General features: G+C 69.2%; 104 protein-coding genes and 1 riboswitch (2 of these 105 running past the window's edge). Of the genes, 63 read left to right on the top strand and 41 right to left on the bottom strand.

Features of this window, described 5'->3' with window-relative positions; translation table 11 throughout:
- Nucleotides 1-474, bottom strand: the 5' portion of a protein-coding gene (locus QTI20_RS27605) for a cob(I)yrinic acid a,c-diamide adenosyltransferase (RefSeq protein ID WP_286555116.1). Its footprint begins 123 nt before the window's first position; the window shows 474 of its 597 coding nt (coding positions 1-474); the start codon lies at nt 472-474; its stop codon lies off the left edge, out of view.
- 58 nt (nt 475-532) lie between these two features.
- On the opposite strand from QTI20_RS27605, the gene QTI20_RS27600 reads away from it, so the two are divergent.
- Complete coding sequence (locus tag QTI20_RS27600) at nt 533-1,957, top strand: FAD-binding oxidoreductase (protein WP_183028477.1); 1,425 nt, start codon at nt 533-535, stop codon at nt 1,955-1,957.
- Nucleotides 1,958-2,024: 67 nt separating this feature from the next.
- Here QTI20_RS27600 and QTI20_RS27595 read toward each other — a convergent pair whose 3' ends face one another.
- The 8 genes from QTI20_RS27595 to QTI20_RS27560 form a co-directional block, all read right to left on the bottom strand.
- Entirely contained in the window at nt 2,025-2,981 is a 957-nt protein-coding gene (locus tag QTI20_RS27595; RefSeq protein ID WP_286555117.1) for a ParB/RepB/Spo0J family partition protein, read from the bottom strand.
- Nucleotides 2,982-2,986: 5 nt separating this feature from the next.
- Nucleotides 2,987-3,544, bottom strand: a complete 558-nt coding sequence (locus QTI20_RS27590) for an RBBP9/YdeN family alpha/beta hydrolase (protein ID WP_286555118.1) — start codon at nt 3,542-3,544, stop codon at nt 2,987-2,989.
- Nucleotides 3,545-3,547: 3 nt separating this feature from the next.
- The gene (locus QTI20_RS27585; protein WP_286555119.1) at nt 3,548-4,402 is read right to left on the bottom strand and encodes a ParA family protein; all 855 of its coding nucleotides are present in this window, start codon (nt 4,400-4,402) and stop codon (nt 3,548-3,550) included.
- 13 nt (nt 4,403-4,415) lie between these two features.
- Nucleotides 4,416-5,030: a LysE family translocator gene (locus tag QTI20_RS27580; RefSeq protein WP_286555120.1), complete on the bottom strand. Its 615-nt coding sequence runs from the start codon at nt 5,028-5,030 to the stop codon at nt 4,416-4,418.
- Between the two features lie 79 nt (nt 5,031-5,109).
- A complete protein-coding gene (gene rsmG / locus QTI20_RS27575) occupies nt 5,110-5,757 on the bottom strand; it encodes a 16S rRNA (guanine(527)-N(7))-methyltransferase RsmG (protein ID WP_286555122.1) in 648 nt (215 codons plus the stop codon).
- Nucleotides 5,754-7,712, bottom strand: a complete 1,959-nt coding sequence (mnmG, locus tag QTI20_RS27570; protein ID WP_286555124.1) for a tRNA uridine-5-carboxymethylaminomethyl(34) synthesis enzyme MnmG — start codon at nt 7,710-7,712, stop codon at nt 5,754-5,756. The genes rsmG and mnmG overlap by 4 nt, the downstream gene beginning before the upstream one ends.
- 177 nt (nt 7,713-7,889) lie before the next feature.
- Nucleotides 7,890-8,090: a hypothetical protein gene (locus tag QTI20_RS27565; RefSeq protein ID WP_286555126.1), complete on the bottom strand. Its 201-nt coding sequence runs from the start codon at nt 8,088-8,090 to the stop codon at nt 7,890-7,892.
- On the bottom strand, nt 8,090-8,275 hold the full coding sequence (locus tag QTI20_RS27560; RefSeq protein WP_183028484.1) for a DUF1328 family protein: 186 nt from the start codon (nt 8,273-8,275) through the stop codon (nt 8,090-8,092). The genes QTI20_RS27565 and QTI20_RS27560 overlap by 1 nt, the downstream gene beginning before the upstream one ends.
- A gap of 217 nt (nt 8,276-8,492) precedes the next feature.
- Between QTI20_RS27560 and gstA the strand changes: the two genes are divergently transcribed.
- The 4 genes from gstA (at nt 8,493) to gloA2 (ending at nt 11,597) form a co-directional block, all read left to right on the top strand.
- Nucleotides 8,493-9,101, top strand: a complete 609-nt coding sequence (gene gstA / locus QTI20_RS27555) for a glutathione transferase GstA (protein ID WP_286555128.1) — start codon at nt 8,493-8,495, stop codon at nt 9,099-9,101.
- 132 nt (nt 9,102-9,233) lie between these two features.
- Complete coding sequence (locus tag QTI20_RS27550; RefSeq protein WP_183028486.1) at nt 9,234-10,337, top strand: alkene reductase; 1,104 nt, start codon at nt 9,234-9,236, stop codon at nt 10,335-10,337.
- 37 nt (nt 10,338-10,374) lie between these two features.
- Nucleotides 10,375-10,839, top strand: a complete 465-nt coding sequence (locus QTI20_RS27545; protein ID WP_286555129.1) for a GNAT family N-acetyltransferase — start codon at nt 10,375-10,377, stop codon at nt 10,837-10,839.
- A gap of 8 nt (nt 10,840-10,847) precedes the next feature.
- Entirely contained in the window at nt 10,848-11,597 is a 750-nt protein-coding gene (gene gloA2, locus QTI20_RS27540) for an SMU1112c/YaeR family gloxylase I-like metalloprotein (protein WP_286555130.1), read from the top strand.
- Nucleotides 11,598-11,608: 11 nt separating this feature from the next.
- Here gloA2 and QTI20_RS27535 read toward each other — a convergent pair whose 3' ends face one another.
- The 3 genes from QTI20_RS27535 to QTI20_RS27525 are packed head-to-tail and all read right to left on the bottom strand — an operon-like array spanning nt 11,609 to nt 15,942.
- Nucleotides 11,609-12,979, bottom strand: coding sequence for a sensor histidine kinase (locus QTI20_RS27535; protein WP_286555132.1), 1,371 nt, complete (start codon nt 12,977-12,979; stop codon nt 11,609-11,611).
- Entirely contained in the window at nt 12,979-13,674 is a 696-nt protein-coding gene (locus tag QTI20_RS27530; protein WP_286555133.1) for a response regulator transcription factor, read from the bottom strand. Before QTI20_RS27530 ends, QTI20_RS27535 begins: the two co-directional genes overlap by 1 nt.
- Nucleotides 13,675-13,725: 51 nt before the next feature.
- The gene (locus QTI20_RS27525; protein ID WP_286555134.1) at nt 13,726-15,942 is read right to left on the bottom strand and encodes a heavy metal translocating P-type ATPase; all 2,217 of its coding nucleotides are present in this window, start codon (nt 15,940-15,942) and stop codon (nt 13,726-13,728) included.
- A 117-nt stretch (nt 15,943-16,059) separates the two neighbouring features.
- On the opposite strand from QTI20_RS27525, the gene QTI20_RS27520 reads away from it, so the two are divergent.
- The 3 genes from QTI20_RS27520 to QTI20_RS27510 all read left to right on the top strand — a co-directional run bounded on the left by QTI20_RS27520 (nt 16,060) and on the right by QTI20_RS27510 (nt 17,801).
- Entirely contained in the window at nt 16,060-16,254 is a 195-nt protein-coding gene (locus QTI20_RS27520; protein ID WP_286555135.1) for a heavy-metal-associated domain-containing protein, read from the top strand.
- On the top strand, nt 16,251-16,673 hold the full coding sequence (gene cueR, locus QTI20_RS27515) for a Cu(I)-responsive transcriptional regulator (RefSeq protein WP_286555136.1): 423 nt from the start codon (nt 16,251-16,253) through the stop codon (nt 16,671-16,673). The genes QTI20_RS27520 and cueR overlap by 4 nt, the downstream gene beginning before the upstream one ends.
- Nucleotides 16,674-16,796: 123 nt before the next feature.
- Nucleotides 16,797-17,801 (top strand): cupin-like domain-containing protein, encoded by a 1,005-nt coding sequence (locus tag QTI20_RS27510; RefSeq protein WP_286555137.1) that lies wholly within the window; start codon nt 16,797-16,799, stop codon nt 17,799-17,801.
- A 9-nt stretch (nt 17,802-17,810) separates the two neighbouring features.
- Here the strand turns inward: QTI20_RS27510 and QTI20_RS27505 are convergent, their stop codons facing one another.
- Nucleotides 17,811-18,752, bottom strand: a complete 942-nt coding sequence (locus QTI20_RS27505; protein WP_286555139.1) for a YcjF family protein — start codon at nt 18,750-18,752, stop codon at nt 17,811-17,813.
- A 369-nt stretch (nt 18,753-19,121) separates the two neighbouring features.
- Nucleotides 19,122-19,322, bottom strand: coding sequence for a hypothetical protein (locus QTI20_RS27500; protein WP_286555140.1), 201 nt, complete (start codon nt 19,320-19,322; stop codon nt 19,122-19,124).
- A gap of 2,374 nt (nt 19,323-21,696) precedes the next feature.
- Between QTI20_RS27500 and creB the strand changes: the two genes are divergently transcribed.
- A complete protein-coding gene (gene creB / locus QTI20_RS27495) occupies nt 21,697-22,449 on the top strand; it encodes a two-component system response regulator CreB (protein WP_286555142.1) in 753 nt (250 codons plus the stop codon).
- Between the two features lie 8 nt (nt 22,450-22,457).
- On the top strand, nt 22,458-23,897 hold the full coding sequence (gene creC / locus QTI20_RS27490) for a two-component system sensor histidine kinase CreC (RefSeq protein WP_286555143.1): 1,440 nt from the start codon (nt 22,458-22,460) through the stop codon (nt 23,895-23,897).
- A 15-nt stretch (nt 23,898-23,912) separates the two neighbouring features.
- Here creC and QTI20_RS27485 read toward each other — a convergent pair whose 3' ends face one another.
- Together QTI20_RS27485 and creD are read right to left on the bottom strand one after the other, a co-directional pair.
- Nucleotides 23,913-26,288: a penicillin-binding protein 1A gene (locus QTI20_RS27485; RefSeq protein WP_286555145.1), complete on the bottom strand. Its 2,376-nt coding sequence runs from the start codon at nt 26,286-26,288 to the stop codon at nt 23,913-23,915.
- Nucleotides 26,289-26,303: 15 nt separating this feature from the next.
- Nucleotides 26,304-27,845, bottom strand: a complete 1,542-nt coding sequence (creD, locus tag QTI20_RS27480; protein WP_286574308.1) for a cell envelope integrity protein CreD — start codon at nt 27,843-27,845, stop codon at nt 26,304-26,306.
- 222 nt (nt 27,846-28,067) lie between these two features.
- On the opposite strand from creD, the gene QTI20_RS27475 reads away from it, so the two are divergent.
- The 3 genes from QTI20_RS27475 (at nt 28,068) to QTI20_RS27465 (ending at nt 33,050) form a co-directional block, all read left to right on the top strand.
- Complete coding sequence (locus QTI20_RS27475) at nt 28,068-30,134, top strand: VIT and vWA domain-containing protein (RefSeq protein ID WP_286555148.1); 2,067 nt, start codon at nt 28,068-28,070, stop codon at nt 30,132-30,134.
- Between the two features lie 174 nt (nt 30,135-30,308).
- The gene (gene xrtQ / locus QTI20_RS27470) at nt 30,309-31,745 is read left to right on the top strand and encodes an exosortase Q, long form (protein WP_286555149.1); all 1,437 of its coding nucleotides are present in this window, start codon (nt 30,309-30,311) and stop codon (nt 31,743-31,745) included.
- Nucleotides 31,746-31,787: 42 nt separating this feature from the next.
- Nucleotides 31,788-33,050 (top strand): biosynthetic peptidoglycan transglycosylase, encoded by a 1,263-nt coding sequence (locus QTI20_RS27465; protein WP_286555151.1) that lies wholly within the window; start codon nt 31,788-31,790, stop codon nt 33,048-33,050.
- Between the two features lie 6 nt (nt 33,051-33,056).
- On the opposite strand, the gene QTI20_RS27460 is transcribed toward QTI20_RS27465, so the two are convergent.
- Nucleotides 33,057-33,215 carry a hypothetical protein gene (locus tag QTI20_RS27460; RefSeq protein ID WP_286555153.1) on the bottom strand — a complete coding sequence of 53 codons (159 nt, stop codon included), beginning with the start codon at nt 33,213-33,215 and terminating at the stop codon, nt 33,057-33,059.
- A gap of 178 nt (nt 33,216-33,393) precedes the next feature.
- Here QTI20_RS27460 and QTI20_RS27455 point away from each other — a divergent pair, with 178 nt between their 5' ends.
- The 8 genes from QTI20_RS27455 (at nt 33,394) to QTI20_RS27420 (ending at nt 40,962) form a co-directional block, all read left to right on the top strand.
- Nucleotides 33,394-34,500: an ABC transporter ATP-binding protein gene (locus tag QTI20_RS27455; RefSeq protein ID WP_286555154.1), complete on the top strand. Its 1,107-nt coding sequence runs from the start codon at nt 33,394-33,396 to the stop codon at nt 34,498-34,500.
- Nucleotides 34,501-34,525: 25 nt separating this feature from the next.
- Complete coding sequence (locus QTI20_RS27450; protein WP_286555155.1) at nt 34,526-35,806, top strand: ABC transporter substrate-binding protein; 1,281 nt, start codon at nt 34,526-34,528, stop codon at nt 35,804-35,806.
- A 152-nt stretch (nt 35,807-35,958) separates the two neighbouring features.
- The gene (locus QTI20_RS27445) at nt 35,959-36,876 is read left to right on the top strand and encodes an ABC transporter permease (RefSeq protein WP_286555157.1); all 918 of its coding nucleotides are present in this window, start codon (nt 35,959-35,961) and stop codon (nt 36,874-36,876) included.
- 166 nt (nt 36,877-37,042) lie between these two features.
- A complete protein-coding gene (locus QTI20_RS27440; protein ID WP_286555158.1) occupies nt 37,043-37,936 on the top strand; it encodes an ABC transporter permease in 894 nt (297 codons plus the stop codon).
- 10 nt (nt 37,937-37,946) lie between these two features.
- Entirely contained in the window at nt 37,947-38,672 is a 726-nt protein-coding gene (locus QTI20_RS27435) for an aspartate/glutamate racemase family protein (RefSeq protein WP_286555160.1), read from the top strand.
- 76 nt (nt 38,673-38,748) lie between these two features.
- Nucleotides 38,749-39,069 (top strand): thioredoxin family protein, encoded by a 321-nt coding sequence (locus tag QTI20_RS27430; RefSeq protein ID WP_183028509.1) that lies wholly within the window; start codon nt 38,749-38,751, stop codon nt 39,067-39,069.
- 77 nt (nt 39,070-39,146) lie between these two features.
- Complete coding sequence (locus tag QTI20_RS27425; RefSeq protein WP_286555161.1) at nt 39,147-40,217, top strand: flavodoxin family protein; 1,071 nt, start codon at nt 39,147-39,149, stop codon at nt 40,215-40,217.
- Nucleotides 40,218-40,416: 199 nt separating this feature from the next.
- On the top strand, nt 40,417-40,962 hold the full coding sequence (locus tag QTI20_RS27420; protein WP_286555162.1) for a Spy/CpxP family protein refolding chaperone: 546 nt from the start codon (nt 40,417-40,419) through the stop codon (nt 40,960-40,962).
- A gap of 75 nt (nt 40,963-41,037) precedes the next feature.
- Here the strand turns inward: QTI20_RS27420 and QTI20_RS27415 are convergent, their stop codons facing one another.
- Complete coding sequence (locus QTI20_RS27415; protein WP_286555164.1) at nt 41,038-41,448, bottom strand: serine/threonine protein kinase; 411 nt, start codon at nt 41,446-41,448, stop codon at nt 41,038-41,040.
- 295 nt (nt 41,449-41,743) lie between these two features.
- On the opposite strand from QTI20_RS27415, the gene QTI20_RS27410 reads away from it, so the two are divergent.
- The 5 genes from QTI20_RS27410 to QTI20_RS27390 are packed head-to-tail and all read left to right on the top strand — an operon-like array spanning nt 41,744 to nt 47,603.
- The gene (locus QTI20_RS27410; RefSeq protein WP_286555658.1) at nt 41,744-42,472 is read left to right on the top strand and encodes an endonuclease/exonuclease/phosphatase family protein; all 729 of its coding nucleotides are present in this window, start codon (nt 41,744-41,746) and stop codon (nt 42,470-42,472) included.
- Entirely contained in the window at nt 42,469-43,704 is a 1,236-nt protein-coding gene (gene clsB, locus QTI20_RS27405; protein WP_183028513.1) for a cardiolipin synthase ClsB, read from the top strand. The genes QTI20_RS27410 and clsB overlap by 4 nt, the downstream gene beginning before the upstream one ends.
- Nucleotides 43,704-44,693, top strand: coding sequence for a lysylphosphatidylglycerol synthase domain-containing protein (locus QTI20_RS27400; protein ID WP_286555165.1), 990 nt, complete (start codon nt 43,704-43,706; stop codon nt 44,691-44,693). Before clsB ends, QTI20_RS27400 begins: the two co-directional genes overlap by 1 nt.
- Before the next feature lie 45 nt (nt 44,694-44,738).
- Nucleotides 44,739-46,037 carry a putative DNA modification/repair radical SAM protein gene (locus QTI20_RS27395; RefSeq protein ID WP_286555167.1) on the top strand — a complete coding sequence of 433 codons (1,299 nt, stop codon included), beginning with the start codon at nt 44,739-44,741 and terminating at the stop codon, nt 46,035-46,037.
- Between the two features lie 42 nt (nt 46,038-46,079).
- Entirely contained in the window at nt 46,080-47,603 is a 1,524-nt protein-coding gene (locus tag QTI20_RS27390) for a UdgX family uracil-DNA binding protein (RefSeq protein WP_286555168.1), read from the top strand.
- Between the two features lie 10 nt (nt 47,604-47,613).
- Here QTI20_RS27390 and QTI20_RS27385 read toward each other — a convergent pair whose 3' ends face one another.
- Nucleotides 47,614-48,186: an acyloxyacyl hydrolase gene (locus QTI20_RS27385; RefSeq protein WP_286555170.1), complete on the bottom strand. Its 573-nt coding sequence runs from the start codon at nt 48,184-48,186 to the stop codon at nt 47,614-47,616.
- A gap of 173 nt (nt 48,187-48,359) precedes the next feature.
- Here QTI20_RS27385 and QTI20_RS27380 point away from each other — a divergent pair, with 173 nt between their 5' ends.
- Complete coding sequence (locus QTI20_RS27380) at nt 48,360-48,854, top strand: polyhydroxyalkanoate granule-associated phasin (protein ID WP_286555172.1); 495 nt, start codon at nt 48,360-48,362, stop codon at nt 48,852-48,854.
- Here the strand turns inward: QTI20_RS27380 and QTI20_RS27375 are convergent, their stop codons facing one another.
- The 3 genes from QTI20_RS27375 to QTI20_RS27365 all read right to left on the bottom strand — a co-directional run bounded on the left by QTI20_RS27375 (nt 48,855) and on the right by QTI20_RS27365 (nt 51,764).
- Nucleotides 48,855-50,039, bottom strand: coding sequence for a metallophosphoesterase (locus QTI20_RS27375; protein WP_286555173.1), 1,185 nt, complete (start codon nt 50,037-50,039; stop codon nt 48,855-48,857).
- Nucleotides 50,040-50,168: 129 nt separating this feature from the next.
- Entirely contained in the window at nt 50,169-50,567 is a 399-nt protein-coding gene (locus QTI20_RS27370; protein WP_286555175.1) for a hypothetical protein, read from the bottom strand.
- Nucleotides 50,568-50,774: 207 nt separating this feature from the next.
- The gene (locus QTI20_RS27365; protein WP_286555176.1) at nt 50,775-51,764 is read right to left on the bottom strand and encodes a GlxA family transcriptional regulator; all 990 of its coding nucleotides are present in this window, start codon (nt 51,762-51,764) and stop codon (nt 50,775-50,777) included.
- Nucleotides 51,765-51,940: 176 nt separating this feature from the next.
- On the opposite strand from QTI20_RS27365, the gene QTI20_RS27360 reads away from it, so the two are divergent.
- Nucleotides 51,941-52,759 carry a dienelactone hydrolase family protein gene (locus QTI20_RS27360; protein WP_286555178.1) on the top strand — a complete coding sequence of 273 codons (819 nt, stop codon included), beginning with the start codon at nt 51,941-51,943 and terminating at the stop codon, nt 52,757-52,759.
- 154 nt (nt 52,760-52,913) lie between these two features.
- Nucleotides 52,914-54,347, top strand: a complete 1,434-nt coding sequence (locus QTI20_RS27355) for a short-chain fatty acyl-CoA regulator family protein (protein ID WP_286555180.1) — start codon at nt 52,914-52,916, stop codon at nt 54,345-54,347.
- Nucleotides 54,348-54,368: 21 nt separating this feature from the next.
- Here QTI20_RS27355 and QTI20_RS27350 read toward each other — a convergent pair whose 3' ends face one another.
- From QTI20_RS27350 to QTI20_RS27340, 3 genes are all read right to left on the bottom strand, one after another.
- Nucleotides 54,369-54,632 carry a hypothetical protein gene (locus QTI20_RS27350; RefSeq protein WP_286555181.1) on the bottom strand — a complete coding sequence of 88 codons (264 nt, stop codon included), beginning with the start codon at nt 54,630-54,632 and terminating at the stop codon, nt 54,369-54,371.
- A 121-nt stretch (nt 54,633-54,753) separates the two neighbouring features.
- Entirely contained in the window at nt 54,754-54,942 is a 189-nt protein-coding gene (locus QTI20_RS27345; protein ID WP_286555183.1) for a DUF2970 domain-containing protein, read from the bottom strand.
- Nucleotides 54,943-55,037: 95 nt separating this feature from the next.
- On the bottom strand, nt 55,038-56,006 hold the full coding sequence (locus QTI20_RS27340; RefSeq protein ID WP_286555184.1) for a LysR family transcriptional regulator: 969 nt from the start codon (nt 56,004-56,006) through the stop codon (nt 55,038-55,040).
- Nucleotides 56,007-56,126: 120 nt separating this feature from the next.
- Here QTI20_RS27340 and QTI20_RS27335 point away from each other — a divergent pair, with 120 nt between their 5' ends.
- Both QTI20_RS27335 and QTI20_RS27330 read left to right on the top strand, forming a co-directional pair.
- Nucleotides 56,127-56,996 carry an NmrA family NAD(P)-binding protein gene (locus QTI20_RS27335; protein WP_286555186.1) on the top strand — a complete coding sequence of 290 codons (870 nt, stop codon included), beginning with the start codon at nt 56,127-56,129 and terminating at the stop codon, nt 56,994-56,996.
- Between the two features lie 28 nt (nt 56,997-57,024).
- Nucleotides 57,025-57,798, top strand: a complete 774-nt coding sequence (locus QTI20_RS27330) for an SDR family NAD(P)-dependent oxidoreductase (RefSeq protein ID WP_286555187.1) — start codon at nt 57,025-57,027, stop codon at nt 57,796-57,798.
- Between the two features lie 14 nt (nt 57,799-57,812).
- On the opposite strand, the gene QTI20_RS27325 is transcribed toward QTI20_RS27330, so the two are convergent.
- Complete coding sequence (locus QTI20_RS27325) at nt 57,813-58,445, bottom strand: LysE family translocator (protein ID WP_286555190.1); 633 nt, start codon at nt 58,443-58,445, stop codon at nt 57,813-57,815.
- 127 nt (nt 58,446-58,572) lie between these two features.
- On the opposite strand from QTI20_RS27325, the gene QTI20_RS27320 reads away from it, so the two are divergent.
- Entirely contained in the window at nt 58,573-60,945 is a 2,373-nt protein-coding gene (locus tag QTI20_RS27320; protein WP_286555191.1) for a DNA polymerase II, read from the top strand.
- A gap of 49 nt (nt 60,946-60,994) precedes the next feature.
- Here the strand turns inward: QTI20_RS27320 and gyrB are convergent, their stop codons facing one another.
- From gyrB to dnaA, 3 genes are all read right to left on the bottom strand, one after another.
- Nucleotides 60,995-63,613 (bottom strand): DNA topoisomerase (ATP-hydrolyzing) subunit B, encoded by a 2,619-nt coding sequence (gene gyrB / locus QTI20_RS27315; protein ID WP_183028531.1) that lies wholly within the window; start codon nt 63,611-63,613, stop codon nt 60,995-60,997.
- A gap of 152 nt (nt 63,614-63,765) precedes the next feature.
- A complete protein-coding gene (gene dnaN, locus QTI20_RS27310; RefSeq protein ID WP_183028532.1) occupies nt 63,766-64,872 on the bottom strand; it encodes a DNA polymerase III subunit beta in 1,107 nt (368 codons plus the stop codon).
- Nucleotides 64,873-64,948: 76 nt separating this feature from the next.
- Entirely contained in the window at nt 64,949-66,328 is a 1,380-nt protein-coding gene (dnaA, locus tag QTI20_RS27305; protein WP_183028533.1) for a chromosomal replication initiator protein DnaA, read from the bottom strand.
- 319 nt (nt 66,329-66,647) lie between these two features.
- On the opposite strand from dnaA, the gene rpmH reads away from it, so the two are divergent.
- From rpmH to QTI20_RS27275, 6 genes are all read left to right on the top strand, one after another.
- Nucleotides 66,648-66,782, top strand: coding sequence for a 50S ribosomal protein L34 (rpmH, locus tag QTI20_RS27300; protein ID WP_007834827.1), 135 nt, complete (start codon nt 66,648-66,650; stop codon nt 66,780-66,782).
- Nucleotides 66,783-66,859: 77 nt separating this feature from the next.
- The gene (locus tag QTI20_RS27295) at nt 66,860-67,252 is read left to right on the top strand and encodes a ribonuclease P protein component (protein ID WP_286555193.1); all 393 of its coding nucleotides are present in this window, start codon (nt 66,860-66,862) and stop codon (nt 67,250-67,252) included.
- Entirely contained in the window at nt 67,249-67,533 is a 285-nt protein-coding gene (yidD, locus tag QTI20_RS27290; RefSeq protein ID WP_286555194.1) for a membrane protein insertion efficiency factor YidD, read from the top strand. The genes QTI20_RS27295 and yidD overlap by 4 nt, the downstream gene beginning before the upstream one ends.
- Nucleotides 67,530-69,269, top strand: coding sequence for a membrane protein insertase YidC (gene yidC / locus QTI20_RS27285; protein ID WP_286555195.1), 1,740 nt, complete (start codon nt 67,530-67,532; stop codon nt 69,267-69,269). The genes yidD and yidC overlap by 4 nt, the downstream gene beginning before the upstream one ends.
- Nucleotides 69,270-69,349: 80 nt before the next feature.
- Nucleotides 69,350-70,756, top strand: coding sequence for a tRNA uridine-5-carboxymethylaminomethyl(34) synthesis GTPase MnmE (mnmE, locus tag QTI20_RS27280; RefSeq protein WP_286555196.1), 1,407 nt, complete (start codon nt 69,350-69,352; stop codon nt 70,754-70,756).
- A gap of 75 nt (nt 70,757-70,831) precedes the next feature.
- Nucleotides 70,832-71,299, top strand: a complete 468-nt coding sequence (locus QTI20_RS27275; RefSeq protein WP_286555198.1) for a Crp/Fnr family transcriptional regulator — start codon at nt 70,832-70,834, stop codon at nt 71,297-71,299.
- A 12-nt stretch (nt 71,300-71,311) separates the two neighbouring features.
- Here QTI20_RS27275 and QTI20_RS27270 read toward each other — a convergent pair whose 3' ends face one another.
- A complete protein-coding gene (locus tag QTI20_RS27270) occupies nt 71,312-73,297 on the bottom strand; it encodes a monovalent cation:proton antiporter family protein (RefSeq protein WP_286555200.1) in 1,986 nt (661 codons plus the stop codon).
- 106 nt (nt 73,298-73,403) lie between these two features.
- On the opposite strand from QTI20_RS27270, the gene QTI20_RS27265 reads away from it, so the two are divergent.
- Genes QTI20_RS27265 through QTI20_RS27250 form a run of 4 tightly spaced genes read left to right on the top strand, consistent with a single transcriptional unit; the run spans nt 73,404 to nt 76,382 of the window.
- Complete coding sequence (locus QTI20_RS27265) at nt 73,404-74,405, top strand: KpsF/GutQ family sugar-phosphate isomerase (RefSeq protein WP_183028539.1); 1,002 nt, start codon at nt 73,404-73,406, stop codon at nt 74,403-74,405.
- Nucleotides 74,405-74,956 (top strand): KdsC family phosphatase, encoded by a 552-nt coding sequence (locus QTI20_RS27260; RefSeq protein ID WP_286555202.1) that lies wholly within the window; start codon nt 74,405-74,407, stop codon nt 74,954-74,956. The genes QTI20_RS27265 and QTI20_RS27260 overlap by 1 nt, the downstream gene beginning before the upstream one ends.
- Nucleotides 74,953-75,594 carry an LPS export ABC transporter periplasmic protein LptC gene (gene lptC / locus QTI20_RS27255; RefSeq protein WP_286555204.1) on the top strand — a complete coding sequence of 214 codons (642 nt, stop codon included), beginning with the start codon at nt 74,953-74,955 and terminating at the stop codon, nt 75,592-75,594. Before QTI20_RS27260 ends, lptC begins: the two co-directional genes overlap by 4 nt.
- A gap of 8 nt (nt 75,595-75,602) precedes the next feature.
- Complete coding sequence (locus tag QTI20_RS27250; RefSeq protein ID WP_286555206.1) at nt 75,603-76,382, top strand: SDR family oxidoreductase; 780 nt, start codon at nt 75,603-75,605, stop codon at nt 76,380-76,382.
- A gap of 88 nt (nt 76,383-76,470) precedes the next feature.
- Here QTI20_RS27250 and rbp read toward each other — a convergent pair whose 3' ends face one another.
- Nucleotides 76,471-77,034, bottom strand: a complete 564-nt coding sequence (gene rbp, locus QTI20_RS27245) for an RNA-binding regulator (RefSeq protein WP_286555208.1) — start codon at nt 77,032-77,034, stop codon at nt 76,471-76,473.
- Nucleotides 77,035-77,282: 248 nt separating this feature from the next.
- Nucleotides 77,283-77,463: riboswitch (yybP-ykoY riboswitch) on the top strand.
- 10 nt (nt 77,464-77,473) lie between these two features.
- Here rbp and QTI20_RS27240 point away from each other — a divergent pair.
- The 4 genes from QTI20_RS27240 (at nt 77,474) to QTI20_RS27225 (ending at nt 80,503) form a co-directional block, all read left to right on the top strand.
- The gene (locus tag QTI20_RS27240) at nt 77,474-78,037 is read left to right on the top strand and encodes a TMEM165/GDT1 family protein (RefSeq protein ID WP_183028544.1); all 564 of its coding nucleotides are present in this window, start codon (nt 77,474-77,476) and stop codon (nt 78,035-78,037) included.
- A gap of 126 nt (nt 78,038-78,163) precedes the next feature.
- Nucleotides 78,164-79,330: a homoserine O-succinyltransferase MetX gene (gene metX / locus QTI20_RS27235; RefSeq protein ID WP_286555209.1), complete on the top strand. Its 1,167-nt coding sequence runs from the start codon at nt 78,164-78,166 to the stop codon at nt 79,328-79,330.
- Nucleotides 79,327-79,911 carry a methionine biosynthesis protein MetW gene (gene metW / locus QTI20_RS27230; RefSeq protein WP_183028546.1) on the top strand — a complete coding sequence of 195 codons (585 nt, stop codon included), beginning with the start codon at nt 79,327-79,329 and terminating at the stop codon, nt 79,909-79,911. The genes metX and metW overlap by 4 nt, the downstream gene beginning before the upstream one ends.
- Nucleotides 79,912-79,915: 4 nt before the next feature.
- Complete coding sequence (locus QTI20_RS27225) at nt 79,916-80,503, top strand: IMPACT family protein (protein ID WP_286555211.1); 588 nt, start codon at nt 79,916-79,918, stop codon at nt 80,501-80,503.
- A 6-nt stretch (nt 80,504-80,509) separates the two neighbouring features.
- Here QTI20_RS27225 and QTI20_RS27220 read toward each other — a convergent pair whose 3' ends face one another.
- Nucleotides 80,510-81,421 (bottom strand): ion transporter, encoded by a 912-nt coding sequence (locus QTI20_RS27220; RefSeq protein ID WP_286555213.1) that lies wholly within the window; start codon nt 81,419-81,421, stop codon nt 80,510-80,512.
- A 187-nt stretch (nt 81,422-81,608) separates the two neighbouring features.
- Between QTI20_RS27220 and QTI20_RS27215 the strand changes: the two genes are divergently transcribed.
- Entirely contained in the window at nt 81,609-82,133 is a 525-nt protein-coding gene (locus tag QTI20_RS27215) for a bactofilin family protein (RefSeq protein WP_286555215.1), read from the top strand.
- Between the two features lie 12 nt (nt 82,134-82,145).
- On the opposite strand, the gene QTI20_RS27210 is transcribed toward QTI20_RS27215, so the two are convergent.
- The gene (locus tag QTI20_RS27210) at nt 82,146-82,961 is read right to left on the bottom strand and encodes a DUF72 domain-containing protein (protein WP_286555217.1); all 816 of its coding nucleotides are present in this window, start codon (nt 82,959-82,961) and stop codon (nt 82,146-82,148) included.
- A 107-nt stretch (nt 82,962-83,068) separates the two neighbouring features.
- Between QTI20_RS27210 and QTI20_RS27205 the strand changes: the two genes are divergently transcribed.
- Nucleotides 83,069-84,574, top strand: a complete 1,506-nt coding sequence (locus tag QTI20_RS27205; RefSeq protein WP_286555219.1) for a M20 family metallopeptidase — start codon at nt 83,069-83,071, stop codon at nt 84,572-84,574.
- Between the two features lie 53 nt (nt 84,575-84,627).
- Here QTI20_RS27205 and QTI20_RS27200 read toward each other — a convergent pair whose 3' ends face one another.
- From QTI20_RS27200 to QTI20_RS27185, 4 genes are all read right to left on the bottom strand, one after another.
- Entirely contained in the window at nt 84,628-85,062 is a 435-nt protein-coding gene (locus QTI20_RS27200) for a YidB family protein (RefSeq protein ID WP_503011449.1), read from the bottom strand.
- A 113-nt stretch (nt 85,063-85,175) separates the two neighbouring features.
- Nucleotides 85,176-86,555 carry a M20/M25/M40 family metallo-hydrolase gene (locus tag QTI20_RS27195; RefSeq protein ID WP_286555220.1) on the bottom strand — a complete coding sequence of 460 codons (1,380 nt, stop codon included), beginning with the start codon at nt 86,553-86,555 and terminating at the stop codon, nt 85,176-85,178.
- Entirely contained in the window at nt 86,552-87,274 is a 723-nt protein-coding gene (locus QTI20_RS27190; protein ID WP_286555222.1) for a 16S rRNA (uracil(1498)-N(3))-methyltransferase, read from the bottom strand. The genes QTI20_RS27195 and QTI20_RS27190 overlap by 4 nt, the downstream gene beginning before the upstream one ends.
- Before the next feature lies 1 nt (nt 87,275).
- Nucleotides 87,276-88,370, bottom strand: coding sequence for an aminoglycoside phosphotransferase family protein (locus tag QTI20_RS27185; RefSeq protein ID WP_286555223.1), 1,095 nt, complete (start codon nt 88,368-88,370; stop codon nt 87,276-87,278).
- A gap of 211 nt (nt 88,371-88,581) precedes the next feature.
- Here QTI20_RS27185 and QTI20_RS27180 point away from each other — a divergent pair, with 211 nt between their 5' ends.
- The 3 genes from QTI20_RS27180 to rsmA are packed head-to-tail and all read left to right on the top strand — an operon-like array spanning nt 88,582 to nt 93,184.
- Complete coding sequence (locus QTI20_RS27180) at nt 88,582-90,975, top strand: LPS-assembly protein LptD (RefSeq protein ID WP_286555227.1); 2,394 nt, start codon at nt 88,582-88,584, stop codon at nt 90,973-90,975.
- Between the two features lie 11 nt (nt 90,976-90,986).
- Nucleotides 90,987-92,408 (top strand): peptidylprolyl isomerase, encoded by a 1,422-nt coding sequence (locus QTI20_RS27175; protein WP_286555228.1) that lies wholly within the window; start codon nt 90,987-90,989, stop codon nt 92,406-92,408.
- Nucleotides 92,408-93,184 carry a 16S rRNA (adenine(1518)-N(6)/adenine(1519)-N(6))-dimethyltransferase RsmA gene (gene rsmA / locus QTI20_RS27170; protein WP_286555230.1) on the top strand — a complete coding sequence of 259 codons (777 nt, stop codon included), beginning with the start codon at nt 92,408-92,410 and terminating at the stop codon, nt 93,182-93,184. The genes QTI20_RS27175 and rsmA overlap by 1 nt, the downstream gene beginning before the upstream one ends.
- A gap of 272 nt (nt 93,185-93,456) precedes the next feature.
- On the opposite strand, the gene QTI20_RS27165 is transcribed toward rsmA, so the two are convergent.
- The 3 genes from QTI20_RS27165 to QTI20_RS27155 all read right to left on the bottom strand — a co-directional run bounded on the left by QTI20_RS27165 (nt 93,457) and on the right by QTI20_RS27155 (nt 96,919).
- Nucleotides 93,457-93,900 (bottom strand): barstar family protein, encoded by a 444-nt coding sequence (locus QTI20_RS27165; protein ID WP_183028727.1) that lies wholly within the window; start codon nt 93,898-93,900, stop codon nt 93,457-93,459.
- A 50-nt stretch (nt 93,901-93,950) separates the two neighbouring features.
- Nucleotides 93,951-94,358, bottom strand: coding sequence for a guanyl-specific ribonuclease (locus QTI20_RS27160; protein WP_503011450.1), 408 nt, complete (start codon nt 94,356-94,358; stop codon nt 93,951-93,953).
- A gap of 203 nt (nt 94,359-94,561) precedes the next feature.
- Complete coding sequence (locus QTI20_RS27155; protein ID WP_286555232.1) at nt 94,562-96,919, bottom strand: NADP-dependent malic enzyme; 2,358 nt, start codon at nt 96,917-96,919, stop codon at nt 94,562-94,564.
- 234 nt (nt 96,920-97,153) lie between these two features.
- Between QTI20_RS27155 and QTI20_RS27150 the strand changes: the two genes are divergently transcribed.
- The 12 genes from QTI20_RS27150 (at nt 97,154) to QTI20_RS27095 (ending at nt 110,504) form a co-directional block, all read left to right on the top strand.
- The gene (locus QTI20_RS27150; protein ID WP_286555234.1) at nt 97,154-98,032 is read left to right on the top strand and encodes a FadR/GntR family transcriptional regulator; all 879 of its coding nucleotides are present in this window, start codon (nt 97,154-97,156) and stop codon (nt 98,030-98,032) included.
- Between the two features lie 31 nt (nt 98,033-98,063).
- Entirely contained in the window at nt 98,064-99,392 is a 1,329-nt protein-coding gene (locus tag QTI20_RS27145; RefSeq protein WP_286555235.1) for an ABC transporter substrate-binding protein, read from the top strand.
- 117 nt (nt 99,393-99,509) lie between these two features.
- Nucleotides 99,510-100,406, top strand: a complete 897-nt coding sequence (locus tag QTI20_RS27140) for a branched-chain amino acid ABC transporter permease (protein WP_286555236.1) — start codon at nt 99,510-99,512, stop codon at nt 100,404-100,406.
- Between the two features lie 2 nt (nt 100,407-100,408).
- A complete protein-coding gene (locus QTI20_RS27135) occupies nt 100,409-101,395 on the top strand; it encodes a branched-chain amino acid ABC transporter permease (RefSeq protein WP_286555238.1) in 987 nt (328 codons plus the stop codon).
- Nucleotides 101,392-102,192, top strand: coding sequence for an ABC transporter ATP-binding protein (locus QTI20_RS27130; RefSeq protein WP_286555240.1), 801 nt, complete (start codon nt 101,392-101,394; stop codon nt 102,190-102,192). The genes QTI20_RS27135 and QTI20_RS27130 overlap by 4 nt, the downstream gene beginning before the upstream one ends.
- A gap of 3 nt (nt 102,193-102,195) precedes the next feature.
- Nucleotides 102,196-102,864 carry an ABC transporter ATP-binding protein gene (locus QTI20_RS27125; protein WP_286555241.1) on the top strand — a complete coding sequence of 223 codons (669 nt, stop codon included), beginning with the start codon at nt 102,196-102,198 and terminating at the stop codon, nt 102,862-102,864.
- Nucleotides 102,861-104,468, top strand: a complete 1,608-nt coding sequence (locus QTI20_RS27120) for a class I adenylate-forming enzyme family protein (protein WP_286555242.1) — start codon at nt 102,861-102,863, stop codon at nt 104,466-104,468. The genes QTI20_RS27125 and QTI20_RS27120 overlap by 4 nt, the downstream gene beginning before the upstream one ends.
- Nucleotides 104,469-104,537: 69 nt before the next feature.
- Nucleotides 104,538-105,587, top strand: coding sequence for an SPFH domain-containing protein (locus QTI20_RS27115; RefSeq protein WP_286555243.1), 1,050 nt, complete (start codon nt 104,538-104,540; stop codon nt 105,585-105,587).
- A gap of 9 nt (nt 105,588-105,596) precedes the next feature.
- Entirely contained in the window at nt 105,597-107,084 is a 1,488-nt protein-coding gene (locus tag QTI20_RS27110; RefSeq protein ID WP_286555244.1) for a DUF4178 domain-containing protein, read from the top strand.
- 42 nt (nt 107,085-107,126) lie between these two features.
- Nucleotides 107,127-107,354, top strand: coding sequence for a DUF350 domain-containing protein (locus QTI20_RS27105; protein WP_183028562.1), 228 nt, complete (start codon nt 107,127-107,129; stop codon nt 107,352-107,354).
- Between the two features lie 13 nt (nt 107,355-107,367).
- On the top strand, nt 107,368-108,924 hold the full coding sequence (locus QTI20_RS27100) for a polyamine aminopropyltransferase (RefSeq protein WP_286555662.1): 1,557 nt from the start codon (nt 107,368-107,370) through the stop codon (nt 108,922-108,924).
- A 2-nt stretch (nt 108,925-108,926) separates the two neighbouring features.
- A complete protein-coding gene (locus QTI20_RS27095; protein WP_286555245.1) occupies nt 108,927-110,504 on the top strand; it encodes an FAD-dependent oxidoreductase in 1,578 nt (525 codons plus the stop codon).
- A gap of 10 nt (nt 110,505-110,514) precedes the next feature.
- Here the strand turns inward: QTI20_RS27095 and QTI20_RS27090 are convergent, their stop codons facing one another.
- On the bottom strand, nt 110,515-111,091 hold the 3' portion of the coding sequence (locus tag QTI20_RS27090; protein WP_286555246.1) for a helix-turn-helix transcriptional regulator. It continues 194 nt past the right edge of the window; 577 of the gene's 771 nt are visible here — the last part of the coding sequence; its start codon lies beyond the right edge, outside the window — the gene reads right to left on this strand; it ends in the stop codon at nt 110,515-110,517.

The following is a 111,091-nucleotide window of genomic DNA, read 5'->3' as shown; positions in this document are numbered from 1 at the left end:
CAGGTCGCTCAGGCGGTTGAGGTAGTGGCGCAGCGAGGCGTTGATCGCCTCGGCCGCGCCCAGCGCCACCACCGCCCGTTCGGCCCGCCGCGCCACGGTGCGGCACACATGGGCCAGCGAGGCCCCGCGCGTGCCCGCCGGCAGGATGAACTCGGCCAGCCGCGGCAGGGCCGCGTTGTGCGCGGCCAGCGCATCGTCGAGCTGCAGCAGGGCCTCGTCCTTGAGCAGCGTGTAGCCGGGCATCGAGAGCTCGCCCCCCAGGTTGAACAGCTGGTGCTGCACGTCGACCAGCAGCTCGCGCACCGGCCCCGGCATGGGCTCGCAGAGCAGCACGCCGATCTGCGAGTTGAGTTCGTCGACGTCGCCCATGGCCTGCACGCGCAGGTGGTCCTTGGGGACGCGGGTGTTGTCGCCCAGGCCGGTGGTGCCGTCGTCGCCGGTGCGCGTCGCGATCTGCGTGAGTCGATTGCCCATGGAAGTGCCTTGGAAGAGTGCTGTTCTTAGAATGGTAGACCGCTCCTGGAGACCCACGATGAACGCGCCCGCCACCGCCGACCAGCTCTTGCCCGAATTCCACCTGCGCGAGGTGCCCGCGGCGCTGGTCGACGCGCTCAAGGCGCGCTTCGACCAGCGCTGCTCGACCGCGCTGGCGGTGCGCACGCAGCACGGCCGCGACGAATCCTCCTTCGAGGCGCCGCCGCCCGCGGCGGTGGTGTTCGCCGAGAGCACGCAGGACGTGGCCGATGCGGTGCGGCTGGCCGGCGCGCACAGCGTGCCGGTGATCCCCTTCGGCGTCGGTTCGTCGCTGGAAGGCCACCTGCTGGCCGTCCAGGGCGGCATCAGCCTCGACCTGGGCCGCATGAACCGCGTGCTGTCGATCAACGCCGACGACCTCACGGTCACGGTGCAGCCCGGCGTCACGCGCAAGCAGCTCAACGACGAGATCAAGAGCACCGGCCTGTTCTTCCCCATCGACCCGGGCGCCGACGCCTCCATCGGCGGCATGGTCGCCACCCGCGCCAGCGGCACGAACGCGGTGCGCTACGGCACCATGCGCGAGAACGTGCTGGGCCTGGAGGTGGTGACGGCCGCCGGCGAGACGATCCGCACCGGCACCCGCGCGCGCAAGTCCTCGGCCGGCTACGACCTCACGCGGCTGATGGTCGGCAGCGAAGGCACGCTGGGCGTGGTGACCGAGATCACGCTGCGCATCTACCCGCTGCCCGAGGCGGTGTCGGCCGCCATCTGCTCCTTCCCGAGCATCGAGGCGGCGGTGCGCACCACCATCGAGACGATCCAGCTGGGCGTGCCGATCGCGCGCGTCGAACTGATCGACGTGAACACCGTGCGCATGGTCAACGCCTACGCCAAGCTGGGCCTGCGCGAGGAGCCGATGCTGCTGATGGAATTCCACGGCTCGCCCGCGGGCGTCAAGGAGCAGGCCGAAACCGTGCAGGAGCTGGCCAGCGGCCATGGCGGCAACGCCTTCGAATGGGCCACCACACCCGAGGAACGCACCCGCCTGTGGACCGCGCGGCACAACGCCTACTTCGCCGCCATCCAGTCGCGCCCGGGCTGCCGCGCGATCTCGACCGACACCTGCGTGCCGATCTCGCGCCTGGCCGACTGCCTGCTCGATTCGGTGGCCGAGGCCGATGCCAGCGGCATTCCCTACTTCCTGGTAGGCCACGTGGGCGACGGCAACTTCCACTTCGGCTACCTGATCGACCCCAACGACGCCGAGGAGCGCGCCAAGGCCGAGGTGCTCAACCATGCGCTGGTCTCGCGCGCGATCGCGCTGGAAGGCACCTGCAGCGGCGAGCACGGCATCGGGCTGCACAAGATGGGCTTCCTGGTCGACGAGGCCGGCGCGGGCGCGGTCGACATGATGCGCACCATCAAGCGCGCGCTGGACCCGAAGAACATCATGAACCCGGGGAAGATCTTCAGCCTCTGATCTGTCACCCCGGCAAAAAGCCCGGCCGCTCGCGAGAGCGCCGGGCTTTTTGCATGGCGTGCGGGCCTCAGGTGGCCGTCTGCCGGATCCGGTCGATCAGGCCGTTGAGCGCCTCCAGCGAGCCGAAGTGGATGGCCAGTTCGCCGCTCTCCTCGATCTTGCCGCCGCGTTTGCTGCGCTTCTTGATCCGGACTTCGACCTCGGCGGTCAGCAGGTCGGCCAGCTCTTCCTCGACCCGCAGCAGGTCGCGCGACTTGTCGGCCGCGCCGTTGCGTCGCGGCGAGGGCGTGAGGCTGAAGTCGGCGGCCAGCTTCTTGACCAGCGCCTCGGCCTCGCGCACCGACATCTTCTTGCCCGCGATCTGGTTGGCGGCCGTGATCTGGGTGCCGCGGTCCAGCGACAGCAGCGCGCGCGCGTGGCCCATGTCGATGTCGCCGGCCATCAGCATGGCCTGGGCGGGCTCGGCCAGGTTCAACAGGCGCAGCAGGTTGCTGGCGGCGCTGCGCGAGCGGCCCACGGCCTGGGCCGCGGCTTCGTGCGTGAGCCCGAACTCCGCCACCAGGCGCTGCAGGCCCTGCGCCTCTTCCAGCGGGTTGAGGTCCTCGCGCTGGATGTTCTCGATCAGCGACATGGCCGCGGCGGCCTCGTTGGGCACGTCGCGCACCAGCACCGGCACGCTGTCCAGGCCGGCCAGCTTGGCGGCGCGGAAGCGGCGCTCGCCCGCGATGATCTCGAACTCGGCGTTCTTCGCGGCGGCCGATTCGGCATCCAGCCGGCGCACCAGGATCGGCTGCATGATGCCCTGCACCTTGATGCTCTCGGCCAGCTCGTAGAGCGCGCCCTCGTCCATGCGGGTGCGCGGCTGGTAGACGCCGGCCACCATCTGCTCGAGCTTGAGCACCGTGGGCTGGGGTGCCGGGGCGTTGGCGTCGGGGGTGGCCGGTTCGTCGGCGCTGCCGTTGAAGGTGGGGCCCAGCAGGGCTTCGAGTCCGCGGCCGAGGCCCTTGGGTTTCTTGGTGGCCATCGAGGTCAGTCTTCTTTGTCTGTGGTCTTCAGGAGGTCGTTCAGCAGCGCCCGGCCCTGGGGCCAGTCGCCCAGGCCGGATTCGCCGTTGAGGTGGCCAGCGGCGCCGGCATCGACGAAACGCGCGCCCCAGTCGGCCGCCAGCTGGCGCGAGCGCGCGGCGTCGCAATAGGGATCGTCATTCGCCGCGATCAGCAGCGAAGGAAAAGGCAATCGCTGGCGCACGATGGGCGCCCAGCCGGGAATCATCTGGCGCAGGTCGTCGCGCTCCAGGTCGCCGGGCGCCACGAGCAGGGCCGCGCGCACCTTGGCGGTGTGGCGCGAGTGGGCGGCCCAGGCCGCGACCAGGATGCAGCCCAGGCTGTGGGCCACGAGCGCCACCGGGCCGGGCGCGGCCAGCACTTCTTCCTCGAGCCGCGCCAGCCAGTCGCCGCGGCGGGGATGCATCCACTCGTGCTGCTCGACCCGGTGGTCGCCATGCACGGCCTCCCAGCGGCTCTGCCAATGGGGCGCATCGCTGTTCTGCCAGCCGGGGAGCAACAGGATGGGGGTGGGGGTGCTCATGGCCTATTCCTCGGCCGTATCGGCTGCAGCGGCGTTCTGCGTCTCGACCGGCAGCTCGACCGGCGGGGGCGCGGGCTGGGCCAGCGCGCTGGCCGGCGGCATCTTCTCGACCAGCTCCTGCGCGAAGGCCACGAAGGCCTGGCTGCCGCGCGCCGACGGATCGAAGACCACGCCCGGCAGGCCGTAGCTCGGCGCCTCGGCCAGCCGCACGTTGCGCGGGATCACGGTGTCGAACACCTTGTCGCCGAAATGGCCCTTGAGCTGCTCGCTCACCTGCTGCTGCAGCGTGATGCGCGGGTCGAACATCACGCGCAGCAGGCCGATGATCTGCAGGTTCTTGTTGAGGTTGGCGTGCACCTGCTTGATGGTGTTGACCAGGTCGGTCAGGCCCTCCAGCGCGAAGTATTCGCACTGCATGGGCACGATCACGCCATGGGCCGCGCACAGGCCGTTGAGCGTGAGCATGCTCAGGCTGGGCGGGCAGTCGATCAGGATGAAGTCGTAGTCGGCGCCGACCACGGCCAGCGCGGTGCGCAGGCGCTTCTCGCGCCGGTCCAGCGCGACCATCTCGACCTCGGCACCGGCCAGCTCGCGGTTGGCGCCCAGCACGTCGTAGTTGCAGCGCTCGGCCCGCACGCGGGCCTCGGCCACCGAGGCCGACTCCAGCAGTACGTCGTACACGGTCAGTTCGAGCTGGCGCTTGTCGATGCCCGAGCCCATGGTGGCGTTGCCCTGGGGGTCGAGGTCGATCATCAGCACCCGCTGGCCCACCTTGGCCAGGCCGGCCGCGAGGTTCACGGTGGTGGTGGTCTTGCCGACGCCACCCTTCTGGTTGGCAATGCAGAAAATCTTGGCCATCGTCTCTTCTCTCTCAGCGCGACACGGCGAGCTTGATGCCGAAGGCGATCAGGAAGACGCCCGCCAGCTTCTCCAGGGTCTGCGAAATGCGCGGGTTGGCACGCAGCCGCTCCGCCAGGAAATGGGTCAACAGCGTGGCTGCCAGGCCGTACAGGAAGGTCAACACTGCGATGGTCAGGGCCATGAAGGCGAAGGTGCGGAAGCCCTGGTGGCGCGCCGGATCGACGAACAAAGGGAAGAAAGCCATGTAGAAGACGATCGCCTTGGGATTCAGCAAGGTGATGAACATCGCCTGGCGGAAGAACTGCCGCGGGCGGATGTTGAGGATCGGAGCGGCGCCGGGCTTGGCCAGCAGCATGCGGGCGCCCAGCCAGGCCAGGTAGCCCGCGCCCAGCCACTGCACTGCGTGGAAGGCCGTGGGATAGGCCGCCAGCAGCGCGGCCACGCCGGCCACCGCCATCCACATCAGCACCTGGTCGCCGGCGATCACGCCCAGCGTGGCGGCCAGGCCGCCGCGGATGCCGCCCTTCCCTGTCGAGGTGATCAGGGCCAGGTTGCCGGGGCCTGGGATCGCGAGGAACAGGACGATGGCCGCAACGAATGCGCCGTAATCAGCGATGCCGAACATGGGATGTGCCTGAGGCCGGAGGTGGGAGGGAGCTGCGAGTCTAAGCGAGCCATCCCTGCCACCGACACCCCTGCAGCGTTCAGGACACTGCTTTTCGTGCCCAGACGATGCAGCGCTCGGCGTCCAGGCCCGGCACGGTCAGTTGTTCCACGTGAAACACATCGACGAAAGGCGGCAGCTGCGCGAGTTCGTCCGAAGGCAGTTTGCCCTTCATCGCCAGCCAGATGCCCTGCGGGCCCAGCAGTTGCTGCGAGCCGTTGTAGAAATCGGGCAGTGAGGCGAAGGCCCGGCAGCTGATCACGTCGTAGGCACCGCGCTGCGCCTCCACGCGCGCATGCAGCCCGCGCAGGTTGGGCAGGCGCAGCTCGGCCGCCACCTGTTGGACGAAGGCGGTCTTCTTGGCCACCGCATCCAGGCAGGTCACGTCGATGTCCTCGCGCAGGATGGCGATCACCACGCCGGGGAGCCCTGCCCCGGCGCCGACGTCCAGCAGCTTGGTACCGACGGCGCTGGCCGGCCGCTCGCGCTGCAGCGGCGGCAGCACCGAGAGGCTGTCGAGCAGGTGGTGGCTCAGCACCGCATCGGGCTCGCGCAAGGCCGTGAGGTTGTAGACCTTGTTCCACTTGAGGATCAGCGCACCGTAGGCCAGCAGCCGCTCGGATTGCAGATCGCTCAGCGCCAGGCCGAGGGCCTTGGCGCCCTCTTGCAACTGAATCGACTGGCTCATTGCTCGGTCACCGGCGCAGCGGTGTCGGCCACGGCATCGCGTGCGAAGGCGCGATGCCCGCCCTTGCGCAAATGCACCATCAGCAAGGAGATGGCGGCCGGCGTCACGCCGGAAATGCGCGAGGCCAGGCCCAGGGTCTCGGGCCGCTGGCGTTCGAGCTTCTGCCGCACCTCGAAACTCAGTGCGCTCACCTGGCTGTAGTCGAAGTCTGCCGGCAGGCGCAGGTTCTCGTAGTGGGCGGCGCGCTGCACCTCGTCATGCTGGCGGTCGATGTAGCCCGAGTACTTGGCCGAGATCTCGACCTGCTCCACCTCGACCGGCGCCAGGGGCTCGGCCGGTACGTACTTGCCGCCGTCCAGCGACATCAGCGCCGCGTAGTTGACGTCGGGGCGCCGCAGCAGGTCGCCCAGGTTGTATTCGTGCTCGATGGCCTTGCCCAGCACCCGCTGCGACTCGCTGGCCGGCAGGTTGCGGGGATTGACCCAGACCGATTTCAGCCGCTGTGTTTCACGTGAAACAACGTCGCGCTTGCGCGAGAACGCATCCCAGCGCGCGTCGTCCACCAAGCCCAGCTTGCGGCCGGTGTCGGTCAGGCGCATGTCGGCATTGTCCTCGCGCAGCTGCAACCGGAACTCGGCGCGGCTGGTGAACATGCGGTAGGGCTCGGTCACGCCCTTGGTGATCAGGTCGTCGACCAGCACGCCCAGGTAGGCCTCGTCGCGGCGCGGCAGCCAGGCGCCCTCGCCCCGGCACTGCAGCGCGGCATTGATGCCGGCGAACAGTCCCTGGGCCGCGGCTTCTTCGTAGCCGGTGGTGCCGTTGATCTGGCCGGCGAAGAACAGGCCCTGGATCGCACGCGTCTCGAAGCTGCTCTTGAGCTCGCGCGGATCGAAGTAGTCGTACTCGATCGCATAGCCCGGGCGCAGGATGTGCGCGTTCTCCAGGCCCACCATCGAGCGCACCAGCTGGTACTGGATGTCGAAAGGCAGGCTGGTCGAGATCCCGTTCGGGTAGTACTCGTTCGTCGTCAGGCCTTCGGGCTCTAGGAAGATCTGGTGGCTTTCCTTGTCGGCGAAGCGGTTGATCTTGTCTTCCACGCTGGGGCAATAACGCGGGCCCACGCCCTCGATCTTGCCGGTGAACATCGGGCTGCGGTCGAAGCCGGAGCGGATGATGTCGTGCGTGCGCGCGTTGGTGTTGGTGATCCAGCAGGCCATCTGCCGCGGATGCATGTCCGCGCGGCCCATGGTGCTGAACACCGGCATGGTGGTGGTCTCGCCGCCGGGCATGCCGTCGCCCGGCTGCTCGATGCACTTCGAGAAGTCGATGCTGCGGCCGTCGAGCCGCGGCGGCGTGCCGGTCTTGAGCCGGCCCTGGGGCAGCTTCAATTCCTTCAGCCGGGCCGACAGGCTGATGGCCGGCGGGTCCCCTGCCCGGCCGGCCTGGTAGTTGTCCAGGCCCACATGGATGCGGCCGTCGAGGAAGGTGCCGGCGGTCAGCACCACGGTGCGTGCCCGGAAGCGGATGCCCACCTGCGTCACCGCGCCCACCACGCGATCGCCCTCCACCATCAGGTCGTCCACCGCCTGCTGGAACAGGCTCAGGTTCGGCTGGTTCTCCAGCCGGTGGCGGATCGCCGCCTTGTAGAGCACGCGGTCGGCCTGGGCCCGCGTGGCGCGCACGGCCGGGCCCTTGCTCGAATTGAGAATGCGGAACTGGATGCCCGACTCGTCGGTGGCCAGCGCCATCGCGCCGCCCAGCGCGTCGACCTCGCGCACCAGATGGCCCTTGCCGATGCCGCCGATCGAGGGGTTGCAGCTCATCTGCCCCAGCGTCTCGATGTTGTGGGTCAGCAGCAGCGTCTTGGCGCCCATGCGGGCGGAGGCCAGTGCGGCTTCGGTACCGGCGTGACCGCCGCCGACGACGATGACGTCGAATTCTTCAGGATAGAGCATGAGATGGGGCGCACTCTCGCGTGCGCGGCGTGGGAGTCTGCAGGGAGGGGCCCCGATTTTAAGCGGCGCCTGCATTTCGCAGGGCCTGTGGGGGCTCCGCCCGGCCCCTCATGCGGCCCGGCAGGCCGCTCCGTCATGCGTTGAGCCGCTATCTATTTAATAGCAACCGCGGACCGTTCAGGCCGCTTGTGCCTCTTGCTGCGACGCCATCGTGCGCCGCGCACGCGACGGCGTGGGTTCGTTCACCGAGGCCAATGCGTCGGCGGTGGCCCAATGGGCCTGCGTGACCTGCAGCACCCGCACCACGCGGTGCGCGGGGGTCTGCAGCAGCAGGCCCAAGCGGCGCTCCACCGGCCATCGCAACACCCGGTGGGTCATCAGTCGATCGCCTTCCGCACGGCGCCCACGCCCAGCGCGGCCAGCACGAGGAAGACCACGGCCAGCACCAGGAACAGCCCGAACAGCACCTTGGCGATACCGGCGGCACCCGCCGCGACACCGCCGAAGCCGAGCGCACCGGCAACCAGGGAAACGAGCGCGAAAATGATGGCGTACTTCAGCATGGAAAGCTCCTCGATGGCGGCACTGCGCCGCAATGGAGAGCAGCTTAGAAAGCGCCTCCGATGCGGCGGATAGTCGGGCCGCGCAAGCCCCCGTAGGACAAAAACGCGAGGCCGAACCGCTACGATCGGCGGCTGACCGGTGCGCAATAGCGCCGGCGCCCGACGCGTGTGCGCCGGACTGCTTTTCCGTCCCCTCACCCATCCTCTGGAGCATTGCATGAAGCTGTACTACTCGCCCGGCGCCTGTTCGCTGTCGCCCCACATCGCCCTGCACGAAGCCGGCCTCGCCTTCGAACCGGTGCTGGCCAGCACCAAGAGCCACAAGCTGCAGGATGGCACCGACTACTACGGCATCAATCCGCTGGGCTACGTGCCCATGCTGGAGCTCGACGACGGCACGCGCCTGCGCGAAGGCCCGGCCATCGTGCAGTACATCGCCGACATGGTGCCGCTGAAGAACCTCGCGCCCGCCAACGGCACGCTGCCGCGCTACCGCCTGCAGGAATGGCTGACCTTCATCGGCACCGAAATCCACAAGGGCTTCAGCCCGCTGTTCAACCCCGCCATGCCCGACGAGGCGAAGACCATCGCCAAGGACCGCCTCGCGACGCGCTTCACCTGGCTCGACAAGGAACTCGAGCACAAGGAATACCTGATGGGCGAACACTTCACGGTGGCCGACGGCTACCTCTTCACCGTAGTGAACTGGACCAAGCCCATGGCCATCGATCTCACGCCCTACCCGCACCTGCAGGCCTGGCATGCGCGCGTGGGCGCACGCCCCGCGGTGCAGGCCGCGCTCAAGGCCGAAGGCCTGCTGAAGTAAGCCGCGGGCCGGGCCGTTCGCGCAAGCACAGCGCGGCGGCCCCGCCTAGCAGCAAAACGACAACCTCACCGCAGCAGGGATGCGCACCGGCGCTTACGCTGGGCATCCCTTTCATCTCTGACAAGACGCACCGTGCCCACTCTCTTCGATCCCGTCCAGGCAGGCGACCTGCACCTCGCCAACCGCATCGTCATGGCGCCGCTGACGCGCAACCGTTCGCCTGGCGCCGTGCCGCTGCCCATCACCGCCACCTACTACGAACAGCGCGCCAGCGCCGGCCTGCTGATCACCGAAGCCACGGCCATCAGCCACCAGGGCCAGGGCTACGCCGACGTGCCGGGCCTCTACGGCACCGAGCAGCTCGACGGCTGGAAGCGCGTGACCGACGCGGTGCACGCCAAGGGCGGCAAGATCGTGGTCCAGCTGTGGCACGTGGGCCGCATCTCGCACACCGAGCTGCAGCCCGACGGCGGCCAGCCCGTCGCGCCCTCGGCCATCACGGCCAAGAGCAAGACCGTGCTGATCAAGGACGGCGTGGCCAGCTTCGTCGAGACCTCCGAGCCGCGCGCGCTCAAGGCCGAGGAACTGCCGGGCATCGTCCACAGCTACGCCGCCGCCGCACGCAATGCGGTCGAGACCGCGGGCTTCGACGGCGTCGAGGTGCATGGCGCCAACGGCTACCTGCTCGACCAGTTCCTCAAGCGCAACAGCAACCAGCGCACCGACGACTACGGCGGCAGCATCGAGAACCGCGCCCGCCTGCTGCTGGAAGCCACGCGTGCCATCGCGGACGCCATCGGCGGTGGCAAGACCGGCATCCGCCTGTCGCCCGTCACGCCCGCCAACGACGTGCACGACGAGGATCCGCAGCCGCTGTTCGAGTACGTGGTCAAGCAGCTCGCCAGCCTGAACCTGGCCTACATCCACGTGATCGAAGGCGCCACCGGCGGCCCGCGCGAAATCGCCGACCGTCCCTTCGACTACGAAGCCCTCAAGGCCGCCTACCGCCAGGCCGGCGGCAAGGGCGCCTGGATGGTCAACAACAACTACGACAAGCCCCTGGCCGAGACGGCCGTCAAGGAAGGCGACGACCTGGTGGCCTTCGGCCGTCCCTACATCGCCAACCCCGACCTGGTGCGCCGCCTGCGCGAGGACGCGCCGCTGAACCCGCTCGACAAGGCCACGCTCTACGGCGGCGGCGAGAAGGGCTACACCGACTATCCCGCGCTCGCCTGAGCACGCTGCCGCCCCCACAGGGGGAACCATCGAAGCCATGACCCACGCCTCCCCCTGGACCCTGCGGCGCGCCACGGCCGCCGACGCGGCCGCCGTGACCGCCTGCGTGTGCGATGCCTTCCAGGTGTATGTCACGCGCCTGGGCATCGTGCCCCGGCCGATGCAGCGCGACTACCGCGAAGCGATCGCCAGCGTGCAGGTCTGGGTCGCCACGCTGCAGCAGCAGACCGTCGCGGCCCTGCTGCTGGACCTGACCGACGAGGGCTTCCTGGTCGACGTGATCGCGGTGTCGCCGGCCCACCAGGGCACGGGCGTCGGGCGGGCCCTGCTCGCGCTCGCGGAACGCGAAGCGCTGCGGCAGGACCATGCATCGATCTATCTCTACACCAACGAGAAGATGAGCGAGAACCTGGCGCTCTACCAGCGCATCGGCTACGTCGAATACAAGCGCGAGACGCTCGACGGCCGCACGCGCGTGTTCCTGCGCAAGCCCTTGCGCTAGGCACCTCGATGCCGCTCGACCGCATCCACCATGTGGCCATCATCTGCGGCGACTACGCGGTGTCGAAGCGCTTCTACACCGAAGTGCTCGGCCTGCGCGTGATCGCGGAGAACCACCGGGCCGCGCGCGATTCGTACAAGCTCGACCTGGCCCTGCCCGACGGCTCGCAGCTCGAGCTCTTCTCCTTTGCCGGCGCCCCCGCGCGGCCCACGCGGCCCGAAGCGCAGGGCCTGCGCCACCTGTGCTTCGAAGTGCCCGACGTGCAGGCCATGGCCGACCAACTCACGGCCCAGGGCATTGCCGTCGAGCCCCTGCGCGTCGACGAATACACCGGCCGCCGCTTCGCCTTCTTCGCCGATCCCGACGGCCTTCCGCTGGAACTCTACGAAGCCGCGCCAGCGGAGGACCTCGAGGCCCTGCTGCTGAAACTCGAGGGCGCCTTGCACCAGCGCGAAGTGCGCGCCAGCGCCGCGCGGCTGGAAGCACTGCTGGACGAGGATTTCCATGAGCTCGGCGTGTCCGGCACCGTCTGGACCCGCGCTGCCATCATCGACGCGTTGCGCGACGAAGCCTTCTCCATCCGGGAGATGACGGATTTTCGCGTCAAAAGAATGGCGAACGATGTGGCGCTGGTGACCTACCGCGTGCATCGCGAAGCCAGCGCCGAACGACCCGCCGCGGACTCGCTGCGAAGCTCGCTGTGGCGCTGCCGGCAGGGACGGTGGCGCATGGCCTTCCACCAGGGCACGCCGCTGTAGGCTCCGTCCTGTCAGGTCGCTTCGCCGAAGGCCAGGCTCACCCGCAGCCCGGTCGGCGCCGCCGCCTCGAGCCGCAACTCCGCCCGCAGCAGCTCCGCATAGCGCGACACGATCGACAGCCCCAGGCCTGCGCCCTGCCCCAGCTTCTGGCCGTCGGGCCCCTGGGCCCAGCGTTCCATCAGCGTGCGCTGCGCCTCCGGCGGAATGCCCGGGCCGTCGTCCACCACCGACAGCACCGTGCCCGACAGCTCGACGGTGATGGTGCGGCCGCCATAGCGCAGCGCGTTGTCGATCAGGTTGTCCAGGATGCCTTCGATCAGCGCGACGCTCGCGTGCACCGTCACCGGCGCGCCTTCGAGCCCGCGCGCGCCCAGGTCCACGCCCTGCGCGTCGGCCCGCGCCAGGTGCCGCAGCACCGCCTGTTCCACCATGTCGTCGAGCCGCACCGGTTCGCGCTGCAGGGCCGTGCGCCCCTCGTCGGCCAGGGCCAGCCCCAGCAGCTGGTCGACCAGATGGCTGGCGCGCGCCTGGCTGGCCGCGATGCGGCCGAGCTGCTCGCGCCAGATGTCGGGGGTGGTCTGGGCCAGGCCGTAGTCCGCGAGCGCGCGGATGCCGGCCAGCGGCGTGCGCAGTTCGTGCGCCACGTTGCCCGCGAATTCGCGCTGGGCCCGCACGCTGAACGCGACCCGGTTGAACAGCGAGTTCAGCGCATCGCCGAGCCGCTCCAGCTCACGCGAACTGCGCGCCACCGGCACCGGCGACAGGTCGCTGGCATCGCGCTGCCCCAGCGCCTGTTCGAGCTCGCCCAGCGGCCGCAACTCGCGGTTGATGTGACGCCAGAGCCAGGCCGCCACCAGGGCCAGCAACAGCAGTTGCGGTGCCAGCGAATAGACCAGCAGGCGTTCGAGCAGCGCGCTGCGGCCGCGCGTGGTCTGCGCCACCACCACGCGGTAGGGATGGGGCAGCCCATGGTCGAGCACCACCGCCCGCAGCTTCTCGCCCCGGAAGCTGATGTCCGAAAACCGGTGGAGCGCCGTGCCCTCCGGAAACGGCGCCTGCAGGGCCGCATCGCCGGCCAGGTGGCGGCCGTCCAGCTGCCGCACGGCGAAGTGCACCGCCTCGGTCTGGTCGAACAGCACGGCCGTCACTTCGCGCGGCGTCAGCGTGAGTTCGACGCTGTTCGGCGTGGCGCGCACGTTGGACGACACCGCGTAGGCATCGTCGAGCAGCGTGCGGTCGAAGGCCTGCTCGGTGAAGCTGTTGGCCACGCCCAGCGCGATGCCGGTGCCGATCAGCCAGGTCAGCGCCAGCGGCGGCAGCACGCCGCGCAGTACGCGCCGCGTGAGCGACGGCGCAACGGCTCGCGGCGTCGCGGCCTGCACTAGGCCTCTGCCTCGGCTTCCAGCAGGTAGCCGAGGCCGCGCAGGGTGCGGATGCTGGCGCCGCTGCCCGCGAGCTTCTTGCGCAGCCGCGAGATGAAGGCCTCGAGCGCGTTGTCGCCCAGCGACTCGTCGAAGGTCGACAGCTTGTCCGACAGCGCGCGCTTGCTCACCGTGCGGCCGGGCGGGCTCATGAGCTCCCACAGCACCTCGAACTCGCGCGCCGGCAGGTCCAGCGGCACGCCCGCCACGCCGAAGCGCCGCGCCTTGCGGTCCAGGCGCAGGCCGCCCAGGGTGGAGACGTCCTCGGTGCCCTGCGCACGCCGCACCAGGGCCCGCAGCCGGGCTTCCACCTCGGCCAGGTCGAAGGGCTTGCCCAGGTAGTCGTCGGCCCCGGCATCGAGGCCGGCGATGCGCTCCTCGGTGCGGTCGCGCGCGGTCAGCACCAGCACCGGCGTGCGGTCACCGCGCCCGCGCGCCTGGCGCAGCACGTTCAGGCCGCTGGCCAGGCCGCTGGTGCGGCTGCCGGTCAGGGGCAGCGTGAGATCGAGCAGCACCGCATCGAACAGCTGCACCCGCCACAGGTGGTCGGCATCCTCCACGTTGGTCGCCAGGTCGACGCGGTGGTTGGCATCGCGCAGGCTGCGCAACATCATGTCGCTCAGCACGGCATCGTCTTCGATCAACAGGATTCGCATGGGGCAGAAAAGAAATGGAGAGGCCGCGGGTGCTGCGTTTCTACACCAAGCCTAGGACTTGTTCGGCCGCCAGCGGCGCAACAACAACGCATTCGCCATCACGCTCACGCTGGAGGCCGCCATGGCGGCACCGGCCACCACCGGGCTCAGCAGGCCGAAGGCCGCGAAGGGGATGCCGATCACGTTGTAGGCGAAGGCCCAGAACAGGTTCTGGCGGATCTTCGCCACGGTGCGCGCCGACAGGTCGAGCGCATCGGCCACCAGCGCCAGGTCGCCGCGCATCAGGGTGATGCCCGCGGCCTCCATCGCCACATCGGTGCCGTTGGCCATCGCGATGCCCACGTCGGCCGCGGCCAGCGCGGGTGCGTCGTTGGCGCCGTCGCCCACCATGGCCACCACATGCACCCCGCCCTGTGCATCGGTGCGCAGGGCCGTCACCTGCGCGGCCTTGTCGGCCGGCAGCACTTCGGCGCGCACGTCCTCGGCCGCGATGCCCACACGCGCGGCCATGGCCTGCGCCGCATGCCGGTTGTCGCCCGAGATCATCACCACGCGCAGCCCGCGGGCCCGCAAAGCGGCCACCGCCTGCGCGGCCTGCGGCTTGGGCTCGTCGCTGAAGGCCAGCAGTGCCTGCACCACCGGCGCGCCCTCGGCACCGAAGGCCAGCAGCGCCGACACCGTCGCGCCCTGCTGCTGCAGGCGCTGCACCGCGGTGCCGTCGGGCCGCGCGTCGAGTTCCTCGCACCAGCGCAGGCTGGCGATGGCCCATTCCGACGCGCCGACGAAGCCGCGCACGCCGCGGCCCGAGGGCGACTGCATGTCGCGCGCCGCGACCGCCTCGATGCCCTGCTTCGCCGCCGCGGCGAGCACCGCCTTGGCCAGCGGATGGCCGCTGCCGCGCTGCAGGCTGGCGGCCACCGCGAGCAGCTCACGCGCGTCGGTGCCGGCGGCCGGCACGAACTCGGTCAGCGTGGGCGTGCCCAAGGTCAGGGTGCCGGTCTTGTCGAAGGCCACGGTGTCGACCCGGTGCGCGAGCTCGAGCGCACGCGCGTCCTTGATCAGGATGCCGCGCCTGGCGGCCACGCCCGTGCCGGCCATCACCGCGACCGGGGTGGCCAGGCCCAGCGCGCAGGGACAGGCGATCACCAGCACCGCCACCGCGTGGACCAGCGCGGCCTCGGTGCCGGCACCGGCCAGCAGCCAGCCGGCCAGCGTGAGCAGCGCGATCACCAGCACCGCCGGCACGAAGACCGCCGACACCTTGTCGACCAGGCGCTGGATCGGCGCCTTGGCCGCCTGCGCGTCTTCCACCAGCCGGATGATGCGGGCCAGCACGCTCTCGGCACCGACCGCGCGCACCTCGACCAGCAGCCGCCCTGCCCCGTTGACCGAACCGCCGGTGAGCGCATCGCCGGGGCCCTTGGCCACGGGCAGTGGTTCGCCGGTCAGCATCGATTCGTCGACCTCCGACTGGCCCTCGATCACCTGCGCATCGGCCGGCACGCGTTCGCCCGGGCGCACGGCCAGCCTGTCGCCGGCCATGACTTCGGCCAGCGGCACGTCGGTCTCGCTGCGCGGGCCGACCAGGTGTGCGACTTCGGGCCGCAGCTGCTGCAAGGCACGGATGGCCGAGGTCGCCTGCCGCTTGGCGCGCGTCTCCAGCCATTTGCCCAGCAAGACCAGCGAGATCACCACCGCCGAGGCTTCGAAGTAAAGATGCGGCATCCCGCCCGGCCCGGCGCGCCACCAGAGCCACAGCGACAGGCCGAAGGCCGCGCTGGTGCCCAATGCCACCAGCAGGTCCATGTTGCCGGTGAGCGCGCGCGCCGCATGCCAGCCCGCGCGGTAGAAGCGCGCGCCCAGCCAGAACTGCACCGGCGCGGCCAGCAGCAACTGCCACAGCGGCGGCAGCATCGCATGGAAGCCGAAGGGCTCCAGCAGCATCGGCGCGAGCAGCGGCGTCGACAGGGCAAGGCCGGCCGCGACCGGGCCGAAGCCCTGCCAGGGCGAGTCGTTCGCGGATGCGGCCTGCGCCGATTCGGCCGTGCGCGGCTCGTAGCCCGCGCTGCGCACTGCACGCCGCAGCCGCGCATCGACCTCCTCCGACGCATCGGCGGCGAGCGTGATGCGCGCGCTCTCGGTGGCGAGGTTGACGCTGGCGTCCTGTACGCCGGCCACCTGCTTCAGCGCGCGTTCGACGCGCATCACGCAGGACGCGCAGGTCATGCCGCCGACGGCGATGTCCAGTGTGGTCAATGAAGTGTTCATGGGCCGAGACTAAAGCCTCACACCATGGCAAGGTCAAGCATGGAATTTCCTTGACCTTTTCATGGTGTCAAGGTTCACACTGCAGCTTCGTTTCATCCATCCCCCAAGGAACACACCATGAGCCAGAAATTCGAAGTCACCGGCATGACCTGCGGCCATTGCGCCAGCACCGTGAAGAACGCGCTGCAGAGCGTCGACCCCGAGGCGCAGGTCACGATCGACCTGCCCACCGGCCATGTCGACGTGCTGAGCGAACAACCCCGCACCGACCTGGTGGCCGCGATCGAAAACGCCGGCTACGTGGTGAAGTGAGCGCCACGCCGTCGACCGCCGCCGGCCCGTGGAACATCGGTGCCGCCGCCGAGCGCTCGGGCGTGTCGGCGCGCATGGTGCGGCACTACGAAGGGCTGGGCCTGCTGCCGGGTGTGGCACGCACCGAGAGCGGGTACCGCCAGTACACCGAGGCCGACATCCACAGCCTGCAGTTCATCAAGCGTTCGCGCGACCTGGGCTTCTCGATGGAGGAGATCGCCGAACTCGTGGGCCTCTGGCACAACCGCCGACGCGCCAGCGCCAGCGTGAAGAAGATCGCGCAACGCCACCTGGGCGAACTCGAGGAACGCATCGCCAGCATGCAGGCGATGCAGCGCACGCTCTCGCACCTGGTGCATTGCTGCCACGGCGACGGGCGGCCCGACTGCCCGATCCTCGATGACCTGGCAGGCCATTGAGCACAGGGGCTCAAACAACCGATTACAAAATTCGCATTGCGGGTGGTAGCCCTTGTTTCTAGTATTTAAGTACTAAAACTTACAACAGCTGCCATGGCACACAACGGTTCTTCCGCCACTCCGGTGGCTCCGTCCCGCGTGGCCGCGGCGTGGCGGCCGATCGAGAAGATCGAGGCCGATGACCTGAGTTACGAGCAGTTCCTTGCACGTTACATGTGGACCAACCGGCCGGTGGTCATCTCGCATGTGGCCCGCGATTGGGCGGCCATGCGCCAGTGGACCCCGGCCTACTTCCGGCAGCGCTTCGGCAGCAAACCGATGCCGATCGCCTACGACGAGACCCTTCCCTTCGACGAATTCATCGACCGCGTGATCGCCTCGAGCGCCGAGGCGCCGGGCCCGTACATGCACCGGTCCTTCCTGCACGAGGTGCTGCCGGAACTGCTGCCCGACCTGATCCCGCAGAACCCCTACGCCTTCCCGCGCCGCTACGCGAGCCCCCTCATGCCCACGCGCTGGCAACGGCCCGACGGCTACCTCAAGCTGCTGGTCGGCGGGGTCGGCAGCAAGTTTCCGGTGATGCACTACGACGGCGAAGCGGCGCATGCCGCGATCACCGAGATCTACGGCGACAAGGAATTCATCATGTACGCGCCGGAGGACGGGCCGAAGCTCTACCCCCTGCCTGAAAGACCCAACCAGTCCTCGGTCGACGACCCCGCGATGCAGGACCTGGAACGCTTTCCGCTGCTGGCGCAGGCGGTCCAGTACCGCACGGTGCTGCAACCGGGCGACATGATCTTCGTGCCCACCGGCTGGTGGCATGCCGCCCGGGCGCTGTCGGTGTCGATCTCGGTCTGCACCAACATGCTCGACGGCATGCACTGGAACGGCCTGAGCGCCGACGCCTATGGCACGCCGGCCAGCCATCCGGACCTGAAGTCCCGGCTCAAGCGCTCCTGGATGCGCGGACTCGGCGCCTTGCTCGATGCGATGGAGCGGCTGCAGGTCGAGCGGCCCGCCCTGGCCCACACCCTTGTCTTTCCGGAGCGGCTCGCGCCCATCTCCGCGGCCGTCGCGCCCGAGCCCTCGCGCCGGCAGATCCACCTGCGCCGGCCGACGAACTGAGGCGCCGGATCAGGCGCCGCGCACCATCGAGAGAATCCGTGCCGGGTCGAGCGTGCGCGCCTGTTCCTGGATGGCCGGCAGGTAGCGTGCCTGCAGGCCCTGTCCTTCCTGGGTGATGCTGGCGTAGGCGTCCTTGAGTGTCTGCGTCGACAGCGTGCGGCCGCCCGCGTAATAGCGCTTCGCGACATGGCCCAGCGCATAGGTGGTGGCGAAGCTCATGCCCGAACTCACGGCCTGGCGGCCCACGCCCCGCAGCAGGCCGCCGCCCACCTTGCCGAGCAGGCCCCCCAGCAGCTTGCGTCCCGCCTGCTCGAGGTATTGCGAGGTCAGGCCCACGCCCACCGTGGCGATGAAATCCTTCACATGGCCGCTGTCGAGCGCATAGCCGTGCGCCTGCCCGATGCGATAGACCAGCTTCATCTGCAAGGGAATGATCGCCATGGTCGAGAGCGTCTCGGGCAGCAGTTCGAGTGCGCCGTTGAGGATCGCGGCATTCAGGATCGCCTTGTCGAGTTCGGCCTCGTCGACCGCCGAAGCGGCAGCCGGCGTCGAGGCCGGCACGGCGGAGGCCACCGACGCCGTGGCCAGGGCCTCGGCCTGGGCGGTGAATTGCGTGGCCTGCTCGGCATCCAGCCCGAGCGAGGTGCGCACGTCGGCGAGGAAGGCACGCTCCGCGTCCGATTGCGCACCGTCGGCATCGCAGACGCAGACCGCCATCTCGTAGGCCAGCTGGCGCGCTTCGGCGCTGGCCAGTGCCGCGCTGACCTCGGGCAGCGACACGCGCTTCATCAGCACGTCCTGGTAGAGCGTGGGCAGATGCAGCCCATCGGCCTGCGACAGGCCCTCGGCGATGCGCTTGATCTCGTCGCGCTCCCGTGCGTGCTTGTCGCCGTCGACAAAGGCAGCGAGCAGGCTGAGGGTGACGATGGCGCGGGTTTCGGACGGGTTCACGGTGCTTTCCTTGGAATCTGTAGAGGTTCAGAGGCGCTTCGGGCGCCTGAACCTCGATGCTGAGGCCGAAGGCATCGGTTGCCTGCTTTCTCCCCACAAATCTTGGGTAACTCTGTGAATAACTGAGGTGCTTTCTTGTAAGAGCGACATAAGTCATTGTTTTTAAAGGAAAAACAACAGACTGCTCAAGAATTGACCAGTGGATGTCTTTTTTCGGAAGCACGGCTTTTCCAGATCTTTTGGCCCCTGTCAAAGGACAACCCTGGGGATAATTCCGGCACAACCCGCCGATTTTCCAAAGCGCCGACCGCTGGGGCAGGTGCCCTTTTCACGCCACCACGGCGGCGACACCCGCCTGCCCACAGGCTTTCAGGCGTTGCAAGTGCCTGTCACAGCAAGGAAAAAGAGGCCTTTCCACAGAGGGTGACCTGCCCTTGCCTGCTGCCGCTCATCGCCATGAAAGAAAGAAGAAGAAAAAGGCGGCGCCTGGACCGAAAAAAATACGCCGATTGAAAACAGGGGCTGAAACAGCACCGGCTCGCTCGCGCCTGGCCGCGTCTCAATCGCCATCGACCTCCCGCTCCGGGACGTGGCCGCAGGCCCGCACATGCTGCGCCGGTGGAAGTTATCCGCAGCAGGCCCCGAAAACTGCCCTTCTCCCCACAAAAATGGGGCAAGTCTGTGCATAACTCGCGCACTGTCTTGTAAAGGCAATGCAAGTCCTTGTTTTCAAAGGAAATTCTCTAGATTGCCTATTTTTATGGCAGTGGATGATTTCTCTTGAACAAGCCCTTTCCCAGATTGTCGAGGGTCTGTCAAAGGACAAGTCTGTGGAAAATTTCAGCACAAGCCGGCAGTTGTCCACAGATGCAGCGCCGGACCTGAAGTTGTTCCTGCATGCGAGACACCTCCGGACCAGAGCTGCGCACATGCATCGCGCCGCGCCAAGTGCTTGTCATGAAACAAGAATAGCGAGCTGTCCACAGAACACCGCATCCCTTATCTACTACTACTAATTTGAATAGAAGAAATAAAAGATAGGAACCGGGCGAAATTCCACGCTTAAAAAACATCCGATCGCGTCGCGCCCGCTTGCACAGGGCCGGCATACCCGTTGGCGCCCGCTCGATCGGTCAGGCACCCCCAACGGCGCCATCCCCCACGGTGGTCTTCGGTCGCCACACGCTTGCCGCCGAACACGGCGCGCCGTGCGCCTGTCGAACAGCCCTGGCGGGCATCCCACAGCACCTCAGCGGATGCGTGCCGGCTCCCGAAGGGTCAGGGGCGTCGCTGGATGCCGGCCGCCGCGCACGCGCCTCGCCTCGACGGAAGCTAAGGGGGCCTCGAAGTCCAAGGGATGCACAGAACATCCGCAGAAGCGCGCCTTCTCCCCACAAACACTGGATAACTTTGTTCATAACTCACGCACTGCTTTGTAAGGGTTTTGCAAGTGCTTGTTTTTAAACGGGAATCCTTAACATGCTCATTTTTTCAGCAGTGGATGTCTTTGGGTCCAAAAGCCCTTTCCCAGAATCTCTGGAGCCTGTCAAAGGACAAAGCTGTGGAGAATTCCGGCATAACACCCGAAGTTGTCCACAGGCGCGGGCCTGGCCATGCGGATAGGGACGGCCTCGGCGCGGCAACCTGCCTCTGCCTCGAAGCGCTTCAAGTCCTTGTCATGGAATGGAAACATGGGCTCGGACACGTTCCTGCGCCCGCTTCACGGACGCCAGAGCCGGAAGGCAGAAACACCGGACCGGCGCGGGATAACGTTGGGTTCAATTTTTTTGGGATTTTCCGGCCTTCGGCGCGCACGCCTGCCGAGGTACCCACAGCTTCACGAGGCCGCCGCGAAAGTGCCGAACAACACGGCGTTCTCCCCACAAAACCTGGGTAACGCTGTGAATAACCCACGCACTGTTCTGTAGAGCATCGCCAAGTCCTTGTTTTCAAAGGGAAAACAACAGACTGCTCAAGAATTGGGCAGTGGATGTCTTGGCCTCGAAACGGCGAATTCGACAAAAATCACGGCCTTGTCAAAGGATAACCCTGGGGGAAATTCCGGCACAAGAAGACAGTTGTCCACAGCCGCGGTGCGGCGGCCCGAGTTGTGCCTGTGCGCGCGACAGCAGCGGCGCAAGGCTGCGCACATGCTTCGAAGCGCCGCAAGTCCTTGTCAGGGAAGGAAAAGATGCGGCTGTCCACAGAACCGTCGCTTCCTCTATTACTACTACTAATTTGAATAAGAGAAATTAGAGATAGAGAGCGCGAAAAAAATCGCCGAATCGGCTCTCCGCCACCTTGTGCGTCCGCCTGGAAACCACGTCGATGCCCGACGCATTCACTTCGCGCGGTGAAACGCCGCCGGCTTCCACCGAACTCGGCGCGCTACAGGGTCGCAAAACGGTGCCGGATGCATGCGGACACCTGAAAAGTGCTCAGAACGCGCCGACTTCGGCGTGGGCGCGCCCGCCAGCAGCCACTTTCTCCCCACAAACACGGGGTAAGGCTGTGAATAACTCAGGTGATTTCCTGTAAGAGCGCTGCAAGTGCTTGTTTTCAAAGAAAAAACGACAATCTGCTCAACACTTGGGCAGTAGATGCCTTGGATCGTGACCTTCCTTTCCCAGGTTTTTCAAGCCGTGTCAAAGGACAACTCTGGGGAGAATCCGGACGGGAAAGCGCAGTTGTTCACAGCGCGGCGGCGGCGGCCCAAGTTGTTCCACATGGCGCGACAGCACGGGCGCGGCGCTGCGCACATGCTTTGCGGAACCGCAAGTCCTTGTCACATCACGAAAATATCGGGCTGTCCACAGCAGGAAGCGGCCCTTATCTACTACTACTAATTTGAATTAAAGAAATAAAAGAGAAGACAAGGGGCAACTTGCTTCGAAAAAAATCATTCCGGAGGGGCCGGCCCCCGCCGCATCGCTACCATTCCCGCATGAACGCCCCGTCCCTCGCCTTCAACTCCCGGATCCTGATCGCGGAAGACGAGCCCGGCATCGCCGACACGCTGCAGTACGTGCTGCGCAGCGATGGCTTTTCGCCCGTCTGGTGCCCGACGGCGCAGGAAGCGATCGCGCAGTTCAGCCGTGAAGCGCCGGCGCTGGCCATCCTGGACGTGGGTCTGCCCGATCTCAACGGTTTCGAGCTCTTCAAGCGGCTGCAGGCGCTGCCCGGTGGCTCGGACGTGCCGATGATCTTCCTGACCGCCCGCAGCGACGAGATCGACCGGGTGGTCGGCCTGGAACTGGGGGCCGACGACTACATCGCGAAGCCTTTTTCGCCCAGGGAACTCGTGGCCCGGGTCAGAACGGTGCTCAGGCGCAGCACAAGGGCCGTTGTCAGCCCGCCCGCAGCCCCCCCTGCCCCCATGGCCTCCAGCGCGCCACAGCCCTTCCTGCTCGATGGCGAGCGGCGCCAGATCCGCTACTACGGCCGGGCGCTGGAGCTGTCGCGCTACGAATACGGCCTGCTGTGCCTGTTCGTGCAGCGGCCAGGCCGCGTCTACACGCGCGACGAGCTGCTGGAAATGGTCTGGGACGACCCGGGCGACAGCTTCGACCGCACGGTCGACGCCCACATCAAGACCCTGCGCGCCAAGCTCAAGGCGATCGCGCCCGAGGTCGAGCCGATCCGCACCCTGCGCGGGACCGGCTATGCGCTGAACGAAGAACTGCCGGCAACGCCTTGAGCCTGCGCATGAGCCGACGCAGCCGGATCTTCCTGGGCATCCTCCTGATCTACGCCGCGGGCATCGCCTTCCTGCTCTACCGCGTGGTCGGCGACATCGATCCGCGCTACCGCGAATCGGCCGAGGAGTCGCTGGTCGACACCTCGCAGTTCATGGCCAGCCTGATCGAGCAGGACGTGATCGCCGGCGCCATCAACACGGTGCGGCTCGAGCCGCTGTTCCGCTCGGTCTATGCGCGCCAGTTCTCGGCCCAGATCTACAACCTGCACAAGAACCGCGTCGAGCTGCGCGTCTACGTGACCGACCGCAACGGCCGCGTGCTCTTCGACTCGCTGGGCCGCGCCACCGGCGCCGACTACTCGCGCTGGATCGATGTCAGCCGTGCGCTGGCCGGCGTCTACGGCGCACGCACCTCGCGCGACGTCGAGGTCGATCCGCGCACCTCGGTGATGTACGCGGGCGCGCCGATCCGCTGGAACAACGAGATCGTCGGCATGGTCAGCGTGGGCAAGCCGGTGCAGAGCTTCGGCCAGTTCGTCGAGGACGCGCGGGCGCGCACGCTGTGGGTCGGCGTCGGCTCGGCCTTCGCGCTGCTGGTGCTGGCGATCATCGTGTCGGTCTGGCTGGTGCGGCCCTTCGGACTGATCTCCGACTACGTGCGCTGGACGCGCGCGCAGAAGAGCCTGAGCCTGAGCCGCATGGCGCGGCGCGCGCTCGACGCGCTGCGCGGCGGCTTCGGCGAGATGCGCGACGCGCTCACCGGCCGCAACTACGTGGCCGACTACGTGCAGACCTTCACGCACGAAGTGAAGAGCCCGCTGTCGGCGATCCGCGGCGCGGCCGAACTGCTGCAGGAGCCGTCGATGCCCCAGCACGAGCGCGAACACTTCCTGGCCAACATCGAACGCGAGACCCGGCGCATCCAGGAGATCGTGGACCGCATGATGGAGCTCACCGCGCTGGAAACGCGCCGCGTGCTCGAACGCACCCAGCCGGTCGCGCTGGCCACGCTGCTCGACGAACTCGTGGCCAGCGCGCAGGGGCCGGCCACCGCGCGCGGCGTGCGCGTGGCGCTCGACCTGCGCGCGCAGCCGCTGACCGAGGGCGATCCCTTCCTGCTGCGCCGCGCGGTGAGCAACCTGCTCGACAACGCCGTCGATTTCTCGCCGGCCGGCAGCACCGTGCTGCTGAGCCTCGAGGCCGATGCGAAGCAGGCGCGCATCGCCGTGCGCGACCACGGCCCGGGCATTCCGGACTACGCGCGCGACAAGGTGTTCGAGAAGTTCTATTCGCTGGCCCGCCCCAACGGCCAGAAGAAGAGCACCGGCCTGGGGCTGGCCTTCGTCAAGGAGATCGCCGCGCTGCACCGCGGGCGCATCGAGCTGGCCAACGCCAAGGGCGGCGGCGCGCTGGCGGTGCTGACGCTGCCGCTGAGTTCAGGACACTGAACGCAGCGGCGAACGCTAGCGGAACATGTCGAGGATGCTCTTGCGTTCCTCGTTCGACGGCGGCGTGCCGATCGGTGCGCCGGTGAGCGTTTCGGCCGGCGGCGTGTCGCCGTCTTCCATGCCCAGCGTGGCCACGCTGTGGCCGGGCGTGAAGTCGTCGAAGTACCAGTTGCCGTCGAGCTGCACCAGGCCCTCGGGCGCGGTCGGCTCGACCACCGGCGTGCCCTGCAGCGCGGTCTTCATGAAGCCGGTCCACACCGGCAGGCTCAGGCTGCCGCCGGTCTCGCCGCGCACGCCCAGCCGGCGCGGCATGTCGTAGCCGATCCAGGCCACACCCACCAGGCCGGGCTGGAAGCCGGCGAACCAGGTGTCGAGCGAATCGTTGGTGGTGCCGGTCTTGCCGTAGAGGTCGTCGCGGCGCAGCGCCTGCCAGGCCTTGCTGCCGGTGCCGCCCTTCATCACGCTGTTGAGCAGCGTGTTCATCACGAAGGCATTGCGCGCCGGGATGGCACGCGTCGATTCGTCCAGCACCGGCGGCGCGTTCTCGGTCAGCACGCGGTCGCGCGCGTCGGTGACGCGCGTGATGAGCTGCGGGCTCACCCGGTAGCCGCCGTTGGCGAACACCGCATAGGCCGCGGCCATCTGCATCGGCGTGACCGAACCCGCGCCCAGCGCCATCGGCAGGTTGGCCGGCTGCTTCTCGCGCTCGAAGCCGAAGCGCGTGACCCAGTCCTGCGCATAGTTCGGGCCGATCGACTGCATCACGCGCAGGGTCACCATGTTCTTGGACGCCATCAAGGCGCTGCGCAGGCTCATCGGCCCTTCGAAGGTGCCTTCGAAGTTCTTCGGCTCCCAGGCCTGGCCGCCGTTGGCCGCGGCATCGAAGACCATCGGCGCATCGTTCACCACGGTGGTGGGCGTGAAGCCCTTTTCCAGCGCGGCCGAGTAGATGAAGGGCTTGAAGCTCGAGCCCGGCTGGCGCCAGGCCTGCGTCACGTGGTCGAACTTGCTCTTGCCGAAATCGAAGCCGCCCACCAGCGCCTTGACCGCGCCGTTGCGCGGGTCGAGCGCGACGAAGGCGCCTTCGACCTCGGGCAGCTGAACAATCTCCCAATCGTCCTTGGCGTTCTTCGCGACACGGATCACCGCGCCGCGGCGCAGCCGCAGCGTGGCCGGGGCTTTCTCCGACAGCGCGGCGCGCGCGGCCTGCAGGCCTTCGCCCGACAGGGTCAGCAGGTCGCCGTTGGCGCGCACCGCGACCAGGTTCTTCGCGCTGGCCGACAGCACCACGGCGGCGATCACGTCGCCGTTGTCGGGATGGTCGGCCAATGCATCTTCCACCGCATCGTCGAGCGCGTCGGCTTCGGTGGGCAGTTCGACGAAGGCTTCGGGGCCGCGGTAGGGCTGGCGCCGTTCGTAGTCGAGGATGCCCTTGCGCAGCGAACGGTAGGCGGCCGTCTGGTCGGTCGCGACCAGCGTGGTGTAGGCCTTGAGCCCGCGCGTGTAGGTGCTGTCGCCGTACTGCGCGAACAGCGTGCGCCGCACCGACTCGGCCACGTACTCGGCGTGCAGTTGCCGCGGGTCGGCCGCGTCGCGCAACTGCAGCGGCTCGGCCGCGGCCTCGGTGGCCTGCGCCGCGGTGATCGCACCGGTCTCCTGCATGCGCGCGAGCACGTGCAGCTGGCGCGTGCGCGCGCGGCGCGGGTTGCTCATCGGGTTGGCGCTGCGCGGTGCCTTCGGCAGACCGGCCAGCATCGCGGCCTGGGCGATCGTGATGTCCTTCAGCGGCTTGCCGAAGTAGGCCTCCGACGCGGCGGCGAAGCCGTAGGAACGCTGCCCCAGGTAGATCTGGTTCAGGTAGATCTCGAGGATCTGGTCCTTGCTCAGCTGCCGCTCCAGCCGCAGCGCCAGCAGCGCTTCGGAGACCTTGCGCGAATAGGTCTGCTCCGAGCTCAGGTAGACGTTGCGCGCGACCTGCTGCGTGATGGTCGATGCGCCCTGGCGCGTGCCGTGGCGCAGGTTCGACAGCAGCGCACGCGCGATGCCCTTGGCGTCGATGCCGCCGTGCTCGTAGAAGCGCGCATCCTCGACCGCCAGCACCGCGTCCTTGAGCACCTTGGGCACGGCATCGATGGGCACCAGCTGGCGCCGCTCTTCGCCGAACTCGCCGATCAGCTGGCCGTCGGCCGTGTACACCCGCAGCGGCAGCTTGGGTTGGTAGTCGGCCAGCGCCGAGACGTCGGGCAGCTTCGCGTCGATGGTGCGCCAGGCGATGCCGCCGGCGGCGAGCAGCACCACGACGGCCGCTGCGCCGGCGATGGCGCCGATGCGCAGCGTGCGGCGGCGCCGGGCCGCGCGATCGGAGGGAGTGGGAGAAGGGAGAGAAGCCATCGGGAGTTCGGGAGATCAGCGCGGGGTCGGCTCGGTCGGAGTCGCCGCGGGGCGCATCGGTTCCTGGCTTTCCGGGAGTACCTGGGTATTGCTGCGCGAAAGCGCATACCAGTCGACCTTGCGGGTTGCAAGCATCAGGGCGGCCAGCATACCGAAGGTCAGCAGGGCGCCCAGTAACAGCGCGTTGCTTTCCGAGGCCAGCAGGCCGTAGAGCGCGGCGTAGAGCACCGCCACATAGGCACCGAAGCCCATGCCGCGCCGCCAGCCGCCCAGCGCGGCGCTGAAGTAGATGGCCAGCAGCGCCACGCTCGCGCCCGCCGCGGCCGCATACGCGAGGCCGAAGGCGAGCTTCTCGGACAGGGCCAGCAGCAGCAGGAAGAACAGCGCGATCGACAGGCCGACCAGGCCGTACTGCACCGTGTGCAGCCGCAGCCGGCCGAACAGCTCGGCCATGAAGGCGGCCATCAGCACCAGGCCGATGAACAGCGCGCCGTACTTGCCGGCGCGGGTGGACATCGCATAGACGTTGAGCGGCTGGGCCAGCGAAACGTCGAAGGTCTGCAGTGGGCCCGCCGGCGGCGCGGCATGCGTGGTCGATGCCATGGCCTCGACCGCCACCGAATCCCCACGGGCCGGCGCGGCGCGCGCCACGTCGACCGCCGAAGCGCTGGCCGTGGCACGGTCGTCGAGCCAGCCCGCGCGCACCTGCTCGCGCGCCGAACTCACCAGAGAAGACACGCGCCAGCGTGCATCGAAGCCCTTGGCGTCGATGCTGCGTTCGGCCGCGAGGAAGCGGCCGCCGAAGCGCGGATGCGCCCAGGGCGACTGCAGGTGCGCGGTGGTCTCGTCGGCGATGGGCACCAGCGACAGCGTCTCCTGGCCGACCACGCCGACCTTCATCTCGAAGGGCAGCGCCTTGCCGTCGAGCCAGGCCGTGAGCGCGGCACCGCCCAGCGGTGCGTGGATGCCGGCACCGAAGGCCTGGTCCGACAGGCCGGGCATGCGTTGCGCGAAGCGCAGCGTCTCGCCCTGCATCGTGAGCGTGGGCGAGCCGTCGAGCCCGCGCAGGTCGCTCAGGTTGAACACCACATAGGGCGTGCGGAACTCCAGGTTGGTGTCCGGCCCCAGGCGCTGCACCTTGCGCGATTCGAAGGGCGCGAAGCCGCCGCTCAGCGTGGCGTCGAGGGCATAGAACGGGATCTTGAAGATGCCGCGGTAGCGCTCCTGTGGCGCCAGCGCGCCCTCGATGTGCAGCTTGTCGGGGAACACCAGGTGTACGCGCTGGGCGCTGCGCTGCACGGTGCCGATCGCCTTGCCGCTGCTGTTGCGCTGCAGTTCGTTCCAGCGTTCGGTGTAGGGCACGACCAGCACCGGGCCGATCACGGTCTGCGGGCCGGTGTAGGTGCTCGCGAGCTCCTCGGCGGCTTCGCGCTGGCTGTCACCGCGGCCGCGGTTGAGCGTGTCGATCTCGCTGAGCGGGATGCACAGCAGCAAGGTCAGCACGATCAGTCCGAGCACCTTGGTGAGGATGGAGTTGCGAAGCATCTGGAAAAGCATGTTGTTGTCCCCTGGGGGCGAGGCCGTGGTGGCGATGCGCCGATGCTCGCCTCGGCGTTGGAAGGCCGTATGAAGGCGCCGCGCACACGCACTTCACGCAGACTTCACACAGCACGCCGTCCCTTCGCACCGCCTTCCCCTGCGCGTCCGACAGTCCTTCCCGTGCCCCGCCAAGGGGAAACGCAGCAGCAAGCAAGCAAGCACCCAAGAAGGAACGACGTCATGCAACACCACACCTCGCGACCCGGACGCTGGCTCTGGGCCGGCACCCTGGCCCTGGCCACCACCGCCTTCGTGGCGCTCACCGCGCAGCCATTGCATGCGCAGGAGGCCGCGCCGCGTGAGAAGACCGAGAGCCCCTACTTCTTCGTCAAGAGCGACGACCCGGCGGTCGACCAGCTGCCGCTGAAGAACACCGCGGTCGACGTGAAGATCTCCGGCGTGATCGCCGACGTGACGGTCACGCAGACCTACCGCAACGAAGGCCAGCGCGCGATCGAAGCACGCTACGTGTTCCCCGGCTCGACCAAGGCCGCGGTCAACGGACTCAACGTGCGCCTGGCCGATCGGCTGATCACCGCGCAGATCCGCGAGAAGCAGCAGGCGCGCATCGAGTACGACGCGGCCAAGAAGGAAGGCAAGACCGCGGCGCTGCTCGAGCAGCACCTGCCCAACGTGTTCCAGATGAACGTGGCCAACATCCTGCCCAACGACGAGGTCAAGGTCGAACTGCGCTACACCGAACTGCTGGTGCCCAACGCGGGCAACTACCAGTTCGTGTTCCCGACCGTGGTGGGGCCGCGCTACCGCAGCCCGGCGGCGGCGGAAAGCTCGCCGCTGCGGAACGTGGCACAGCCGGTGCTGCATGCGGGCGTGCCCTCGAACGCGGGCTTCCAGCTCAAGGTCGCGCTCGACACGCCCATGGGCTTGAAGGAAGTGCGCTCGGCCACGCATGCGATCGATGTGAAGAAGAGCGATGCCGACCGCCATGCGAACGTCGCGCTCACCGCCACGCCGGAGTCCGCCTCGAACCGCGACTTCGTGCTCGACTACCGGCTGGCCGGCGAGAAGATCGAATCGGGCCTGATGCTCTACAAGGGCCAGGGTGAAGGCGCGGAGAACTTCTTCCTCGCGATGGTCGAGCCGCCCAAGTCGGTGGCGGCCAGCGCGATCTCGCCGCGCGACTACATCTTCGTGGTCGACATCTCGGGCTCGATGCACGGCTTTCCGCTCGACACCGCCAAGACCGTGCTCGAGCGCCTGATCGGCGGCCTGCGCCCCAGCGACACCTTCAACGTGATGCTGTTCTCGGGCAGCAACAAGATGCTGTCGCCGAAGTCGGTGCCGGCCTCGCGCGCCAACATCGAGCAGGCGCTGGCCACGATCAAGAACTACAGCGGCAGCGGCAGCACCGAGCTGATCCCCGCCCTCAAGCGCGTCTACGCCGAACCCAAGGCACCCAACGTGTCGCGCACCGTGGTGGTCGTGACCGACGGTTATGTCGACGTCGAACGCGAGGCCTTCGATCTCGTGCGGCGCAACCTCTCGAAGGCCAACCTGTTCGCCTTCGGCATCGGCTCCTCCGTCAACCGTCACCTGATGGAAGGCCTGGCCCGCGCCGGCATGGGCGAGCCCTTCATCATCACCGACCCGATCCAGGCGCCCGAGCAGGCGGCGCGCTTCCGCCGCATGGTCGAGTCGCCGGTGCTGACCAACGTGCGTGCCACCTTCGGCGGCCTCGACGTGTACGACGTCGAACCGAGCGTGCTGCCCGACGTGCTGGGCGAGCGCCCGGTGATCGTGTTCGGCAAGTGGCGCGGCGAAGCCCGCGGCCGGGTGGTGATCGAAGGCCAGAGCGCCAGCGGCCCCTACCGTGAAGAGGTCGAGATCGACGGCCGCACGCCGCAGAACGCCGCCGCGCTGCGCTCCTTGTGGGCACGCCACCGCATCGCCGCGCTCAGCGATCAGGAATCGCTCGAGGGCGGCGACGCCTTCGCCAAGCGCATCACCGAACTGGGCTTGAAGTACAGCCTGCTCACGCAGTACACCAGCTTCATCGCGGTGGACAAGGTGGTGCGCAACCCGGCGCCGCAGAACGCGGCCGGCGTCGACCAGCCCTCGCCGCTGCCCAAGGGCGTGGAAGACAGCGCGGTGGGCCAGGCCCTGGGCGCCGAAGTGCCCAGCACGCCCGAACCCGAGATGCTGGGCGCGGTGGCGGTGGTGCTCGCGATGCTGGCCATGCTGCGCCGCCGCGCGCGCCGCAACGACACGCGTCGCTTCACCTCTTGATCGGGCTCACCCCCAGGCTTGCCCACTGCGTGTGGCAGCGCCCTCCCCCTTCCGGGGGCGACACCGGCGGCCCGGCAAAGCCGGTTCCGCGGTGTCCCTGGAAAAAGCGGGGCTTCACGCGACGGCTGTGCCGAACGCCGTCCTTCTTTCTTGACCGTGACCCGGAGTTTTGACATGTCGCTGGCTTCCATCGCCTCCACCCATCCGCGCTTCATCGACGGCGGGATCCGGCTCGACCGCGTGCCTGCCACCGCCTGGCTGGCGCTGCAGGGCCTGGCGCTCTGGCCGACCTGGACCTGGATGGCCGAGCGCATGCGTGACGGCTCCGACGATCCGCTGGGCCTGCTCGCGATCGCCGCGCTGGCGGCGCTGGTCTGGCAGGCGCGGCGCGAGCTGCGCGCCGCGCCGCGGCTGGGCTGGCTGCTCAGTGCCTCGCTCGGCACCCTGGCCGCCACGGTGCTGCATCCGGTGCTGCCGCCGCTGGCCGCGGGCCTGCTCGCGGTGCTGGCCTGGGCCTGCGGCCTGCTGGCCTTCCTTCCGCGCCGCATGGCCGCGGCCCCGGTGGCGGGCTTGGCGGTGCTGGCGCTGCCGCTCCTGTCCTCGCTGCAGTTCTATGCCGGCTATCCGCTGCGCGTGCTCACGGCCGAGGCCAGCCGCTGGCTGCTGATGCCGGGCTTCGAGGTGTCGCGCGAGGGCAGCACCTTGCTGGTCGACGGCCGGCTGGTGATCGTCGATGCGCCCTGCTCGGGCGTGCAGATGGTGTGGCTGGGTTACTTCACGGCCTGTGCCGTCGCGCTGTGGGCGCGCCGCAGCGACCGCAGCTTCCTGACGCGGCTGCCGCTGGTGGGCTTGCTGGTGCTGGTCGGCAACATCGTGCGCAACGCGATCCTGGTGGCCTTCGAGGGCGCGGGCCAGCCGCTCGGGCCCTGGGCGCACGGCGCGCTGGGCCTGCTGCTGCTCGCCATCGTGTGCGGCGGCATCGCCGTGGCCATGGCGCGGCCTTCGGCGGTGCCGGCGGCCGGTCCGCAGCCCAACCTGTCGGCCCTGCCCTGGCTCGACCGCTGGCTGGCCAACCGCTTCGTGCACCGCATCGCGCACAAGAGCCTGTTCGCCGCGGCGATGGCGCTGTGCACGCTGGTCTCGCTGGCCCAGGCGCTGCAGGCGCCGGCGGTGCCGTCGACGGCGTCGCTTTCCTTCCACGAATGGCCGGCCGCATGGGATGGCGCACCGCTGCGGCCGCTGGCGCTGAGCGAGGTCGAGCAGCGCTTCGCACAGCAGTTTCCCGGCGCCATCGCGCGCCGGACCGACGGCGAATCGATGTTCGTGCTGCGCCAGGTCACGGCGCCGACGCGCATGCTGCATCCGGCGGTCGACTGCTACCGTGCGCTGGGTTACCGTGTGGAGCAGGTGCGGCTGGAACAGGATGCGCAACAGCGACTCTGGCGCTGCTTCGCGGCCCAGCGCAAGCATGGGCAAACCCTGCGAGTCTGTGAGCGCATCGTCGATGCCGACGGGCGCGCTTTCACCGACACTTCAGCCTGGTACTGGGCGGCGGCCGGTGGTCAGTCGCACGGTCCCTGGCAGGCCGTGACCGTGGCGCGGCCGATGTGAGGATTTCGTGGGTCATTTGCTGTGAAGAGAACATTGCGTTTCGTGCTGCTGGGTTTGCTGGCGCTGGGCCTGACGGCCTTTTTCGCCCTGGTGCTGATCGTCCGGCTGGTGCTGGCGCCGGCCAGCGGCGAATGGGCGGCACCGATCGCGCTGGGGCCGGTGCGCTTCGAGGTCGGGGTGCCGACCGCCATCCGATTGGCGACTTCGAGCTGGTTCGCGCCGCACCTGGCCGGCCATTCGATCAACACCTCGAGCGGCACGCTGCAACTGGGCTGGAATGAAGCCGGCCAAAACCTCGAGATGCGCTGCGCGCCCTGCAGCGTCAACGTGCCCGCGCTGGGCGCGCAGCCGGTGCGCGTGGCGCAGCTGTTCGCCACCGTGCGGCGCGACGGCAATCTGCTGGCCGGCCGCTTCGAGGCCCAGCCCGAGGGCGCCGAAGGCGCCGAGACTGGCAACCCCGCCATGGCCGGCGCACTCAAGGGCCGCTGGGACGGCCGCCTCACGCAGCAGGCGCTGCATCTCACCGTGGATGCCGAGGACGCGCCGATCGCCCGCTGGTATGCGGTGATGGTGCCCACGCTGCCCGAACTCAAGCAGGCGCGCATCGCGGGCACGCTGGGCCTGCGCGCCCAGCTGGGCCTGCCAGAGGGCGCGCTCGCGCTGCAGCCGCGCATCGCGGGCTTCAGCGTCGACGGCCTGGGCTCGGAAGCCCTGCTGGGCGCGCGCAGCAGCTGCGGCCCCAGCGCGAAGCTGACCAAGGACAGCTGGCTGGCACGGGCCGTGATCTCGGCCGAAGACCAGCGTTTCTTCACCCACCCGGGCTACGACCTCGAGGAGCTGGGCGCGGCCCTGGCGGCCAACCAGAAGCGCGGCGGCATCGAGCGCGGCGGCAGCACGCTCACGCAGCAGCTGGCCAAGCTGGCGATCACCGGCAGCGAGCGCAGCGGCGAGCGCAAGCTGCGCGAGCTGCTCTATGCGGTGGAGATGGAACAGACGCTGGGCAAGGCGCGCATCCTGCAGCTCTACCTCGACAACGCACCCTGGGGCGGCGCGCTGTGCGGCGCCGAGGCCGCGGCCAGGCGCTACTTCAACCGCAGCGCGCGCACGCTCGAACCCGCGCAGGCGGCCTGGCTGGCGGCCATGCTGCACAAGCCTTCGGCCGAACTGGTGCAGTGGCAGACCACCGGCAGCATCGATGCCGCGCGTTTCAAGCGCGTGGCCGAAGGCATCCGCGGCATCAGCCGCGCCCAGCGTGAAACCCTGCTCAAGGGCGTGGCCGCGGCGCGCTTCGCGGCGCCGTCCTGAGGCCGCTCAGGCGCCGCCGAGCTTCGAGACGATGTAGGCCAGGCTCGTCACCACCGTGATGTGGATCGCGTAGGGCACCCGGTTCTCCGGCTGCGTGCCGGCCATGGCGATGACCGCGCCCACGAGCGTGAGCAGGCCGAGTCCGATCGTCGTCTGAAGGTCCATGGTTTCGGGAAGGCGTGAAGGAAGTCGCGGCGAACCTTGGCGGGGCCACGGCAAGAAGGAAGGAAGGGAGGGAGGGGGAGAGGGGAAGCGAACGGCAGGCGCCGATGTTAACGAGGCGGCCGACCGATGCACGATCGTGGTGCAGCCGGCGTGGCACATGTCTTGCGAAGCGGCTTCCATGGATGCCGTCGCCACCGTCTCTTCCGCCGCCATCGAGGTCGTCGCGCTGACCAAGCGCTACGCCGCCGGCACGCCCGCCGCGGTCGACCGCATCGACCTGCGCATCGCGAGCGGCAGCTACTGCTGCCTGCTGGGGCCTTCGGGCTGCGGCAAGAGCACCACGCTGCGCATGATCGCGGGCCACGAGTCGGTCTCGGCCGGCGACATCCTGCTGGACAACCGCAACATCACCGATCTGCCGGCCGCGGCGCGCGGCACGGCCATGATGTTCCAGAGTTTCGCGCTGTTCCCGCACCTCTCGGCGGTGGACAACGTGGCCTTCAGCCTCAAGATGAAGGGGGTGGCCAGGGCCGAACGCCGGCGCCGCGCCACCGACCTCCTCGAGCGCGTGGCCATGGGCCACCTGGCCGAGCGCAAGCCGGGCGAACTCTCGGGCGGCCAGCAGCAGCGGGTGGCGCTGGCGCGGGCGCTGATCACCGAGCCGCGCGTGCTGCTGCTGGACGAGCCGCTGTCGGCGCTCGACCCCTTCCTGCGCATCCAGATGCGCGCCGAGCTGCGCCGCTGGCAGAAGACGCTGGGCCTGACCTTCATCCACGTCACGCATTCGCAGGAAGAGGCGATGGCGCTGGCCGACACCATGGTGGTGATGAACCACGGCCTGATCGAGCAGGTCGGCTCGCCGCACCAGGTCTACAACCACCCGGCGAGCGAGTTCGTCGCGCGCTTCATGGGCGGCCACAACGTGTTCGACACACCGGCCGGAGCGGTCGCGGTGCGCAACGACCACATGCGGATCGCGTCCGAAGCCGAGGGCGGCACCGGCGTGCCGGCCCGCATCACCGACGTCGAGTATCAGGGCACCTACGTGCTGATCGGGCTCGAACGCGAGGGTGTCGAGAAGGCGCGCCAGGCCGTGTCCGTGCTGCTGGGCGAAACGGCCTTCCTGGCCCGCCTCTGGACCCCGGGCGAGCGCGTGCACCTGTCCTGGGCCGAGGCCGACGTGCGCGTGCTCGGGCCCGGCGTCCAGCGCCCGGCCGCGCCGGCGCCCGCCCCCTCGTCGGCCCTGCGCGACGACACCGCGGCCATCGCCGCCTTTTCAGCCTGAATTCACAGCCACCGGAGACCTTCCCATGACCGAACCCCTCGACACTTCCCTTCCCGGCCTGCAGCGCCGCACCCTGATCCAGGGCGGCGCCGGCCTGGCCGGCATCCTGGCCGCGGGCATGGCGCCCTTCGTCCATGCGCAGGAAAAGATCGTGCTGCGCTACCTGGGCACCGCGGTGAACCAGGACAAGGCCATCGCCGAGAAGTTCAAGGCCGACACCGGCATCGAGATCCAGTACGTGGCCGTGACCACCGACGACGTGACCAAGCGCGCCGTGACCGCGCCCAACAGCTTCGACCTGATCGACACCGAGTACTTCTCGCTGAAGAAGATCGTGCCCACGGGCAACCTGAAGGGCATCGACAGCAAGCGCGTGAAGAACGCCGACAAGATCACCTCGCTGTTCACCAAGGGCGAGGTCGCGGGCAAGAAGGTCGGCGACCAGGGCACGGCGCCGATCAAGGTGATCTACCTCGAGGGCGAGAAGAGCAAGGTGTTCGCCAAGTCGCCGACCCAGTTCATGTCGCTGATCCCGACCACCTACAACGCCGACACGCTGGGCATCCGGCCCGACCTGATCAAGCGTCCGATCTCCTCGTGGGCCGAGCTGCTCAACCCCGAGTTCAAGGGCAAGACCGCGATCCTGAACATCCCCTCGATCGGCATCATGGACGCCGCGATGGTGGTGGAGGCCAAGGGCATCCACAAGTACGCCGACAAGGGCAACATGACCAAGGCCGAGATCGACCTCACGATCAAGACCCTGATCGAGGCCAAGAAGGCCGGCCAGTTCCGTGCGCTGTGGAAGGACTTCAACGAGTCGGTCAACCTGATGGCCTCGGGCGAGGTGGTGATCCAGTCGATGTGGTCGCCGGCCGTGACCGCCGTGCGCAGCAAGGGCATCGATTGCGCCTTCCAGCCGCTCAAGGAAGGCTACCGCGCCTGGGCCTCGGGCTTCGGCCTGCCGGCCACGCTGTCGGGCAAGAAGCTCGACGGCGCTTATGAGTTCATCAACTGGTTCCTCGACGGCTGGGCCGGCGCCTACCTCAACCGCCAGGGCTACTACAGCGCGGTGCTCGAGACCGCCAAGGCCAAGATGGAGGCCTACGAGTGGGCCTACTGGATGGAGGGCAAGCCCGCCACGCAGGACATCAAGAGCCCGGGCGGCGACGTGATCGCCAAGGTCGGCGCGGTGCGCGACGGCGGCAGCTACGAGCAGCGCATGGGCGGCATCGCGTGCTGGAACGCGGTGATGGACGAGAACGAATACATGGTGAGAAAGTGGAACGAATTTGTGGCTGCCTGAAGGCAGTCCACAAATTCGACCCCCAGGCTGCGCTTCGCTTCGCCCTCCCCCTGTAAGTGGGCGACACCAGCGGCCCGGCAAAGCCGGTTCCGCGGTGTCTCACGAACGGGCTTCGCGCTGCTTGCCTCGGAAGAAAAATCACCAGCGCTTCCATGAGCACACCTGTCGCCTCCAGCCACGCCGCCTCCTCGCCCACGCACGCCATCAAGGCCTGGTGGCAGGCCGCGCCCTTCGCGCTGGTGTTCCTGCTGTTCTTCCTGGTCCCGCTGGCCCTGGTGGCGATGGTGAGCCTGTGGAACTTCAACGAGTACGAGCTGATCCCGGCCATCACGCTGCGCAACTACCTGAGCCTGTTCGAGGGCTGTTCGCGGCTCACCGACAACGGCGACCTCTGCGTCACGCTGAGCACCTACCTCAGCACGCTCAAGTTCTGCCTGCTGGTCTGGGGCCTCACGCTGCTGATCGGCTTCGCGGTGGCCTACTTCCTGGCCTTCCACGTGCGCTCGTCGACGATGCAGACGGTGTTGTTCGTGCTCTGCACCGTGCCCTTCTGGACCTCCAACGTGATCCGCATGATCTCGTGGGTGCCGCTGCTGGGGCGCAGCGGATTGGTCAACCAGGGCTTGATGGGCCTGGGCCTGGTGAATCAGCCGGTCGAGTGGCTGCTGTTCTCCGACTTCTCGGTGGTGCTGGCCTTCGTGCACCTCTACACGATGTTCATGATCGTGCCGATCTTCAACTCGATGATGCGCATCGACCGCTCGCTGCTCGAGGCCGCGAGCGACGCGGGCGCATCGGCCTGGCAGACGCTGTGGAACGTGGTGGTGCCGCTGTCGCGCACCGGCATCCTGATCGGCTCTATCTTCGTGATCACCATCGTGATGGGCGACTTCGTCACCATCGGCGTGATGGGCGGCCAGCAGATCGCGTCCATCGGCAAGATCATCCAGGTGCAGACCTCCTACCTGCAGTTCCCGCTGGCCGCGGCCAACGCGATGATCCTGCTGGCCGTGGTGCTGATGATCATCTGGGGCCTGACGCGGCTCGTCGACATCCGAAAGGAGCTGTGATGCAGACCAGGGTACGGGCAGCCGGACGCAGAGGACGCGGAGGTTTGGCAGAGGACGCAAAAGAGAGACTTCGAATCTTTCCTCGTATGAGTCTTTTGCGTCCTTCGCGTTTCTTTGCGTCTTCTGCGTCCGGTCAAGCCCATCTTGCATTCGGAGGCTTGCGGAGATGAGCACCCGCCTCGGAGAACGCCGCGCCGCCGGCTTCTGGCCGCTGGCTTTCGTGTTCGCGCTCTTCGTGCTGTTCCTCTACGGCCCGATGATCACCATCTTCGTGCTGAGCTTCCAGGGCCCCGAGGGCGGCCTGACCTTTCCCTTGCGCGGGGTGTCGCTGCACTGGTTCCACAAGCTGGCCGAAGGCCTGGGCACGGTCGACATCGCCGCGGCCTTCCGCCGTTCGCTGATGCTGGGCGCGGTGGTGATGGTCTTCACCGTGGCGCTGTCGGTGCTCGCCGGCCTGGCCTTCCGCAAGAAGCTCGCGGGCGGCAACCTGCTGTTCTTCGTCACCGTGGCCAGCCTGATCATGCCGTCGATCATCGTGTCGCTGGGCATCGGGCTACAGTTCCGGCTGCTCGACACCGGCATCAAGGATGCACTCACCGCGATGGACGCGACCGCCACCCTCGAGAACTACGGCACCGCGCTGGGCCTGCTCACGTCGGCGCTGGGCGCGCACCTGACCTGGACCCTGCCCTTCGGCCTCTTGATCATGTTCGCGGTGTTCAACCGCTTCAACCCGGCCTACGAGGAAGCCGCGCGCGACCTCGGCGCCACGCCCTGGCAGACCTTCCGCCACGTGGTGCTGCCGCTGATCGGGCCCTCGATCGTGGGCGTGGGCATGTTCGGCTTCACGCTCAGCTGGGACGAGATCGCGCGCACCTCGCAGGCCATCGGCGACGTCAACACGCTGCCGCTCGAACTGCAGGCGCTGACCTCCACCGTGACCACGCCCGCGATCTATGCGCTGGGCACGGTCACCACGCTGGTCTCGCTGGCCGTGATGGCCATCGCGCTCGGCGGCGTGGCGCTGCTGCGTCGCCGTTCCCTCCACCCCCGCCGATGAGGTCCGACCGATGCCCCGACTGCTCGTGATCAACCCCAACACCTCGGCCGCGGTGTCGGCGCTGCTGCAGCAGCATGTGCAGGCCGGCGCGGGCGACGCGCTGGCGGTGCAGACCACCACCGCACGCTTCGGTGCGCCCTACATCGCTTCGGAGGCCGGCTATGCGGTCGCCAACCATGCGGTGCTCGACGCCTGGGCCGCCGAGGTGGCCAAGAACGGCCGGCCCGACGCGGTGCTGATCGGCTGCTTCGGCGACCCGGGCCTGTTCGCGCTGCGCGAAGGTGCGGGCGTGCCCGTGGGGGGCCTGGCCGAGGCCGCGTTCTCGGCCGCGGCCTGGCATGGCCGCTTCGCCATCGTGACCGGCGGCGACCGCTGGCGCCCGATGCTCGCGCGCCTGGCCCATGCGCTGGGCCACACGCAGACGCTGGCCGGCATCCACACGGTGGCGCCCACGGGCGCGCAGCTCGCCGCCGACCCGGTGGGCGCGCGCCGCCTGCTGGCCGAGGCCTGCTGCCAGGCGGCCGAGCGCTTCGGTGCGCAGGCCGTGATCCTGGGCGGCGCCGGCCTGGCGGGCATGGCGGCGGACATCGCGTCGCAGGTGCCGGTGCCGCTGATCGACAGCGTGCAGGCCGGTGCGCAATGGGCCGTCGAGGCGCTCAAGCGCAAGGAGGCCGTCGGCAGCGGCTTCGGCGTCGACTGGCAGAACGTCTCGTGGGAACTCGCGGCCCTGGACTGACGGCGGGCTTTGGCCCCGGCTGACGACGCCCTCGTGCCCGCCATGCCACCATCGCGGCAGATCGGAGCACGACCCCATGACCCAGCCCTACCTCCCCGAGACCCAGACCCGCGCGCAGGTTGACGCCCTGCCGGGCGCCGCCGTGATCGACTTCGGCACCAACTGGTGCGGCCACTGCCAGGCCGCGCAGCCGCTGGTGGACCGCGCCTTCGAGGCCCACCCTGGCCTGGCGCACCACAAGGTCGAGGACGGCAGCGGCCGGGCGCTGGGCCGCTCCTTCAAGGTCAGGCTCTGGCCCACGCTGGTGTTCCTGCGCGACGGGCAGGAGGTCGCGCGCCTGGTGCGGCCCACCGACCCCGCGGCCATCGACCAGGCGCTGGCCGCGCTCGCGCCCTGAGGCTGTCGGCATCCGCCTACCGCATCTCGCGCCGCGGCGATGCGTGGCCAGCACGGCGGCGCTCCTAGATTGCGCGGATGACAGACATCCGCAAAGGCCAGGCGCCGGCTCCCCTCGCGCGCCAAGCGTTCCACGACCGTTTCATGCAGGACTTCCAGGACCCGGCCTTCGGGGCCGAGCAGGCGGCGCTGAAACGCCTGGAAGACATCGCCTGGGACGCCTACGACGAGGGCCGCAAGGCGCCGGTCACGCGGCCCGCCGGCGAGGGTTTCGCGGATCCCACCTACGAGATCTCGGTCGAGTGGCTCGAGACCAGCCGCCGGCTGCGCAAGGCGCAGGAAGCCTGGGGCCAGGCCGCGACACCCTCGCGGGTGCTGCTGGTCAACGGCTCGCCGCGCAACGACGGCACCTGCCCCGGTGAGATCTCGAAGACCCATCGCATGGTGCAGCTCGCGCAGGCCGAGTTCGCGGCCGCGGGCATCGAGGCCGACGTGCTCGACCTGAGCCGGCTGACCTCCGACTACGACCGCCACATCCATCCCTGCAAGGGCTGCGTCTCGACGGCGATGCCGCTGTGCCACTGGCCCTGCAGCTGCTACCCCAACCATTCGCTGCGCCAGACCGGCGACTGGATGGCCGAGATCTACGAGCAATGGGTGTCGGCGCACGGCGTGATCCTGTTCACGCCCACCCACTGGTACCAGGCGCCCAGCGTGCTCAAGTCGATGATCGACCGGCTGGTCTGCGCCGACGGCGGCAACCCCGACCCCAGCAGCACGCACGGCAAGAAGCCGGCGGAAGCCAAGGAACTGGAACTCAAGGGCTGGGACTATCCCAAGCACCTCGACGGCCGGGTCTACGGGGTGGTGGTGCACGGCGACGTGGCCGGCATCGAGAGCCTGCGCCGCAACCTCAGCGACTGGCTCGACTGGATGGGGCTGATCGACGCGGGCCCGAAGGCGCGGCTCGACCGCTACCTGGGCTACTACGAGCCCTATGCGACCAGCCATGAGACCTTCGATGCCGACGAGAAGCTGCAGGAGGAAGTGCGCAACGTGGCGCGCGCCGTGGCGGCCGGCGTCCAGGCGCTGCGCGCGGGCACGCTGGTGCAGCCGGACCGCGGCCTGAAGCCGGCGCGCACCAAGTAGCCGGGCGCCGCGGTTCACGCTTCTTTACCGACGCTCACGCGGCGTTGACGCGGGCGCCAAGGCACCGATACACGCGGCGGCCAAACTTCCTCTCACCTGCTGCCGACAAGGCGACAGGCAGGACACAGGCACCGAGCCCTCTTCCGGGGGCAACGAATCGGCAGGCCGGTGCCTTCACCCTCTGAAAGGAAATGCTCTCATGATCACCGCACGTCAACGCATCCTGTGGGCCAGCCTGCTGGCCTCGGCCACCTTCGCCGCCGCGGCGCAGACGCCTCCGCCCGCCGCACCCGCCGGACCCGAGGCGCGCACCGAGCAGCGCGCGCACAAGCCGCGCGACGGCAAGTTCTTCGAACGCATGCAGGAACGCCGCGTCAAGCACCTGGCGGACCTCAAGGCCAAGCTCAAGCTCAGCGCGGCCCAGGAAGGCGCCTGGACCACCTTCACCACCGCCACGCAGCCGCCGGCACCACCGGCCGCCCGCGCCGACCGTGAAGCGGCCCGCGCCGAGTTCGCCAAGCTGACCACGCCGCAGCGCCTGGACCGCATGCAGGCCCGCCAGAGCGAACGCGCCGCGCGCTTCGCCCAGCGCGCCGATGCGACCCGCACCTTCTACGCCGCGCTCACGCCGGAGCAGCAGAAGACCTTCGACACCGAGGCGCTGAAGCACGGTCCGCGCGGCCATGGTCACCGCGGCCACGGTCCCGACGGCCACCGCGCGCCGCCGCCCGCGCCCAAGGGCTGATCGCACCGGGCCCATGAAAAAGCCCGCGGCATCGCGAGATGCCGCGGGCTTCTTGCCGTTCGACGCGCAGCTTGCTTACTTGGGCGTGCCGGTCGAGGTCTTGGGATTGGTCGGCACTTCCGGGCGTTCGCCCTTCTCGCCGAACTGCGGCTTGGTCTTGAGCGCATCCTGGCGCACCTCGGCGCGCGTGGTGCCGCTCATCACCTGCGGTGTGGCGTTGGGCTGGTTGTTGGTCATGGTGCTGGGCTCGCCGCCCGGCGTGTTGCTGTTGGCCGGGTTGCGGTTCTGCACCCGGGCCTCGGACTTCACCGCCTCGCGCGAGGCCGGCATGCTGCCGTCCGGGCGCTGCGTGGGGTTGGGCACCCCCGCACGCGATTCGGTGCTGGGCTGGCCGGAGGGGGCGGGCGTGCTCATGGTCTGGGCATGGACGGCGCCGGCCGCCATCAGGCCGGCAAGAAGGGTGGCGTGGATCAGGGGGGTGCGCATGTTGTCTTCCTTGGAAATGTTGAAAGTGAAAGAGCGGGCCTCTCGTGACGCCCTGAATTCACCGTAGGAGCCACTTCGGTGCGCCGTTGTGGGGCGTGGGCACGGGCGCCTGTAGGACGTGGCGGGGCATGGGTCGAAGAAGGTGAGGCGTCCTACAGCGCGCACGCGCGCCGGGCCCTACAACCGTCCGGATGCTTTCTCATTCCTTCTTCCTGCCGTGAGCGCCATTCCTTCCGCCGAGGCCACGGTGCCGCCTTCCACGCCGCTGGCGCGGGCGCCGGCATCGCTCAAGGTCATGACCGTGAACACCCACAAGGGCTTCACGGCGCTCAACCGCAAGTTCATCCTGCCGGAGCTGCGCGATGCGGTGCGCACCGTCGGCGCCGACGTGGTCTTCCTGCAGGAGGTGCAGGGCACGCACGACCGCCATGCACGCAAGCACAGCAACTGGCCCGAGGCGCCGCACTACGAATTCCTGGCCGACACCATGTGGCCGCAGTTCGCCTACGGCCGCAACGCGGTCTATCCCAAGGGGCACCATGGCAATGCGGTGCTGTCGAAATTCCCGATCGTCCACCACACCAACCACGACGTGTCGATCGCCGGGCCCGAGAAGCGCGGGCTGCTGCATTGCGCCCTGCGCGTGCCGGGCCGCGTGGGCGAGGTGCATGTGATCTGTGCGCACCTGGGGTTGGCCGAGTCGCACCGTCAGCAGCAGCTCGAGCTGCTCTGCTACATCGTGCGCGACGAGGTGCCGCCCGATGCGCCGCTGGTGGTGGCCGGCGACTTCAACGATTGGCGCGGACGTGCGCACGCGGTGCTGGCCCACGGCGCGGGCCTGCGCGAGGTCTTCCTGCACGCCAACGGCGCCGCGGCCCGGACCTTTCCCGCGCGCTTTCCCCTGCTCCCGCTGGACCGCATCTACGTGCGCAATGCGGGCGTGCATTCGCCCGTGGTGCTGCCGCGGCGCCCCTGGTCGCACCTGTCGGACCATGCACCGCTGGTGGCGGAGATCGAGCTGTGAACGGGCGCCAGTGGAGCGAGGGCAACCGCCTCGAGCTGCTCGAGAACGGCGAGCAGTTCTTCCCGCGCGTGTTCGAGGCCATCCGCGAGGCGCAGCGCGAGGTCATCGTCGAGACCTTCATCCTGTTCGAGGACAAGGTCGGCGAAGGCCTGCATGCGGCCCTGCGTTCGGCCGCGCAGCGCGGCGTCAAGGTCGACCTGATGATCGACGGCTTCGGCTCGCCCGACCTGTCGCCGGAATTCATCGGCGGCCTGACCTCGGTGGGCGTCAAGGTGCGGGTGTTCGATCCGGGCCGGCGCGTGTTCGGCCAGCGGCTCAACGTGTTCCGCCGCATGCACCGCAAGATCGTGGTGGTCGACGGCCAGCGGGCCTTCGTGGGCGGCATCAACTACTCGGCCGACCATCTGCTGGACTTCGGCCCGCAGGCCAAGCAGGACTATGCGGTCGAGATCGGCGGGCCGATCGTCTCGGAGATCCACCGCTTCGTGCTGCATGCGATCGCCGTGGGCGGCAAGGGGCCGAGCTGGTTCCGGCGCCGGCTGCGCGCGGCCCACCACGACCAGGTCAACGCACCCGCGGGCGAGGCGCAGGTGCAGTTCGTCACCCGCGACAACCGCCGCCACACCAACGACATCGAACGCCACTACCGCGCGGCGATCCGCACCGCGCGCGAGCGCATCGTGATCGCCAACGCCTACTTCTTTCCGGGCTACCGGCTGATCAAGGAAATGCGGCGCGCGGCCCGGCGCGGCGTCGACGTGCGGCTGATCCTGCAGGGCGAGCCCGACATGCCGATCGTCAAGACCGCGGCCAGCCTGCTCTACCACCACCTGCTGAATGCGGGCGTGCGCATCTACGAGTACTGCGAACGGCCGCTGCACGGCAAGGTGGCGGTGATGGACGACCGCTGGAGCACCGTGGGCTCGAGCAACCTCGATCCGCTGAGCCTGTCGCTCAACCTCGAGGCCAACGTGATCGTGCGCGACGCCGAGTTCAACCGCACGCTGAGCGAGCGGCTGGACCACCTGATGGCGCACAGCTGCAAGCAGATCGAGGCCAAGGACCTGACCGAGTGGAGCGGCTGGCGCCTGGTGCGCAGCTTCTTCATCTTCCACGTGCTGCGCTGGTACCCCTCGCTCACCGGCTGGCTGCCGCGCCATGCGCCGCGCCTCAAGCCGCTCGACCCGCCGCCGATCCCACAGGCCGGCGCGACGCCGACCGAGGTCGCATGATGGCCACCGCGCCTGCGAGCACCGCGCAGGCGGAACCCGCCAGCGCCTGGCGCCGTGCCTGGCCCTGGGCCCGGCGCATCGGCACCTGGGTGTTCTTCGCGGGCGTGGCCTGGCTGCTGGTGCAGCAGGCGCGTGCCATCGACTGGGACGAGGTGATGACCGCGTTCGCGCGCCTGCCGGCCGCGACGCTGGCGATGGCCGGCGGCCTGGTCGCGCTGAGCTTCCTGCTCTACAGCACCTTCGACCTGCTGGGCCGGCACATCACCGGCCACGGCCTGCGCGCCGGCACCGTGATGGCCGTGACCTTCGTGAGCTACGCCTTCAACCTCAACCTGGGCTCGCTGGTGGGCGGCGTGGCCTTCCGCTACCGGCTGTATTCGCGGCTGGGCCTGGACAATGCCACCATCACGCGCGTGCTGGGCTTCAGCATGCTGACCAACTGGCTGGGCTACCTGGTGGTGGCGGGCACCGCCTTCTGCTTCTGGCCGCTGGACCTGCCGGCCGACTGGAAGATCGGCAACGCCGGCCTGCGTATCCTCGGCGCGGCGCTGCTGGCGCTGGCCGCGGCCTACCTCGCGCTGTGCGCGTTCGCGAGCGATCGCACCTGGCACCTGCGCGGCCACGCCTGGCAGCCGCCCGCGCTGCGCCTGGCGCTGCTGCAGCTGCTGATGTCCTGCACCAACTGGTGCCTGATGGGCGGCGTGGTGTGGCTGCTGCTGCAGCGGCAGGTGCCCTACCCCGAGGTGCTGGCCGTGCTGCTGGTGGGCGCGGTCGCGGGCGTGATCACCCACGTGCCGGCCGGCCTGGGCGTGCTCGAGGCGGTGTTCGTCGCCCTGCTCTCGCACCGGCTGCCGCCGGGCCAGATCCTGGCCGGGCTGATCGGCTACCGCGCGCTCTACTACCTGGCGCCGCTGGCCCTCGCGACCCTGGGCTACCTCGCGATGGAGGCGCGTGCGAAGCGGCTCGCGGCGGGCACGCCGGCCGCTTGAGCCGACCCGCGACAAGGGTTGTTCGCATCACTGTATATTCGTACAGTGAACATCGATCGCAAGCTGGCCATCCTGGCCGACGCCGCCAAGTACGACGCCTCGTGCGCCTCCAGCGGCACGGGCGCGCGCAACTCGGTGGGCGGGCGCGGCATCGGCTCGACCGAAGGCGCGGGCATCTGCCACAGCTATGCGCCCGACGGCCGCTGCATCTCGCTGCTCAAGATCCTGCTGACCAACTTCTGCCAGTACGACTGCCTCTACTGCGTGAACCGCGTGAGCAGCAACGTGCCGCGCGCCCGCTTCACGACCGACGAGGTGGTGCAGCTCACGCTCGACTTCTACCGCCGCAACTGCATCGAGGGCCTGTTCCTGTCGAGCGGCATCATCCAGAGCCCCGACCACACGATGGAGCAGGTGGTGGAAGTGGCGCGCGCGCTGCGTGAAGACCACGACTTCCGCGGCTACATCCACCTCAAGACCATCCCCGAGGCCTCGCCCGAGCTGCTGCAGCGCGCCGGCCGCTATGCCGACCGGCTCAGCATCAACGTCGAACTGCCCACTGCCGACGGCCTGGCCGCGCTGGCGCCCGAGAAGGATGGCGCCGGCATCCGGCGCGCGATGGCGCGCATGCGGGTGCACATCGACGATGCCAAGGGTGCCCGCCGCGACGCCGCCGCGGGCACGGTGATGTCCATGCCCGGCGCCGCGCCGCGCCGCGCGCCCGCACCGGTCTTCGCGCCGGCCGGCCAGAGCACGCAGATGATCGTGGGCGCCGACGCGGCCGACGACCGCGCGCTGCTCGCGACCAGCGCGCAGCTCTACGGCGCCTACCGGCTGCGCCGCGTCTACTACTCGGCCTTCAGCCCGATCCCCGATGCCTCGTCCTCGCTGCCGCTGGCCGCGCCGCCGCTGGTGCGCGAGCACCGGCTCTACCAGGCCGACTGGCTGATGCGCTTCTACGGCTTCACGCACGACGAGATCGTGCCGGCCGCCGCCAACACCGAGGCCGGCGCGGCCGGCGGCATGCTCTCGCTCGACGTCGATCCCAAGCTGGCCTGGGCGCTGGCGCACCGCGAGCGCTTTCCGGTCGACCTCAACACCGCGCCGCGCGAGATGCTGTTGCGCGTGCCGGGCCTGGGCGTGAAGGCGGTCGAGCGGCTGCTGATCGCGCGCCGCGTGCGGCAGCTTCGCAGCGCCGACCTCGGCCGCCTGCACGTGCCGCTGAAGAAGGTGCTGCCCTTCGTGCTGCTGGCCGACCACCGGCCGGGCCGCGCGCTCGATGCCGCAGGCTTCGCGGCGCGCTTCAAGCCCGCGCCGGTGCAGGCCTCGCTCTTTTCCGCCTGAATGCCTACAAGGCGCGTGCCTGGCGCGCGCCACATTGCCCGCATGGCAATCCACACCGTCACGCTTTCCAGCGACACCGACTGGCCCGGCTTTCGCGGCGAGGCGCGCGCACTGCTGGCGCGCCAGGTGCCGCCGGAAGACGTGGTCTGGCACACCCGCGCCAGCGCCGAGAGCGACCTGTTCGCGGCGCTGGAGACGCCGCGCGCGCAGGGCGTGGGCAGCGCCTCGGCGATCGTGCCGCCGGCCTTCGTGCGGCTGTGCGAAACCGTGGTGCTGCACGACGACCCGGACCGCTTCGGCCTGCTCTACCGGCTGCTCTGGCGGCTGGTGCACGAGCCCACGCTGCGCCGCGATCCGCTCGATGCCGACCGCGTGCGCGCGCACCACATGGCGCAGGCGGTGCGGCGCGACATGCACAAGATGAAGGCCTTCGTGCGTTTCCGTCCGCTGCCGCAGGACGATGGCGAACCGACGCTGCACGTCGCCTGGTTCGAGCCCGACCACCACATCGTCGAGGCCGTCGCGCCCTTCTTCGTGCGGCGCTTCGCCACGATGCGCTGGGCCATCCTCACGCCCGAGCGTTCGGTGCAATGGCATCCCGGGGCTGCCGCCGACGCGGATGGCGGCGAGGCGTTGCCCACCGAAGGCCGGCTCGATTTCGGCCCCGGCGCGCGCCGCGAGGACGCGCCGCCGGCCGATGCGGGCGAGGCGCTGTGGCTCACCTACTACCGCCACATCTTCAACCCGGCCCGGCTCAAGCTCGCGATGATGCAGAAGGAGATGCCGCGCCGCTACTGGCAGAACCTGCCCGAGGCGGTGCTGATCGCGCCGCTCGCGGCCGACGCCTCGGCGCGCAGCGAGCGCATGGTCGAGGCGCCGCCCACGGTGCCGGCGCGGCGCATCGTGCCCATCGCCCGGCCGCTGTTGGCCGACGAAGACACCTCCGCCGATCCGGCCACCGCGCTGGCCCAGCTGCGGCGCGCCACCGACCGCTGCCGCGAATGTCCGATCGGCGCGCACGCCACCCAGTCGGTGTTCGGCGAAGGCCCGGTGGGCGCGGCGCTCATGGTGGTGGGCGAACAGCCGGGCGACCAGGAAGACCTGCGCGGCCGGCCTTTCGTGGGGCCGGCGGGCCAGCTCTTCGACCGTGCGCTGCACGACCTGGGCTGGTCGCGCGAGGCGCTCTACGTGACCAACGCGGTCAAGCACTTCAAGTACGAACTGCGCGGCAAGCGGCGCATCCACAAGACGCCCACGCAGCAGGAGGCGCAGGCCTGCCTGCACTGGCTGGAGAGCGAGATGGCCCAGGTGCGTCCGCAGGCGGTGCTGGCGCTGGGCGCCACGGCGGCGCGCGCGGTGCTCGGCCGTCCGGTGGCGGTGATGCGCGAGCGCGGCCAGTGGCAGACCGGCCCGCGCGGCGAGCCGGTGCTGGTCACGCTGCATCCCTCGGCGCTGCTGCGCGGCGATCCGCAGCAACGCGACGAAGCCTACGCCGCGTGGCTGGAAGACCTGTCGCGGGCCACCCACGTGGTGCGCGCGGAGGCCGGCGAAGCGGCCCAGCGCTGAGCGTGCTGCTTCAGAAGCGGTAGAGGTAGCGCAGGCGCACGAAGTTGGCGCCGGGGTTCGGCTTCTTGATGCCGCCGTTGGACACATGCTGCAGCCGCACCGAGAGTTCGTGCTCGCCGCGCGCGCCGAAGCTGCGGCCCAGGCCCGCCACCTCGGTGAACTGGAAGGCGGTGCTGAACGAACGCTCGGGCGTGCGATAGACATGGTTCATCACCGTGCCGCCGAGGCCGCCTTCGACGAACCAGGGCGATGCGCCCTGGTCGAAACGGTAGCGCCAGGTGGCGATCACGCCCAGCTGGGCATAGCCGCGGCGACCGTCGCCCCCCACATCGGGCGCGCGCCACTGGCTGGCGAACACATCCCAGGCGAAGGAGCGGCCGTTGACCACCCCGGCACCACTGGGCGACCAGGGCAGCACCGCGCCCAGCGCCCAGGCCTCGGTGTCGGCGCCGCCATGCAGCGCATGCCCACCTTCGACGTAGAAGCCCGGCGTGGCATCGCCATGGGCCAGCGCAGGGGTGGCGCAGAAAAGAAGCGCGCCCAGGGCCAGCGCCGCGCGCGGCCCGATGAACTTGTTTTTCATGGTTCTGGTTCGAGGCTGGGGTGTTGACCCGACTGTCCCGCGAACGGAAAAACCACGCCGCCGGTCATTTGTCTCTGTCCGCGGTAGGACATGCCCCTGTTCGATTGCTGCACCGCAGCATGAAAGGCGCGGCAGGCCTATAGTGGGCTCCTTTGCCACGTCGAAACGCCTGCATGTCCCCCACTTTCTCCTCGCGGTTCTTCAATCCGCTGCTGCTGTGGGCCGACGTCGCCCTCACGACCCAGGAGATGCTGCTGAGCGCCGCCGCCGTGATCCAGCTGCGCACCGAGCGCATGGCCCTGGCCGGGCTGGCGCCCAGCGCCGCGGACCAGGTCGAGTTCCAGCTGATGGGCCAGGAGAAGCTGGCAGCGGTCAGCGAATCGGGCGCCGCCATCGCCAATCAGTTGAACACCACTAGCCAGGCACTCACGCAGCGCACGGTGCGCGACTGGCTGGGCGCCACCACGGCCTGGTTGGGCCTGGCCACCAGCCTGACGCCCGCCCAGGCCGCGGCGCACAGCCACGCGCTGTTGAGCGCCGGCCAGCGCACCCTCGCCAACGCGACGCAGATCGGCAGCGTCGGTGCGCGCGTGGTGCAGCGCGGCCTCAAGCCGATCCATGCGCGGGCCACGGCCAACGCACGCCGGCTGGCGCACGCCGAAGCCTGATCAGGCCGCGACCAGCCGCAGCAGCGTGATTTCCGAGGGCGCGCCGAAGCGCTTGGGCGGGCCCCAGTAGCCGGTGCCCCGGCTGGTGTAGACCCACATGTCGCGCAGCCGGTGCAGGCCGGCCGTGAAGGGCTGCTGCAGCGGCACGAACAGGTTCCAGGGAAAGAACTGGCCGCCGTGCGTGTGGCCCGAGAGCTGCAGCTGGAAACCCGCATCCGCCGCCGCCGGCGCGCTGCGCGGCTGGTGCGCGAGCAGCACGCGCGTGGTGGCCGAGGCGGGCGCGCCCGCCAATGCCGCCTGCGGGTCGCTGGCCTGCGTGGCATCGAAATGCCCGGCCGTGAAGTCGGTCACGCCGGCCAGCACCAGGGTGGCGTCGCCGCTCTCCTCGTCGGTCTGCGCGCCGGCGGCGCCGCGGGCCTCGAGCAGCACATGCTCGTTGAGCAGCACCCGCAGCCCGAGCCGGCGCAGCTCGACGATCCAGGCTGGGGCGCCCGCGTAGTACTCGTGGTTGCCGGTCACCACGAAGGTGCCGTGCCGCGCGCGCAGGTCGGCCAGCGGCGCGATGTGCTCGCGCAGCTCGGCCACGCTGCCGTCGACCAGGTCGCCCGTGATGGCGATCGCATCGGCCTCGAGCCGGTTGACCGCATCGACGATGCGCTGGATGTAGCCGCGCTTGATGGTCGGCCCGACGTGGATGTCGCTGAGCTGCACGATCGAGAAGCCGACCAGCGCGCGCGGCAGGTCGCGGATCGGCACGTCCACGCGTTGCACCGGGGCGGTGCGGCGGGCGTTGAAGAAGCCGACCGCCGTCACCGCCGTGGCCAGCAGCGGCACCGCGGCCGCGCTCCAGCGGCGGGCCGATGCGCCGTCGAAGCGCAGGACGCCGACCCCCTGCGCGGCCCAGCCGAGCAGCAGGCCCGCATCGCGCACCAGCGTGAGCACCAGCAGCGAGGAGAACCAGCCCATGCACAGCAGGCCGAGCCAGCGCCAGACGTCGTGAAGCGGCGGCCGCTGCCGCGAACCCAGGCCCACGAAAGGCAGCGGAATGCTGGCGGCCGAGACGACCAGGGCGAGCAGCAGTGCCAGGGCGCCGACGGGGCTCAGGGCCCACAGCGCGGGCAGCAGGCGCAGGCCGATGTAGGCATGCAGCAGCGCGGTGAGGAGGGACAGGGGGCGAAGCGGCATGCGGATCCGGAAGAGACGGGCGACGCCCGGCAGCGCATCTGTGAGCCGCCCGGCGCGCATTCAAGGCCCCGGAGGCCCGGCACCAAACGAAATCGGCGCCCGCGGCGCCGAAGGGGCCCGAGGCCGCGTTCAGTGGCTGGACGCGCTGACGCCCTGCGTCAGCATGGTGCGCCCGCTCAGCGGCGGCACGTCGATGTTGGACGGCCAGACGAAGCGCGCCGTGGTCGGCATGCCGTTGAACACCGTGAGTTCCTGCGTGAGCGTGACGCCGCCGACCGTGGCTTCGACCGCGTAGTCGCCCGGCTCCAGCCGCGCCAGCATCAGCGGGCCGGTGGCCGTGGCCTCCATCACGGGCTTGCCGGTGTACTTGTTGAGAACCAGCACCTGCACGTCGCCCGGTGCCGCGCCGCGGGCACCCTGCCCCAGCGCGAACTCCAGCGTGGCGGCCCAGCGCGGCGCCACCATCTTGAGGAAGCTGGCCTCGTCCTTGTTGGCGCCACCGCACATGTATTCCACGCCATCGGCCATGCGGATGGGGGGATTGGCCGAAGCGTGCGCTGACATCAGGCCGCAGAAAAGGAGGGCGGCGCCGGCCAGGAGGGGCGCTGCGCGGCGCGAAGTACGGATGAAGTTCATGCTGTGCCGTCGTTCCAGGGTTGCGTCAGGAATTCTTCCCTAGCAAGAGTCGGGCAAGGTACAGCGTTTACGCCTAGATTTTTCTTGATCTCGCGGCGTTCAGGGTGGCAAAGGCGGGCCGCCCGCTGGCCGGTAGCGGCTCGGATTGCCGCCCGCGACCTTGCGCATCAACCGCCGCAGCGCGGTCGCGTCTTCGTAGCCGACCTGCGCGGCCACCTGCTCCAGCGTCATGCGGCTGGACTCGATCAGCATCCGGGCGCGGTTCGAGCGCACGCTTTGCAGCAGGGCCATGGTGCTCTTGCCGGTCGCCTGCCGCACATGCCGCGACAGGGTCCGGGTCGACATCGCGAATTCCTGCGCCAGTTCTTCCACGCTCGGCGGATGGGGCAGCGCGGCCTCGATGCGGCGCACCAGGCGCGCGATCAGCGCATGGCCGCTGGCCAGCATCGCCGGCACCACGAAGGCCCCCTGCGCCTGCCGCCCGTCGATCAGCAGGTTGCGGCCCACCGCCTCGGCCATGGCCACGCCGAAGCGGCGCCGCAGCAGGTGCAGCATCAGGTCGGTCTGGGCGAAGGCGGCGCCGGCGGTGCTCAGCGGGCCGTCCTCGCAGACCATGCGGTCCGCGTCCACCGTGCAGCCCGGCTCCAGGCTGCGCAGGGCCGGGGCCAGCCACCAGGAGGTGGTGACGGTGCGTCCGGCCAGCAGGCCTGCGGCCTGCAGCAGGAACACCGCCGAGCACGAGGCCGCGACCGCCCCGCCCCGGCCCGCATGCGCGGCCAGCGCGCGGGCCGCGCGCTGCATGTCGTCGTCGGCCAGGCGGCGCTGCAGGGTCTCGAGGCTGGCCAGGTTCAGGCCCGGCACGATCCAGCACGAGCCCTCGGCGCGCGGGCGCTGCGGCAGCGGCGTGGCCTCGACGTGCATGCCGCTGCTCAGCGGCACCGAGCTCCCGCCGACCGACACCACGCGCCAGCGCGGGCGGGCCAGCTGCATGGGCGGCGCCAGCATCGAGGCGGCCTCGAGCAGGGCCAGCGTGACCGCCACGCTGCTCGCATAGCTTCCTGGCAGCACCAGGACCGTGAAATCGTTCATTGGCTGAAAACGCTTGAAAGATGTCGAAGTGGACACTCGAAGTCTAGGCCCGCCGGCGCTTCAATGGGCGCTCGACTTTCCACGAAAGAGGCCATGCCCCACATCCTTGTCAAGATTCCGCGCGGCGCCGTCCCCGGCGATGCACACCACCAGCACCCGATGGCGGAGGCCGTGGCATGAGCGCGCGCGACGTGAACCGGCACGACACGCTCGACGACCTCACGCGCCGCGAGCTCACGCTCGACGGTGCGACCAAGACGGTGTGGGTGTCGGGCACCGGGCCGGCGGTGATCGTGATGGCCGAGATGCCGGGCATCAGCCCGCATGTCGCGCGCTTCGCCCGCTGGGTGCGCGCGGCGGGCTTCACCGTCTACATGCCCTCGCTGTTCGGCCGCGACGGCGCGATACCCAGCGCCGAGGAAGGCGCGGCGGTGTTCCGCCATGCCTGCGTGAGCGCCGAGTTCCGCGCCTTTGCATCGAACGCCTCGAGCCCGGTCACGCAATGGCTGCGGGCGCTGGCGCGGCAGGCGCATGGCGAATGCGGCGGCCCGGGCGTGGGCGCGATCGGCATGTGCTTCACCGGCAACTTCGCGCTCTCGATGATGCTCGAGCCCGCGGTGCTGGCGCCGGTGGTGTGCCAGCCTTCTCTGCCGCTCGACGACCCGGCCGGCATCGAGATGGCGCCCGACGAACTCGCCACCGTGCGCCGCCGCCTCGAGGCCGAGGACCTCACCGTGATGGCCTATCGCTTCGACGGCGACAGCTTCTGCCGGGCCCAGCGCTTTGCCGCCTACACGGCCGCGCTGGGGCCGCGCTTCGTGGCGCGCATCCTGCCGGACGCGGCCGCGCACCCGGACCCGCCCCCCTTCTTCGCGCAGCACGTGCGCAGCCCGCACAGCGTGGTGACGGTGCACCTCATCGACGAAGAGGGCCAGCCCACGCTGGCGGCGCGCGACGAGATCCTGGCCTTCCTGGCGATGCGGCTGCAGGCCTGACAGCCGGCTTCGCCAGCCCTTCGCGCGGGGCTTGCCATGATTCGCAATCTACGCACAATCGCGGGGTGCCCACGACACCCATCAGCGAAGTCTTGCGAATGAAATCCAGAAGTTCTGCGAATGTTGCGAATTCATCCGCGGGCGAAAGCAGCCGATGAAGAAGACCTTCATGGGCGTGCGCTTGCGCAAGTTGCGCGCGGAACGCGGCATCTCGCAGATCGCGATGGCGCAGCTGCTGGGCCTCTCGCCCAGCTACCTGAACCAGCTCGAGCAGAACCAGCGGCCGCTCACCGTGGGCGTGCTGCTCAAGGTCAGCCGGGCCCTGGGCGTGGACGTGCAGCAGTTCTCCGAAGACGAGGAAACGCGGCTGGTCGCGGGCATGCAGGAGGCGTTGGCCGACAACCCGGGTGGCGAGGCCGTGGCCCTGCCCGAGCTGCGCGAGATCGCCGCGCAGATGCCCGCGGTGGGCCGCGCGCTGCTGGCCCTGCACCGGCGCAACCTCGATGCGGTGCAGCGGCTGGAGGAGATCGCGCTGCGGCTGGGCGACGACCGCGCCGAGCTGGCGCCGATGCGGCCCATGGCCTTCGAGCGCGTGCGCGATTTCTTCTTCACCCACCAGAACCATTTCGACGCGGTGGACCGCGCGGCCGAGGCCCTGGCCACCGAAGCCCATGCGCAGGGCGGCCCGCTGACCGACTGGCTGGTGCAGCGCCTGGCCCAGCGGCATGGCGTGCGCGCCGTGCCTTCGCACGACGACATGGACGCCAGGCAGCGCAGCTACGACCCGGGCAGCAAGGTGCTGCGGCTGTCGCCCGCGCTCGAGAAGGGCCAGCTCGGTTTCCAACTGGGCACGCAGCTGGCGCTGCTCGAGCATTCGGCGCTGCTCGATGCGCTGGTCGACACGCCCGAGCTGCGGCAGGACCCGCAGGCGCGCACGCTGGCGCGCATCGGCCTGGCCAACTACTTCGCGGGCGCGCTGCTGCTGCCCTACGAGCCCTTCCTCAAGGCCGCGGAGACCTTGCGCTACGACATCGACCGGCTGTCGCGCCGCTTCGGCGTGGGCTTCGAGACCATCTGCCACCGCCTGAGCACGCTGCAGCGGCCGGGCGCGCCGGGCGTGCCCTTCTTCTTCATCCGCGTCGACCGCGCGGGCAACATCTCGAAGCGGCAGTCGGCCACCCACTTCCACTTCTCCAAGACCGGCGGCACCTGCCCGCTGTGGAACGTCTACGAGGCCTTCTCGCAGCCCGGCAAGATCCTGCCGCAGCTCGCGCGCATGCCGGACGGCCGCTCCTACCTGTGGATCGCGCGCACCGTGTCCACGGGCCAGGGCGGCTACGGCGCACCCAGCAAGACCTTCTCGGTTGCGCTGGGCTGCGACATTCGCCACGCGCCGCGGCTGGTCTATTCGCGCGGCATGGACCTCGACGACCCCGAGATCGCCACGCCCATCGGCATGGGCTGCAAGGTCTGCGAGCGCGTGCGCTGCCCGCAGCGCGCCTTCCCCTTCGTGGGCCGGCCGCTGGACGTCAGCGAGAACGAGAGCCGCTTCGCGCCCTATCCGGCGGAAGGCATGGACGTGGGCTGAGGCGCACGCGCAGGGCTGTCGTCAGTCCTGGGCCTCGCGCGTCTGCGCTGCATCCGTGCCTTCGCCGCTGCCGGGTTCGCCGTCACCCGGGAAGCCCTTGGCCTTGTGCTGCTCGCGGCCCATGCGGCTGCCTTCCAGCGGGTCGTCCTGGCCGATCGCGCGGTTCTGCGCGATGTTGCGGCCCGAGGCCGCGCCGCGGTCGCCGAGGCGCGCTTCGTGCAGCTCGCCGGTGGCGGCCGATGCGGCGGCGTTGGCCGGGGTGGTGGGATCGGTGTGCGAAGTCATGGGCATCTCCTGGGCAGCGATGGCTGCCAATGAATGCCTCCATTGAGCGGACCCTGCTGCCGCGCGCGGGCCGGCCGAGGTTGCAGGCGCACGTAGGCGCAGGCGCAGACCGCGCGGCGTTTCAAGCGCCGGCCGCGAAGCGCGCGAGCGCGATCAGGCCGAGCACGAGCAGCAGCACCAGGGTCAGCGCGATGGCGATCATCGGCAACGCGCCGGCCCGGTCGACACGTGCGTCGGCGGCCGCCCGACGCCCGCCCAGGCCGATCAGGCCCCAGAGCACGGCACGCAGGGAGCGGAGGAAATTGGACATGGGGCCTCGTCGAAGCGCGTGAGCGCGATGTCTGCACTGTGCGCTTCGGCGGCCGGCGGGAACAGCATCAGTTCGCGCCGGAACGGGCGTAGCAGTCAGGCAGCGCGTGGGCCACGCCGAGCGCGCGCGGCGGGTTCCGGCGCCTGCGCCGCGTGGCCCAGCCTGGCCACCGAGACCACGAAATCCAGGAAGGCGCGCGTCTTGGCCGGCACGTGGCTGCGCGACGGGTACAGCGCGTAGAGCGGAAAGCGCTCGTCGGCCCAATCGGGCAGCACGTTGACCAGCCGGCCCTCGGCCAGCAGCGTCTCCGCCCCCAGTTCCATCACCTGCGCGATGCCGTAGCCGGCCAGGCAGGCGCCGTGCATCGTGCCCACGTCGTTGACCAGCAGCGCGCCGTCGATGGGCAGCTCGAGGCGCTTGCGCCCGCGATGGAACTCCCAGGGAAAGCGCTTGCCGGTCTCGGGGTCGAGGAACTGGATGCAGCTGTGTTGCGGGCCCTCGAGATCGGCCGGCACGGCGGGCCGGCCCTGGCGCTTGATGTAGGCCGGCGAGGCCACGGTCAGGATGCGCGTGTCGAGCAGCTTGCGCGCCACCAGGCTGGAGTTGCGCGGTTCGCCGAAACGGATCGCGAGATCGAAGCCCTCGGCGATCATGTCGCCCATCGCCTCGCGCGTGATCAGCTCCAGCCGCAGCTCGGGGTGCTGGCGCATGAAGCTGCCCAGCCGCGGCCCAAGGATCAGGCGCGAGAAGAAGGGGTGCACATTGACCCGCAGCCGGCCGCGCACCGCGGCCTGCCCTTGCGCCGCTTCGCTGGCCGCATCCTCCAGGCCGGCCAGCAGCGGCGCGATCTGTTCGTGGAAGCGCCGCCCTTCGTCGGTGAGCGCCACCGAACGCGTGGTGCGCTCGAACAAGCGCACGCCCAGGCGCCCTTCGAGCCGCACGATGGCGCGGCTCACGCCGGAGGGTGTCATGTCCAGCGCGCCGGCCGCCGCCGCGAAGCTGCCGTTGCGCACCACCGAGGCCAGCACGCCCATGCCGTTGAGCGTGCGTTCGTCAAAGGCCATGGAGCGCCTCCTGCATTGATGACATGGAATCAATTCTAAAGTGCTATTCATGCCGTCGACAGCTGGCATGCCGGCGCCCAGAATTCCGTCCATTCGTCATTCAAAGAGAAGGAATTCGAGATGCATGCCATCACAGGAATCACCGGCCAGGTGGGCGGCGTGGTCGCGCGCCGGCTGCTGGCCGCGGGCCAGGACGTGCGCGCCGTGGTGCGCGATCCCGCCAAGGCCCGGGCCTGGGCGCAGCAGGGCTGCGAAGTGGCGATCGCGGACGCGGGCGATGCAGCGGCGTTGACGCAAGCCTTTGCCGGTGCCGAAGCGGTCTTCGTGCTGCTGCCGCCCAACTTCGATCCCTCGCCCGACCTGGCCGAGTCGCGTGCCATCGTGGCCGCGCTGCATGCGGCGCTGGCGGCTGCACGGCCTGCGCGCGTGGTGTGCCTGTCCACCGTCGGAGCGCACCAGCCTCGCGCCAACCTGCTGAGCCAGCTCTCGCACATGGAACAGGTGCTGGGCGAGCTGCCGATGCCGACCGCCTTCGTCCGTGCGGCCTGGTTCATGGAGAACGTGCAATGGGACGTGGCCTCGGCGCGTGACCAGGGTGTGGTCCCCAGCTTCCTGCAGCCACTGGCGCGGCCCATCCCGATGGTGGCCACGGCCGATGTGGGGCGTGTGTGCGCCGAGCTCATGGCCACGGCATGGAGCGGCCGTCGCGTCGTCGAACTCGCTGGTCCGCAGCTTGTGTCGCCGCACGACATCGCCGAGGCCTTCGCCCGCTTGCTGGGCCATGCGGTGCAGGCACAGCCGGTGCCGCGCGACAGCTGGGAGGCGCTGTTCCGTTCGCAGGGCATGCACCATCCCCTGCCGCGCATGCAGATGCTCGACGGCTTCAACGAAGGCTGGATCGCGTTCGAAGAAACAGGCACGGAGCGCCGCACCGGCGAGACCGGCCTGGACACCGTGCTGCGCGGCCTGATCGAACGCAGCGCCGCCTGACTCGGCCGCTCGAGAAAAGGAAAGATCCATGTCACGCATCCTCATCACAGGTTCCACCGACGGCCTGGGCCTGATGGCCGCCCGTCTGCTGGCCGAACAGGGCCACCAGGTCCTCCTGCATGCACGCAACGCCGCGCGGGCCGACGACGCACGGCGCGCATTGCCGCAGGCCGAGGCCGTGCTGGTGGGTGACCTGTCGACGCTGGCGCAGATGCGCGCGGTCGCCGAGCAGGCCAACCGCCTGCCGGTGGCCGACGCCGTCATCCACAACGCCGCGCTGGGTTATCGCGAAAGCCGGCGACGCGTCACCAGCGATGGCCTGCCCGAGCTGTTCGCGGTCAACACGCTCGCGCCCTATGTGCTGACCAGCCTGATCGCGCGCCCGAAGCGCCTGGTCTATTTGAGCTCACTGCTGCATCGCCAGGCAGCGGGAACCCTCGACGATGCGCTCTGGGAGCGGCGCGAATGGGATGGTGCGCAGGCCTATGCCGAGACCAAGTTCCATGACGTGCTGCTGGCCTTCGCGGTCGCGCGCCTCTGGCCCGAGGTGCAGGCCAACGCGCTCGAGCCCGGCTGGGTCGCCACGCGCATGGGCGGCCCGGGCGCCACCGACGACCTGGACCAGGCGCATCGCACGCAGGCCTGGCTTGCGGCAGGCGTCGATCCTGCGACGCAGGTGACGGGGCGCTACTTCTATCACGCACAACAGAAGGAAGCGCTGGCGGCCGCGCACGACGTGCCGTTGCAGGATGCGCTGCTGGCGCTGTGCGCGCGCCTCTCAGGCGTGGCCTTTCCGCGCTGACGTCAGCGTCTCGCTCAGGCCCGGTGGCTGGACAGCACCAGTTTCAATCCCAGCAGCATCATCACGCCGCCGGCCATGCGGTCGATCGCGGCCTTGAAGCGCAGGTAGGCGCGGCGCGGCCGCTCGGACGACAGCGCCAGGGCCACGGTCGCGTACCAGCCCGCCTCGATCGCGAACACCACGGCCACGAGCGCGATGTCGAAGCCCCACGACGGCGCGGCCGGCAGGAAGGCCGCGAAGACGCTGGCGTAGACGATGGCGGTCTTAGGGTTGCTCACCTGCGTGACGAAGCCCAGCGCGAGCGACTTCGACCACGGGGCGCTGTTGCCGGTCGCCTCGCCCGGCACCACGAGCGGCTGCCTGGCAGAGGCCCAGATCCGCACCCCCAGGTAGGCCAGATAGACGCCGCCCGCGATCTTGAGCACCAGGTACAGCGAAGGCACCGCCAGCAGCACGGCCTGCAGCCCCAGCAGCGCCGCCAGCGCGAAGACCACGCCCCCGGCGCCCATGCCCAGCGCGGCCGCCAGGCCGTTGGCACGCGAGGTCGAGACGGCCGTGCGCGCGACCATCACGAAGCTGGGGCCGGGGCTGATCACACCGACCGTGAGGGCGGCGAGCACGCCGGCGAGGGCGGAGAGTTCCTGCATGGGAGAGGCTTTCGAAGAGGTGGACGAAATCTGCGTCGGGACGCGGGAAAGCCGGATCGATCGTGTTCGTCAGCGAAAATGGACGCCAGCCCCTCACGTTCCTGCTCGATCCGAATACTAGACTCCCGTGGCGTCCCATGACTTCCAGGGCTTCATCCTCACCCGTCACTGGCGGGATGCGCCCGAGGGGACCCAGATCGACTACTGGCTGGCCACGGACGACGGGCCGCGCAAGGTCGTCCTGACGGCGCGGACCTCGGTCGCCTTCGTCCAGGCCCTCCACCGCGCCGCCGTCGAGGCCCTGCTGCCGTCCCTGCCGGGGCTGGAACTGCGCGAACTCGCACTGAAGACCTTCGGCCAGGAGCCGGTGCTCGGTGTCTACGCACGGCAGTTCCGCCAACTCGGCAAGCTGGCCCGGGCGCTCCAGGCGCAGCAGATCCCGCTGCACGAAGCCGATGTCCGGCCGCACGACCGCTACCTGATGGAGCGCTTCATCTTTGCCGGCGTGCGGGTCGAGGGCGGACAGCAGGACGGTTCCACCCTCTTCAACGGCCGTCTACGACCCGCGCCCGACTACCGGCCGACGGTGAAGGTGGTGTCGCTGGACATCGAGACCAGCGCCACGGAGGCGCTGTACTCCATCGCGCTCGACGGCGCGGACGACCGCATCGTCTTCATGCTCGGCGAGGCGCCGGACCATGCGACGGCACCGCCGGACTTCCGCCTCGTCTACTGCGCCAGCCGCAGGGAAATGATCGAGCGATTGAATGCCTGGTTCGTGGACCACGACCCGGATGTGCTCGTCGGCTGGAACGTGGTGCAGTTCGACCTGCGCGTGCTGCAGAAGACCGCCGACGCCTGCGGCGTGCCGCTGCTCATGGGCCGCGAGCGCCTGCCCATCGCGTGGCGCACCCACCCGGGCCGCCAGGGCTACCTGTTCGCACCCATGCCGGGGCGCGTGGTCATCGACGGCATCGACGCGCTGAAGGCCGCGATGTGGAGCTTTCCGTCCTTCAGCCTGGAGACCGTCTCCCAGGTGCTGCTGGGCGAGGGCAAGGAGATCGGGGACGCCTACGACAAGATGGCCGAGATCGAGCGGCGTTACCAGGAGGACAAGCCCGCGCTCGCCAGCTACAACATCCGCGACTGCCAGCTGGTGCTGCGCATCTTCGACAAGGCCAGGCTGCTGCGCTTCGTGCTCGAGCGCGCGCAGACGACGGGCCTGCAGGCGGACCACTTCGGCGGCTCCATCGCGGCCTTCAGCCACCACTACCTGCCGCGCATGCACCGGCTGGGCTACGTGGCACCCAACGTGGGCGACATCGCGGCCAAGGCCTACCCCGGCGGCTACGTCATGGACTCAAGGCCGGGCTTCTACGACTCGGTCGTGGTGCTGGACTACAAGAGCCTCTACCCCTCCATCATCCGCACCTTCCTGGTCGACCCCGTGGGCCTGATCGAAGGCGCGACGCTCGACGACCCTGCAGCGATCGTGCAGGGCCCGGAGGGCACCGCCTTCTCGCGCACCCGGCACTGCCTGCCGGACATCGTGACGACGCTGTCGCGCGCCCGCGACGAGGCCAAGCGGGCCGCGAACGAGCCGCTGTCGCAGGCGCTGAAGCTGCTCATGAACTCCTTTGCCGGCGTGCTGGGTGCATCGGAATGCCGCTTCTTCAATCCGAAGCTGGTCTCCGCCGTGACGCTGCGCGGCCACGAGATGATGAAGCTCACCCGCGACTTCGTGGAGCAGCGCGGCTACGAGGCCATCTACGGCGACACCGACTCCATCTTCATCTGGCTCAAGCGCGCGCACACGAACGAGGAGGCACACGCCGTCGCGGCGGCCCTGGTCCGGGACATCAACGCCTGGTGGACCCACAGGCTGCGCGAGGCACAAGGGTTGGAGAACCACCTCGAGATCGAGTTCGACACGCACTACGCCAAGTTCTTCATGCCCACCATCCGTGGCTCGGATGTCGGCAGCAAGAAGCGCTATGCCGGCCTGAGCGTCGATGCCCAACATCGCGAAGAGATGGTCTACCGCGGGCTCGAGATGGCCCGCACCGACTGGACGCCGCTGGCCCGGCAATTCCAGGAGGGCCTGCTCTCGCGCATCTTCCATGGCGAGCCCTACCGGGCCTTCGTGGCCGACTACGCCCGCTCGATGCTGGACGGCCGCATGGACGCGCTGCTCGTCTACCGGAAGCGCCTGCGCCACCGGCTCGACGCCTATCAGGTCAACGTGCCGCCCCAGGTGCGCGCGGCGCGCATCGCCGACGCGCACAACGCGCGGGTCAACCGGCCCCAGCAGTACCAGAACGGCGGCTGGATCCAGTACGTGATGACGCAAGCCGGCCCCGAGCCACTGGAGGCCCGCCGATCACGCATCGACTACGGGCACTACATGGCCAAGCAGCTCCAGCCCATCGCGGATGCGATTCTTCATCCGTTGGGGGAGAGCTTTGGGGCGCTGACTACGGCGCAGCGCGGGCTGTTCTAGCAGCGCATCGAACCGCCTTGGAGCGATTCGACCGCGGCCATGGCCGCGCCTACACGTCGATGTTCGACGCCCGCAGCGCGTTCTGCTCGATGAACTCCCGCCGCGGCTCCACTTCGTCGCCCATCAGCATGGTGAACACGCGGTCGGCTTCGATCGCGTCGTCGATCTGCACGCGCAGCAGGCGGCGCACGGTGGGGTCCATGGTGGTTTCCCACAGCTGCTCGGGGTTCATCTCGCCCAGGCCCTTGTAGCGCTGGCGCGAGGTGGTGCGCTCGGCTTCGCCGATCAGCCACTTCATCGCGACGCGGAAGTCGGCCACCTTCTCTTCCTTGGCGCGCTCGCCTTCGCCGCGCTTGACCACCGCGCCTTCGCTCAGCAGGTCGCGGAAGGTGTTGGCGGCCGTGGCCAGGGCCGCGTAGTCGGCGCCGTGCACGAAGTCCTGCGTGATCACGCTGCTCTTGATGTTGCCGTGGTGGCGGCGGCTGATGCGCAGCACCGGCTTGTCGGTGCGCACGTCGAACTCGCTCGCGACTTCGGCGGGCGCGCCGCTGTCGTTGAGTTCGCGCAGCTTGGCCTGCAGCAGCACGGCCGAGGCTTCGGCCGATGCGGGCGTGTCGAGGTCGAGCGACACGCCGTCGGCGATCGCGCGCAGCGCGGCCGCGTCCATGAACACGCCCAGGCGGGCGATCACGGCCTGCGCCAGCTGGTGCTTGCGCGCCAGCTCGGCCAACGTGTCGCCGGTCAGCGTGGTGGAGTTGGCGCCGCCGGTCTCGATGCTGGCGTCCTTCAGGGCGACCTTGAGCAGGAAGGCGTCGAGGGCCGGGCCATCCTTGAGGTACTGCTCTTCCTTGCCGACCTTGACCTTGTACAGCGGCGGCTGCGCGATGTAGATGTGGCCGCGCTCGACCAGCTCCGGCATCTGCCGGTAGAAGAAGGTCAGCAGCAGCGTGCGGATGTGGGCGCCGTCGACGTCGGCGTCGGTCATGATGATGATGCGGTGGTAGCGCAGCTTGGCGACGTTGAAGTCGTCGGCGCCGCCGCCCGCGGTGGTCGCGCCGGCACGACCGATGCCGGTGCCCAGGGCGGTGATCATCACCAGGATTTCGTTGCTGGTCAGCAGCTTCTCGTAGCGTGCCTTCTCGACGTTCAGGATCTTGCCGCGCAGCGGCAGGATGGCCTGGAACTTCCGGTCGCGGCCCTGCTTGGCGGAGCCGCCGGCGGAGTCGCCCTCCACCAGGTAGACCTCGCACAGCGCGGGGTCCTTCTCCTGGCAGTCGGCCAGCTTGCCGGGCAGGCCCATGCCGTCGAGCACGCCCTTGCGGCGCGTCATCTCGCGCGCCTTGCGCGCGGCTTCGCGGGCACGGGCGGCCTCGATGATCTTGCCGCAGATGGTCTTGGCGTCGTTCGGGCGTTCCTGCAGGTAGTCGGTCAGCAGGCGGCCGACGATGTCCTCCACCGGCGCGCGCACTTCGCTGGACACCAGCTTGTCCTTGGTCTGGCTCGAGAACTTGGGCTCGGGCACCTTCACGCTCAGCACGCAGCACAGGCCTTCGCGCATGTCGTCGCCGGTGACCTCGACCTTGGCCTTCTTGGCCAGCTCGTTCTCTTCGATGTACTTGTTGATGACGCGGGTCATCGCGGCGCGCAGGCCGGTCAGGTGGGTGCCGCCGTCACGCTGCGGGATGTTGTTGGTGAAGCACAGCACCTGCTCGCTGTAGGCGCTGTTCCACTGCATCGCGACCTCGACGCCGATGTGCGTGCCGGGGATGCCACCGTAGGTCTCGGCCGGCTTCTCGCCCATCGCGTAGAACACGTTGGGGTGCAGGACGGTCTTGCCCTTGTTGATGAACTCGACGAAACCCTTGACGCCGCCGGCGCCCGAGAAGTCGTCTTCCTTGCCGGTGCGTTCGTCCTTCAGCCGGATGCGCACGCCGTTGTTCAGGAAGCTCAGCTCGCGCAGGCGCTTGCTCAGGATCTCGTAGTGGAAATCGTTGTTCTCCTTGAAGATTTCCGTGTCGGGCAGGAAGTGGACTTCGGTGCCGCGCTTGTCGGTCTCGCCGACGATCTTCATGGGCGAGACCTCGAAGCCGTTCACGGTCTCGAGCAGGCGGTTCTGCACGAAGCCGCGGCTGAATTCGAGCTCGTGGATCTTGCCTTCGCGGCGCACGATCAGTCGCAGCGTGACGCTCAGCGCGTTCACGCAGGACACGCCCACGCCGTGCAGGCCGCCCGAGACCTTGTAGCTGTTCTGGTTGAACTTGCCGCCGGCGTGCAGCTCGGTCAGCGCGATCTCGGCGGCCGAGCGCTTGGGCTCGTGCTTGTCGTCCATCTTCACGCCGGTCGGGATGCCGCGGCCGTTGTCGGTGACGGAGATCGAGTTGTCGGAGTGGATGGTGACGACGATGTCGTCGCAATGGCCGGCCAGCGCCTCGTCGATGGAGTTGTCCACCACCTCGAACACCAGGTGGTGCAGGCCGGTGCCGTCGGAGGTGTCGCCGATGTACATGCCGGGGCGCTTGCGCACCGCTTCCAGCCCTTCGAGGATCGTGATCGAGCCCTCGCCATACGAGGTGTCGGCGGGCGTGACTTCAATCGGAATCGCGCTCTCGATTTCCGGGGTGTAGACCGGTTCGGTGTGCGGAACTTCCGGCTTGTTTTCTTCGCTCATAGGACTCTTTCAAACTCTCTCATAACGGATGGGCGGCGATTCCGCTCTCATTCCAGGAACACCGCGGAACCGGCTCCGCCGGGCCGCCGGTGTTGCCCCCTCGAGGGGGAAGGCGCACGCGACACGCAGTGCGCGCAGCCTTCGGGGGTGGGCTAGATCCTCATCGGCATCACGACGTACTTGAAGGATGCGTTCTCGGGGATGGTCAGCAGCGCCGAGCTGTTGGAGTCGGCCAGGTCCAGCTTGACCATGTCCTGGCTCATGTTGGCCAGCGCGTCGATCAGGTAGGTCACGTTGAAGCCGATCTCGATGGCGTCGCCGCCGTAGTCGATGTCGAGCTCGTCCTGTGCCTCTTCCTGTTCGGCATTGCTCGAGGCGATGCGCAGCGTGCCGGGCTCGAGGTTGAGCCGCACGCCCTTGAACTTGTCCGAGGTCAGGATCGCGGTGCGCTGCAGGCTGGCCAGCAGCGTGGCGCGTCCCAGCGTGACGCTGTTCTTGTGGGCCTTGGGGATCACGCGGTTGTAGTCGGGGAACTTGCCCTCGACCAGCTTGGTGACGAACTCCATGCCGCCGAAGCTGAACTTGGCCTGGTTGTTGGCGAACTGCATGTCGATCGCGCCTTCGGCGTCGGACAGCAGGCGCTGCATCTCGATCACGGTCTTGCGCGGCAGGATCACTTCCTGGCGCGGCACCTCGACCTCGAGCATCGCCGAGGCGAAGGCCAGGCGGTGGCCGTCGGTCGCGACCAGGCTCAGCTGCTTGCCTTCGGCCACGAACAGGATGCCGTTGAGGTAGTAGCGGATGTCGTGCACCGCCATCGCGAAGGACACCTGGCCCAGCAGGTCCTTGAGCGTCTTCTGCGGCACGCTGAACACCGGGCCGAAGTTGGCCGCTTCCTGCACCAGCGGGAAATCCTCGGCCGGCAGCGACTGCAGCGTGAAGCGGCTCTTGCCGCCCTTGAGCACCAGCTTGCTGGCGCTCGACTCCAGGCTCACGGTCTGGTCGGTGGGCATGGTGCGCAGGATGTCGATCAGCTTGCGCGCGCCGATGGTGGTCGTGAAGTTGCCTTCGTCGCCGCCGAGTTCGGCCGAGGTGCGGATCTGGATCTCCAGGTCGCTGGTGGTGAGCTGCAGCTGGCCGCCGGTCTTGCGGATCAGCACGTTGGCCAGGATCGGCAGCGTGTGACGCCGCTCCACGATGCCCGCCACCGACTGCAGTGCGGCGAGGACTTTGTCTTGTGTTGCCTTCAGGACGATCATGTCGATTACCTCTTCCTCGTTTGTTCGTTCGTTCGAATCGTTGGTGTGCGGCGACTGGCGTGGCGGAAGCGCGCGCTCAGCCCTTGAGGGTCTGCTCGAGCACGTGGAGCTGCTGGTTGAGCTCGGTGAGCTGCTGGCGCTCGCCCGAGATCTTGCGCACCGCATGCAACACCGTGGTGTGGTCGCGTCCGCCGAACAGCTCGCCGATCTCCGGCAGGCTCTTCTGCGTCAGCTCCTTGGCCAGGTACATCGCGATCTGCCGCGGCCGCGCGATGCTGGCCGGGCGTTTCTTGCTGTACATGTCGGCGACCTTGATCTTGTAGTAGTCGGCCACCGTCTTCTGGATGTTTTCCACAGAGATCTGCCGATTCTGGATCGACAGCAGATCGCGCAGCGCCTCGCGCGCCAGGGCGATCGAGATCTCCTTCTGGTTGAAGCGCGAATACGCCAGGATCTTGCGCAGCGCGCCTTCGAGCTCGCGCACGTTGGAGCGCACGTTCTTCGCGACGAAGAAGGCCACCTCTTCGGGCATCTCGGCCGATTCGGCGCGCGCCTTGTTGATCAGGATGGCCACGCGCATCTCGAGCTCGGGCGGCTCGATCGCCACCGTCAGGCCCGAGTCGAAGCGCGACACCAGCCGCTCGTGGATGTCGGCCAGGCCCTTGGGATAGGTGTCGCTGGTCATCACGATGTGCGACTTCTTGGCCAGCAGCGCCTCGAACGCGTTGAAGAACTCTTCCTGCGTGCGGTCCTTGTTGGCGAAGAACTGCACGTCGTCGATCAGCAGCAGGTCGAGCGAGTGGTAGCGTTCCTTGAATTCGTCGAAGGTCTTGCGCTGGTAGGCCTTGACCACATCCGAGACGAACTGCTCGGCGTGGATGTAGAGAACCTTGGAGTCCGGCTTGTCGGCCAGCAGCCGGTTGCCCACCGCGTGCATCAGGTGGGTCTTGCCCAGGCCGACGCCGCCGTAGATGAACAACGGGTTGTACAGATGGCCGGGCATGCCCGAGACGTGCATCGCCGCGGCGCGCGCCATGCGGTTGGCCGTGCCTTCCACCAGCGTGTCGAAGGTGAGGCCGGAATTGAGCCGGTTCTTGAACGCGGCCAGGGCCGGGTCCTCGCCCAGGCCCGCCACTTCGCGCGGCACATCGGTCTCGACCAGGGCGGCCATCGGCGACTGGCGCACGGGCGCTTCACGCGCAGCGAGCGCCAACTCCACGGACACGGGCTGGCCGTAGATCTTCTCGGCCATGGCGGCGATCTTGCCGGCGTACTGGGCCCGGATCCAGTCGAGCTTGAAGCGGTTGGCGACGAAGACCGTCATGCGCGACAGGTCGTCCGTGACCTGCGCCGTCAGCGGTTTGATCCAGGTATTGAACTGTTGCTCCGACAGCTCCTGCGCGAGTTGGTCGACGCAGGCCTGCCAGAGGCTGTCACCCGCGCCGTCGTTCGGCATGGGCGGGTTGAAATGGGGGGTGTCCCTCGGTCATTTTCTGGTTGTCGTGTTGTGGATAGATGCTTCTGGGAAGCGCCGGGCATTCTAACTTGTCAAAGCCTTATCCACACCGTTGCACACGCCCCCGCAAGCACCCACCGAAACCCCTGGTTTGGTGGTTCGTCAAATGTTTGCGATAATCTTCGGTTCCCCTGAAAGCCTCTTTTGTGTGTTTCGGGGCGATCCCGAAAAACCCGAATCGAGGGCATCGCCGCATGGCGTCCCAGACATTCCACCCGTCGCACCCAGGGGCACGCCCCGGGCGCCAGGAAACCTCATCATGAAACGCACTTACCAAGCTTCCAAAGTCCGCCGCGCCCGTACCCACGGCTTCCTGGTCCGCATGAAGACCCGCGGCGGCCGCGCCGTCATCAACGCACGCCGCGCCAAGGGCCGCAAGCGCCTGGCCGTCTAAGGCCCGAGCAAGACGGCACTCAGCTGGACGTGCCGCTCGCGCCCGCCGCTCCCGTTGGCTTGTCGCGGCCGTCTTCCATGCAACGGCTGAAGACGCGCGCGCAGTTCCAGGCCGTCCTCGCCGGAGCGACTGTGGCGCGCACCACCCATTTCGCCCTGCACCGCTGCGCGCTCGACGCGCCGGCGGGCGATGCCGCGCCCCTGTTCGGCGTCGCGCCGGACGTGTGGGTGGGGGCCATGGTGCCCAAGCGCTGGGCGCGCCGCGCGGTCACGCGCAATGCCATCAAGCGGCAGATCTACACCGTGAGCGCCCTGGCCGAGGCCTCGTTTCCGCAGGCCGCGCATGTGGTGCGCCTGCGCGCCGGTTTCGATCGCAAGCAATTCGTGAGCGCCACCTCGGACAAGCTCAAGGCCGCCGTGCGCGCCGAACTCGAACAACTGCTTCAGCGGGCCCGCGCGGCACGGCCATGATCCGGCGCCTGCTCATCGGCCTGGTCAAGGCCTACCGCCTGCTGTTGAGCCCCTGGCTCGGCCAGTCCTGCCGTTTCGAGCCCACCTGTTCGCGCTATGCCATCGAGGCGCTCGAAGTCCACGGCGCCGCCACCGGCAGCTACCTGACCCTGCGCCGTCTCGCGCGCTGCCAGCCCTGGTGCCAGGGCGGCCACGATCCGGTGCCTCCTTCGAAGGCCCAGCGTCCCGGTTCCGGGGCGCTGTTCTCCTTTCTCTCCTCCGACAAGAAGTCTTCTTCATGAACGATATTCGCCGCACCATCTTGCTGGTGATCTTTGGTTTCTCGCTGGTGATGCTGTGGGACCAATGGCAGGTCCACAACGGCCAGAAGCCGACCTTCCTGCCGGGCAAGCCGGCCGCCACCGCACCGGCCGCGACGCCGGCGCCCGGCGGTACGGCCCTGCCGAGCGCGGCCGGCGTGGCGGGCGGCACGGCCACCGTGCCGGCGCAGGTCGAGGCGACGGCGATCGGTGAGAAGGTGACGGTGTCCACCGACCTGTTCACCGCCGTGCTCGACGGCCAGGGCGGCACCTTGTCGAACCTGCAGCTGCGCAAGTACGACGACCAGACCAACCACAACGGCTTGGTCGACACCGTCAAGCGCCTGATCGGCCAGCCGGTGCCGCCGAACGAGGTCAAGAACGTCACGCTGATGGAAGACGGCTCGCCCGCCTCGCGCTACGTCGCGCAGACCGGCCTGCTCAACCCCGTCGACAGCGGCGCGCGCTTCCCGAACCACCTGAGCCTGATGACGGCCAAGGCCGGTCCGCGCGAAATGGCCGACGGCCAGAATTCGCTGGAGATCTCCTTCGAATCGGAACCCGCGGGCGGCCTCAAGTACGTCAAGACCTACCAGTTCCTGCGCGGCGACTACTCGATCCGCGTCAAGCACCAGATCGTCAACGTGAGCGACAAGCCGCAGGACGCGCAGCTCTACCTGCAGCTGGTGCGCCACGGCACGGTCGCCGGCGGCACCATGTTCGGCACCAACACCTTCACCGGCCCGGCCTTCTACACCGACGAGAAGAAGTTCCACAAGGTCGCGTTCACCGACATCACGAAGAACAAGGCCGACCTGCCGCCGCCCGCCACCAACGGCTGGGTCGCGATGGTCCAGCACTACTTCGTGTCGGCCTGGCTGCTCAACGCGCCGGACAGCCTGCACCTCAAGCGCGAGTTCCGCGCGGCCGACCTGGGCAACAACCTCTATTCGGCCGCCATGGTGCTGCCGCTGGAACCCATCGCCGCAGGCGCCACCAAGACCATCGACACCAGCCTGTTCGCCGGCCCCGAAGAAGAGAAGAAGCTCGAGGCGCTGGCGCCCGGCCTCGAACTGGTCAAGGACTACGGCATCTTCACCATCATCTCGAAGCCGCTGTACTGGCTGCTGAACCAGCTGCACGGCCTGCTGGGCAACTGGGGCTGGTCCATCGTCGCGCTGGTGGTGCTGCTGAAGGCGGCCTTCTACTGGCTCAACGCCAAGGCCTACGCGAGCATGGCCAAGATGAAGGGCATCAACCCCAAGATCATGGAGATGCGCGCCCGCCTGAAGGACAAGCCGCAGGAGATGCAGCAGGAGATGATGCGCATCTACCGCGAGGAAAAGGTCAACCCGATGGGCGGCTGCTTCCCGATCGTGATCCAGATCCCGGTGTTCATTGCGCTCTACTGGGTGCTGCTGTCCTCGGTCGAGATGCGCCACGCGCCCTGGATCGGCTGGATCCATGACCTCTCGGCACCCGATCCGTGGTTCATCCTGCCGGTGGTGATGACGCTGACTTCGCTGTTCCAGACCTGGCTCAACCCGACGCCGCCGGACCCGATGCAGGCCAAGCTGATGTGGATCATGCCGCTCGCGTTCAGCGTGATGTTCATCTTCTTCCCGGCCGGCCTGGTGCTGTACTGGATTACCAACAACGTGCTGTCGATCGCGCAGCAGTGGTTCATCAACAAGCGGCTGGGCGTGCTGGGCAAGTAAGCCCGGCATCGACCTCCCGTTCCCCCGAGGGCCGCGCAAGCGGCCCTTCTCGTTTCCACGTCTGATGAAAGAATAGGCCCATGCTCGCTCGCACCTCCGACCCGATCGTCGCCATCGCCACCGCGCCCGGCCGCGGGGCCGTGGGCATCGTCCGGGTGTCCGGGCGCGGCATCTCCGCGCTGGTAGAGGCGCTCTGCGCCCGGCCGCTCAAGCCGCGCGAGGCGACCTACCTGCCCTTCCGCGATGCGGCCGGCGAGGCCATCGACCACGGGCTGGCGCTGCACTTCCCGGCGCCGCATTCCTTCACCGGCGAAGACGTGCTGGAGCTGCAGGCCCATGGCGGCACGGTGGTGCTGCAGCTGCTGCTGGCGCGCTGCCTCGAGGCCGCGGCCGAAGTCGATGCGACCACCGGCCGCCCGCGGCTGCGCGGCCTGCGCGTGGCCGAGCCGGGCGAGTTCAGCCAGCGCGCCTTCCTCAACGGCAAGGTCGACCTGGCGCAGGCCGAGGCCATCGCCGACCTGATCGACGCCAGCACCGAGGCCGCGGCCCGCAGCGCCGGGCGCTCGCTGTCGGGCGCCTTCTCGCGCGAGATCCACACGCTGCGCGATGCGCTGATCCACCTGCGCATGCTGGTCGAGGCCACGCTCGACTTCCCCGAGGAGGACATCGATTTCCTGCAGAAGGCCGACGCCACCGGCCAGCTCGCCGCGCTGCAGGCGCAGCTGGTGGCGGTGCGCCAGCGGGCGCGCCAGGGCGCGCTGCTGCGCGAGGGCATCAAGGTGGTGATCGCGGGCCAGCCCAACGCGGGCAAGAGCTCGCTGCTCAATGCGCTGGCCGGCGCCGAGCTGGCCATCGTGAGCGCGATCGCCGGCACCACGCGCGACGTGGTCTCGCAGACGCTGCAGATCCACGGCGTGCCGCTGCATGTGGCCGACACCGCGGGCCTGCGCGAGAGCAGCGACGAGGTCGAGCGCATCGGCGTGGCCCGCGCCTGGGACCAGATCGAGAGCGCCGACGCGGTGCTGTTCCTGCACGACCTCACGCGCGCCGGATCGCCCGACTACGCGCGGGCCGACGCCGACATCCTGCGCACGCTGCGCGAGAAGCTGTCGGCCAGCGTGCCGGTGCTCGACGTCTGGAACAAGCAGGATGCCGCGAGCGCGCCCGCGCCGGCCGACGGCCTCGCGCTGTCGGCCAAGACCGGCGAGGGGTTGGAGGCGCTGCGCATGCGGCTGCTCGAGGTGGCCGGCTGGCAGGCCGTGCCCGAAGGCCTCTACCTCGCGCGTGCGCGCCATGTGGACGCGCTGGGTCGCGTGGCCGTGCACCTGGACATCGCCGCGGCGCAGCTGGCGGCCCGCATGCCGGCCCTCGACCTGCTGGCCGAAGAGCTGCGGCTGGCGCAGAACGCGCTCAACGAGATCACCGGCGAGTTCGGCTCGGACGACCTGCTGGGCGTCATTTTTTCCCGTTTTTGCATAGGAAAGTAGTAACTTCCGGCTCACATGTAGTAACATTTTGGACTACATTTCGCCCACCCACTTTTCGACCAAGGGACCTGCGCCATGGCCTCCGCGATCCAGAACCTTTGCGATGCGATCGCGCAGAACACCAGCTATGACGCCTTCACGCCGGCGCTGAGTGCATCGCAGTGGGAGCTTCTGGCCGGCTACATGCAACGCTTCGAACTCGCGGCCGGCCAGACTTTGATCGACCAGGGCGCCAAGGACAGCACCGTCTTCCTGATCGAGAGCGGCGTGCTCAGCGTGCACCTCGCGGGCAGCAAGGGCCAGATGCAGCTGGCGATCCTGAGCCCCGGTTCGGTGGTGGGCGAAGGCGCCTTCTTTTCGCGCCTGCCGCGCTCCGCCAACGTGGCGGCCATCGCCGATGCCTGGATCTGGCGGCTGACGCCGGGCCGCTTCACCGAACTCGCGAACCGCCAGCCCACGCTGGCGCTGGAAGTGGTGCAGGCCCTGGGCAGCGTGATCGCCAAGCGCATGGTCGACCGGCTCAAGCGGATCGCAGTGACCTGAAGCGCCGGGCGCTCAGCCCTTCTGCAGCTTGTCGATGGCCACCGCCAGCGCGTCGGGCTTGCCCGACAGCACCAGCGTGTCGGCGTCGCCCAGCACCGTGTCGTCCACCGCCGGCGCGGCCGCGCCGTTGCGCCGCCGGATGCCGACGATGCGCACGCCCACCGCGTGCAAGGCCACCTGCCCCACCGTCTGGCCGATGGCGCGCGCGCCGGTGCTCAGCGTGAAGCTGTTGAGCCGCGCATGGTCGAGCTCGTCGGCCTTGTCGTCGTCGGCGCCGTGGAAGTAGCCGCGCAGCAGGTTGTAGCGCGCATCGCGCTGGTCCTGCACCACGCGGATCACGCGCCGCATCGGCACGCCGACCAGCGCCAGCGCGTGGCTGGCCAGCATCAGCGAGCCTTCGATGGCCTCGGGCACCACCTCGGTGGCGCCGGCGGCCTGCAGCTTCTCCAGGTCGAGGTCGTCCTGCGTGCGCACCACCACCGGCACCTGCGGCGCATGGGTGCGGGTATTGGCCAGCACCTTGAGCGCGCCGGGCACGTCGAGGTAGGTCACGACCACCGCGCTGGCGCGCGCCAGGCCGGCGGCCATCAGCGCCTGCAGCCGCGCGGCGTCGCCGAACACCACCGAGTCGCCGGCGGCCGCGGCCTGGCGCACGCGGTCCGGGTCGAGGTCGAGCGCCATGTAGGGGATGCCCTCGCGCTCGAGGATGCGCGCCAGGTTCTGGCCGCAGCGGCCGTAGCCGCAGATGATCACGTGCTGCGCGGTGTTGATGGTCTTGCGCGCGATGCTGGTCATCTGCAGCGACTGCTGCATCCAGTCGCTGGCCACCAGCTTGCGCACGATGGTGTTGCTGTAGAGGATGATGAAGGGCGTGGCCAGCATCGACAGCACCATCGAAGCCAGCACCGGGTTGGCCAGCCAGGGTGGCAGCAGGCTGCGGTCCTGGGCCAGCGTGAGCAGCACGAAGCCGAACTCGCCGGCCTGCGCCAGGTAGAGGCCGGTGCGCAGCGACACGCCGGTGGTCGCGCCCAGCCCGCGCGCCAGCAGCGTGACCAGCCCCAGCTTGAAGGCCAGCGGCAGCACCAGCAGCACCGCCACCAGCAGCCATCGCTCGATCACGATGTGCCAGTCGAGCGACATGCCGATGGTGATGAAGAACAGGCCCAGCAGCACGTCGTGGAAGGGCCGGATGTCGGTCTCCACCTGGTGCTTGTATTCGGTCTCCGACACCAGCATGCCGGCGATGAAGGCGCCCAGCGCCAGACTCAGGCCCGCGAGCTCGGTCAGCCACGCGAGGCCCAACGTGATCAGCAGCAGGTTGAGCATGAACAGCTCCTCGCTGCGCCGGCGCGCCACCAGCGTGAGCCACCAGCGCATCACGCGCGGCCCGCCGTAGAGCAGGATGCCGACCAGGAACACCGCCTTGGCCATGGCGATCGACAGCGCCTTGAACAGCGCCTCGGGCGGCGCGCCCAGCGCCGGGATCAGCACCAGCAGCGGCACCACCGCCAGATCCTGGAACAGCAGCACGCCCATCACGCGCTTGCCGTGCTCGCTCTCGAGCTCGAGCCGCTCGGCCATCAGCTTCACCACGATGGCGGTGCTGCTCATGGTGAGCGCGCCCGACAGCGCCAGCGCGGTCTGCCAGCCCAGCTGCCAGGCCGGCGGCAGCAGGCGCGCGAGCAGCAGCGCGGCGACGGTGGCCAGGCTCATGGTGAGCACCACCTGCATCAGCCCGAGCCCGAACACATGCTTGCGCATCGCGCGCAGCTTGGGCAGGCTGAATTCGAGCCCGATCACGAACATCAGGAACACCACGCCGAACTCGCCCAGGTGCCGGATGCCCTCGTTGTTCTGCGCCAGCGCGAAGGCGTGAGGGCCGATCAGCACGCCCGCCGTCAGGTAGCCCAGCATCGGCGGCAGCTTGAGCGAACGGCAGACCACCACCCCGATCACCGCGGCCAGCAGGTACAACAGCGTGAGATCGAGGGAGGACATCACCCGATGCTAGCAAGGGCCATGCACACGGCGCATCCAGGGCTTCGCAAGGCCATGCGGCGGCGCGGCGCGGTCCGCGGGGCGTCCGACCGATAAAATCCGGGCGATGAGCACCCGCCCCCCCCAGGCCTTCGCGGCCGACCCCGAGACGCTGTTGGCGCGGGCACGTACCACCTTCGAGATCGAAGCCGCCGCCGTGCTGGGCCTGAAGTCGCGCATCGGCCCCAGCTTCGTCGAGGCCGTGCACAAGATCCTGGCCGTGCGCGGCCGGGTCGTGGTGATGGGCATGGGCAAGAGCGGCCACGTGGGCCGCAAGATCGCCGCCACGCTGGCCTCGACCGGCACACCCGCGATGTTCGTGCACCCGGCCGAGGCCAGCCACGGCGACCTGGGCATGATCAAGGCGGTGGACTTGGTGCTCGCGATCTCCAACAGCGGCGAGAGCGACGAGCTCGCCGCCATCCTGCCGGTGGTCAAGCGCCAGGGCGTGCCGCTGATCGCCATCACCGGCGGCGCCGGGTCGATGCTGGCGCGCCACGCCGACCTGGTGCTCGACAGCAGCGTCGAGAAGGAGGCCTGCCCGCTCAACCTCGCACCCACCGCCAGCACCACCGCGCAGATGGCCATGGGCGACGCGCTCGCGGTCGCGCTGCTCGATGCGCGCGGCTTCGGCGCCGAGGACTTCGCGCGCTCGCACCCGGGTGGTGCACTGGGCCGCAAGCTGCTCACGCTGGTCAGCGACCTGATGCGTTCGGGCGAGCAGGTGCCGCGCATCGCGCCGAGCGCCGGCTTCAGCGAGCTGATGCGCGAGATGAGTTCCAAGGGCCTGGGCGCCGCCGCGGTGGTCGACGCCGACGGCCGCGTGCAGGGCATCTTCACCGACGGCGACCTGCGCCGGCTGATCGAGACCGGCGCCGACCTGCGCTCGCTCAGCGCGGCCGACGTGATGCACCGCGCACCGCGCACCATCCGCGCCGAGGCGCTGGGCGTCGAGGCCGCCGAACTCATGGAGCAGCACCGCATCACCAGCGTGCTGGTGGTGGACGCGCAGAACGTGCTGGTCGGTGCGCTGAGCATCAACGACCTGATGCGCGCCAAGGTCATCTGATGACGACGGCCCGCTTCACGCCCGAGACCCTGCTGGCCGCACAGGACGTGCGCATCGCCTTCTTCGACATCGACGGCGTGCTGACCGACGGCGGCGTCTTCTTCAGCGAGGACGGCGAGACGCTCAAGCGCTTCAGCATCCTCGACGGCTACGGCCTCAAGCTGCTGCGCAAGGCCGGCATCGAGCCTGCGGTGATCACCGGGCGCGACTCCAAGCCGCTGCGCGTGCGGCTCGAGGCGCTGGGCATCGTGCATGTGCGCTACGGTACCGAGGACAAGCTGCCCGCGGCCGAAGCCATGCTGGCGCAGCTCGGCTTCTCCTGGGCGCAGGCCGCCGCCATCGGCGACGATTGGCCCGACCTGCCGGTGCTCGGCCGCGTCGGCTTCGCGGCCGCGCCGCCCAATGCGCACGTCGAGGTGCGCGCCCGGGTCCACCATGTGACCACGGCGCGCGGCGGCGAAGGCGCGGCACGCGAATTCTGCGACCTGCTGCTGACCGCCGGCGGCCACTACCGCCGCCTGCTCGACGCCGTCCTGGGACCGGCCGCATGAAGGCCCCGCGGCTGCTGCTGCGCGACGCCATCGACCGCGTCACGATCTACCTTCCCGTCATCCTCACCGCCCTGCTCGCGCTCGGCACCTACTGGCTGGTGCGCAACGCGCCCAAGCTGATGGAGCCCACCGTCAAGGAGGCGCCCACGCACGATCCGGACTACTTCATGCGCGGCTTCGTGGTGAAGAACTTCCTGCCCAGCGGCGACCTGCGCAGCGAGCTGTTCGGCAAGGAGGGGCGGCACTATCCGGACAACGACACGATGGAGGTCGACCAGGTGCGCATGCGCGCGATCTCGCCCGAAGGACTGGTCACCCAGGCCACCGCCAACCGCGGCCTGTCCAACGGCGACGGCTCGGAGATCCAGCTGTTCGGCAACGCGGTCGTGGTGCGCGAGGCCGCCACCGGCAGCAGCGGGCGCGCCGTGCCGCGCCTCGAGTTCCGCGGCGAATTCCTGCATGCCTACCTCGACACCGAGCGCGTCACCTCCAACCAGCCCGTCACCCTGATCCGCGGCACCGACCGCTTCACGGCCGACACGCTGGATTACGACAACCTGAGCGGTGTCGCCAACCTGCAGGGGCGGGTGCGCGGCCAGCTCATGCCCTCGCCCGCCGCGATGCGGCCGGCGCGCTGAGAGGCGGCATGGCCGGCGCGCCGCTCGTCTTCATCACCGGCGCCTCGAGCGGCATCGGCCAGGCGCTGGCCGCCCGCTTCCACGACGCCGGCTACCGGCTGGCGCTGGTGGCGCGCCGCACCGCCGAGATCGAGGCCTGGGTCGCGGCACGCGGCATCGCCGCCGATCGCTGCGAGATCTACGGGGCCGACGTGGCCCAGGTCGACGCGATCGCCGCCGTCGGCGCGCGCTGCATCGAACGCCAGGGCCTGCCCGACGTGGTGATCGCCAATGCGGGCATCAGCGTGGGCATGGACACCGCCGACCGCGCCGACCTCGACGTGCTGGCGCAGACCTTCGCCGTCAACAACATCGGCCTGGCCGCCACCTTCCACCCTTTCGTCGCGGCGATGGCCGCGCGCGGCAGCGGCCGGCTGGTCGGCATCGGCAGCGTGGCGGCGATCCGCGGCCTGCCCGGCCATGGCGCCTACTGCGCCAGCAAGGCCGGTGTGGTCGCGTACTGCGAAAGCCTGCGTGGCGAGATGCGTGCGAGCGGGGTCAAGGTGGTGACGGTCTGCCCGGGCTACATCGACACGCCCCTGACCCAGGGCAACCGCTACGGCATGCCCTTCCTGATGCAGGCCGAGGATTTCGCCGACCGGGCCTTCCGCACCATCGAGGCGGGGCACAGCTATCGCGTCATTCCCTGGCAGATGGGCGTGGTCGCCAAGCTCATGCGGCTGCTGCCGAACGCGCTGTTCGACCGCGCGGTGCAGGGCCGGGGCCGCAAACGGCGGCGCGGCGAGTAGTCGCTCCCGTCCCTCTCCGCCGGGTGCGACCGGCCATGAAAAAAGCTCCCGAAGGAGCTTTTTTTTTGGGGGGGGTGAACGCGTGGGTTCAGTAGCCGCCGTTGCCGCCACCACCGTAGCCGCCACCGCCGCCGCCGTAACCGCCGCCGCCACCACCGCTGCGGCCGCCGCCGCCGCGCGGGCCTGCGCCGTAGGGGCTGCGGAAGCCGCCGTCGCCACCACCGCCACCACCGCCACCGCTGCGACCACCACCGCCGCCGCCGTAGCCGCCGCCACCGCCGCTGCGGCCACCGCCGCCACCACCGTAGCCGCCACCACCGCCGCCGCCGTATCCACCGCCGCCGCCGCCGTAACCGCCGCCACCACCACCGTAGCCGCCGCCACCGCTACGGGGCGGGCGCGCTTCCATCGGGCGTGCTTCGTTGACCACGACGCTGCGGCCGCCCAGGGGCTGGCCGTTCATGCCGTTGATGGCGGCTTGCGCCTCGGCATCGCTGCCCATCTCGACGAAGCCGAAGCCCTTCGAGCGGCCGGTGTCGCGTTCCATCATGACCTTGGCGCTGGTGACCGCGCCGAACTGGCCGAAGGCCTGCTCGAGATCGCCATCGCGGACGGAATATGGCAGGTTGCCGACGTACAGTTTGTTGCCCATTGAGGGACTCCTATAAACACATCAATGAAAGCGATGGAGTCCCGAAAGCACCAGCCCGGAGAGCATTCCGAGCCGCGCGAAACTGTCCGATCACCCAGTTGCCCCCCGGGGAAATTTAAAGGGAGGCTCGTGCATTATGGGTGAAATATCGAAGTTGAAAACAGGATTTGCGCCTGAACGCAAGCCCCGCGCAAATTTAGAGAAAGCAAGTGCTTGCTCACAAATGGGGTTCGGCGGACGTTTACAATTTCCGGGTCATTGGGGAGTAGCCGCCTTCCATCGCGAGAAGGGTTTGCGTCAACAGACTTGTCCTGCCCCACACGGGACATGGCGCAAACGGTAGGAACTTGGCGAGACCTTTGACCATGCAGCTTCGGAATTTGGCCGAAGGCGCTGCATGGTCAATTGCGTCCTTCGGCCCAAGGAACCCACGTTCATCATGGAAGCTTTTCTCGTCGCCACCGGCATCGTTGCCCTGGCGGAAATGGGCGACAAGACCCAACTCCTGGCCCTGGTCCTCGCGGCGCGTTTCCGCAAGCCCTGGCCCATCGTGCTGGGCATCTTCACCGCCACCATCGTCAACCACGCGCTCGCGGGCGCGGTCGGCGCCTTCGTCACGCAATGGCTCGGCCCGACCACGCTGCGCTGGCTGCTGGGCGCCTCCTTCATCGCGATGGCGGCCTGGATGCTGATCCCCGACAAGCTCGACGAGGAGGATACCGGCGTGCGTTCGCACTTCGGCGTGTTCGGCACCACGGTCGTGGCCTTCTTCCTGGCCGAGATGGGCGACAAGACCCAGATCGCCACCGTGATGCTCGCGGCGCGCTTCGTCCACGACTACGTCGGCGTGGTGGCCGGCACCACGCTGGGCATGATGCTGGCCAACGCGCCCGTGGTCTTCCTGGGCGAACGCATCATGCGGCGCGTGCCCATCAAGCTGGTCCACGGCCTCTCGGCCGCGATCTTCCTGGTGCTGGGCATCGTCATGATCGTGGGTTGGTGAAACCTGTCCCGGGGCTATACTTCCAGAGCGCCGATTTGCTACAGCTTGCGGGCGCTTAACAAATTCAGCTAAAGACCGTGGCCGAACCCGGCTCGTTTTTTGGCGAGGCCGGGTTTTTCTTTGTCCATGTCTTCCACCCTCGAAGCCGTTTCCCAGTCGATGTCCTTCCCGGGGCCGCTGCCCCTGCGCAGCGGTGCGTCGCTCGCCGACTACATGCTGGCCTACGAGACCTACGGCACGCTCAACGCCGAGCGCAGCAACGCAGTGCTGGTGTGCCATGCGCTCAACGCTTCGCACCACCTGGCGGGCGTCTACGCCGGCCAGCCCAAGTCGGAGGGCTGGTGGGACAACATGATCGGCCCGGGCAAGCCGCTCGACACCGACCGCTTCTTCGTCATCGGCGTCAACAACCTGGGCTCCTGCTTCGGCTCGACCGGCCCGATGCACACCGACCCCGCCACCGGCCGCGTCTACGGCGCCGACTTCCCGGTGGTCACGGTCGAGGACTGGGTCGACGCCCAGGCCGGGCTGCTCGACGCGCTGGGCATCCGGACGCTGGCCGCCGTGATGGGCGGCAGCCTGGGCGGCATGCAGGCGCTGTCGTGGACGCTGCAGTACCCCGACCGGGTGCGCAACGCGGTGGTGGTGGCGAGCGCGCCCAACCTCACGGCCGAGAACATCGCCTTCAACGAGGTGGCGCGGCGCGCGATCGTGACCGACCCCGACTTCCACGGCGGCCACTTCTACGAACACGGCGTGATCCCCAAGCGCGGCCTGCGCATCGCCCGCATGATCGGCCACATCACCTACCTCAGCGACGACGTGATGAACGCCAAGTTCGGCCGCGAACTCCGCAGCGCGGTCGAGGGCGAACTCGCCGGCACCGCCTACCGCTACTCGACGCAGGAGGTCGAGTTCCAGATCGAGAGCTACCTGCGCTACCAGGGCGACAAGTTCAGCGAGTACTTCGACGCCAACACCTACCTGCTGATCACGCGCGCGCTCGACTACTTCGACCCGGCGCGCGAATACGGCGGCGACCTGACGCGGGCCTTCGCGCGGGCCAGCGCCAAGTTCCTGCTGGTCAGCTTCACCACCGACTGGCGCTTCTCGCCCCAGCGCAGCCGCGAGCTGGTCAAGGCGCTGCTCGACAACCGCCGCAGCGTGAGCTACGCCGAGATCGACGCGCCGCACGGGCACGATGCCTTCCTGCTCGACGACGTGCGCTACATGGGCGTGGTGCGCTCCTATTTCGAGCGTGTAGCCGCCGAACTCGCCGGAGCCGCAGCATGAGCGATCTCGACACCCAACGCCTGATCGCCCGCCTGGTGCCCGAAGGCGCGCGCGTGCTCGACCTCGGCTGCGGCGACGGCGCCCTGCTCGACCTGCTGCAGCGCGAGCGCGGCTGCACCGGCTACGGCGTGGAGATCGCCGACGGCAACGTGCTGCAGTGCATCCGCCGCGGCGTCGACGTGATCCAGCTCAACCTCGACGAAGGCCTGGCGATGTTCGACGACGCCACCTTCGACGTGGTGCTGCAGATCGACACGCTGCAGCACCTGCGCAATGCCGAGGTGATGTTGCGCGAGACCGCCCGCGTGGGCCGCATCGGCATCGTGGCCTTCCCCAACTTCGCGCACTGGCCCAACCGCCTGAGCATCGCGCGCGGCCGCATGCCGGTGACGCGCCGGCTGCCCTACCAGTGGTACGACACGCCCAACATCCGGGTCGGCACCTTCAAGGACTTCGAGGTGCTGGCGCAGAAGAACCGGCTGCGCGTGCTCGATGCCTTCGGCCTGCAGCAGGACCGCGAGGTGCGCTGGCTGCCCAACGCGCGCGCCAGCACCGCCGTCTTCAAGTTCGAGCGCGCCTGAGGCCGTGGCGCAGACGCTGGCCGGCGCGGTGCACAGCGAGCTCTCGATCAAGAAGAGCCGCTTCATCGGCTGCGTGCAGCCGGTGGCCGACCGCGAGGCCGCGCTGCAGGTCGTGGCCGCGCTGCGCGCGCAGCATCCCGGCGCGGCCCATGTCTGCTGGGCGCTGATGGCCGGCGGCCAGTCGGCCGCCAACGACGACGGCGAACCCGGCGGCACCGCCGGCCGCCCCATGCTCGAGGTGCTGCGCCACCAGGAACTCGAAGGCGTGCTCGCCACCGTGGTGCGCTACTTCGGCGGCGTGAAGCTGGGCGCGGGCGGGCTGGTGCGGGCCTACACCGATGCCGTGGCGCAGGCCCTGCTGGGCGCGGCCAAGCTGCCGTTGCAACGCCTGCGCGCCTGCTGCTGTGCCGTGCCCTATGCGCTGGAAGGCGCGCTGCGGCGCGAACTGGCCGCGGCCGGCGCCACGCTGGGGGCGGTCGCGCACGGCACGCTGGTCGCGCTGCAGTTCAGCGTGGTCGAGTCCGAGGCCGACGCGCTGGTGCGGCGCATCGACGATCTCACCCAAGGTCGTGCCGACTGGCGCGGGCCCTGAGGCGCCTCAACCCAAGGCGCTGCCGCAGCGGCGGCAGAAACGCGCATCGGCCGCATGGCCCTCGGCGCCGCAGCCGGCGCAGGGCGGCATGCCGCCGAGCAGGCCGCGGCCCGTGAAACCCTCGGGCGTCGCGTCGCGCCCGTGCCGCACCATCTCCGCCGACACGATGCCCGTGGGCACCGCCAGCACGCCCCAGCCCAGCAGCATCATCAGCGAGGCGATCGCGCGGCCGATGTCGGTCTTGGGCACCAGGTCGCCGAAGCCGACCGTGGTCATGGTCGAGATGGCCCAGTAGATCGCCACCGGGATGCTGGTGAAGCCGTGCTGCGGCCCTTCGACCACGTACATCAGCGTGCCCAGCACCAGCACCACCATGAAGACGAAGCCGACGAAGACCATGATCTTGCGCCGGCTGGCCGCCAGCGCCGTCACCAGCGCGCGGTACTCGGCCGCATAGCGCGACATCTTGAAGATGCGGAACACGCGCAGCAGCCGCAGGATGCGCACGTCGATCAGCACCGACAGCCCCGGCACCAGGATCGCGAGGTAGGTGGGCAGCAGCGCCAGCAGGTCGATCACGCCGTAGAAGCTGCGCGCATAGCGCAGCGGCCGTCCCAGGCAGGCGAGCCGCGCGATGTACTCGAGCGTGAAGACGATGGTGAAGATCCATTCGAAGACGCCGAACACCTCGCCCCAGCGCGCGCGGATCGGCTGCACGCTGTCGAGCATCACCACCAGCACGCTGAACAGGATCACCGCGATCAGCAGCAGGTCGAAGGCGCGGCCGGCACGGGTCTCCGATTCGAAGATCACCGAGTAGAGGCGCAGGCGCCAGCCGTGCGTGGGTTTGCCGAAGCGCAGCTCGTCGCCGGGGGGAAGGTGCGTTGTGCTGCCGCTGGGCAAGGGCTTTGGGGGCATGGCTTGGTGTTCGGTGGAATCGCAGGCATTGTGGCGGCTGTGCCTGTGGCCGGATGCAGGCGCGCCACTCAATTCAAAAGTTCACAAGTGAATGGCTGGGAATGGATTGGTTACCAATCTTTCTCAAAGAAGTGCCACCAGCGTCCACATGCTTCTTACGATAGACCGTTTCCCAGAGGAGTAAGTCTTGGCTTCACAGTCCCCCTTCTTCGGCAAGCGTGACCGCGACACCGACAACTTCAATTCTCGTCCCGCACCGCTCGTCGGCGCCGGCACCAACCTCGCAGGCACACCCGTCAATCCCTCCTCCCTCACCACCGGCGCCGCCAGCGCCGCCGCAGCCGCACCCGCGGTCAAGGAAGGCGGCAGCAAGCTCACCGTCGGCCCGAACATCAAGCTCAAGGGCGTGGAGATCACCGACTGCGACACGCTCGTGGTCGAAGGCATGGTCGAGGCCACCATGGACTCGCGCGTGATCCAGATCTCCGAACAGGGCGAGTTCAAGGGCTCGGCCGAGATCGACATCGCGGAGATCCGCGGCGTGTTCGACGGCAACCTCACGGTGCGCGAGAAGCTCGTGATCCACTCGACCGGCAAGGTCACGGGCAAGATCCGCTACGGCAAGATCGTGATCGAGGAAGGCGGCCAGCTGTCGGGCGAGATCAGCTTCGGCACCAGCGAAAGCAAGAAGCCCGGCCTGCAGGCGGCTTGATGCGATGCGGGCTCAGCCCCGCAGTTTCGTCAGCAAGGCACCCGCCGCGGCGGGTGCTTTTTCTTTGGCGCCGTTGATGAAGAAGACGAACACCTCGCGCGTCTTGGCCGCCACGTCGTCGACGCCTTCCACGCGCGGCAGCCCGGCGGGCGTGCCGCCCTCGGCCCAGTGCCGCGCATGGCCGGCCCAGGCCGCCAGCGCCTTGGGCGCATAGCCGTTCTTGAGCTTGGCCTCGCTGTTCATGAGCCGGGCATAGGCGAAGTCGGCCGTGAGGTTGGCGAAGGACGGAAACTTCGGCGAGTCGGTGAACACCGTCGCCACGCCGTGCCGGCGCGCCAGCGCCAGGTACTCGGGCGTCATGAAGCTCTCGTGCCGCACGTCCATCACGTGGCGCAGCGCGCGGCTGCCCTCCTTCTTCGGCAGCAGCGCGAGGAAGGCCGCGAAGTCCTCGGCGTCGAAGACCTTGGTCGGCATGAACTGCCAGACGATGGGGCCCAGCTTGTCCTTCAGTTCACCGATGCCGCTCTCGACGAAGCGCGTGATCGATTCGCCCGCGCCGGCCAGCAGCTTGCGGTTGGTGGCGAAGCGCGAGGCCTTGAGCGAGAACACGAAGTCCTCGGGCGTCTCGTCGTGCCACTTGCGGAAGCTCTCGGGCTTCATCGTGCTGTAGTAGGTGCCGTTGACCTCGATCGCCGTGACCTGCCGGCTGGCGTAGTGCAGCTCCTGCTTCTGCGGCAGGTCGGCCGGGTAGAAGTTGTCGCGCCAGGGTTCGAAGGTCCACCCACCGATGCCCACGCGGATGCCGGGCGTCACCGTGCTGCTGCTCATCGCGTTCCTTCCGACTTGTCGGGTATGGGACTGCGCACTCTACGCGGCGGGGCCGCAGGTGCAAAATGCTTTTTTCCCCCGACGATCCCTTTGCGCGGAGACCCCCGATGAACGCCCCCCTGCACCGTGAAATGCCCGCCGGCCTGCTCGACGCCGACCGTGCCCTGTCCGAGGTCTCCGCCAAGTGGGACACCGACATCCTGCGCCAGCTCAGCGACTACATCGCGATCCCGTCCAAGTCGCCGGGCTTCGACAAGGACTGGTCGGCCAACGGCCACCTGGAGACCGTGCTGCGCAATGCCGCGACCTGGGTCGAGGCGCAGAAGATCGAGGGCCTGAAGCTCGAGATCGTGCGCCTCGAAGGCCGCACGCCGGTGCTGTTCTTCGAAGTGCCGGCCAGCGGCACCGACATGAAGGAAACCGTGCTGATGTACGGCCACCTCGACAAGCAGCCCGAATTCACCGGCTGGCGCAACGACCTCGGCCCCTGGACGCCCAAATACGAGAACGGCCTGCTCTACGGCCGCGGCGGCGCCGACGACGGCTACGCGGTCTATGCCAGCGTCGCGGCGCTGCAGGCGCTCAAGAGCCAGGGTGCCGCGCACCCGCGCATCGTCGGCCTGATCGAGACCTGCGAGGAAAGCGGCTCCTACGATCTGCTGCCCTACGTCAATGCGCTGCGGCCCCGGCTCGGCGAGGTCGAACTGGTGATCTGCCTGGATTCCGGCGCCGGCAACTACGACCAGCTCTGGCTCACGACCTCGCTGCGTGGCCTGGCGGGCGGCACGCTCAAGGTCGAGGTGCTGACCGAAGGCATCCACTCGGGCGACGCCTCGGGCCTGGTGCCCTCGAGCTTCCGCATCATGCGGCAGGTGCTCGACCGGCTCGAGGACAGCGCCACCGGCCGCCTGCTGCCGGCCAGCTTCCATTGCGAAGTGCCGCCCGACCGCCTGGCGCAGGCCCAGGCCACGGCCGCCATCCTCGGCGACGAACTGTTCAAGCGCTTCCCCTGGGCCCATGCCGACTGCGGCGGCTCGAGCACCTTCACGCTACCCACCACCAGCGACCCGGTCGAGGCGCTGCTCAACCGCACCTGGCGGCCCGCGCTGTCGGTGGTCGGCGCCGAGGGCTTCCCCGCGCCCAAGGACGCGGGCAACGTGCTGCGGCCCTACACCGCCTTCAAGCTCTCGCTGCGGCTGCCGCCGCTGGTGGATGCCGAAAAGGCGGTGCAGGAGCTCAAGGCCCTGCTGGAAGACAACGCGCCCTACCAGGCCAAGGTCACCTTCGACGGCGGCGGCGGCGCCACCGGCTGGAACGCGCCCGAGATCACGCCCTGGTTCGAGCAGGCGCTGCACACCGCCTCGCGCGCGCACTTCGGCGCGCCCTGCGGCTACATCGGCCAGGGCGGCACGATCCCGCTGATGAACATGCTGAGCGCGGGCTTCCCGACCGCGCAGATGATGGTCTGCGGCGTGCTCGGCCCCAAGAGCAACGCCCACGGCCCCAACGAGTTCCTGCACGTGCCCTACGCGAAGAAGCTCACGGCCGCGGTGGCCGAGGTGATCGCGGCGCTGCCGGTGGCGCACAAAGCTGCGCAGGCCGAGCCCGCCTGAGGCCAAAAAAAAGCGCCCCGAAAGGGGCGCCCTGCCGAAGCCGCGGATGCGTCTCAGCGCTTCTGCAGCAGACCACTCAGCGAAGACAGCAGGTCTTCGTTGGTGTTGAGTCCCTCGTCGGGAATCTTGCCGTGCGGCGTCAGCTGGTCGATCAGCGAAGGCAGCATCGTGGCCAGCATCGGCAGCAGCATGGCGGCGTTGATGCCCAGCTTGCCGGCGATGGCCGAGACCACGTCGCTGCCCAGCACCTGGTTCAGCTGCCCGCCCGACACCGGCGCGTTGTCGCCCTTGCCGATCCAGGAGCCGATCACGTCGCCCAGCCCGGCCTGCTCGAACTTCGAGACCAGGCCTCCCAGCCCGCCCTGCTGTCCGTTGTTCGCCAGCAGCCCGCCGAGTGCGTCGGCCAGCCCGCCCGCATCGCCGAGTCCGCCGGACTTCTGCGCCGCGCCGCCGAGCACCTGACCGAGTACCGAGTCGAGCAATCCCATGGTTTTTCCTTGAAGTTTCTGTTGTGTGACAGTACCGCAGCGATTGTGCTCGGCCGCTGCGCAGAATGAAACAGATCGTAGTCAGGCGATCGGGCTTCCCGTGCGAAATTCCTTCACGGCGGCAGGCGTTTGGCCAGCAAGGGGGCGCTCACGCCCTGCACGCCGACCAGGCCCAGCACCGTGAGCAGCGAGTTCTGCGCGCCGCGCCAGGCCTCGTGCAGGTCGATCCATTCGTCCAGCGCGTGGAAGCCGCCGGTCAGCCCGCCCCCGCCCACCACGATCGCCGGGATGCCCAGCGACATCGGCACGTTGGCGTCGGTGCTGCCGCCGCGGAACACGGTGCGGCGGCCGAAGGCGGTGTTGGCGCGCACCGCGGCCTCGACGATCGGCGCGTCCGACGGCGTGCGGCCGCCCGGTCGGTCGCCGATCAGGCGGCTCGAGACGCGCAGCGTGTCCACGCCCCAGCGGTGGTTCTCCTCGCGCACCGCGGCATCGATGGCGGCGAAGATCTTCTTCTCGGTGGCCAGCAGCGGCCCGTTCGCGTCGGAGCGGATGTCGATCGCCATGCGGGCCTGCGGCGCGATGGTGTTGACCGAGGTGCCGCCGCTGACCGTGCCCACGGTGAAGGTGGTGCGCGGAAAGCGCGGCGTCTTGAGGTCGGCGATCTTGGCGATCGCGCGGCCCATGCCGTGGATCGCGCTGGGCACGCGGCCGAAGGCGCCGAAGCTGTGGCCGCCCGGGCCCTCGAAAGTCACTTCGTAGCGCCGGCTCGCGGTGCCGAAGATCAGCACGCTGTCGTCGGGCGCGGGCTCGAGCGCCACCATGCCGTCGATCTCCGGGTGCTCGGCGAAGAGGTGCTTCATGCCGCGCAGGTTGCCGAGCTCTTCCTCGCCGACATTGGCCGCGAACAGCAGGTCGCCCTCGGTCTGGATCTTCTGCTCGTTGAGCACGCGCAGCCACGACAGCAGCACCGCGAGGCCGCGCGTGTTGTCCGAGATGCCGGGCGCGTAGAGCCGGCCGTCGCGTTCCTTGATCGTGACGTCGGTGCCGGCCGGGAACACCGTGTCGAGGTGGGCCGAGACCAGCAGCGTGGGCCCCCTGCCGCGGCCCTTGCGCAGGCCCAGCACGTTGCCTTCGGCGTCGATGCGGGCGTCGGCGAGGCCCAGCGCCTGGAGGCGCGCCAGGAAGGCCTCGGCCCGGGCCTGCTCCTTGAACGGCGGCGCCTCGATCTCGGTCAGCCGCCGCAGGTCGACCGTGGCGCGCGGATGGTCGTCGCGCACCGCGTCGAGCAGCCGCTGCACCGTCGGCGAGGCCATCAGCTGGACGTAGGCGCGGTCGACCTCGGGCCGCACCGGCGCCGGCGCGGCGCTGCGGGAATGCAGGTACTGCGCCTGCGCCGCGGCGGCGACGCAGAGGCCCGCGAGCCAGATCGACGCGGCCCCGGCGGCCCGGCACTTGCTGCGAAACGACCCGCTTCGCAGCGCGCCGCTCATGCGCCGCCCAGGAGCGTCAGTGCGGCCAGCGCGGCGGTCTCGGCGCGCAGCACGCGCGGGCCGAGCCGGGCGGGGAGGAAGCCGCTGTCCAGCGCGCGCGCTTCCTCGGTGCTGCTCAGGCCGCCCTCGGGCCCGCTCAGGATGCGCCAGGCCGAGGCCGCGTGTTCGTGCGCGAGCTCGGCCAGCGGCCGGGTGCCGGGCACCAGGCTGAGCACGGCGCGCCGCGCGCCGTCGTCGGCCGCCGCCGCGACCCAGTCGGCGAAGCTGCGCACCGGATGGATCACCGGCACGCGGTTGCGGCCGCACTGCTCGCAGGCCGCGATCGCGATCGCTTCCCAGTGCGCGCGCTTCTTCTCGGCGCGCTCGGCGCTCAGGCGCAGCACGCCGTGCGCGGTGACCAGCGGCTGGATGCTCGCGACGCCGAGTTCGGTCGCCTTCTCGACCAGCCAGTCCATGCGGTCGTTGGCCGGCATGCCCGGCGCGAGATGCACCGCGGTGGCGGCTTCGCGCTCGACCGGATCGTGCGCGCCGACGTTCACCGTGACTTCGCTGCGGCCCATGCGCTCGACCGTGGCCGCGTACTCGCCGCCCCGGCCGTCGAACAGCGTGAGCGCATCGCCGGGCTGCAGCCGCAGCACCTGCACATGGCGCGCCGCGCCGGGCGGCAGCGAGAGCGTGGTGCCGGCGCCCAGCGCCACGGCGCAATGGAAGCGCGCCACCTCAGACCCGGCCGTAGGCGAAGCCCACCGCCGCCTGCGTGCCTTCGATCTCGTCGATGGCGCGCAGCAGCGGCGTGAGCTGGGTGTAGCGGCTGGCGGTGGCACGGATGTAAGCGATGAAACGAGGCGTGTCGGCCAGGTAGCGGGGCTTGCCGTCGCGCAGCGTGAGCCGCGCGAAGATGCCGGCCACCTTGAGATGGCGCTGCAGGCCCATCCACTCGACCGCCTGGTAGAAGGCGCCGAAGTCCTCGTCCACCGGCAGCCCGGCCTTGCGCGCCTGCTGCCAGTAGCGCACCGTGATGTCGAGCACGAAGTCCTCGTCCCAGCTCAGGAAGGCATCGCGCATCAGGCTGGCGATGTCGTAGGTGATGGGGCCGTAGACCGCGTCCTGGAAGTCGAGCACGCCCAGCGGGTCCTGGGGGCCGCCGGAGATCATCAGGTTGCGCGGCATGAAGTCGCGGTGCACGTAGACGCTGGGCGACGCGAGGTTGTTCTCGACGATGGCCCTGAAGCTGCGCTCGAGCCGCTCCTGCAGCTTGCCCTCGATCGTCACGCCGCGGTGCCGTCGCACGTACCACTCGGGGAACAGCGCCAGTTCACGCTCGAGCAGGGCCCGGTCGTAGGGCGGCAGCACGCCGGGCTTCGAGGCCAGCTGCCAGGCGATCAGCGCGTCGATGGCCTGGGCATAGAGCGGCCGGCTGGCGTCGGGCTTGGCCGGGTCGAGCACGTCCAGCATGGTCTGGCGGCCCAGGTCGTCCAGCAGCATGAAGCCCGCGGACGGGTCCCACTCGAGCACCTCGGGCGCCTTCACGCCGGCCGCGTGCAGCAGGCCGGCGATGTGGACGAAGGGCGCGCTGTCCTCCTTGGCGGGCGGGGCGTCCATCACGATGCGCGATGGGGCGGCGGCGTCGAGGCCGTCGATGCGGAAATAGCGCCGGAAACTGGCGTCGGCCGAGGCCAGCCGGACCGTGTCCGGCTTCAGCCCGTGCGCGGGCGCAATGCGCGCGAGCCAGGCGGCGAAGGCCGCGGCGCGGTCCGGGTCGTCCCAATGGAGGGGGGAGGCGGCGTCAACGGACGGAAGCGGGGATGCGGTCATGGATAATCGATTCTACAAATCCGCGCCCGGCGGACCCCACGGCAGCTGCCCCCCTCGGGGTCCCGCTCTTCCTCTGGCCGACGCTCTTTCGACGATTGCTGACTTCCCTGCCCATGTCCGAAATGAAACGCCACCGTGCCCGGCACGCCGTGCCCTTGCCGTCCGCCGCACGGGTCCCGGGCCTCGCCCGGTCGCCGGTGGGAGGCCGCGAATGAGTCCGGCGCGCCGCCCGCCGCTGCCCCTGGCCCTGCTGACCCTGGCCCTGTGGCAGGCGCAAGGCGCCTGGGCGCAGGACAACTGGCTCGAGGCACCGCTGGTGCTGCAGCGCACGCCGCAGCTGGTCGAGACCATTCCCAACACCGAGCGCGGGCTGCGCCCGAACCTGATCGAAGGCGACCAGATCTCCGGGCGCCCCGACCTGGAGACCGTGATCGAAGGCCATGCCTCGATCCGCCGCGGCGACACCGTGATCCGCGCCGACCGGCTCGAGTACTACCAACCCGACGACCTGGCCAAGGCACGCGGCAACGTGCATGTGAACCAGGCCGGCAACACCTACGACGGGCCCGAACTCCAGCTCAAGCTCGAGACCTTCGAGGGCTTCTTCAACAACGTGCGCTACCAGTTCCTCGCGACCGGCGGCCACGGCGATGCGCAGCGCATCGACTTCGTCGATTCCAGCGTGTCGGTGGCCCGGCAGGCCACCTACACCACCTGCCGGCGCGAGGACTATCCCGGCTGGATGCCGGCCTGGATCCTGTCGGCCGCCACGCTGACCACTGACACCGAGGAGAACCTCGGCACCGCCACCGACGCGCGCATGACCTTCATGGGCATCACCACGCCGGCGCTGCCGTCGATGACCTTCCCGCTCAACAACCAGCGCCAGAGCGGCCTGCTGCCGCCGGTGTTCGGCGTGGGCAGCGTCAACGGCGCCGAGGTGCTGCTGCCCTACTACTGGAACATCGCACCCAACCGCGACGCCACGCTCTACCCCACGCTGATGGGCAAGCGCGGCATCAACATCGGCAGCGAGTTCCGCTACCTCGAGAACAGCTACAGCGGCACGGCGCGCGTCGACTACATGCCCGCCGATTCGCTGCGCGACCGCGACCGCTGGGGCATCTGGACCACGCACCGCCAGACCTTCGATCCCAAGCCCTTCGGCCTGGATTCGCTCTCGGCGACGCTGCGCCTGAACCGGGTCAGCGACAACGACTACTGGCGCGATTTCTCGCGCACCCCGACGCTGACCTCGCGGCTGCTCGACAGCGAGGCCGCGGTCAACTGGAGCAAGGGCGACTGGAGCGGCCAGGTGCGCGCGCTGTCCTACCAGACGCTGCAGTACTCGCTGTCGCCGATCACGCCGCCCTACGACCGCATGCCGCAGATCACGGCCAACAACACGCAGTACGACTGGGGCGGCTTCGACGTCACGACCTCGCTCGACTACACGCGGTTCCGCGCCGACTCGCAGTACGCCCCGCTGCTCAACGGACTGCTGCAGCCCAACGGCGAGCGGGTGTTCGGCTCGGTGCAGATCAGCCGGCCGTGGATCACGCCCTCGAGCTTCGTGATCCCGAAGCTGCAGCTGCATGCGACCTCCTACCAGTTCGACACGCCGCTGGCCAATGGCGCCAGCTCGGCGAGCCGCACGGTGCCCACCTTCAGCCTCGACAGCGGCCTGGTGTTCGAGCGCGACGCGAGCTTCTTCGGCCGGGCCTTCCGCCAGACGCTGGAGCCGCGCCTGTTCTACGTGAACACGCCCTACCGCGACCAGAGCCAGCTGCCGATCTACGACACCGCGGCCAACGACTTCAACTTCGCGACCATCTACACCGAGAACGCGTTCTCCGGCAACGACCGCATCTCCGACAGCAACCTGCTGACGGCCGGCGTGAGCACGCGGCTGATCGACCCCGACACCGGGGCCGAGGCCGCGCGCTTCGGCATCGCGCAGCGCTTCCGTTTCGCCGATCAGCGTGTCACGCTGCCGGGCGTCCTGCCGGCGACCGACCGGCTGAGCGACGTGCTGCTGGGCGCGCAGATCAACTGGACGCCGAAGTGGAGCATGGACACCACGATCCAGTACAACCCCGACGAGGGGCGCTCGGTGCGCAGCACGCTGAGCGCGCGCTACAGCCCGGGCGCATACCGCACCATCAATGCGGCCCTGCGCTACCAGGCCGACAGCACGCCGCTGGTGCAGGACGGCAGCAAGTCGATCGACGTGGGCTGGCAATGGCCGCTCAACGACCTCTGGGGCGACAAGGGCAAGGACCTGGGCAAGGGCCGTGGCGAGGGAGGCGGGCGCTGGTATGCGGTCGGCCGCCTGAACTACAGCCTCAAGGACCGGCAGCTCACCGACGGCGTCGTCGGTGTGGAATATGACGGATGCTGCTGGATCGGGCGCGTGGTGCTGGAACGTCTGACCACGGGACAGGTCACAGCCAACACGCGGATCATGTTCCAGATCGAGTTCGTGGGCTTCGCCAGCGTGGGCGTGGGCTCCAACCCGATGACCGCACTGGCCAAGAACATCCAGCGTTACCAGCCCCTGCGCGTGCCCGGCGAGACGCCGAGCCGCTTCACCAATTACGACTGAACCCTGTGACCATGAAATCTTCCCGCTCCACCCTCACCCTGGCTTGCCTCGCGTTGCTGGCCGCCACGTCGGGCGTGCATGCGCAGGGACTGGGCATGCGTCCCGGCGGCGGCACGGGCATCACCGACATCATGCGCGGCGGCGCCCGCGTCACGGCGCCGGCCCAGGTGCCGCGCAGCACCGCGGCGCAGCCCGCGCCGACCGGCCAGCGCGCGGCCGAGTACATCGTGGCGCTGGTCAATTCCGAGCCCGTGACCAACACCGAAGTCCAGAAGCGCGTGACCCGGATCCTGCGCGAGAACCCCGAGGCCCAGCGCGTGCCGCGCGCCGAACTCAACCGCCTGGTGCTGGAACGCATCGTGGTCGAGCGCGCGCAGCTGCAACTGGCCAAGGAGAGCGGCCTCAAGGTCGACGACCAGGCGGTGGACCAGGCCGAGCAACTGGTGGCGCGCCAGAACCAGGTTCCTCAGGAAGAGCTGTACCGGCGCCTCGATTCCGAAGGCATCACGCGCCAGGAGTTCCGCAGCGACCTGCGCGACCAGCTGCTGCTGACCCGCCTGCGCGAGCGCGAGGTCAACGCCCGCGTCAAGATCAGCGACTCCGAAGTCGACCAGTTCATCCAGGACCAGCGCAGCGGCAATGCCGCGGCCGCGCCGGAAATCAACCTGGCGCACGTGCTCGTCACCGTGCCCGAGGATTCGAGCGAAGCCCAGATCGCGGCGCTGCAGAAGAAGGCCCAGGGCGTGGCCGACCGGGCGCGTGCCGGCGAGGACTTCGCCAAGCTGGCGCGCGAGAACTCCGACTCGCCCGACCGTGCCAACGGCGGCTCGCTGGGCCTGCGCAGTGCCGACCGCTATCCGCCGCTGTTCGTCGAAGCCACGCAGACCACGCCGGTCAACGGCATCGTCGGCCCGGTGCGTTCGGGCGCGGGCTTCCACGTGATCAAGGTGCTGGCCAAGGGCCAGGCCGGTGCGGCCGAAGGCGTGGTCACCCAGACCCACACCCGCCACATCCTGCTGCGCAACGACCCGCAGCGCAGCACCGCGCAGGCGATCGAGCAGCTGGCCGAATTCAAGCGCCGCGTGCAGGCCGGCACGGCCGACTTCGCCTCGCTGGCCCGCGACAATTCGCAGGACGGCAGCGCCAAGGACGGCGGCGACCTGGGCTGGGCGCGGCCCGGCCAGTTCGTGCCCGAGTTCGAGGAAGCGCTGGACCGGCTCGCGCCGGGCCAGATCAGCGATCCGGTGGTCACGCGTTTCGGCGTCCACCTGATCCAGGCCGTCGCCCGGCGCGAAGCCAAGCTCAGCCAGACCGAGCAGCGCGAAGCCGCGCGCGCCGTGCTGCGCGAGAAGAAGATGGACGAGGCCTTCGAGACCTGGGTGCAGGAAGTGCGCACCCGCGCCTACGTCGAATTCCGCGAGCCGCCGGTCTGATGGCGCAGCACATCGCGCGCAAGCGCTTCGGCCAGCATTTCCTGTCCGACGGCGGCATCATCGACGCGATCGTGGACGGCATCGCGCCGCAGCCCGGCGACGCGATGGTCGAGATCGGCCCGGGCCTGGCGGCGCTCACGCAGCCGCTGGTCGAGCGGCTCGGCCACCTGACGGTGATCGAGCTCGACCGCGACCTGGCGGCCCGCCTGCGCGGGCACGGCCAGCTCGAGGTGATCGAGTCCGACGTGCTCAAGGTCGACTTCGCCGCGCTGGCCGCGCGCCTGGCCGGCCCCGAGCACAAGCCGCTGCGCGTGGTGGGCAACCTGCCCTACAACATCTCGACGCCGATCCTGTTCCACCTGCTGGGCTTCGCCCACCTGATCGCCGACCAGCATTTCATGCTGCAGAAGGAAGTCATCGACCGCATGGTGGCCAGGCCCGCCACCTCCGATTACAGCCGCCTGAGCGTGATGCTGCAGTGGCGCTACGCGATGGAGAACTTCCTGTTCGTGCCGCCCGAGAGCTTCGAGCCGCCGCCGCGCGTGGACAGCGCGGTGGTGCGCATGGTGCCGCTGGCGCAGCCGCCGGCGGTCGACGCGGCCCGCCTGGGCGAGATCGTGCAGGTGGCCTTCAGCCAGCGCCGCAAGATCCTGCGCAACACATTGGGCCGCTGGCTCGAGGCGCACGGCTTCGGCGGCAGCTTCGACGTGCAGCGCCGCGCCGAGGAGGTGCCGGTGGCCGAGTACGTGGCGCTGGCCCAGGCCGTGCCGCCCTGAACTGGGGCCGAGAGCGCCCAAGAAAAAGCCCGTCGTCGACGGGCTTTTTTCATGGTCGCGGGACGCTGGCGCTCAGGCGGCTGCCAGCCAGTACCCTGCGTTGAAGGGGCTGCTCATGCGCAGGGCCAGCGGCGAGACGTCGACCAGCTTGTCGGTCGGCATTTTCTCGGCGGTGGGGTCGACCGGCGCGACTTCGATGTCGGCGGCGATCGGCGTGCTTCCTTCAGGAGCCTCGACAGCCCGTTCTGCTTGGCTGGTGTGTGCAGAACGGGCTACAGAAAAGAATAGAAGCAGCGGAACGGGATCTTGCGGTCACCCCAGTAGTCCGAGGCGTCACGGAAGATGTCGAGCAGCTGCTCGCGCGCTTCCTTGTCGAACTTGGCGTTGGCCGGGATCTGTTCGAGCACGATGACGAAACCGGGCTGCGGGCCCGATTTATGCAAGGGATCGGTCATGCAGTCGTACAGCGCGTCGAAGTTCTTCCCGAAATGCGAGGGGAAGGTGAATTGCTGCGCGATGAGGTCGAGCACGTCCTGCTTGGTCTGGGCGTTGGCCAGATTGGCATAGAGAAAGTGCTGTCCCGCCGCGTTCGCAGCCTCCTGCAGGTCGTTCACGCGGAAGGCGCGAATCGACTGCACGATGTTGGGCCGCACGGCACGAAGGGATAAGGTCATCTCCGCAGGTCTTTCCATGGTTGTCGTCGTCGTCGTCGTCATTTCTTCGGGGCGCAGGGATGCGCCGCTCCAGTTCAATTCTTTGCTGCTGCTCATGGCGCAATCCGCCGAAAGCTCGCGTAATGGTCCGCCGTGTACCAGCATGCCGTCGGTGCCGTCGCGGGCTGGCCGCCGCACACGATGCGCCGCGCCCCCCGGTTGCGCGCGCCCGGCGTGTCGACCGTGTACTCGCGGTAGTGCCCGCGCCGTTCGGACGGCAGGAGGCGCTCGCGGTTGCCGAACACCGTGCCGTCCTTGTCGTGCTTGAAGGGGCCACCGTTGAGGATGGCCTGGTAGGTACGCTGGCCTTGTGCCGGCAGCTCGCCCAGCGCGATCGACGCCTGGGACGACTGCTGCGGCATCGTGCCTCGGGTATCGCGGGCGTCGGCGCCGGTCGCCAGCAGGGCCAGCAGCAAGCCGGCGAGGGCGAATCGGGACGCAGACAACGAGATCGAGGCCATGGATGGAACAGCGGCCGCCATGGGGCGCCACAAGCAAAAAGGGCGGGGGCCGAAACGGGGGTCAACCTTGGGGTTAACCCGCGAATTCAAGCTTGCCAGTGTGCACCAGGGATGCACAAATAGCAAGCGCCTGCTCAATATTTGAGCAGGCGCCCGGCCCCGGTGCGGGGCAGCGAAGTTAGCGGCCGCTATCGCGGTGGTGCTTAACGGTCGGCGTTGGCATCGGCCACGGTCAAGGCCGTCATGTTCACGATGCGGCGCACGGTGGCGCTGGCCGTGAGAATGTGCACAGGTTTGGCCGCACCGAGCAGCACCGGGCCGATCGCGATGTTGCCGCCGGCCGCGGTCTTGAGCAGGTTGTAGGAAATGTTGGCCGCGTCGAGGTTCGGGAAAACCAGCAGGTTGGCGTTGCCCGACAGCGCGCTGTGCGGCATCACGGCCGCGCGCTGCTTGCCGTCGAGCGCCACGTCGCCGTGCATTTCGCCGTCGACTTCGAGCCACGGGGCCTGCACGCGCAGCAGGTCCAGCGTGCGGCGCATCTTGATCGCGCTGGCCTGGTTGCTGCTTCCGAAATTCGAATGCGACAGCAGCGCGGCCTTGGGCTTGATGCCGAAACGCATCATTTCCTCGGCCGCCATGGTCGTGATCTCGGTCAGTTCCTCGGGCGTCGGGTCGTAGTTGACGTGGGTGTCGACCAGGAACACCTGGCGGTCGGGCAGCAGCAGGCCGTTCATGCAGGCGTAGATCGGCACGTCCTGGGGTGTGCTGGCGCAGCCGCCGGGGCGCTTGCCGATCACCTGGTCGATGTGGTGCAGGTGGATCGCGGTGGTGCCCCAGGTGCCGCAGATCAGGCCGTCGACCTCGCCCTTGTGCAGCAGCATCGCGCCGATCAGCGTCAGGCGGCGGCGCATCTCGATCTTGGCGGTCTGCACCGTGGTGCCCATGCGCTCGGTCATGCGATGGTAGGTCTGCCAGAAATCGCGGTAGCGGTGGTCCTGCTCGACGTTGACGATGTCGTAGTCGAGTTCTTCCTTGAGTCGCAGGCCGAACTTCTCGATGCGCTGGGCGATGATGGCCGGGCGGCCGATCAGCGTGGGCCGGGCCAGGCCTTCGTCGACCACGATCTGGGCCGCGCGCAGCACGCGCTCTTCCTCGCCCTCGGCGTAGGCCACGCGCTTCTTGGTCGCGCGCTTGGCGGCGTCGAAGATCGGCTTCATCGCGGTGCCCGAGGCATAGACGAAGCTCTGCAGCTTGTCGCGGTAGGCGTCGAGGTCGGTGATCGGGCGCATCGCCACGCCGCTCTCGGCGGCCGCCTTGGCCACGGCCGGCGCGATCTTCATCATCAGGCGCGGGTCGAAGGGCTTGGGGATCAGGTACTCGGGGCCGAAGGTCAGCTTCTCGCCCACATAGGCCGCCGCCACGCGCTCGCTCTGCTCGGCCTGCGCCAGCTCGGCGATGGCGTGCACCGCCGCGATCTCCATCTCGTCGGTGATCGTGGTCGCGCCCGAGTCGAGCGCGCCGCGGAAGATGTACGGGAAGCACAGGACGTTGTTGACCTGGTTCGGGTAGTCGGTGCGGCCGGTGGCCATGATCACGTCGCCGCGCACCGCGTGGGCGTCCTCGGGCGCGATCTCGGGGTTGGGGTTGGCCAGCGCGAAGATCACCGGATGGGCCGCCATCTTGGCCACCATCGCGGGCTTGAGCACGCCGCCGGCCGACAGGCCCAGGAACACGTCCGCGCCCTCGATCACCTCGGACAGCGTGCGCGCGGTGGTGTTCTGCATGTACTGGCGCTTGTCGTCGTCCATCAGCTCGGTGCGGCCTTCGTAGACCACGCCGGCCAGGTCGGTCACGAACACGTTCTCGCGCTGCAGGCCCACCTTGAGCAGCAGGTTCAGGCAGGCCAGCGCCGCGGCGCCCGCGCCCGAGGTGACCAGCTTGACCTTGGCGATGTCCTTGCCCGCGACCTTCAGGCCGTTGAGCAGCGCCGCCGCCACCGTGATGGCGGTGCCGTGCTGGTCGTCGTGGAACACCGGGATCTTCATGCGCTTGCGCAGCTCGCGCTCGATGAAGAAGCAGTCCGGGGCCTTGATGTCCTCGAGGTTGATGGCGCCGAAGGTCGGCTCCAGCGACGCGATGATGTCCACCAGCTTGGTCGGGTCCTTCTCGTCGATCTCGATGTCGAACACGTCGACGCCGGCGAACTTCTTGAACAGCACGCCCTTGCCTTCCATCACCGGCTTGGAGGCCAGCGGGCCGATGTCGCCCAGACCCAGCACCGCGGTGCCGTTGGTGATCACCGCCACCAGGTTGCCGCGCGCCGTGTACTTGAAGGCGTTGGCCGGGTCCTTGACGATTTCCTCGCAGGGGGCGGCGACGCCGGGCGAGTAGGCCAGTGCCAGGTCGCGCTGGTTGACCATCTGCTTGGTGGCGGCGATGGCCACCTTGCCGGGGACCGGGAGCTCGTGGTACTCCAGTGCGGCGCGGCGCAGCTCGGCGCGCTTGTCTTCGACGCTCGGCACAGCCGTCGACGGGGGGCTCAGGGGGGAGAGATCGGACATGACTGCGTGCTCCGGCTGTCGCTGGCGCGTGGAATGACGCGTCCGCGACACTGTTGTAGGGGGCGCGATTGTAGACCTCGGCCATTGGCGAACGGCACTGGCAAAGCGCCTGGACCGGCCAGGGTCTCGTGCAGGGCAGCGGGAAAACCCGCTCGTCGCCGGCCCCGGGTGCTGATCAAAATCCGATTGTCCGACAAACGAAAGCGCCGCTCGACGGCCTTGAGGAGACATCGATTGACCGGCAGCCTCCGTGCACCGCGCCGCCCCGCCGGCCCACCGTCCGAACGCAGCCCTGGCGTGAAGGAGCCCGGCGTGCGCCGCGCCGCGCCGCGGGCCGCCCGGGCCAAGGTGGCGGACGACGTTTCCATGTTCAGCCGGCTGCGGCTCGAGCCGGCCTACAAGGCGGTGTCGTCGGAGATCGAGCGCAGCATCCTCAGCGGCCAGATCCAGCCGGGCATGCCCCTGCCCACCGAACAGAGCCTGGCCGAGCGCTTCGGCGTGCACCGCTCGACGGTGCGCGAGGCCATCCGCCAGATCGAGCAGGAGGGGCTGGTGCAGCGCCGCGAGGGCCGTCGGCTGTTCGTCACGCTGCCCGGCCTGTACGACCTGGCGCCGCGCGCGGCGCGCCTGCTGCTGCTGCAGCAGACCACCTTCGAGGAGCTGTGGCAGGTCGCGGTCACGCTCGAGCCGCTGGCGGCCCGCCTCGCCGCCGCGCACGCCGAGGCCGCCGACATCGAGGCGCTGGCGCAGAACACCGAACTCACGGCCCAGCTGCAGGCGCGCGGCGCGGTGTCGATGGAAGAGAACATGCGGCTGGTGGAGCTCGACGTCGAGTTCCATGCGCTGGTCGGCGCGGCCAGCCACAACCGCGCGCTGATGCTGGCGCGCGAGCCGATCAGCCTGCTCTACAACCCCACGCTGCTCCAGCTGCACCTGCACCTGCCGCAATCGAAGGCCCGCAATCTCGCGGCGCACCGCGCCATCCTCGACGCGCTGCAGCGCCGCGATGCCGAGGCCGCCGCCGAGTGGACGCGCAAGCACATGGTCGATTTCCAGAAGGGTTTCGAGTTGGCGGGCCTGGACATGCGCACGCCCATCGCGAAAGCAGCTTAGTTCGGCAGTTCATACCAACAGGAGACAAGACATGGCATCGAAGCAGCAACGAGGACAGGGGTTCGCCGGGTCGGCGCGACGCGCGGCGGCGCGCACCGCGATCGCATTGGGGGTGGCCGCGCTGGGCGTCGCGGCCCATGCGCAGGAGAGCTTCAAGCTCGGCGTGGTCAGCTTTCTTTCGGGCCAGGCCGCGGAGAGCTTCGGCATTCCGGCCGTGAACGGCGCCAAGGCGCTGGTCGAGGCCTTCAACAAGGGCGAGGCCCCGGCGCCCTACAACAAGGCCGGCATCGGCGGCCTGAAGATCGAGGCGGTCTATATCGACGAGAACGGCGGCGCGACCAAGCAGGTGCAGGAGCTGCGCAACCTCTACGACCGCGAGAAGGTCGATGCGGTGGTCGGCTATGTGGGCTCGGGCGACTGCCTGGCCGTGGCGCCGGTGGCCGAGGAGATGAAGAAATTCCTGATCCTCTACGACTGCGGCACGCCGCGCATCTTCGAGGACGGCAAGTACAACTACGTGTTCCGCACCGCCTCGCACGCGACCATGGACAACGTGGCGCTGGCCCGCTACATGAAGGCGCGTAACGTCAAGGCCGCCACCTACAACATGATCAACCAGGACTACGCCTGGGGCCAGGATTCGCGCAAGGACTTCATGCTGTCGATGGCGCAGCTCTACCCCGATGCGAAGCCGGGCGAAGACCTGCTGCCGAAGTTCGGCGCCGGCCAGTACGGCACCGAGATCTCGGCGCTGATGTCCAAGCGTGCCGACGTCACGCATTCGAGCCTCTGGGGCGGCGACCTGCAGGCCTTCATCTTGCAGTCGGGCCCGCGCGGCCTGTTCAAGCGCTCGCAGGTCGTGCTGTCCGCGGCCGACCACGTGCTGACCAACCTGGGCGACAAGATGCCCGACGGCGCGATCATCGGCGCGCGCGGTGCCTACGGCCTGCTGTCGCCCAAGTCGGCGCTCAACGACTGGTGGTGGAGCGTCTACCAGAAGGCGCAGAACACCTACCCCGCGCAGGCGCCCTACCGCATGGCGCAGGCCCTGATGGGCCTCAAGCTGGCGGCCGAGAAGGCGATGGCGGCCAACGGCGGCAAGAAGCCCACGCACGAGCAGCTGGCCGCGGCGCTCAAGGGCATGGAATGGGACTCGCCCGGCGGCCGGATCCGCATGACGCTGGGCGACGGCCACCAGGCCACGCAGGAGACCGCGATCGGCAAGACGCGCTACGACGCGGGCAAGAAGATGGTGGTGCTCGAGGACATCCAGCGCTTCCCCGCGGAGTGCGTGAATCCGCCGGTCAACGTGAAGTCGGAAGACTGGATCAAGAGCAACTTCTCGGGCGCGAAGTGCTGAGCGGCGCCTGAGCCCTTCTCCACTGCACCGCATCGGCATGGACGACCTTCGCCGGCCCGCGCAATGCGCGGGCCGGGCGCGGACCTTGCCGCCTCCCAACCCTCCACCGAGTCGGGCATGAACACCGCCATCACCATCCTCATCGACGGACTGAGCTACGCATCGTGGCTCTTCATCGTCGCGCTCGGGCTCACGCTCGTGTTCGGCGTGCTGAAGATCCTCAACATCGCGCACGGCAGCTTCTATGCGCTGGGCGCCTATGCCGCGGCCAGCTTCGTCGGCTGGTTCGCGACGATGAAGTTCGCGCCCGAATGGTCGCTGGTCGCGATGCTGTTCGCGGCGGTCGCGGTCGCGGTGCTGGTCGCGCCGCTGACCGAGCGCGGCCTGATGCGCTTCTTCTACGGCCGCGACGAAGTGCTGCTGGTGCTGGTCACCTACGCGCTGTTCCTGATGCTCGAGGACATCACCAAGCTCATCTGGGGCGCCAACCCCTACTACGTGTCGGAGCCCTATGCGCTCTTCGGCAACGTGGAGATCGGCGACCAGGTGTATGTCGGCTACGACTTCATGCTGATGGCCATCGCGGTGGTGGTGGGCTTCGCCGTGTGGTGGGGCCTGAACCGCACGCGCCACGGCAAGATCGTGCTGGCCGTGATCCACAGCGAGGAAGTCGCGGCCAGCATGGGCGTGAACGTGTCGCGCGTCTACATGCTCGCCTTCTCGGTAGGCATCTTCCTGGCCGCGATCGGCGGGGCCTTCACCGCGCCGCTGATCTCGGTGCAGCCGGGCGTCTCGGTGGGCGTGATCATCGTGTCCTTCGCGGTCGTGATCATCGGCGGCCTCGGCAGCATCGAGGGCGCGGCCATCGGCGCCCTGATCGTCGGCCTCGCGCGCTCCTTCGCCGTGCACGTGATGCCCGAGGTCGAGCTGTTCTCCATCTACATCGTAATGGCGCTGGTGCTCATGGTCAGGCCCGAAGGCCTGTTCCAGCGCGTCCAGGCGCGAAAGATCTGAGCATGACCAGCACCACGCTTTCCTCCCCGTCCCTGCGCACGCCGAAGCGCGCCACCGTGCTGTGGACCGGCATCGCCTTCATCGCGGTGCTGGTCGTCGCGGGCGCCTTCATGCCGCGCTGGCTGACCTTCCTGCTCACCATGGCGGCCTCGCACGGGCTGGTGTCGCTGGGCATCGTGCTGCTGATGCGCGGCGGCGTGGTCTCCTTCGGCCAGGGCCTGGTGTTCGCGGTCGGCGGCTACGCGGCCGCGCTGGCCTTCAACAAGCTCGGCGTCACCGACGCGCTGGGCATGGCGCTGATGGGCGGCGTGGCGGCACTGGTCGTGGCCGCGCCCTTCGCACCGATGCTCTCGCGTTACCGCGGCATCTTCTTCGCGATGCTCACGCTCGCGCTGTCGATGGTCTGCTACGGCGTGCTGGTCAAGACCAACGCGCTGGGCGGCTCCGACGGCTTCAACATGGGCCGGCCCACGCTGTTCGGCCAGGCGCTGTCGGACGCGCGCGTGGGCTACGTGCTCTACAGCGTGACGATCGCGTTCTCCGGCGTGCTCGCGCTGCTGGCGCGCAGCTACTTCGACTCGACACGTGGCCTGGTCACGCTGGCGGTGCGCGAGAACGAACTGCGCGTCGAATACCTGGGCGGCTCGGTCAAGCAGGCGATGGGCATCAACTACCTGCTCGCGGCCTTCGCCGGTGGCGCGGGCGGCGCACTGACCGTGATGTCCCTGGGCCACATCGACCCGAACTTCAGCTACTGGACCACCTCGGGCGAGTTCGTGTTCGTCGCCATCCTCGCCGGCTGGCAGAGCGTGCTCGCGGTGTTCGTGGCCTCGACGCTGCTGGAGATCGTGCGGTCCTTCTCCAGCCTCTATTTCCCCAACACCTGGCAGCTGTCGCTGGGCCTGTTCCTGCTGCTGATGATCCGCTTCCTGCCGCGCGGCATCGGCTCGCTGTGGGTCGAGCGCGGCACGAAGGGAGACAAGCGATGAGCGCCGTCCTGAAGCCCCGCATCGACCGGGAGGCGCCCGCTGCGCGCGAGATCCTGCTGCGCGCCAGCGGCATCGAGAAGCGCTTCGGCGCGGTGGTCGCGGCCAGCGGCATCGAGGTCGCGATCGGCACCGGCGAGCGCGTGAGCCTGATCGGCAGCAACGGCGCGGGCAAGACCACCTTCGTCAACATGATCACCGGCTACCTCAAGCCCGACACCGGCAGCATCGTGCTGGGCGGGCGCGACATCACGCGGCTCGCGCCGCGCGCGATCACGCGGCTGGGCGTGGCGCGCTCCTTCCAGATCCCGCAGCTGTTCCAGGAACTCTCGGTGCTCGACAACATGCTGGTGGCCACGGCCTGCCGGGAGAACCGGCTGTCCTTCTGGCAGACCGCGCGCCGCGCCGATGCGGTGGCGCGCGCCGATGCGCTGCTGGCGCGCTTCAACCTGGCGGAGCACCGCGAGCGCCGCGTGGCCGAACTGCCCGGCGGCGTGCGCAAGCTGCTCGACATCGCGATGGCCATGACCGGCCAGCCACGGCTGCTGCTGCTCGACGAGCCGACCAGCGGCGTCTCGGCCGAGGAGAAGTTCCCGATGATGGAGATCATCATGACCGCGCTCGGGCAGGACCCCATGACCGTGCTCTTCGTCGAGCACGACATGGACATCGTCGAGCGCTACGCCGATCGCGTGATCGCCTTCTACAGCGGCCGCATCATCGCGGACGACACGCCGCAGGCCGCGCTCGCCACCGACGACGTGCGCCGCTACGTCACCGGCACCCTTCGCCAGGAGTAAGCGATGCTCGCCATCGAATCGATCCATGTCGCCATCGGCTCCGTGCAGGTGCTGCGCGGCCTGAGCCTGACGGTAGCGTCCCACCGCATGGCCGGGCTCATCGGCCGCAACGGCGCGGGCAAGACCACGCTGCTGCGTTCGGTGATGGGCCATCTCGCGCCCACCCAGGGCCGCATCCTCTGCGACGGCCAGGACCTGGCGCGCATGGCCAGGCACGAGCGCGCGGCGGCCGGCATCGGCTACATGCCCGAGGACCGCGGGCTGGTGCCCGAGCTCACGGTCGAGGAGAACATCCTGCTGCCGATGTGGGCCACCGGCGCGCGCAACGCCAAGGAGCGGCTCGAGTTCGTCTACGGCGTGCTGCCCGAGCTGGTGCCGATGCGCGAACGCCGCGCGCTGCTGCTCTCGGGCGGACAGCAGAAGCTGGTGGCGCTGGCGCGCGCGCTGTCGGTGGGCACGCGGCTGCTGCTGCTCGACGAACCCTTCGAGGGTGTGGCGCCGGCGCTGTCGATGCGGCTGGGCGAAGTCATCGCCGGGCTGCGCGGCAGTGCGCTGTCGGTGCTGATCGCGCAGTCGGACCTCAACCATTCGCGCAAGCTGGTGGACGTGGAGTACGTGATCGAACGCGGCGCCAACGTGGCAGCGGCCGAAACCGAAGCGAGTCATTCATGAGCAGCAGCTACTGGCCGGCCGAGCACACGCCCGCGATGCGGCACGAGGCCGCGTACGGCGACCGCATCGTGCGCTGCTTCGTCGAGCGGCCCGACAGCATGCACGCGCTGCTCGCGCGCGCGGTGGCCGACCACGGCGACGGCGAGGCGGTGGTCTGCGGCGCGCAGCGCTGGCGCTATCGCGCGCTCGAGGCCGAGGTCGCGCGCATTGCAGCGGGCCTGGCCGCGCAGGGCGTGGCGGCCGGCGAACGCGTGGTGATGTTCATGGGCAACCGGCCCGAGTTCGTCGCCGTGCTGTTCGCGCTGCAGCGCATCGGCGCGATCGCGGTGCCGATCGGCGAGCGCGAGCAGAAGCCCGGCCTCGCCTACATGCTGCAGCAGTGCGGCGCCTGCGCGATCGTCTTCGATGCGACGCTGGCCGAGCGCCTCCCCGACACGCAGGACGTGCCGGCGCTGCGCCTGCGCATCGTGGCCGCGGGCGAGGTCGACGGTGCGCTGTCGCTCGACGCACTGGGCCGCGCGGGCGAGCCGCCGGCCGCCATCGCGACCGTGCAGCCGCAGGACACGGCGCTGATCCTCTACACCTCCGGCACCACCGGCCGGCCCAAGGGCGCGATGCTCTCGCACCTCAACGTCGCGCATTCGGTGCGGCACTACGAGGCCTGCATGGGCGTGCGCGCCGGCGACCGCTCGGCGCTGGCCGTGCCCGCGAGCCATGTCACCGGGCTGATCGCGGTGATCGCGGCGATGGTCCACGTGGGGGGCGCGATCGTGATCCTGCCGGAGTTCAAGGCCGCGGCCTTCCTGCAGACCATGGCGGACGAGCGCGTCACGCACACGCTGATGGTGCCCGCGATGTACACGCTGTGCCTGATGAACCCGGCCTTCGACGGCGCCCGGCTCGCGCACTGGCGCATCGGCGGCTACGGCGGCGCGCCCATGCCGGTGGCGGCCATCGACGCGCTGGCGCAGCGCCTGCCGGGGCTGGTGCTGGTCAACGCCTACGGCGCCACCGAGACCACCTCGCCCACGACCATGATGCCGCCCGGCCTCACGCGCGACCACGCCGACACCGTCGGCGTGCCGCTGCCCTGCGCCGACCTGCGCGTGATGGACGACGAGGGCCGCGAGCTGCCCACCGGCGAAACCGGCGAGCTCTGGATCGCCGGCCCGATGGTGGTGCCCGGCTACTGGGACAACCCCGAGGCGACCGCGGCCGCCTTCACCGGCGGCTACTGGCATTCGGGCGATCTGGGCACGGTCGATGCGGCGGGCTTCGTGCGCCTGGTCGACCGCAAGAAGGACATGCTCAACCGCGGCGGCTTCAAGATCTATTCGGTCGAGGTCGAGCACGTGCTGATGGCGCTGCCCGGCGTGGTCGAGGCCGCGGTGGTCGGCCGGCCCTGCCCGGTGCTGGGCGAGCGTGTGCACGCCTTCATCCACGCGCCCGGCCTGCCGCACGACGACGAGGCGGTGCGTGCCCATTGCCGGGCCCGGCTCACCGACTACAAGGTGCCCGAGACGATCAGCTGGTCCGAGGCGCCGCTGCCGCGCAATGCCGGCGGCAAGCTGCTCAAGCGCGCGCTGCGCGACCAGCTCGCCTGAGTCACGGTTTCGCGCGGCCCCGCGCTATATGATCCGGACGATTCAACTCCAACGACTGAGAGGGGCGCCATGGCACTGATGGATTTCATCAAGAAGCAGTTCATAGACATCATCCAGTGGACCGAGACTGGCGATGGCACGCTGGCCTGGCGCTTCCCGATGGCGGAGATGGAAATCCAGAACGGCGCCTCGCTCACCGTGCGCGAGTCGCAGGTGGCGGTGTTCGTCAACGAAGGCAAGGTGGCCGACGTCTTCGGTCCCGGCATGTACAAGCTCACGACGCAGACGCTGCCCGTGCTCACGTACCTGAAGAACTGGGACAAGCTCTTCGAGTCCCCGTTCAAGAGCGACGTCTACTTCTTCAGCACCCGCCAGCAGGTCGACCAGAAGTGGGGCACGCCCCAGCCGATCACGATCCGCGACAAGGACTTCGGCGCGGTGCGCCTGCGCGCCTTCGGCAACTACAGCTTCCGCGTCGGCGACGCCAAGCTGTTCCACACCGAGATCTCGGGCACGCGCGACATCTACACCGTGGCCGACCTCGACGGCCAGCTGCGCGGCCTGGTGCTGCAGAACATCAGCACCGCGATCGCCTCCAGCGGCGTGCCTTTCCTCGACCTCGCGGCCAACCAGATCGAGTTCGCCAACGCCCTCGCGACCCAGCTCAAGCCCGAGTTCGCCAAGATCGGCATCCAGCTCGAGAACATCACGGTCCAGAACGTCTCGCTGCCCGAAGAGCTGCAGAAGGTGCTCGACCAGAAGATCGGCATGGGCATGGTCGGCAACGACATGGGCAAGTTCATGCAGTACCAGACGGCGCAGGCCATCCCCAAGTTCGCCGAAGGCTCGGCCAACGGCGGTGGCGGCATCGCGGGCGACGCCATGGGCCTGGGCGCGGGCGTGGCGCTGGGCCAGGTGCTGGCGCAGAACCTGGCGCAGGGCCTGAACCCCAACGCGGCGGCCACGGCCGCCGTGGCCGCCGCGGCACCGGTGACCGAGATCAGCGCCAACGACGTGATGGCCACGCTCGAGAAGCTGGGCGACCTCAAGACCAAGGGCATCCTGACGCAAGAAGAGTTCGACGCGAAAAAGGCCGAACTCTTGAAGAAGCTGGTCTAAGCCGCACCGATGGCTGAGGAAACGGGCGCCCAGCGCGCCTACCGTGCGCCCTGCCCTGGCTGCGGCGCACCGGTCGAATTCAAGTCGGCGCAATCGACCTTCGCCGTCTGCCCCTACTGCCAGAGCACGGTCGTGCGCCAGGGCGACACGCTCGCGCGCATCGGCAAGATGGCGGAGCTGTTCGACGATTTCAGCCCGCTGCAGCTGTTTGCCGCGGGCCGGATCCAGAACAAGCCTTTCACGCTGGTCGGGCGGCTGCAGTACAGCTACCCGGGCGGCCGCTGGACCGAATGGATCGCCGCGCTCGACGGCGAACGCACCGGCGTCCTCAGCGAGGACAACGGCGCCTTCGTCTTCGCGCTGCCGCACACGCTGGACCGCGCGGCGCCCGCGCCGACCGACCTGCGCGTCGGCGCGACCACGGCCTTCAACGGCCGGAACTACACCGTCAGCTCCAACGAGCAGGTGGCGCTGGTGTCCGCACAGGGCGAACTGCCGCGCCTGCCCGAACTGGGCAAGACCTTCGCGGTGGTCGAACTGCGCAACGACACCGGCGAGGTGCTCAGCCTCGACTACGACACGCAGCCGCCGGGCGCCTACCTCGGGCGCGCGGTGCGCCTCGAGGACCTGCAGCTCACCGGCCTGCGCGAGGAATCGGCCAAGGACGAGAAGGGCCGCAGCTTCAACTGCCCCAACTGCGGTTCGCCGGTCACGGTCAACCTGGCCGACAGCAAGAGCATCACCTGCGGCAACTGCCACAGCATCATCGACCTGTCGCAGGGCATCGGCGGCGAGCTCAAGCATGCCGAGCAGAACGACCCGGTGCGTCCGCTGATCGCGCTGGGCAGCATCGGCCAGCTGCAGGGCGTGGCCTGGCAGGTGGTGGGCTTCCAGCACCGCATGGGCGTGGAGCCCGGCGACGACGAGCACTTCGGCTGGAACGAATACCTGCTCTACAACAAGAAGCGCGGCTTCAGCTTCCTGGTCGATGCGGAGGACGGCTGGAGCATGGTGGCCCCGACCACCGGCGCGCCCAGCATGGCCGAGAGCGGCAAAAGCGCGAAGTACCTGGGCAAGAGCTACCAGCAGCAGTACGCCTACAACGCCGAGACCACCTATGTGGCGGGCGAGTTCTACTGGCAGGTCGAGCGCGGGCAGAAGAGCTTCAACCGCGACTTCGCCAACGGCAGCGCGCTGCTGTCGATGGAGCGCTCGGCCAACGAGCTGACCTGGTCGTCCGGCAGCAAGATGGACAGTTCGGCGGTGGCCTCGGCCTTCAAGCTCGACGCGCGCAAGGACATGTTCAAGCGCGACGATGCGGCGCCGCTGAGCGCGGCCTCGGGCATGGGCTGCGGCACCATCATCCTGATCATCGTGGTGATCTTCATCCTGCTGATCATCCTGAGCACCTGCAGCGGCCGTTCCTCGGGCGGCTCGTCCTCGCGCAGCTCGGGCGGTTCCTACGGCGGCTATTCCAGCGGCGGCGGTCACAAGTGACGCACGCTGCCTTTTCAAACCTGTTTTCTTCCGGAGGTTCTCATGCTGGGAATTGAATGGCTGCGGCCTGCCGCATTTCTGGGTTCGATCCTGTTCGCCTTCATCGGCGTGATCGTGTTCTGGCTCTGCTTCCTCATCATCGACAAGATCACGCCGGTCGACCTGTGGGCCGAGATCGTCGAGAAGCAGAACGTCGCGCTCGGCCTGGTGGTCGCGGCCATGAGCCTGGGCGTCTCGCTGATCGTCGCCGCGGCGATCCACGGCGGCTGAGCCGGTGTCCGTGATGCAGGGCCCGGCCCGGGGCCCTGAGCTCGATGCGGCCGCGGGCCCCCGGCCGGTCGAGATCGCGCTGCTCGCCAGCGTCTTCGTGGTCGCGGCCTGCGGCCTGGTCTACGAACTCAGCGCGGCCGCGCTCAGTTCCTACCTGCTCGGTGATTCGGTGCTGCAGTTCAGCACCATCATCGGCACCTACCTGTTCGCCATGGGCGTGGGCTCCTGGCTCTCGCGCTACTTCGAGCGGCAGCTGCCCGCGCACTTCCTGCGCATCGAACTGATGGTCGCGCTGATCGGCGGCGCGCTGCCGGCGCTGCTGTTCATCGCCAACGCCTACATCCCCGGCGCCTTCCGGCTGCTGCTCTACGGGCTGGTGATCGTGGTCGGCACGCTGGTGGGGCTGGAGATCCCGCTGGTGATGCGCATCCTCAAGCGCAACGCGGTGCTCAAGGACCTGGTGTCGCAGGTGCTGACCTTCGACTACCTGGGCGCGCTCGCGGTGTCGGTGGCCTTCCCGCTGATCTTCGTGCCGCAGCTGGGCATGATCCGCACCGGCCTGCTGTTCGGCTTCATGAACGCGGCCGTCGCGCTGTGGGCGCTGTGGCTGTTCCGGCACGAGCTGCGCCGGCTCGGCGCGCATGTGGTGGCCTGCGTGCTCACGCTCGCGGTGCTGGTCGCGGGCTTCGTCTTCGCCGACCGCATCACCACGCTGGCCGAGGACAAGTTCTACCAGGACCACATCGTCTTCAGCGCCACCTCGCCCTACCAGCGCATCGTGGTCACGCGCGGCGGCGCGGGCCACCGGCTGTTCCTCAACGGCAACCTGCAGTTCGCCGAGCGCGACGAGTACCGCTACCACGAGGCGCTGGTGCACCCGGTGATGGCCGCGCACGGCGCGCCCAAGAAGGTGGCGGTGCTGGGCGGCGGCGACGGCATGGCGGTGCGCGAGATCCTCAAGTACCCCTCGGTCGAATCGGTCACGCTGGTCGAGCTCGACCCGAACATGACGAAGCTGTTCGCCGAGCACGAGACGCTGGCGGCGCTCAACGGCGGCTCGCTCAAATCGCCCAAGCTCCACATCGTCAACACCGATGCGTTCAAGTGGCTGCAGGAAGGCGATGACGCGTTCGACGTGATCGTGGTCGACTTTCCGGATCCCACCAACTTCGCCATCGGCAAGCTCTACACCAACTCCTTCTACGCGCTGCTCGACAAGCGCCTGGCCGCCAGCGGCTACGCGGTGGTGCAGACCACCTCGCCGCTGGTCGCGCGCCAGAGCTTCTGGACCGTGGCGACCACCATCGAATCGGTGGGTCTCACGGCCACGCCGTACCACGTGCATGTGCCCAGCTTCGGCGAATGGGGCTTCGTGATCTCGAGCCACCGGCCCTACCGCCGGCCCGAGGCGCTGCCGGCCGGGTTGCGCTACCTGTCGCTGCCCACCTTGCCGCTGATGTTCGACTTCCCGCTCGACATGGCGCGCGTTCCCGCGGAAGTGAACCGGCTGTCGAACCAGACGCTGGTCACGACCTACGAGCGCGAGTGGGGCAAGGTCGCGGCGCATTGACGATGCAGCGGCGCGCATTCATCGGGGGCGCCCTGGGCGCGGGCGCGCTGGCGCTGGCGGGCTGCGAGCCACCGCACGCCATCGCGGGCGGCTTCACCGGCATCGACGTGGCGCGCGGGCACGCGCTGCGCGACGGCGCCGCGCCGGGCGGCGCCCCGCCGGTGCCGCGGCGCACCCAGGTGGTGATCGTGGGCGGCGGCGTGGCCGGCTTGGCCGCGGCGCGCGCGCTGCGGGCGCGCGGCATCGAGGACTTCGTGCTGCTCGAACTCGAGGACCAGGCCGGCGGCAACAGCCGCGGCGGCCGGGTCCAGGGCATCGCCTGTCCGCTGGGCGCGCACTACCTGCCGGTGCCCGGCGACGAGGCGCACGAGGTGCAGGACCTGCTCGAGGAACTGGGCCTGCGGCGCCGGGTCGCGGGCCGCTGGGAATACGACGAACGCCACCTGTGCCACAGCCCGCAGGAGCGGCTCTTCTTCCAGGGCGAATGGCACGACGGCCTGCTGCCGGTGCAGAGCGTGGGCGCGGGCACGCTGGCGCAGTACCAGCGCTTCTCGCGCCGGGTCGACGACGTGCGCCAGGCGATGCGCTTCTCGATCCCGGCCTGGCGCGCCGCGGCCGTGCCGCAGCGGCTGGCCCTCGATGCCGTGGCCTTCGGCCCCTGGCTCGATGCCGAGGGCCTGGACGATCCGCACCTGCGCTGGTACCTCGAGTACTGCTGCCGCGACGACTACGGCGCGGGCCTCGCGCAGGTGTCGGCCTGGGCCGGCCTGCACTACTTCGCGAGCCGGCACGGCTTCCATGCGCCCGGCGACGACAACGCCGAGCGCGACGCGGTGCTGACCTGGCCCGAAGGCAACGGCTGGTTGACGCAGCGCCTGGCCGCGCCGCTGGGCGAGCGCCTGTGCACCGGCCATGTGGTCACGCGCATCGCGCAGGCGCGCGGCGGCGTCGAGGTCGACGTCTTCGATGCGGCCACGATGTCGCGCGTGCGCTGGCAGGCCGAGCGCTGCATCGTCGCGCTGCCGGTGTTCATCGCGGCGCGCGTGGTCGAGAACCCGCCCGCCGTGCTGCGCCATGCGGCCGCGCACCTGCGCCATGCGCCCTGGCTGGTGGCCAACGTGCACATCGACGGCCCGCTGGCCGACCATGCCGGCGCCGCACCCAGCTGGGACAACGTGGTCTACGGCAGCCGCGGGCTCGGTTATGTCGACGCGCGCCACCAGGCGCTGGACCCCACGCCGCGCGCCACCGTGCTGAGCTGGTACCGGCCGCTGGGCCCCAGCGCCTTCGACGGCGCCGACGGCCGCCGGCAGCTGCTGGACAAGCCCTGGAGCGCCTGGCGCGACGAGCTCATCGCCGAGCTCTCGGTGCCGCATCCCGACCTCGCCGAGCGCGCCACGCGCATCGACATCACGCGCTACGGCCATGCGATGGCGATCCCCACGCCGGGGCTGCTGGCGCAGCTGGGCAGCGAGGGTGTGGTGGCCGCGGGCCGGCTGTCCTTCGCCCATGCCGACTGGTCGGGCTACTCGATCTTCGAGGAGGCCTTCACGCGCGGCCACCTGGCGGGCAGCGCCTGAGCCCGGGCCTTCAGGCCGACAGCACGCGCGCGAACAGCTCGTTGCGGAAATGGATGCCCAGCCGGGCGAAGGCGCGGTTGCGGTAGGTCTTGACGGTCGGCAGCGCCAGGCCGAGGTCGCTCGCGATGCCGTCCTGCGTCATGCCCTGCAGCAGCCGGATGCACACCGCGCGCTCGCGCTCGGTCAGTGCCGGGCACAGGCTGCGCAGCCGCGCTTCCAGGTCGTGCGCCTGGGCCTCGGCCACGGGCTGCGACAGCGCCATGTGCTTGCGCACCAGCGCGAGCAGCGCCGGCGCCAGCGCGCCGAAGCTGTCGAGCGCGGCGTCGCTGAAGGCGCTCTGGTGGCCGTGGCGGTAGAAGTTGATGGCGAACACGCCGCCGTCGTCCTGCGTCTGCGCGACCGACACGCGTTCGGCCATGCCGTGCGCCTCGTAGACCTTGGCGCGGTGCTCGGCCGGCGCCTCCGCGGCCGTCAGGTGGCACAGCAGCGGCGCATGGTCGGTGGCGCTCGAGGCCTGGGCGAAGCTGCGGTCGTCGCGGTGCGGGCCGCTGAGGTAGGCGCGCCAGCAGTCGCGCGTGGTGTCGGGC

The organism is Variovorax sp. J2P1-31 (assembly GCF_030317215.1).
Lineage (GTDB): Bacteria > Pseudomonadota > Gammaproteobacteria > Burkholderiales > Burkholderiaceae_C > Variovorax.
Note: the sequence above shows the minus strand (reverse complement) of the source record. Positions and strands in the feature narration are given on the sequence as shown.

What these genes read in the sequence shown, in the direction of transcription:
- QTI20_RS27530 (WP_286555133.1), bottom strand. Translation starts at nt 13,674, where the DNA reads ATGCGAATCCTGTTGATCGAAGACGATGCCGTGCTGAGCGACATGATG.
- QTI20_RS27295 (WP_286555193.1), top strand. Translation starts at nt 66,860, where the DNA reads ATGCAACGGCTGAAGACGCGCGCGCAGTTCCAGGCCGTCCTCGCCGGA.
- QTI20_RS27110 (WP_286555244.1), top strand. Translation starts at nt 105,597, where the DNA reads ATGGCTGAGGAAACGGGCGCCCAGCGCGCCTACCGTGCGCCCTGCCCT.
- QTI20_RS27450 (WP_286555155.1), top strand. Translation starts at nt 34,526, where the DNA reads ATGACCGAACCCCTCGACACTTCCCTTCCCGGCCTGCAGCGCCGCACC.
- QTI20_RS27175 (WP_286555228.1), top strand. Translation starts at nt 90,987, where the DNA reads ATGAAATCTTCCCGCTCCACCCTCACCCTGGCTTGCCTCGCGTTGCTG.
- QTI20_RS27185 (WP_286555223.1), bottom strand. Translation starts at nt 88,370, where the DNA reads ATGACCGCATCCCCGCTTCCGTCCGTTGACGCCGCCTCCCCCCTCCAT.
- QTI20_RS27330 (WP_286555187.1), top strand. Translation starts at nt 57,025, where the DNA reads ATGTCACGCATCCTCATCACAGGTTCCACCGACGGCCTGGGCCTGATG.
- QTI20_RS27210 (WP_286555217.1), bottom strand. Translation starts at nt 82,961, where the DNA reads ATGAGCAGCAGCACGGTGACGCCCGGCATCCGCGTGGGCATCGGTGGG.
- mnmG (WP_286555124.1), bottom strand. Translation starts at nt 7,712, where the DNA reads ATGCTCTATCCTGAAGAATTCGACGTCATCGTCGTCGGCGGCGGTCAC.
- dnaN (WP_183028532.1), bottom strand. Translation starts at nt 64,872, where the DNA reads ATGATCGTCCTGAAGGCAACACAAGACAAAGTCCTCGCCGCACTGCAG.
- QTI20_RS27100 (WP_286555662.1), top strand. Translation starts at nt 107,368, where the DNA reads ATGCAGGGCCCGGCCCGGGGCCCTGAGCTCGATGCGGCCGCGGGCCCC.
- QTI20_RS27240 (WP_183028544.1), top strand. Translation starts at nt 77,474, where the DNA reads ATGGAAGCTTTTCTCGTCGCCACCGGCATCGTTGCCCTGGCGGAAATG.
- QTI20_RS27195 (WP_286555220.1), bottom strand. Translation starts at nt 86,555, where the DNA reads ATGAGCGGCGCGCTGCGAAGCGGGTCGTTTCGCAGCAAGTGCCGGGCC.
- QTI20_RS27325 (WP_286555190.1), bottom strand. Translation starts at nt 58,445, where the DNA reads ATGCAGGAACTCTCCGCCCTCGCCGGCGTGCTCGCCGCCCTCACGGTC.
- QTI20_RS27370 (WP_286555175.1), bottom strand. Translation starts at nt 50,567, where the DNA reads ATGGCCGATGGCGTGGAATACATGTGCGGTGGCGCCAACAAGGACGAG.
- lptC (WP_286555204.1), top strand. Translation starts at nt 74,953, where the DNA reads ATGAAGGCCCCGCGGCTGCTGCTGCGCGACGCCATCGACCGCGTCACG.
- QTI20_RS27410 (WP_286555658.1), top strand. Translation starts at nt 41,744, where the DNA reads ATGACCGTGAACACCCACAAGGGCTTCACGGCGCTCAACCGCAAGTTC.
- QTI20_RS27345 (WP_286555183.1), bottom strand. Translation starts at nt 54,942, where the DNA reads ATGTCCAATTTCCTCCGCTCCCTGCGTGCCGTGCTCTGGGGCCTGATC.
- QTI20_RS27340 (WP_286555184.1), bottom strand. Translation starts at nt 56,006, where the DNA reads ATGGCCTTTGACGAACGCACGCTCAACGGCATGGGCGTGCTGGCCTCG.
- QTI20_RS27565 (WP_286555126.1), bottom strand. Translation starts at nt 8,090, where the DNA reads ATGACCCACCGGGTGTTGCGATGGCCGGTGGAGCGCCGCTTGGGCCTG.
- QTI20_RS27560 (WP_183028484.1), bottom strand. Translation starts at nt 8,275, where the DNA reads ATGCTGAAGTACGCCATCATTTTCGCGCTCGTTTCCCTGGTTGCCGGT.
- QTI20_RS27420 (WP_286555162.1), top strand. Translation starts at nt 40,417, where the DNA reads ATGATCACCGCACGTCAACGCATCCTGTGGGCCAGCCTGCTGGCCTCG.
- QTI20_RS27525 (WP_286555134.1), bottom strand. Translation starts at nt 15,942, where the DNA reads ATGAACACTTCATTGACCACACTGGACATCGCCGTCGGCGGCATGACC.
- xrtQ (WP_286555149.1), top strand. Translation starts at nt 30,309, where the DNA reads ATGTCGCTGGCTTCCATCGCCTCCACCCATCCGCGCTTCATCGACGGC.
- QTI20_RS27160 (WP_503011450.1), bottom strand. Translation starts at nt 94,358, where the DNA reads ATGGCCTCGATCTCGTTGTCTGCGTCCCGATTCGCCCTCGCCGGCTTG.
- QTI20_RS27135 (WP_286555238.1), top strand. Translation starts at nt 100,409, where the DNA reads ATGACCAGCACCACGCTTTCCTCCCCGTCCCTGCGCACGCCGAAGCGC.
- creD (WP_286574308.1), bottom strand. Translation starts at nt 27,845, where the DNA reads ATGCTTTTCCAGATGCTTCGCAACTCCATCCTCACCAAGGTGCTCGGA.
- QTI20_RS27590 (WP_286555118.1), bottom strand. Translation starts at nt 3,544, where the DNA reads ATGAGCACCCCCACCCCCATCCTGTTGCTCCCCGGCTGGCAGAACAGC.
- QTI20_RS27440 (WP_286555158.1), top strand. Translation starts at nt 37,043, where the DNA reads ATGAGCACCCGCCTCGGAGAACGCCGCGCCGCCGGCTTCTGGCCGCTG.
- QTI20_RS27460 (WP_286555153.1), bottom strand. Translation starts at nt 33,215, where the DNA reads ATGGACCTTCAGACGACGATCGGACTCGGCCTGCTCACGCTCGTGGGC.
- QTI20_RS27140 (WP_286555236.1), top strand. Translation starts at nt 99,510, where the DNA reads ATGAACACCGCCATCACCATCCTCATCGACGGACTGAGCTACGCATCG.
- QTI20_RS27425 (WP_286555161.1), top strand. Translation starts at nt 39,147, where the DNA reads ATGACAGACATCCGCAAAGGCCAGGCGCCGGCTCCCCTCGCGCGCCAA.
- QTI20_RS27520 (WP_286555135.1), top strand. Translation starts at nt 16,060, where the DNA reads ATGAGCCAGAAATTCGAAGTCACCGGCATGACCTGCGGCCATTGCGCC.
- QTI20_RS27455 (WP_286555154.1), top strand. Translation starts at nt 33,394, where the DNA reads ATGGATGCCGTCGCCACCGTCTCTTCCGCCGCCATCGAGGTCGTCGCG.
- QTI20_RS27350 (WP_286555181.1), bottom strand. Translation starts at nt 54,632, where the DNA reads ATGACTTCGCACACCGATCCCACCACCCCGGCCAACGCCGCCGCATCG.
- yidD (WP_286555194.1), top strand. Translation starts at nt 67,249, where the DNA reads ATGATCCGGCGCCTGCTCATCGGCCTGGTCAAGGCCTACCGCCTGCTG.
- QTI20_RS27545 (WP_286555129.1), top strand. Translation starts at nt 10,375, where the DNA reads ATGACCCACGCCTCCCCCTGGACCCTGCGGCGCGCCACGGCCGCCGAC.
- QTI20_RS27130 (WP_286555240.1), top strand. Translation starts at nt 101,392, where the DNA reads ATGAGCGCCGTCCTGAAGCCCCGCATCGACCGGGAGGCGCCCGCTGCG.
- QTI20_RS27105 (WP_183028562.1), top strand. Translation starts at nt 107,127, where the DNA reads ATGCTGGGAATTGAATGGCTGCGGCCTGCCGCATTTCTGGGTTCGATC.
- QTI20_RS27205 (WP_286555219.1), top strand. Translation starts at nt 83,069, where the DNA reads ATGAACGCCCCCCTGCACCGTGAAATGCCCGCCGGCCTGCTCGACGCC.
- metX (WP_286555209.1), top strand. Translation starts at nt 78,164, where the DNA reads ATGTCTTCCACCCTCGAAGCCGTTTCCCAGTCGATGTCCTTCCCGGGG.
- QTI20_RS27475 (WP_286555148.1), top strand. Translation starts at nt 28,068, where the DNA reads ATGCAACACCACACCTCGCGACCCGGACGCTGGCTCTGGGCCGGCACC.
- QTI20_RS27375 (WP_286555173.1), bottom strand. Translation starts at nt 50,039, where the DNA reads ATGCCGCTTCGCCCCCTGTCCCTCCTCACCGCGCTGCTGCATGCCTAC.
- QTI20_RS27485 (WP_286555145.1), bottom strand. Translation starts at nt 26,288, where the DNA reads ATGGCTTCTCTCCCTTCTCCCACTCCCTCCGATCGCGCGGCCCGGCGC.
- QTI20_RS27400 (WP_286555165.1), top strand. Translation starts at nt 43,704, where the DNA reads ATGGCCACCGCGCCTGCGAGCACCGCGCAGGCGGAACCCGCCAGCGCC.
- QTI20_RS27120 (WP_286555242.1), top strand. Translation starts at nt 102,861, where the DNA reads ATGAGCAGCAGCTACTGGCCGGCCGAGCACACGCCCGCGATGCGGCAC.
- QTI20_RS27415 (WP_286555164.1), bottom strand. Translation starts at nt 41,448, where the DNA reads ATGCGCACCCCCCTGATCCACGCCACCCTTCTTGCCGGCCTGATGGCG.
- QTI20_RS27600 (WP_183028477.1), top strand. Translation starts at nt 533, where the DNA reads ATGAACGCGCCCGCCACCGCCGACCAGCTCTTGCCCGAATTCCACCTG.
- QTI20_RS27360 (WP_286555178.1), top strand. Translation starts at nt 51,941, where the DNA reads ATGAGCGCGCGCGACGTGAACCGGCACGACACGCTCGACGACCTCACG.
- yidC (WP_286555195.1), top strand. Translation starts at nt 67,530, where the DNA reads ATGAACGATATTCGCCGCACCATCTTGCTGGTGATCTTTGGTTTCTCG.
- QTI20_RS27390 (WP_286555168.1), top strand. Translation starts at nt 46,080, where the DNA reads ATGGCAATCCACACCGTCACGCTTTCCAGCGACACCGACTGGCCCGGC.
- QTI20_RS27270 (WP_286555200.1), bottom strand. Translation starts at nt 73,297, where the DNA reads ATGTCCTCCCTCGATCTCACGCTGTTGTACCTGCTGGCCGCGGTGATC.
- QTI20_RS27095 (WP_286555245.1), top strand. Translation starts at nt 108,927, where the DNA reads ATGCAGCGGCGCGCATTCATCGGGGGCGCCCTGGGCGCGGGCGCGCTG.
- creC (WP_286555143.1), top strand. Translation starts at nt 22,458, where the DNA reads ATGAGCCGACGCAGCCGGATCTTCCTGGGCATCCTCCTGATCTACGCC.
- QTI20_RS27145 (WP_286555235.1), top strand. Translation starts at nt 98,064, where the DNA reads ATGGCATCGAAGCAGCAACGAGGACAGGGGTTCGCCGGGTCGGCGCGA.
- gstA (WP_286555128.1), top strand. Translation starts at nt 8,493, where the DNA reads ATGAAGCTGTACTACTCGCCCGGCGCCTGTTCGCTGTCGCCCCACATC.
- QTI20_RS27200 (WP_503011449.1), bottom strand. Translation starts at nt 85,062, where the DNA reads ATGGGATTGCTCGACTCGGTACTCGGTCAGGTGCTCGGCGGCGCGGCG.
- rbp (WP_286555208.1), bottom strand. Translation starts at nt 77,034, where the DNA reads ATGGGCAACAAACTGTACGTCGGCAACCTGCCATATTCCGTCCGCGAT.
- QTI20_RS27220 (WP_286555213.1), bottom strand. Translation starts at nt 81,421, where the DNA reads ATGCCCCCAAAGCCCTTGCCCAGCGGCAGCACAACGCACCTTCCCCCC.
- QTI20_RS27260 (WP_286555202.1), top strand. Translation starts at nt 74,405, where the DNA reads ATGACGACGGCCCGCTTCACGCCCGAGACCCTGCTGGCCGCACAGGAC.
- rsmG (WP_286555122.1), bottom strand. Translation starts at nt 5,757, where the DNA reads ATGAGCCAGTCGATTCAGTTGCAAGAGGGCGCCAAGGCCCTCGGCCTG.
- mnmE (WP_286555196.1), top strand. Translation starts at nt 69,350, where the DNA reads ATGCTCGCTCGCACCTCCGACCCGATCGTCGCCATCGCCACCGCGCCC.
- QTI20_RS27265 (WP_183028539.1), top strand. Translation starts at nt 73,404, where the DNA reads ATGAGCACCCGCCCCCCCCAGGCCTTCGCGGCCGACCCCGAGACGCTG.
- QTI20_RS27335 (WP_286555186.1), top strand. Translation starts at nt 56,127, where the DNA reads ATGCATGCCATCACAGGAATCACCGGCCAGGTGGGCGGCGTGGTCGCG.
- QTI20_RS27180 (WP_286555227.1), top strand. Translation starts at nt 88,582, where the DNA reads ATGAGTCCGGCGCGCCGCCCGCCGCTGCCCCTGGCCCTGCTGACCCTG.
- QTI20_RS27355 (WP_286555180.1), top strand. Translation starts at nt 52,914, where the DNA reads ATGAAGAAGACCTTCATGGGCGTGCGCTTGCGCAAGTTGCGCGCGGAA.
- QTI20_RS27380 (WP_286555172.1), top strand. Translation starts at nt 48,360, where the DNA reads ATGTCCCCCACTTTCTCCTCGCGGTTCTTCAATCCGCTGCTGCTGTGG.
- QTI20_RS27250 (WP_286555206.1), top strand. Translation starts at nt 75,603, where the DNA reads ATGGCCGGCGCGCCGCTCGTCTTCATCACCGGCGCCTCGAGCGGCATC.
- QTI20_RS27430 (WP_183028509.1), top strand. Translation starts at nt 38,749, where the DNA reads ATGACCCAGCCCTACCTCCCCGAGACCCAGACCCGCGCGCAGGTTGAC.
- QTI20_RS27595 (WP_286555117.1), bottom strand. Translation starts at nt 2,981, where the DNA reads ATGGCCACCAAGAAACCCAAGGGCCTCGGCCGCGGACTCGAAGCCCTG.
- rsmA (WP_286555230.1), top strand. Translation starts at nt 92,408, where the DNA reads ATGGCGCAGCACATCGCGCGCAAGCGCTTCGGCCAGCATTTCCTGTCC.
- metW (WP_183028546.1), top strand. Translation starts at nt 79,327, where the DNA reads ATGAGCGATCTCGACACCCAACGCCTGATCGCCCGCCTGGTGCCCGAA.
- dnaA (WP_183028533.1), bottom strand. Translation starts at nt 66,328, where the DNA reads ATGCCGAACGACGGCGCGGGTGACAGCCTCTGGCAGGCCTGCGTCGAC.
- QTI20_RS27125 (WP_286555241.1), top strand. Translation starts at nt 102,196, where the DNA reads ATGCTCGCCATCGAATCGATCCATGTCGCCATCGGCTCCGTGCAGGTG.
- gloA2 (WP_286555130.1), top strand. Translation starts at nt 10,848, where the DNA reads ATGCCGCTCGACCGCATCCACCATGTGGCCATCATCTGCGGCGACTAC.
- QTI20_RS27115 (WP_286555243.1), top strand. Translation starts at nt 104,538, where the DNA reads ATGGCACTGATGGATTTCATCAAGAAGCAGTTCATAGACATCATCCAG.
- QTI20_RS27165 (WP_183028727.1), bottom strand. Translation starts at nt 93,900, where the DNA reads ATGACGACGACGACGACGACAACCATGGAAAGACCTGCGGAGATGACC.
- QTI20_RS27445 (WP_286555157.1), top strand. Translation starts at nt 35,959, where the DNA reads ATGAGCACACCTGTCGCCTCCAGCCACGCCGCCTCCTCGCCCACGCAC.
- QTI20_RS27585 (WP_286555119.1), bottom strand. Translation starts at nt 4,402, where the DNA reads ATGGCCAAGATTTTCTGCATTGCCAACCAGAAGGGTGGCGTCGGCAAG.
- QTI20_RS27580 (WP_286555120.1), bottom strand. Translation starts at nt 5,030, where the DNA reads ATGTTCGGCATCGCTGATTACGGCGCATTCGTTGCGGCCATCGTCCTG.
- gyrB (WP_183028531.1), bottom strand. Translation starts at nt 63,613, where the DNA reads ATGAGCGAAGAAAACAAGCCGGAAGTTCCGCACACCGAACCGGTCTAC.
- creB (WP_286555142.1), top strand. Translation starts at nt 21,697, where the DNA reads ATGAACGCCCCGTCCCTCGCCTTCAACTCCCGGATCCTGATCGCGGAA.
- QTI20_RS27275 (WP_286555198.1), top strand. Translation starts at nt 70,832, where the DNA reads ATGGCCTCCGCGATCCAGAACCTTTGCGATGCGATCGCGCAGAACACC.
- QTI20_RS27155 (WP_286555232.1), bottom strand. Translation starts at nt 96,919, where the DNA reads ATGTCCGATCTCTCCCCCCTGAGCCCCCCGTCGACGGCTGTGCCGAGC.
- rpmH (WP_007834827.1), top strand. Translation starts at nt 66,648, where the DNA reads ATGAAACGCACTTACCAAGCTTCCAAAGTCCGCCGCGCCCGTACCCAC.
- QTI20_RS27500 (WP_286555140.1), bottom strand. Translation starts at nt 19,322, where the DNA reads ATGGCGATTGAGACGCGGCCAGGCGCGAGCGAGCCGGTGCTGTTTCAG.
- QTI20_RS27385 (WP_286555170.1), bottom strand. Translation starts at nt 48,186, where the DNA reads ATGAAAAACAAGTTCATCGGGCCGCGCGCGGCGCTGGCCCTGGGCGCG.
- QTI20_RS27365 (WP_286555176.1), bottom strand. Translation starts at nt 51,764, where the DNA reads ATGAACGATTTCACGGTCCTGGTGCTGCCAGGAAGCTATGCGAGCAGC.
- QTI20_RS27435 (WP_286555160.1), top strand. Translation starts at nt 37,947, where the DNA reads ATGCCCCGACTGCTCGTGATCAACCCCAACACCTCGGCCGCGGTGTCG.